Source organism: Westiellopsis prolifica IICB1, from assembly GCF_004323185.1.
Lineage (GTDB): Bacteria > Cyanobacteriota > Cyanobacteriia > Cyanobacteriales > Nostocaceae > Pelatocladus > Pelatocladus prolificus_A.
Genome location: NZ_NAPS01000001.1, coordinates 3,042,628 through 3,128,305 on the forward strand (window position 1 = coordinate 3,042,628; position 85,678 = coordinate 3,128,305).

70 protein-coding genes, 1 pseudogene and 1 other annotated feature are annotated in these 85,678 nt (G+C 39.1%); of the genes and pseudogenes, 29 read left to right on the top strand and 42 right to left on the bottom strand.

Annotation, left to right across the window (positions count from 1 at the left end; genetic code table 11):
• Nucleotides 1–71: 71 nt before the first annotated feature.
• The 4 genes from B4U84_RS12545 (at nt 72) to B4U84_RS12560 (ending at nt 5,896) form a co-directional block, all read left to right on the top strand.
• Nucleotides 72–2,522, top strand: a complete 2,451-nt coding sequence (locus tag B4U84_RS12545; RefSeq protein WP_131118240.1) for an endonuclease MutS2 — start codon at nt 72–74, stop codon at nt 2,520–2,522.
• 592 nt (nt 2,523–3,114) lie between these two features.
• Nucleotides 3,115–3,720 carry a DUF3038 domain-containing protein gene (locus B4U84_RS12550; protein ID WP_016859562.1) on the top strand — a complete coding sequence of 202 codons (606 nt, stop codon included), beginning with the start codon at nt 3,115–3,117 and terminating at the stop codon, nt 3,718–3,720.
• Between the two features lie 25 nt (nt 3,721–3,745).
• The gene (locus B4U84_RS12555) at nt 3,746–5,383 is read left to right on the top strand and encodes a DUF4335 domain-containing protein (protein ID WP_131118243.1); all 1,638 of its coding nucleotides are present in this window, start codon (nt 3,746–3,748) and stop codon (nt 5,381–5,383) included.
• A 228-nt stretch (nt 5,384–5,611) separates the two neighbouring features.
• On the top strand, nt 5,612–5,896 hold the full coding sequence (locus B4U84_RS12560) for a YiaA/YiaB family inner membrane protein (RefSeq protein ID WP_017312990.1): 285 nt from the start codon (nt 5,612–5,614) through the stop codon (nt 5,894–5,896).
• A gap of 109 nt (nt 5,897–6,005) precedes the next feature.
• Here B4U84_RS12560 and B4U84_RS12565 read toward each other — a convergent pair whose 3' ends face one another.
• From B4U84_RS12565 to B4U84_RS12580, 5 genes are all read right to left on the bottom strand, one after another.
• Entirely contained in the window at nt 6,006–7,040 is a 1,035-nt protein-coding gene (locus B4U84_RS12565; protein WP_081594487.1) for a glycosyltransferase family 2 protein, read from the bottom strand.
• Between the two features lie 558 nt (nt 7,041–7,598).
• Complete coding sequence (locus B4U84_RS30565; RefSeq protein WP_165490274.1) at nt 7,599–7,742, bottom strand: hypothetical protein; 144 nt, start codon at nt 7,740–7,742, stop codon at nt 7,599–7,601.
• 294 nt (nt 7,743–8,036) lie between these two features.
• Complete coding sequence (locus tag B4U84_RS12570; protein ID WP_131118246.1) at nt 8,037–8,498, bottom strand: ferredoxin; 462 nt, start codon at nt 8,496–8,498, stop codon at nt 8,037–8,039.
• Nucleotides 8,498–8,884, bottom strand: coding sequence for a DUF1257 domain-containing protein (locus B4U84_RS12575; RefSeq protein ID WP_017312987.1), 387 nt, complete (start codon nt 8,882–8,884; stop codon nt 8,498–8,500). The genes B4U84_RS12570 and B4U84_RS12575 overlap by 1 nt, the downstream gene beginning before the upstream one ends.
• Before the next feature lie 43 nt (nt 8,885–8,927).
• Nucleotides 8,928–9,137, bottom strand: coding sequence for a DUF2997 domain-containing protein (locus B4U84_RS12580; protein WP_017312986.1), 210 nt, complete (start codon nt 9,135–9,137; stop codon nt 8,928–8,930).
• Between the two features lie 278 nt (nt 9,138–9,415).
• Between B4U84_RS12580 and B4U84_RS31175 the strand changes: the two genes are divergently transcribed.
• Both B4U84_RS31175 and bioU read left to right on the top strand, forming a co-directional pair.
• Complete coding sequence (locus B4U84_RS31175; protein ID WP_207390933.1) at nt 9,416–9,679, top strand: hypothetical protein; 264 nt, start codon at nt 9,416–9,418, stop codon at nt 9,677–9,679.
• Between the two features lie 120 nt (nt 9,680–9,799).
• A complete protein-coding gene (gene bioU / locus B4U84_RS12590) occupies nt 9,800–10,822 on the top strand; it encodes a (S)-8-amino-7-oxononanoate synthase BioU (RefSeq protein WP_017312984.1) in 1,023 nt (340 codons plus the stop codon).
• Between the two features lie 49 nt (nt 10,823–10,871).
• Here bioU and B4U84_RS12595 read toward each other — a convergent pair whose 3' ends face one another.
• The 8 genes from B4U84_RS12595 to B4U84_RS12630 form a co-directional block, all read right to left on the bottom strand.
• Nucleotides 10,872–12,287, bottom strand: a complete 1,416-nt coding sequence (locus B4U84_RS12595) for an EH signature domain-containing protein (RefSeq protein WP_131118252.1) — start codon at nt 12,285–12,287, stop codon at nt 10,872–10,874.
• A 25-nt stretch (nt 12,288–12,312) separates the two neighbouring features.
• On the bottom strand, nt 12,313–12,936 hold the full coding sequence (locus tag B4U84_RS12600) for an OmpA/MotB family protein (RefSeq protein WP_131118255.1): 624 nt from the start codon (nt 12,934–12,936) through the stop codon (nt 12,313–12,315).
• A gap of 1 nt (nt 12,937) precedes the next feature.
• On the bottom strand, nt 12,938–15,289 hold the full coding sequence (locus B4U84_RS12605) for a hypothetical protein (RefSeq protein ID WP_131118258.1): 2,352 nt from the start codon (nt 15,287–15,289) through the stop codon (nt 12,938–12,940).
• A gap of 23 nt (nt 15,290–15,312) precedes the next feature.
• Nucleotides 15,313–15,669, bottom strand: coding sequence for a hypothetical protein (locus B4U84_RS12610; RefSeq protein WP_131118261.1), 357 nt, complete (start codon nt 15,667–15,669; stop codon nt 15,313–15,315).
• A 248-nt stretch (nt 15,670–15,917) separates the two neighbouring features.
• Nucleotides 15,918–16,487: a hypothetical protein gene (locus B4U84_RS12615; protein WP_131118264.1), complete on the bottom strand. Its 570-nt coding sequence runs from the start codon at nt 16,485–16,487 to the stop codon at nt 15,918–15,920.
• 92 nt (nt 16,488–16,579) lie between these two features.
• Nucleotides 16,580–17,800 (bottom strand): type II secretion system F family protein, encoded by a 1,221-nt coding sequence (locus tag B4U84_RS12620; protein ID WP_131118267.1) that lies wholly within the window; start codon nt 17,798–17,800, stop codon nt 16,580–16,582.
• Between the two features lie 202 nt (nt 17,801–18,002).
• Complete coding sequence (locus tag B4U84_RS12625) at nt 18,003–19,109, bottom strand: type IV pilus twitching motility protein PilT (RefSeq protein WP_017312977.1); 1,107 nt, start codon at nt 19,107–19,109, stop codon at nt 18,003–18,005.
• Nucleotides 19,110–19,218: 109 nt separating this feature from the next.
• On the bottom strand, nt 19,219–21,231 hold the full coding sequence (locus B4U84_RS12630; RefSeq protein WP_131118269.1) for a GspE/PulE family protein: 2,013 nt from the start codon (nt 21,229–21,231) through the stop codon (nt 19,219–19,221).
• A 620-nt stretch (nt 21,232–21,851) separates the two neighbouring features.
• On the opposite strand from B4U84_RS12630, the gene grpE reads away from it, so the two are divergent.
• From grpE to rsgA, 5 genes are all read left to right on the top strand, one after another.
• The gene (grpE, locus tag B4U84_RS12635) at nt 21,852–22,595 is read left to right on the top strand and encodes a nucleotide exchange factor GrpE (RefSeq protein ID WP_017312974.1); all 744 of its coding nucleotides are present in this window, start codon (nt 21,852–21,854) and stop codon (nt 22,593–22,595) included.
• Between the two features lie 354 nt (nt 22,596–22,949).
• A complete protein-coding gene (gene dnaK, locus B4U84_RS12640) occupies nt 22,950–24,911 on the top strand; it encodes a molecular chaperone DnaK (protein WP_017312973.1) in 1,962 nt (653 codons plus the stop codon).
• Nucleotides 24,912–25,416: 505 nt separating this feature from the next.
• A complete protein-coding gene (gene dnaJ, locus B4U84_RS12645; RefSeq protein WP_017312972.1) occupies nt 25,417–26,547 on the top strand; it encodes a molecular chaperone DnaJ in 1,131 nt (376 codons plus the stop codon).
• On the top strand, nt 26,544–26,801 hold the full coding sequence (locus tag B4U84_RS12650) for a sulfurtransferase TusA family protein (protein ID WP_017312971.1): 258 nt from the start codon (nt 26,544–26,546) through the stop codon (nt 26,799–26,801). Before dnaJ ends, B4U84_RS12650 begins: the two co-directional genes overlap by 4 nt.
• Nucleotides 26,798–27,949: a small ribosomal subunit biogenesis GTPase RsgA gene (gene rsgA, locus B4U84_RS12655; RefSeq protein WP_131118272.1), complete on the top strand. Its 1,152-nt coding sequence runs from the start codon at nt 26,798–26,800 to the stop codon at nt 27,947–27,949. Before B4U84_RS12650 ends, rsgA begins: the two co-directional genes overlap by 4 nt.
• Before the next feature lie 86 nt (nt 27,950–28,035).
• Here rsgA and B4U84_RS12660 read toward each other — a convergent pair whose 3' ends face one another.
• Entirely contained in the window at nt 28,036–29,055 is a 1,020-nt protein-coding gene (locus B4U84_RS12660; RefSeq protein WP_017312969.1) for a response regulator, read from the bottom strand.
• A 493-nt stretch (nt 29,056–29,548) separates the two neighbouring features.
• On the opposite strand from B4U84_RS12660, the gene B4U84_RS12665 reads away from it, so the two are divergent.
• A complete protein-coding gene (locus tag B4U84_RS12665; protein ID WP_026082124.1) occupies nt 29,549–29,809 on the top strand; it encodes a CRR7 family NDH-1 assembly protein in 261 nt (86 codons plus the stop codon).
• A 190-nt stretch (nt 29,810–29,999) separates the two neighbouring features.
• Here B4U84_RS12665 and B4U84_RS12670 read toward each other — a convergent pair whose 3' ends face one another.
• Nucleotides 30,000–30,548 carry a DUF2854 domain-containing protein gene (locus B4U84_RS12670; protein ID WP_017312967.1) on the bottom strand — a complete coding sequence of 183 codons (549 nt, stop codon included), beginning with the start codon at nt 30,546–30,548 and terminating at the stop codon, nt 30,000–30,002.
• A 134-nt stretch (nt 30,549–30,682) separates the two neighbouring features.
• Here B4U84_RS12670 and B4U84_RS12675 point away from each other — a divergent pair, with 134 nt between their 5' ends.
• Nucleotides 30,683–30,862 carry a hypothetical protein gene (locus B4U84_RS12675; RefSeq protein WP_017312966.1) on the top strand — a complete coding sequence of 60 codons (180 nt, stop codon included), beginning with the start codon at nt 30,683–30,685 and terminating at the stop codon, nt 30,860–30,862.
• Nucleotides 30,863–31,105: 243 nt separating this feature from the next.
• Here B4U84_RS12675 and B4U84_RS12680 read toward each other — a convergent pair whose 3' ends face one another.
• From B4U84_RS12680 to B4U84_RS12690, 3 genes are all read right to left on the bottom strand, one after another.
• Nucleotides 31,106–31,522 carry a response regulator gene (locus B4U84_RS12680; RefSeq protein WP_026082123.1) on the bottom strand — a complete coding sequence of 139 codons (417 nt, stop codon included), beginning with the start codon at nt 31,520–31,522 and terminating at the stop codon, nt 31,106–31,108.
• Nucleotides 31,523–31,681: 159 nt separating this feature from the next.
• A complete protein-coding gene (ppk1, locus tag B4U84_RS12685) occupies nt 31,682–33,898 on the bottom strand; it encodes a polyphosphate kinase 1 (RefSeq protein WP_131118275.1) in 2,217 nt (738 codons plus the stop codon).
• Nucleotides 33,899–34,184: 286 nt separating this feature from the next.
• On the bottom strand, nt 34,185–35,069 hold the full coding sequence (locus tag B4U84_RS12690; RefSeq protein ID WP_017312963.1) for an alpha/beta fold hydrolase: 885 nt from the start codon (nt 35,067–35,069) through the stop codon (nt 34,185–34,187).
• Between the two features lie 269 nt (nt 35,070–35,338).
• Here B4U84_RS12690 and B4U84_RS12695 point away from each other — a divergent pair, with 269 nt between their 5' ends.
• Genes B4U84_RS12695 through B4U84_RS12705 form a run of 3 tightly spaced genes read left to right on the top strand, consistent with a single transcriptional unit; the run spans nt 35,339 to nt 38,431 of the window.
• Nucleotides 35,339–36,643, top strand: a complete 1,305-nt coding sequence (locus B4U84_RS12695) for a protein kinase domain-containing protein (protein ID WP_131118278.1) — start codon at nt 35,339–35,341, stop codon at nt 36,641–36,643.
• A 26-nt stretch (nt 36,644–36,669) separates the two neighbouring features.
• The gene (locus B4U84_RS12700) at nt 36,670–36,939 is read left to right on the top strand and encodes a Ycf66 family protein (protein ID WP_044446748.1); all 270 of its coding nucleotides are present in this window, start codon (nt 36,670–36,672) and stop codon (nt 36,937–36,939) included.
• A 10-nt stretch (nt 36,940–36,949) separates the two neighbouring features.
• Complete coding sequence (locus tag B4U84_RS12705; protein WP_131118281.1) at nt 36,950–38,431, top strand: CIA30 family protein; 1,482 nt, start codon at nt 36,950–36,952, stop codon at nt 38,429–38,431.
• Nucleotides 38,432–38,762: 331 nt separating this feature from the next.
• Here the strand turns inward: B4U84_RS12705 and pyrR are convergent, their stop codons facing one another.
• From pyrR to B4U84_RS12720, 3 genes are all read right to left on the bottom strand, one after another.
• Nucleotides 38,763–39,320 (bottom strand): bifunctional pyr operon transcriptional regulator/uracil phosphoribosyltransferase PyrR, encoded by a 558-nt coding sequence (pyrR, locus tag B4U84_RS12710; RefSeq protein ID WP_044446746.1) that lies wholly within the window; start codon nt 39,318–39,320, stop codon nt 38,763–38,765.
• A 117-nt stretch (nt 39,321–39,437) separates the two neighbouring features.
• A complete protein-coding gene (gene cbiB, locus B4U84_RS12715; protein ID WP_131118284.1) occupies nt 39,438–40,409 on the bottom strand; it encodes an adenosylcobinamide-phosphate synthase CbiB in 972 nt (323 codons plus the stop codon).
• An 88-nt stretch (nt 40,410–40,497) separates the two neighbouring features.
• Complete coding sequence (locus B4U84_RS12720; protein ID WP_017312957.1) at nt 40,498–40,941, bottom strand: Rrf2 family transcriptional regulator; 444 nt, start codon at nt 40,939–40,941, stop codon at nt 40,498–40,500.
• 410 nt (nt 40,942–41,351) lie between these two features.
• On the opposite strand from B4U84_RS12720, the gene B4U84_RS12725 reads away from it, so the two are divergent.
• A complete protein-coding gene (locus B4U84_RS12725) occupies nt 41,352–41,765 on the top strand; it encodes an AbrB/MazE/SpoVT family DNA-binding domain-containing protein (protein ID WP_017312956.1) in 414 nt (137 codons plus the stop codon).
• Between the two features lie 81 nt (nt 41,766–41,846).
• Here B4U84_RS12725 and B4U84_RS12730 read toward each other — a convergent pair whose 3' ends face one another.
• Nucleotides 41,847–43,751 (bottom strand): chloride channel protein, encoded by a 1,905-nt coding sequence (locus tag B4U84_RS12730; protein ID WP_131118287.1) that lies wholly within the window; start codon nt 43,749–43,751, stop codon nt 41,847–41,849.
• Between the two features lie 375 nt (nt 43,752–44,126).
• On the opposite strand from B4U84_RS12730, the gene B4U84_RS12740 reads away from it, so the two are divergent.
• Nucleotides 44,127–44,507, top strand: a complete 381-nt coding sequence (locus B4U84_RS12740; protein WP_131118293.1) for a hypothetical protein — start codon at nt 44,127–44,129, stop codon at nt 44,505–44,507.
• Between the two features lie 159 nt (nt 44,508–44,666).
• On the opposite strand, the gene B4U84_RS12745 is transcribed toward B4U84_RS12740, so the two are convergent.
• Entirely contained in the window at nt 44,667–46,292 is a 1,626-nt protein-coding gene (locus B4U84_RS12745) for an ArnT family glycosyltransferase (RefSeq protein WP_131118295.1), read from the bottom strand.
• 392 nt (nt 46,293–46,684) lie between these two features.
• On the opposite strand from B4U84_RS12745, the gene B4U84_RS12750 reads away from it, so the two are divergent.
• Nucleotides 46,685–48,277: a hypothetical protein gene (locus tag B4U84_RS12750; protein WP_131118298.1), complete on the top strand. Its 1,593-nt coding sequence runs from the start codon at nt 46,685–46,687 to the stop codon at nt 48,275–48,277.
• A gap of 240 nt (nt 48,278–48,517) precedes the next feature.
• Nucleotides 48,518–50,014 (top strand): ArnT family glycosyltransferase, encoded by a 1,497-nt coding sequence (locus B4U84_RS12755; RefSeq protein WP_131118301.1) that lies wholly within the window; start codon nt 48,518–48,520, stop codon nt 50,012–50,014.
• Between the two features lie 123 nt (nt 50,015–50,137).
• On the opposite strand, the gene B4U84_RS12760 is transcribed toward B4U84_RS12755, so the two are convergent.
• Nucleotides 50,138–52,192 carry a glycosyltransferase family 39 protein gene (locus B4U84_RS12760; RefSeq protein ID WP_165490275.1) on the bottom strand — a complete coding sequence of 685 codons (2,055 nt, stop codon included), beginning with the start codon at nt 52,190–52,192 and terminating at the stop codon, nt 50,138–50,140.
• A 112-nt stretch (nt 52,193–52,304) separates the two neighbouring features.
• Here B4U84_RS12760 and B4U84_RS32115 point away from each other — a divergent pair, with 112 nt between their 5' ends.
• On the top strand, nt 52,305–52,490 hold the full coding sequence (locus B4U84_RS32115; RefSeq protein WP_071524810.1) for a DUF8622 domain-containing protein: 186 nt from the start codon (nt 52,305–52,307) through the stop codon (nt 52,488–52,490).
• A 7-nt stretch (nt 52,491–52,497) separates the two neighbouring features.
• On the opposite strand, the gene gloA2 is transcribed toward B4U84_RS32115, so the two are convergent.
• Together gloA2 and B4U84_RS12775 are read right to left on the bottom strand one after the other, a co-directional pair.
• Nucleotides 52,498–52,884 (bottom strand): SMU1112c/YaeR family gloxylase I-like metalloprotein, encoded by a 387-nt coding sequence (gene gloA2 / locus B4U84_RS12770; RefSeq protein WP_131118307.1) that lies wholly within the window; start codon nt 52,882–52,884, stop codon nt 52,498–52,500.
• Nucleotides 52,885–52,969: 85 nt separating this feature from the next.
• Nucleotides 52,970–54,214, bottom strand: coding sequence for a vWA domain-containing protein (locus B4U84_RS12775; protein WP_131118309.1), 1,245 nt, complete (start codon nt 54,212–54,214; stop codon nt 52,970–52,972).
• Nucleotides 54,215–54,668: 454 nt separating this feature from the next.
• Between B4U84_RS12775 and B4U84_RS30575 the strand changes: the two genes are divergently transcribed.
• From B4U84_RS30575 to B4U84_RS12790, 4 genes are all read left to right on the top strand, one after another.
• Nucleotides 54,669–54,833, top strand: coding sequence for a hypothetical protein (locus B4U84_RS30575; RefSeq protein WP_165490277.1), 165 nt, complete (start codon nt 54,669–54,671; stop codon nt 54,831–54,833).
• A gap of 400 nt (nt 54,834–55,233) precedes the next feature.
• Complete coding sequence (locus B4U84_RS12780; RefSeq protein WP_044446722.1) at nt 55,234–55,908, top strand: ATP-dependent Clp protease proteolytic subunit; 675 nt, start codon at nt 55,234–55,236, stop codon at nt 55,906–55,908.
• A gap of 144 nt (nt 55,909–56,052) precedes the next feature.
• Nucleotides 56,053–56,655 (top strand): ATP-dependent Clp protease proteolytic subunit, encoded by a 603-nt coding sequence (locus B4U84_RS12785; RefSeq protein WP_016864202.1) that lies wholly within the window; start codon nt 56,053–56,055, stop codon nt 56,653–56,655.
• A gap of 184 nt (nt 56,656–56,839) precedes the next feature.
• On the top strand, nt 56,840–57,448 hold the full coding sequence (locus B4U84_RS12790) for a DnaJ domain-containing protein (protein WP_131118311.1): 609 nt from the start codon (nt 56,840–56,842) through the stop codon (nt 57,446–57,448).
• Nucleotides 57,449–57,467: 19 nt separating this feature from the next.
• On the opposite strand, the gene B4U84_RS30585 is transcribed toward B4U84_RS12790, so the two are convergent.
• The 3 genes and pseudogenes from B4U84_RS30585 to B4U84_RS12810 form a co-directional block, all read right to left on the bottom strand.
• A complete protein-coding gene (locus tag B4U84_RS30585) occupies nt 57,468–57,797 on the bottom strand; it encodes a hypothetical protein (protein ID WP_165490279.1) in 330 nt (109 codons plus the stop codon).
• A gap of 154 nt (nt 57,798–57,951) precedes the next feature.
• Nucleotides 57,952–60,705: pseudogene (locus B4U84_RS12800) on the bottom strand (hypothetical protein); the annotation flags it as partial.
• 2,119 nt (nt 60,706–62,824) lie between these two features.
• Nucleotides 62,825–63,073 (bottom strand): Ycf34 family protein, encoded by a 249-nt coding sequence (locus tag B4U84_RS12810; protein ID WP_017312942.1) that lies wholly within the window; start codon nt 63,071–63,073, stop codon nt 62,825–62,827.
• Between the two features lie 526 nt (nt 63,074–63,599).
• Between B4U84_RS12810 and B4U84_RS12815 the strand changes: the two genes are divergently transcribed.
• Nucleotides 63,600–64,850, top strand: coding sequence for a tRNA nucleotidyltransferase/poly(A) polymerase-related protein (locus B4U84_RS12815; protein WP_131118317.1), 1,251 nt, complete (start codon nt 63,600–63,602; stop codon nt 64,848–64,850).
• 61 nt (nt 64,851–64,911) lie between these two features.
• Here B4U84_RS12815 and B4U84_RS12820 read toward each other — a convergent pair whose 3' ends face one another.
• From B4U84_RS12820 to B4U84_RS12840, 5 genes are all read right to left on the bottom strand, one after another.
• Nucleotides 64,912–65,640 (bottom strand): HAD family hydrolase, encoded by a 729-nt coding sequence (locus B4U84_RS12820; RefSeq protein WP_044446716.1) that lies wholly within the window; start codon nt 65,638–65,640, stop codon nt 64,912–64,914.
• A 320-nt stretch (nt 65,641–65,960) separates the two neighbouring features.
• Nucleotides 65,961–66,983, bottom strand: coding sequence for a 30S ribosomal protein S1 (locus B4U84_RS12825; protein WP_017312939.1), 1,023 nt, complete (start codon nt 66,981–66,983; stop codon nt 65,961–65,963).
• 306 nt (nt 66,984–67,289) lie between these two features.
• Nucleotides 67,290–67,394: a photosystem II reaction center protein T gene (locus B4U84_RS12830; protein ID WP_009459487.1), complete on the bottom strand. Its 105-nt coding sequence runs from the start codon at nt 67,392–67,394 to the stop codon at nt 67,290–67,292.
• A gap of 190 nt (nt 67,395–67,584) precedes the next feature.
• Nucleotides 67,585–69,114: a photosystem II chlorophyll-binding protein CP47 gene (gene psbB / locus B4U84_RS12835; protein WP_131118318.1), complete on the bottom strand. Its 1,530-nt coding sequence runs from the start codon at nt 69,112–69,114 to the stop codon at nt 67,585–67,587.
• Between the two features lie 359 nt (nt 69,115–69,473).
• On the bottom strand, nt 69,474–69,809 hold the full coding sequence (locus tag B4U84_RS12840) for a hypothetical protein (protein WP_017312936.1): 336 nt from the start codon (nt 69,807–69,809) through the stop codon (nt 69,474–69,476).
• A 560-nt stretch (nt 69,810–70,369) separates the two neighbouring features.
• On the opposite strand from B4U84_RS12840, the gene B4U84_RS12845 reads away from it, so the two are divergent.
• Entirely contained in the window at nt 70,370–71,998 is a 1,629-nt protein-coding gene (locus B4U84_RS12845) for an ABC transporter substrate-binding protein (protein ID WP_131118320.1), read from the top strand.
• Between the two features lie 61 nt (nt 71,999–72,059).
• Here the strand turns inward: B4U84_RS12845 and B4U84_RS12850 are convergent, their stop codons facing one another.
• Together B4U84_RS12850 and B4U84_RS30590 are read right to left on the bottom strand one after the other, a co-directional pair.
• Nucleotides 72,060–74,222: an iron uptake porin gene (locus B4U84_RS12850; RefSeq protein ID WP_131118322.1), complete on the bottom strand. Its 2,163-nt coding sequence runs from the start codon at nt 74,220–74,222 to the stop codon at nt 72,060–72,062.
• 582 nt (nt 74,223–74,804) lie between these two features.
• Entirely contained in the window at nt 74,805–74,957 is a 153-nt protein-coding gene (locus tag B4U84_RS30590; RefSeq protein ID WP_165490280.1) for a hypothetical protein, read from the bottom strand.
• A 207-nt stretch (nt 74,958–75,164) separates the two neighbouring features.
• Here B4U84_RS30590 and B4U84_RS12855 point away from each other — a divergent pair, with 207 nt between their 5' ends.
• Nucleotides 75,165–76,586 (top strand): serine/threonine-protein kinase, encoded by a 1,422-nt coding sequence (locus tag B4U84_RS12855; RefSeq protein WP_017312931.1) that lies wholly within the window; start codon nt 75,165–75,167, stop codon nt 76,584–76,586.
• Nucleotides 76,587–76,723: 137 nt separating this feature from the next.
• Here B4U84_RS12855 and B4U84_RS12860 read toward each other — a convergent pair whose 3' ends face one another.
• The 4 genes from B4U84_RS12860 to B4U84_RS12875 all read right to left on the bottom strand — a co-directional run bounded on the left by B4U84_RS12860 (nt 76,724) and on the right by B4U84_RS12875 (nt 81,085).
• The gene (locus tag B4U84_RS12860; protein WP_131118324.1) at nt 76,724–78,460 is read right to left on the bottom strand and encodes a serine protease; all 1,737 of its coding nucleotides are present in this window, start codon (nt 78,458–78,460) and stop codon (nt 76,724–76,726) included.
• A 68-nt stretch (nt 78,461–78,528) separates the two neighbouring features.
• Entirely contained in the window at nt 78,529–79,368 is an 840-nt protein-coding gene (locus tag B4U84_RS12865) for a S1 family peptidase (RefSeq protein WP_017312929.1), read from the bottom strand.
• A 23-nt stretch (nt 79,369–79,391) separates the two neighbouring features.
• Nucleotides 79,392–79,967 (bottom strand): COP23 domain-containing protein, encoded by a 576-nt coding sequence (locus B4U84_RS12870; RefSeq protein ID WP_131118326.1) that lies wholly within the window; start codon nt 79,965–79,967, stop codon nt 79,392–79,394.
• Between the two features lie 137 nt (nt 79,968–80,104).
• Nucleotides 80,105–81,085, bottom strand: coding sequence for a S1 family peptidase (locus tag B4U84_RS12875; protein WP_131118328.1), 981 nt, complete (start codon nt 81,083–81,085; stop codon nt 80,105–80,107).
• A 76-nt stretch (nt 81,086–81,161) separates the two neighbouring features.
• Between B4U84_RS12875 and B4U84_RS12880 the strand changes: the two genes are divergently transcribed.
• On the top strand, nt 81,162–82,187 hold the full coding sequence (locus B4U84_RS12880; RefSeq protein ID WP_131118329.1) for an ABC transporter permease: 1,026 nt from the start codon (nt 81,162–81,164) through the stop codon (nt 82,185–82,187).
• Nucleotides 82,188–82,204: 17 nt separating this feature from the next.
• Here the strand turns inward: B4U84_RS12880 and B4U84_RS12885 are convergent, their stop codons facing one another.
• A complete protein-coding gene (locus B4U84_RS12885) occupies nt 82,205–83,503 on the bottom strand; it encodes a cation:proton antiporter (RefSeq protein WP_131118331.1) in 1,299 nt (432 codons plus the stop codon).
• Nucleotides 83,504–83,713: 210 nt separating this feature from the next.
• On the bottom strand, nt 83,714–84,580 hold the full coding sequence (nadC, locus tag B4U84_RS12890) for a carboxylating nicotinate-nucleotide diphosphorylase (protein ID WP_131118932.1): 867 nt from the start codon (nt 84,578–84,580) through the stop codon (nt 83,714–83,716).
• Nucleotides 84,581–85,077: 497 nt separating this feature from the next.
• Nucleotides 85,078–85,572, top strand: a sequence feature (16S ribosomal RNA rRNA prediction is too short).
• Nucleotides 85,573–85,678: the final 106 nt, after the last annotated feature.

Genomic DNA, 85,678 nt, shown 5'->3' on the forward strand with positions numbered 1-85,678 from the left:
CGATCCCCGATCCCCGATCCCCGATCCCCAATCCCCAATCCCCATTTTCAAGCTAGTAGCTATATAAAGCCTTGATTCAATCTGAAACTCTAGAACTACTCGAATGGTATCGCCTCTGCCAGCATTTATCTACCTTTGCGGCTACTAAACTTGGGGCGATCGCAGCGCGTGATTTGACACTACCTGACTCTCAAGCTGGGAGTGAGTATTTGTTGACGCAAACCAAAGAAGTCTATGAACTCGAAAGTCGCCTCTCTACAGGACTTTCGTTTGAAGGAATTCAAGACATTGGTGATTCGTTAGAAAGAGCAGAACTACAAGGAGTTCTAGCAGGTGATGAACTGCTAGCTATTGCTACCACCCTTGCAGGAAGTAGAAATCTACGTCGTCTCATCGATAATCAACCAGATTTGCCCATTCTCAGTGAATTAGTTGCTGATTTAAGAACTTATCCAGAACTAGAACAGGAAATTCATCGTTGTATTGACGAACGAGGACAAGTTAGCGATCGCGCTAGCCAAAAACTTGCTGACATCCGTACAGATCTGCGAAAATTACGTAACCAAATTACACAAAAGTTACAAAATATTATCCAAGTAAAGTCAAATGCAGTTCAGGAACAGATCATTACCCAGCGAAGCGATCGCTATGTAATTCCTGTAAAGGCGCCCCAAAAAGATGCAATTCCTGGCATAGTTCACGATACCTCCGCTAGCGGGGCAACGCTATATGTAGAGCCAAATTCTATTGTTCCCTTGGGTAATCAACTGCGGCAGTTAGTTAGAAGAGAACAAGCCGAAGAAGAAGCTATTCGTCTTGCTTTAACTAAACAAGTGGCAGAAGTAAAACCTGATTTAGAAGAATTACTCGCGATCGCCACAACTTTAGATTTAGCAACTGCCAAAGCGCGCTATAGTTTCTGGCTACAAGCCAACCCACCCCGTTTTATCAATCGACAAGAAAATGAGTACATCACCCTACGGCAATTACGTCATCCGTTGTTAGTTTGGCAACAACAACACGAACAAGGATCACTAGTAATTCCTGTAGATTTACGGATTCAGCCAGAAATAAAAGTAGTAACAATTACTGGGCCAAACACAGGTGGTAAAACAGTCACTTTAAAAACTTTGGGTTTAGCAGCCTTAATGGCAAAAGTCGGTTTATTTGTTCCTGCCCGTGAACCAGTAGAATTACCTTGGTTTGACCAGGTGCTAGCAGATATTGGCGACGAACAATCACTACAGCAAAATTTGTCTACCTTTTCTGGACATATTCGCCGTATTAGTAGGATTTTGGAAGCAGTGAATGAGGACAAGGGGGACACGGGGGACAAGGAAGAATTGTCTCCCCCCTCTCCCTTGTCTTCCCCCTCTCCCTTGTCTCCCCAGTCCCTGATCCTCCTCGATGAAGTTGGTGCAGGTACAGATCCTGCTGAAGGTAGTGCCTTAGCGATCGCCTTGTTACGTTATCTGGCAGATCATGCACAATTGACTATGGCAACTACTCACTTTGGCGAACTCAAAGCTTTAAAATACCAAGATGAACGGTTTGAAAATGCCTCAGTAGAGTTTGATGAAGCTACCCTTTCGCCTACTTATCGTCTATTGTGGGGAATTCCTGGACGTTCTAATGCTTTGGCAATTGCTCGCCGCTTGGGCTTAAAAGCAGAAGTTGTGGAACAGGCGAAAACAAATTTGGGAGGCTCAACAGACGAAGTTAACCAAGTAATTGCTGGATTAGAAGCGCAACGTCGCCGCCAAGAAACCAAAGCCGCAGAAGCACAAGATTTGTTGCAAAAAGCCGAAATTTTATACAAAGAAGTTTCAATAAAAGCAGTAAATTTACAGGAAAGGGAGCAAGCTTTGCGTGCTTCTCAAGAAGTCGCAGTCCAGCAGGCGATCGCTCAAGCGAAAAGCGAAATTGCTCAAGTAATTCGCCGCTTGCAGCAAGGTACACCCACTGCTCAAGATGCCCAGCAAGCCACAAAGGCTTTAAATCAAATCACCGAAAAATTTATACCCCAACCACCACCAAAACCAAAACAAGGATATATTCCCAAAGAAGGCGATCGCATCCGTATTCCCAAATTAGGACAAACAGCAGAAGTCTTGACTGCACCCGATGACGATGGTGAGTTAACCGTCCGGTTTGGGATTATGAAAATGACAGTCAAGCTCGAAGATGTGGAATCTCTGGATGGTAAAAAAGCTGAACCAGCAGTGAAAACAAAACCAGTCCCAGCAGCAACACCAGTGACTCCAACCCAAGCAGCCCCAGCAATTCGCACATCTAAAAATACAGTAGATATACGCGGACGTAGGGTTGCAGATGCGGAACTTATTTTAGACAGAGCAATTTCGGAAGCAACAGGGCCAATCTGGATTATTCATGGACACGGTACTGGTAAATTGCGGCAAGGTGTTCACGCCTTTTTGCAACAACACCGTAGAGTTAGTCGTTATGAAGCAGCAGAACAATCTGATGGTGGAACTGGTGTAACTGTTGCGTACGTAGACTAATATACTTCAGACAATATTAAAACGGACTAATTTACCACTCAACAGTCGGTTTTAACCGAGTTTTGTTATTAGCCTCAGAATTGATTCTGAGGCGGGCTGGATGAGAATGAAATACCCCTAGATAAACAACTAACCATTAACAGGAGAAAATATCTATCTAAAGGAAGATTTAATTATTTCGTATAAAGCATCATTTTAAGCAAAAATTATAGTTAAATTCAAGGTTGGTGCAACTAGCAAACAAGATGTAATAAACAGTGCTTGTAAATAAGTCGGCGAGAATAAACATAATTAAGTTACGAAAATTAAACATATCTAAAACCCTTACCAATGACCAATGACAAATGACAAATAACCACTCCAACTAGTTATCTTTAATTTGTGCCGACTGACTTACTTTTTCTAAAATCGGTTTTCGTCATAGAGTAAGACAAAGACCGCAGCTGTTTACCCAACCATTTCAGTTATGGAAAATGCCCAGCAGCTTGCTGTAGGCTGATTTCTGTTCATAGCTTTAGGAAACTAATCTTCTTTCGTAAAAGTCTGGTTTCAAAATGGGTAACAGCAACAGCCCCTACCAGCCCGATCATCTATGCTAAAAGTTATGCACTCTGCCGCCAATTTACCCACTCCTACTCCCCAGTGGGAGGATTTAATTAAGCTTCCAGCCCCGAATACAACTCAATGGGAAAATATTAAAACCCAATTAGATTTGGTGCTGTTGGCATTAGAAACATTGACTGGCATTGGCTCCGAGGCCATGCTTTCAGCGGCTATTAATCTGAATTTAGAGTCAAGAGTGCCAGACCGTGTAGCGCTATGGCGACTACGCCAGTCTAACCCGCTACGCAAAGGTCAAGGAGGGCGAAAAAAGCTCGATGTTGAAGAAGCGCGAGCGCTTGTTCTCATTATTTGTTATCTTGCCAAGCAGCATCAAGAATTAATTCGGCGTGCTGTTGGCTTGTTAGAACAGATGGCGGAAAACAACCGCGAACCTCATCAAGCTGCTTTGTTAGGAGATTATATAGATGCTTTCTGCAATACTTACCAAGAACGGATGGAGGAAGACTCGACAATCTCCACGGATGAACTTACCCACTTGGCTTTAAAACTGCTGATAGATTTACTTTTTTATAGCGGACCCGGTGGACATCGCCGCCTCTGGCTAGCACTTATCGACCGTTCAACTAAATTTTGAAAATATCCTGCTTGCAGTTCTTGCCATGCCTCTAACAAATTCTGTCATCCGTCGGTACACACCACCCACTTGCACGCTAGAAGTGTTGGCACAAAGCTCATCTCTATCTCGTTGGGTGGGAAAATCTGTTCTGAAGGATCTACGCTTTGAGTTAAGCTTTGATGATCCACGACTAAGCGAAGAACAGAAGATCGTTATTCGGGGCGATCGCGACCAACTAGAAGCTTTGTGTACAGCAGTAACAAATTACGTGCAGGAATTCCTGCAAATGTCCCCTGAAAGTTTTTGGGCAAACTTTTCAGACTTAGAGGACTCAACCGGAGCATTAGATCAAGATCAATCAGATCAATTAGAATCACAAGAACAATTACAACCTCCCGTTTCTACTCAAACATTAAATTCTTTTAATAATCAGCTACCAGAAACCGAAATACACATCAAACCAAACAGCCGTTTAACTCATAATTTATTTCTCGGTTCTTTAGGACACCAAGCATCTCAGCCTGTTGTACAACTAAATTTACTACAGTTGTTTGATTTGGCAACAGCCTTAGATCAATACTCTGATGATTTGCTTGCCCTACCCAATCTCTATCAAAACAGATCGTCGCGTTTTGCAATTCCTGGTTGGGTTCCTGCGGTAGCAGTCCTGGTTGTAGCAATTGGTTTAGTACCCTTTACCTACCAATATGCAATTCAGACTAAGCAAAAACCTAGTACCACCAAAGATAAACTTGCCTTAGAACCATCACCTCTACCAAATCTAGCCACACCTGCACCTGCACTCACTCCAAGCGACCCACTACCAGCCCTACCTTTTGGTTCTAATAATTTGTCTGTACCTGGTTCAGGAACGCTACCACCTAACCAAACTTCTGCTCAAAACCAAGCATTTCCCAATGTGCCTCTAATAGCCAATGCGCCTTCTCAAGGTCTTTCCCCTTCACCTTCTACAAAATCTCCAACAGCTACCTTCTCCTCGCCTTCTCCAGGAAACAGCGTATTCACCGCACCCCCAACAGGGAAACTTCCGGCACCACTGACATTAACACAACCGCAGCAAATAAATATTCAACCCAAACCCAATTCCTCACAAGCTAATAGCACCGCCTTTAATCAGAAAAATGGAGTTATTGCCCAAAATGGGGATATTTCACTAAATTCACCCACTACACCAACAAATTTACCTTCGACTCTTCCTACTGTTCCGCCACTTATTACTAACGCACCCAATAGCCGTAGTAGTACTCTTAACCAACAAAATCAATCAACAACAACTTCCTCGGTTGATGCAGAAGATACTTCCAAATTAATCGAGAGATTGCGCGAAAATAGTAATTCCAACAAAGTTGCTACAAGAAACAGCAACACTGTATTGGACGCAACTACTCAATTGTCAGAAGCTAAACAATTTTTAACAAAGCGCTGGCAGCCACCTTCTGGCTTGAACCAAACACTAGAGTATAGTTTGATGGTGGGTGTTGATGGCACTATTGAACGTATCTTTCCTTTGGGCAAAGCTTCAAGAATATATATAGATCGCACAGGTATGCCTTTAATTGGTGAGCGTTTTATTTCTCCCAATCGCAATGGACAATCTGTGACCATTAGAGCCGTTTACAGTCCTGATGGCAAGGTACAAACTTTTGCTGAGAGAGATTAATCGCTCATAATTCCTTTTGTGCCAGTTGCCCAAGTGCGACAAAGAAAATGAAGGTAAAAGGGTAAAGAGTAAACATCAAAGGATTAAGATAACGTCCTTTCTCTTTGCCCTTTCATTTTACGATTAACACCATTTGAGTCCAGTTATTAAACTGTCTTTTGAATATATTCCCATCACAATATCTATCAATACAATAACGATCAATTCTTATTGTCTGAGATTGGGAATATGCAAACACAAGCACCACAACAAAAAGAAAGTGCAGCTTGGATTTTTCAAACATGGGCTGCTTTTTTACTTTCTCTTTCTATGACTACTGTCGGTATTGTCAATTTACCCGTGGATAACTGGGTGAAAGGTTTTATGGGTATGGGTATGGCTTTTTCAATAGGTTCTACTTTCTCTTTAGCAAAAACTATGAGGGATTTACATGAATCTAAAAAGTTGACAGCGAGAATAGATGAAGCGAAGGTAGAAAGATTACTTTCTCAACATGATAATTTAATGAAGTGAGCGATCGCTCTATAAATATCTCAGCTTGATATTAATTTAGGTGGAATATAGTTTGTAGTGAGGACTTTAGTCCTCAAAATCAGGACTAAAGCCATTACACCTAAAAAACCTATCCTGCGACTTTGACGACTGTCATACTTTTCAGTTTGCTTAACCAGTCTTTCACAAAACCTTTTAATTTCTGTTCCGTGTGAAGTTGCCACTCAAAGAAAGGAGCGAAACCTAAAGACAATGCAAAAATTCGTAGTTGCAACACAGGCGAATCACCCAACTGTTTTAACAAAGTAACAAGCTCTGCTCTTTCCTGTTGATTAAAAATAGGAAGAAAACAATAGGCTGAGTGTATGATTGCCATTTTGCGTCTCTGCTTATCTAATACTTCCGTATCCCAGCCTCGGCGTTGAAAAGCAGGTAAAAAACTCTCTTCAAAAATCCGAATATATCCTTTTAACTGCAAATGTTTACGCTTGGAACGTGTTTTCTTCACATCAGTCCAAACTCGATATTTTGCTAATATTTCATCCGCATAAACATTTCCATAGCCAGCATCGGCAATTCTGACAGATAAATCATAATCTTCAACATATTCAGGCCCATTTTCGTAATATCTTAATTCTTGCAGTACCTTGGTTCTAAACATGATGATGTTTGCTGCTACTCTATAGCCAGTAACTGCTGCCATTAAAGCGTCATCGGAACTTTGAAACTCTTTTTTTCTGGCAACTCGTCCTATGGAATGATTTTTTCCATACTCATCCATTTCTTGAATAGCAGTATGAGCATAACCAGCTTCTGGATATTTTTGTAGCAGCGAAACTAATTTCTCCACATAATTTGACATCAAAGCATCATCTGAGTCTAGACGTACGATAAAATCAGTTTTTGGCTGGCTCATTAACCAAGAATTATTACCAGCAATACCCATGTTTTGAGGTTGCTGATAGTAATGCACTTGCGGAAACTGCTGACACAACTGTTCCATTACTTGGGGTGTTTCGTCAGTACTATGATCATCTGAAACCCATACTTCTACATTTGGATAAGTTTGGCGACAAGCACTAGTTACAGATTCAATCAAGTATTGGGCTTGATTGTAAGTGGGAATACATATGGCTACCGAGGGAATATTTAGCATTGAAGTCATATCAAGTCTAGTCATAACAACTGAAAATGGTTTTTGTGTTGTGTTACTCTGAGGATCTGTAACAGAATGAAGTAATTGCCAACTACGTTTGATATCCTAATTGCAGAGATAAAATCTGTTGTGTCACGGCAATTTTCTGGGTGCAAAGTTTTACTACTTTACCCAGGTGACAAGAATTGAACTGTAGTCTAAACCTTCGTTCTTGCAAGTAAATAAGTGACACTTACCCAAAGCGACTTTCAATTTTACTCAAGTCACTTTTACTGAATAAATATTTTAAAAAATTATACAAGCCAAGAGCTTACCCTAACTTTTTGGCAAACTGTTGATTTTACTATTCAGTAATTTATGGAGAAAGTGTTGATACACTCATTCATCCAGATTAACTAAACTATTGGCAAGAAACTAATGGTCAATCTAGTACATTTGCTGTACTGGAAGGTAGATATAGAATAAATTTCTATGTAGCTGTGTAGAATCTCTCTCCAGCAAGATTAAAGACAATAGAATTCTTATCACTTTTTACAACTACAGATAGAAGTGTTGAGATTAATCTACTCAGGGTGGAGTCAAACCACCAGGAATTCTCACAGCATGGACACTCTGAAGCACCAGCTCATATTCGATGAAAAGACTACCTCCTAGCAATACTTGCTGGATGTGAGCCAGGAAGATTGAATTTGTTGAACCTAGCTTAAACATAAGAGTGTCTTCTAAGTTTTCATTTCAGAGTAGTGCTAGCATCTGCACATACCCAATGTTTCACAACTGATATTCTTTAGTGAGGCATTAATTAGAAATTTTAAAGCAATAAAATCTAAAGCAGCACTATAAATCAAGCAAATTCACAAATAGTTCACGTTTTTACAGAAAATCTTTATCAAAAAATCACGAACCATAAAATCAAAAAACTAAAAATGTGAGTAGTTTTATTTAAAAAATAAAAGGCTGGATTTCCAGCCTTTTCCTTTATAATTATGTCAGAACCAGTTGTATTTAATAACGGGATTTCTTTAGTTTGGATTTTTGCTTTTTGCGTCGTCGCTCAGAAGTTGCAACTGCACCTTCTACAGGGTAACCTACTACAGGTATGACTTGATACTTACGTTCTTCTTCCAAACGTTTGATTTCGGTGTAATCAACCCAATGGATACAATCAACTGGACAAGTATCTATTGCTTCTTGAATTATTTCCTCGGAATCACCATCTTGACGCATGACACGCGATCGCCCATAATCAGGTTCTATATAAAAAGTATTACGAGCAACAAAGGCGCAGTGCTTACAGCCAATACAAGTGATTTCATCAACATATACACCTTTTTGGCGTAGGATACCTCCTAACTCCGGCTCTAAACCAGAGCGTTCTGGGGCGTTCCGCAAAAAGCCGCCTAATTCTGGTTCTAGTCCAGTTCGGTTATCTTCCTGTTCTTCCAGCGACGGCAAAAAATCAGACATTACGCACTCCAGCGTTGTACTACCAGACGAATTGAACCATCTTCATTTTTTTGTTGTTCAGCAACTTGAAAGCCTGCTTTTACTGTCTCTTTCATGACTGTTTGATAAGCATAGCGCTGTGTTACCTGGCGCAAGAATCCTTCCACAGACAAGTTTTGTTGCCAATATTGCAAATCAGCTACCAATTCGTATTCTTTGCCATTCCATTTGAAACCAACATCGTAGCCATTTTCTTGCTCAATAGTAATCTCAGCACTATGAGTTTGACCACGATAGCCACGCACTTGACGCGGCCCTTGCTTCCAATCTATACCCAAGTCAGAGAGAGCATCTTGCAAAGACTCAAGGTTACGGATTTGGGTTTTAATTTGGCTAAAGTGTGACATGGTGATTATGATTCGACTAAACTAAATGTTTTTGTTTGCAAATTTACCAACCGCTATGAGTGGCTTGTGTGTTCACCACTCCAGATTGCTGCACCTTGGCGGCAAAGAATTCTGAGGTTGGCTCGTAACTAAGCACTTGTCCCAGCTGTGCTTCTATAGCCGCTGTCACTTCGGCGCAGGAATTACCTACAATACCCGTGACTTTCTCCTGTACCCGACCATCTGGATAAATGATGAATTCTAATGTCTCCATGCTTTTGGTCAACCACAAATAGTACGCTCGGATTGTACTGCTCTAGCAAGTGGCTAAAAATGTAGCTTTGGGGAACAGCATTTTTCCTTAGCCACAAAATTAGCTATTTGTTAACTAATGTTCCATCTCTCAAAATATATATCTCAGAAAATTTACAAAAGTTATTAATCTTATTAGTTAACACATCTATTACATGTAAGTTTCTCTTAACCTGATCGAGAAGTCAAGCTCAAAACTTAACTCTCAACAAATTTGTAAAAGACAGCGAAACCATAACTATGGTTAGCTTAGGCGGTAATATTGGTCAAAAAACAATGATTTTTATTGAAAAAATCTATCATTATGATTACTTTTGCAAGATGAGAAGCGATTCTCCAAAGGAGACACTACGCGATGGTGCAAAGCACCCGCCTTACGGCGATCGCACTTCATTTGTGCTAAAAAAACTCCTGCGCCTAAAACCACTGATTCCACGCGAGCTATGCTTTGAGCTTCTTTGTAGGGAAAATCTGTATCTAAAAAATAAAAAATCGATCTGGTAAGCCAACAACCCAGCATAATAAATCAAGATAAAATTTATCGCCATTAGCCAAAAGCCACAGTCACAAGACTCAGAACTAAGGCTGAATGCGAAAGCTAATTTTTAACTGAGCTAATTAACCATGCATACAGAACAGATAATAGATTCTACCAATTTTGCTCAAGCGATACGTATCGGAGTACTGGGTTTTGGCGGATTGGGACAAGCTGCGGCGAAAGTCCTAGCCCCGAAACAAGAAATGATATTAGTAGCAGCAGCAGATAACAAAGGTTATGCTTACGCTACCGAGGGTTTAAATGCCGAAAAGTGCATCACTACATATCAATCTCAAGGTTCCCTTGGTTATTTAGAACCATTTGGTACATTAACCAATCACAGTATTCAGGATTTAATCGAAAGCAATCAGCCTGTAGATGGTTATTTCTTAGCTTTACCAAACCTACCTAATGACTTTATCGCCACTGTCGCCAAGCAATTTATTGATTCTGGTTGGCGTGGAGTATTAGTAGATGCAATCAAACGCACCAGTGCAGTAGAACAGTTATTAACCTTGAAAGCAGAACTACAAACCGCAGGTATTACCTACATGACAGGATGCGGCGCAACACCGGGACTATTAACAGCAGCAGCAGCGATCGCAGCCCAAAGTTATACTGAAATTCATCGCGTAGAAATTACTTTTGGGGTGGGGATTGCAAATTGGGAAGCTTACCGCGCCACTATCCGCGAAGATATTGCCCATATGCCTGGTTACAATGTAGAAACAGCTAGGGCAATGACAGATGCAGAAGTAGAAGCACTTTTGGATAAAACTAATGGTGTGTTGACACTAGAAAATATGGAACACGCCGACGATGTGATGTTAGAGTTAGCAGGAATTTGTGGGCGCGATCGCGTTACTGTTGGCGGTGTTGTCGATACCAGAAATCCCAAAAAGCCCCTCAGCACCAACGTCAAAATCACAGGTCGCACTTTTGAAGGTAAAATTTCCACCCACACCTTCACACTAGGAGATGAAACCAGTATGGCTGCAAACGTGTGTGGGCCAGCTTTCGGCTATCTCAAAGCAGGTATCAACCTACATCGACGCGGTATCCACGGAATATTCACCGCCGCCGAAATTATGCCCCAATTCGTAAAATAAGTTTGTAGTAAGCACTTCAGTGCTTAAATTTAGAGGGCTTTAGCCCTCACTACAAACTTTCACATTTATTTAATTTATTACAGTAGCGCCTTGCTTCTTGCTCTAACCTTTGAATTTCGCTTTCCCAACGCTGAAGTTTGCTCCATCGCTCTGTTAATTGATATTCTGTAGGGGTTTGGGAAGGTTGTGTACCTGGGTTAGGATAAATTCTCTTCTTTTCTAACCATTGACAACAATAGTATTGCCAAAGATAAGCATGATCATGTGTATCACCACCAAGACAACGAATTTGCTTAACAGATAGTTGATTTTGACCGAAAAGTATCTGTTGATTTTTTAAGGTCTTGGGCAATAAACGAGTTTCACTACCTATTCCACGAAAGAACTCTACCACAAACCACTCACCAAAATCGAAGATACAAATTTCTGTCGGGTTGCTACCGTCATCTTTCAAGATGTCAACATCTCCTTTGACTTGACTTCCTATGGTATTGAATGTTCTTTGGGGAAGTAAAATGCGGATACTCTCAAAGCGATCGCTGTAAAATCTCCAAAACTCACTACGACGTCGTAATTGATTTACCTCAAAGTCCTCTAGTTGAAGTCTTTGCAAAATCAAATTTACTAAACTTTTAAAATCATCATAATTAATTGCTCCTATCCACTCTCTAAGTTTTTGTCTTGCTGGTTCTGAGAGTCTATGGATTTTTTCAGCGTTATTATAATTTTCTTTAACCCATGTAACTAACTGTGGATACTTGCTCACTACTTCCTTCGATACATGAATTAATAAATAGTTCACAGCATTTATTTTATGCTCAGATGACATTTCATTAAAGCATCTTAGTAGCCAGTTTAACTGTTGCTGATTTGGATTAGTGAGAGAACAAAAATAGGGAACTATATCCTCAACAAAGTTTTGAAACGCTGCAATCCAAACGGGTAAATCATGATTAATTTCTGTAATTAATTCACCGGGAGTGAAATTCAGTTCACAAGCTATTCTGCTGAGTTCTATTCTTGCATTAGTAGTACTCAGTGATCGAACTATTTTTACATTTAGTAAACTTTTGACATCTTCAATACTCAAAAATACATGAAAATACTCTACAAAAGAAGATGCTAGATGATTTTGATTTTGGTTATTGTAATAAAGAGCTAAACGCCACAATAATTGACGTTGTAACCATGAATTATGAGCAGCGTATTTCCAGATGAATACTGAAGTTTCTGTACTGTTTAAAGGATTTTTAATATCCCATTCTGATTTGCCATAAATGCAATTAATCCATTCTAGTTGACTAATGTTTTCTTCTTTTCGTTGTTGAACTTTTTTCAATATTTCATCAACAGTCTTTACAGAAATCTCTACCTTGGGTAATTGATTGGTAAATTCCATTAATTTTTTTGGTTGGGGATAGACAGATAGAGAATCAGTAGGAGGTAAAGGAAAATTATTATTCATTTATTTTTATTCTCAGATTGGTTAATTAATGCTTTTTTGCTAACTCATCACTACGAAATTGTAAGCGGAATAGTACTTTACGGTCAGCAGGATTATCGCGAGTTTTATCAGCTTCAATTTCTCCCCTTCCTGCGGCTAAAATTTTCTGACTCAAAGATGCTTTCGTGGAAAATTTCATATCATAAAATATGAATTTATATACTGATGAAGCTCTAAGAACACTCAATTCCATATTCGTTTTATTATCTCCTTCAGAACTGGTGTGACCTTCGATTACAACACGAGAAACTTCACTTTCTATTTCTTGATTAGAGAAAATAACTCGACTATATACAGGAATAAATCTACGCAGAAAATCTTTTCCTTGGGGTTTAAGCTCTGTACTACCTTGAGTAAAGAGAATTGATTCTTGGATGCTAATATCTCCAGTTTCTGGGTTAACTTTGACATTAATATTATTGCTTTTCATTTCTCCAATCACATTACCGATTACTACCCGTTTTGGTTCGTCAATTTGAGCAAGAGCAGTAATAAAGAGAAGCACAAAGAACATTAGCAATCCAGACATTAAATCACCGATAGAAAGATATGTACTTGCATCATCATCTTCGGTATTGTCCGCTTCAGAATTCCATGTAAAGTTTTGCATTTCAATGATTCCCGTTGAATTGGTTACGGTTATCAGTAGCTTTGACTAGAACATCAGCAGAATGATATAAGTTTTGACAAACTTGAGTTATTGCAGTATCTGCTTCCTTGAAAAAATGATTTTGTGTTTGTTCAAAATGATTTTTCCAAGAATTTAATGAACTTTCAAAACTGTCAGATAATTCTCGATACTGACTTTGTATATCTTTAACCTGAGTTCCAATTTCACGAGCAATTTCTTGTAATTGCAGTAGTCGTTGATTTGAATTCATTCCTACAGTATTTGCAAGTTTGCTCACATCTCTAGTAGTATCACTGACTAAATTCATATCTTTTTGAACTTGGTCAGATAATTCTCTTCTACGCTGATATTCTTCTTTAAAAACATTATTGAGATGATTTACCACTCCTGATAAACCATTTCTCTGTTCTCCTAGTGTTTTCTCTAGAAGATTATTTTGCTCTTCAAAAAATTTATGCAAATTTGCTTGATATTCGTCTCGAAACGCTCTTAAATCTTCCTCAATTGTGTGACGACAAGCAGTGAGGGTATGGTTAATATTTCCTAAAGTATCAATTAAGTTATCTTTGGCTCTATTCATCAGAGAAGATGCTTGATTTCCAGTAGTTTGTAATTCCTCTTTAAAAGACGTATGGGCTTGAGAAAGAATATTAATCATTCCAGTACGGGTAGCTTGTAGCATCTGTCGTTCAACTTCTGCTCGTTGTCGCAAAGCTTCTTCTAACTCTTCTCTAATTCCTTTAAATGTTGCGGCTGCATTTTCAGCACTTTCTTGAAATGCAGTTCTTTGCGCTGTCATTCCTTCTATACTGTGATTAACCGCACGATTTATTTCTACTGCTGTATGTTCAAAAAAGTTGTGTAGATGTGCTTGATATTCTTCGCGGAATGATGTTAAATCTTGCTGAACTGTCTGATTACAAACAGTAAGTGTGTGATCAATATTTCCTAAAGTTTCTAGCAAGTTATCTCTAGCACTATTCATCAAAGCAGATGCTTCATTTCCAGTAGTTTCTAAAACACTATTTTGCTCACGAAAAGCAGTATGAGCTTGAGAAAGAATATTAATCATTCCAGTACGGGTAGCTTGTAGCATTTCTTGTTCAACTTCTGCTCGTTGTCGTAAAGCTTCTTCTAACTCTTCTCTAATTCCTTTAAATGTTGCGGCTGCATTTTCAGCACTTTCTTGAAATGCAGTTCTTTGTACTGTCATTCCTTCTATACTGTGATTAACCGCACGATTTATTTCTACTGCTGTTTTTTCTAAAACACCTTTTGTATCTGTTTGAAATTGGCTGAGAGTTTGTCTTAAATCGCTAGTAAATCCTTGGAGTTGCGTCAATGTTTGTTGCTGAAAATCCTGAATTGTAGTGATAGATGTTCCTAAATCTCGATGAAGAGTTAGAACTGCTTCAGATGCTTGATTTGTTAATTCAGCACTTCTATCTAATCTATCTGCTATCGGTTCTAATACCTGAATTCGTAAATCTTGAATTAGATTCTCTAAAACTCTCTGTCCTTGATTTTCCTGTAATTCTCTTGTTTGACGCTGCTCTTGGTGTATGGCTTTCAGTCCCGGTAAAAGAATTGTTCGTATTTGCTGACCAACTGCTTCTCCAATTAATTCTGTATTTGGTGGTTGTAGTCCAGATAAATTTCTAGCAACACGATTTAAATTATTAACAACCTGTTGAAGACTATTTGCTTCTTGATCTGCTGCTATTTCTTGAGTAGTTATCTTATCTAACTTTTCACGCAGACCGTCACGTTGATTTTGTTTTATAGAATCGGTGGCAAATAAAATTAGGGTAAAAATACTACCAGAACCAAGTCCCATTAATGATGTAGAAAAAGCTGTTTTCATACCTGCAATTAATTGTTTAATAGCAGGCATTAACTGTTCAATATTTCTAGTATCAAAATTTACATCTTGTAGCCCTTGTTGAATACCATAAAATGTTCCTAAAACACCAATAGCGGTACAAAGAGTAGTGATAAAACGAAGAGAACTACGTGGTACAGGAGTAGATAAAATGGCTGGATATGTAATCAGGAAATATTTGTTATTTCTGCATTGAATTTTATCCAGTTCATTAGTTCCTAAATGCTTTTTTAACCAATCACGGATGTTATGTTCTTTAGGGTTTGAATTTTTACCCTTTAGCCGCCATTGCTCTAAAATCTTAATCGCAGTTTGAGTTGTGCGAAACTTCAAACAATAACGAAACACGCTATATAACTCAACACAAATTGCGAATATTAATACTATGGCTGTTGCGTAGTGAAAAAGAGTATTATCCCAAATGATGTCCCAAATTTTCAGCATCTCCATATAGCCCCTCTTTTAATTTATATTTATTGATATTTAGTAAATTTACGTAATTCTTGCTCTGTGAGAAATTCTTTCGCTACTCTCGCAGGGAGATGTTCTGCATATAAGCGATCGCCTATCTTCTCTCGTAGTTGCAAACTGTAAATTTCCTCACCTACTTGATTAGATTCAACTGAATCCTTGACTAGATAAACTTGATCAGGAGCATGTTCTCTTAGTAACCGCACCTGCAAACAAGTTTTTAAATCTCGTGTTGAAGTAGAGAGAGCAGAATCATCACCAAATAATTCCCGTGCAGCTTTCCAAGCATGATTAACTGCAACAATCTCTCTCACCAATTGTTCAACAGATGTTCGTAAAAGATGTTCAATTTTATCCATCGGTATGTAGTGTTAATGTTTTATCGCCGATGGTTTTATTGTTCCCGTAAAAGTCTTGAATATAGCTTTAAACTTAAATAAAAAATTATAATATTTTTATCTAATTCACATAGATGAGCTTAGTTTACCGAAAGCATTCCAAACATTTAAAAAATCCCGCCTGCGATTTGAATCGGAGTCTCATAACTAAAATCTGCTTAAGCAGACTGTTTGATTTATATAAAGTCTCAGATACTTCAAAAGACAACCTAATCCCCAATCCCTGATCCCCGATTCCCGATCCCCAATCCCTCTTTTTCCTCATCCAAAATTAATTCTGGTGTTTGCACCACAAATGGTAAATCAGCGCCTAATATACCCCGCTTGATCCGTTCTAATGTCTCTGGAAAAACTACAAACAGAGGATATATAGTATTTGTCCCCTCGCTCAAAATATGTTTGTAGCGGGAGGACATTAACCATTCATAATCTTGATCCAGCCAAATTTGTGTTTGTCGCCAACGTCCTAAAAAATCAGAAAAATCTTCATGGGGACGATGAATAAAGACAAGAATTTCGCTTCCTGTTTTAATTTTCCATTCAGGATCACACATCAAAACTGCGACATCACAGGGTAGAGAAATAGTTTTACCTGTAGTTGTTACTTCCCCACGCAAACGCACAATTGGCAAAGGTATAGTGATAATACTTTTGTCTGGACGACGTAGACTAGGAATCATTTCTAAGTATGGACGATGTTGTTTGAGTAAAGCGATCGCACCAATATGATTACTATATTCAGCTAAACTAGTTTCATAATATGATTTTTTGAATAACATGATTAAAATTATGAATCATTAATTATGATTTTGCGTTTTAAATTAAGGATGAAAAATATTCGTCAATCTTTCATCCTTAATACTTAATTTTTTTAGCCGAGCTTGTCAAACACTTTGAACATAGGCAAATACATCGATAGCAAAATAGTACCAACCATCCCACCTAAAACCAAAATCATAATTGGTTCCAAAACACTAGTCAGAGCTTTCACTGCTTGTTCCACTTCGTCTTCGTAGAAATCAGCTATTTTCATTAACATTCCATCTAATTCACCAGTTTCTTCACCAATACTGATCATTTGAATCGCCATAGGTGGAAAAACTTTCTCTTTTTGTAATGCAATGCTGATCATTCCTCCTTGTTGAATTTCCGCACGTGCTGCATTAATAGCATTAGAAACTACTTGATTACCAGAAGTATCTCGTACAATTTCTAAAGAAGTCAGAATTGGTACACCTGAACGAGTCAAAGCACCAAAAGTGCGACTAAAACGAGCAACAGATGACTTTTGAATTAAGTCACCAAACAACGGCATTCTTAAGGAAAGACGATCAATTGTTTCTTTCCCAACACGAGTTTTATAGTACTGTTTATAAGCAAATGCTACCCCTGCAACAATGACAATTACAACCAAAACACGCCAACTTCGCAGGATTTCACTACACAGCAGCATAAATTGAGTTAAAGCAGGTAATTCTGTTCCTAACTCTTGGAAAATTTTGGCAAAGATGGGGATCAAAAAAACTGTCATACCAATAAAAATACCAGTTGCTAACACACCTACAACGACTGGATAAGCAAGCGCTGATTTAATTTGGTTTTGTAAACGAGCCACATCTTCTAATAACTTGGCTAATCGATTTAAGACTTCATCTAGAACACCACCAACTTCGCCAGCTTGAATCATACTGACATATAAACCATCGAAACAATCAGGATGTTTACGCATTGCATCCGAGAGATTTATTCCATTTTGAACATCACTACTAATATCCAAAAGAGATTGTTTAAGTTTAGGATTACTACATTGCTCAGACAATACTCCCAAACTTCTAACTATGGCTACTCCTGCATTTACCAAAGCAGCAAATTGACGAGAAAAAACAGCTTTGTCCTTAACTGATACTTTGACTAAAGAAGTCTTAAAATTTTTCAGACTAAAGTCTCCCAAACCTTGAGATTTTTTTAAATCTTGAACAACAAATCCTTGCTGCCTTAGTCTAGTACGTGCTTCAGCTAAGTTTTTTGCAACAAATTTTTCTGTTTTTGATTTCCCTTGTGAATCCCGAACACGAGCAACGAATGTAGGCATGAATTTACTTTATCTATATGAAAATTAAGAATTTAGTTGTTATGGCAGTCCTATATGGAATAATGAACCACAAAGTACACAAAGAAAGAGAGAATAAATAATTTTACAAATTGTTTTGGATTGCTATAGTTGGTTATTGATTGTTTGAGAAATACTGGAGAAATCCAGACAATAAAAAACTATTAGCCAATAACAAGATTTATTAATGTGTTTTTACAGTTCCAGCAGATGGTGCAGTAGGACCAATGAGACGTTGCACTTCATCTGGCTTAGAAGTTTTAGACATTGCTGCTTCAAAAGAGATAGTTCCAGCTTTGTATAAATCAGCTAAAACTTTTTCCAGAGTTTGCATACCTAATTTACCACCAGTTTGAATAGCGGAATAAACTTGAGCGGTTTTACCTTCACGAATCAAGTTAGAAATAGCCGGAGTTACTATCATTATTTCCTGTGCCATCACCCGACCAAATTCACCAGGTTTGGGATTTTTTTTTGGGACTAAAGTTTGACTAAATACTGCTACTAGCGAGTTAGATAACTGTACCCTGACCTGGGTTTGTTTTTCGTGGGGGAAAACATCAATAATTCTGTCAACAGTCTGTGCTGCTGAACTAGTGTGTAAAGTTCCAAATACTAAATGCCCGGTTTCAGCAGCAGAAATTGCTAAAGAAATTGTTTCTAAGTCTCTCATTTCTCCCACTAGAATAATATCTGGATCTTCCCGCAAAGCAGCTTTTAAAGCATTTGCAAAACTTTTTGTATCCTCGCTCAATTGTCTTTGGTGAACAAGACTTTTGATTGGTTCGTAAACAAACTCTATCGGGTCTTCAACCGTCAAAATATGTTCTGCTCGTGTGCGGTTGATTAAATCAATCATTGCCGCTAAAGTAGTTGTTTTACCAGAACCAGTAGGTCCTGTAACTAGTATTAATCCTCTGGGTTTTTCCGACATTTCTTTGACTACATCAGGCAAACCTAATTTATCAAAGTTAGGTATTTTAGAACTTAATGCTCGCAAACAAGCTGCATAGGAACCGCGTTCTTTATAGACATTGACGCGGAAACGTGCTAGCCCTTTTACACCATAAGAACAATCTAACTCCCAGTTTTGTTCTAATGTTTTTCGTTGGGAGTTATTGAGCATACTAAAAATTAATCTTTGGCATTGATCTCCAGATAATGGTTCTTCTCCAATAGGCGTCAGTTTACCACTGATGCGAAAATATGGTGGCAATCCAGCAGATAAATGCATATCCGAACCGCCCATTTCAATCATTTGCTCCATTAAATCTTCAATCATCATTTCCATAGTTTTTCCCTTTTTTGTTTGTTATTTGTTATTAATTGGTAGTTGGTTATTAGTAGTTAGTGATTTTCAAATTACCAATGACCAATGACAAATGACTAATTACTATTGACTAATCCTGAAAACGAGGTGTCATACAATATGGACAATCCAACCATTCAGGTTGCAATCCAGCATGACAAGTTCGACAGGTAAGACTAGTTTTGCGTTTAGCTTTTAATTCTGCTTCTAACCCTGTGTCAGTAAAGGTGACTCGTTCTACTTCTTCTAGGGTGGTTGAACCTTGGCGTACTAAGTCCAAGCTGTAGGAAAGTAGGGTTTTCATACCTTCTTCTACTGCTACTTCTTTGATGCGTTCTGTTGGTGCTTCTTCGTTAATCAGAGTTTGCAAATTTTCACTGATTCGCATGACCTCATAGACGCCACAACGTCCTTTGTAACCTACGCCATTACAGGTTGGACATAAATGACCTTGGATCTTGGCTTCTTGAATTTGGTCTAGGGTTAGAGTATTGGCTTTATAAAAGGTTATTCCTACTTCCTGGGAAGCTGACAAACCATAGCGAGCAAGTTCTTCTACTGTGGGTGTGTAGGAAATGCGACAATCAGAACAAACACGCCGTACCAAACGCTGTGCTAAAACACCAATTAACGAACTGGAAATCATGAAAGGCTCAATACCCATTTCCCCTAAACGAGCGATCGCACCAGGGGCGTCATTAGTATGTAAAGTAGTCAATACCAAGTGACCTGTTAATGCTGCTTCAATCGCCGTTTTTGCTGTTTCCTTATCCCTTGTTTCACCCACCAGCAGCACATCTGGATCTTGCCGCAAAAATGCCCGTAATGCAGTGGCAAAATCTAATCCTTTTTCTCGAATCACTTGTACTTGAGTAATTCCCGGTAAGCTATACTCAATAGGATCTTCCACAGTACTGATATTGATTCCTGGGTCGTTTCTTTCTGCTAGTGCCGAATATAGTGAAGTTGTTTTACCAGAACCTGTTGGTCCAGTTACTAAAATTAACCCAAAAGGACGACTAACCATTTCCTGGACAATATGTAATGTCTCTGGGTCGGTAATTAATTTATCTAAACCTAGTTGAGTTGCAGAGTTATCCAAAATTCGCAGTACAACTTTTTCTCCGTAGCGACTAGGTAGGGTATTAACACGGAAGTCTACTTTACGTCCCTCGAACAATCGCCTAATCCGTCCGTCTTGAGGTAAGCGTCGTTCTGCAATATCTAAGCTGGCGATAATTTTAAACCGCGCAGTCACAGCAGGAATAATTTTTTTTGGCAAAGGGTCGAAAGCTTCCCGTAACACTCCATCTTTACGAAAGCGAATACGTAAGTTGTCTTCTTGGGGTTCTATGTGAATATCAGATACTTTCTCATGCAATGCTTTTGCCAAAATTCTGTTAACCAAATTGATTACAGGAGCATCCTCAGCACCTTTCATCGCTGCTCCCAAATCAGCCTCGGATTCTTCTGGAGTGTCGTCTAGGTTGAGGTTGTCTAAATTTTCTAAATCTTGGTTAATGTCTGTATATTTTTGTTGCTCTAAATGTTTTTGTCGAACAGCTAAATCATTCAGGTATACATTGATTAACAATTGATAGTCTTCTTGAGTAATTACCATGCGCTGCAAGGCTAAACCTTGGGGTCGCAAAACCCGATTTAAGTCATCCGAAGCTTCTAAATTATCTGGATCGACCATCGCCACTAAAACAGAGGGTGGGTTTTGCTCCTCGTTTTTCGACAGTGGTACTAAGCAGTGACGACGACAAATATCAATTGGGATAAGACTATCTATCAGATGGGCTACTGTTGTGTTACCTACTGAACTAATTTCCGGATCGAGGGATTCTACGCCATAAAGTATTTTAAGTTCAAATAGCTGTTGTTTTTTGTACTGCCTAAGTAACTCCGGTGATAATTGTCGTCCCGATATTGATTCGAGTACTTCTGTTAAAGGGATACCAGACTTGCGGCTTTCAATCAGCGCTTGTCTCATCTGTTCGCTATTGACAAAGCCAGATTGCACAAGTTTGTTGCCGAAGGGCGAAAATTCTACTCTGGTAGACAGAGCTGTACTACGCCGTTGTGGTGACGAGTTAGTCATAAATCAGCTATTGAGGGAATCTCTGAGTAGAGTATTCCCAAGCTGTGAACAAGAATTTACATACCCACTTAAATAAAAATATTGGGGATTGGGGATTGGGGATCGGGGATCGGGGAAGGTGGGGTCCCCTCTGAGGATAAGGGGTAACGGGGATTGGGGATCGCGAAGAGAGATGTTAAATAATAATCCATTGTCTCCCCTTTCCCCTTTCACCTTTCATCTTTCCCCTTTCCCCTATCCCCGATCCCCAATCCCCGATCCCCAATCCCCGATCCCCGATCCCCGATCCCCGATCCCCTTTCCCCCATAAATTGAAAATTGACAGACTACTAACTATCAGTATCTGCACTAATATGTCCAGCATTTGTCAAAATAGATGACGGTGATATCAATTCCAGGAGATATCGACAAAAAATGCGCCTGCTATTTTCATCTGTAGCAATAGACTACTTCTTGCACTCTTGTAGAGCAACGGTAAAGACTCAAAGGCAGAGGTTTTCTCATTCTTCAACCTTTACTTTACCCCTTAATTTTTTCTCAATTTCTACAAGAAGTCTAATGCATGACTGCAAAGATGGCGATAAATTGTCGTATCAAGTATCTGGGATAAGTACATAATGATGGACGAATATAAACAGACAAACAACACAAATCAGCAAGTGGGTGAACCAACAGAGGTCAAGCAACCAATGAATAGTGACTCCTCAGTTCCAATGAATACCAACGAACCTGGCACCGAGGTGACAGACGAAGTGACAACCGAAACTAATGTACCTGAAAACACAGTTACACCCAGCCAAGAAAATGGGGTTACTGGTAATCAGACAACAACAGTTGATACGCCTGCATCAGCACAGATGAATCAACAAATCGAATCTCTCAAAGCTCAGTTAGAAGAACGTAGCAGCCAGTATATGCGAATTGCGGCAGATTTTGAGAATTACCGCAAACGCACAATCAAAGAAAAAGAGGATCTAGAAGTGCAAGCAAAGCGGAATGCAATTAATGAATTGCTACCAGTAGTCGATAATTTTGAGCGGGCGCGATCGCAAATTAAACCCCAAAATGATGGGGAAATGGGAATTCACAAAAGTTATCAAGGAGTTTACAAATTACTAGTAGATAGCCTGAAGCGCTTAGGTGTATCACCCATGCGTCCCGAAGGACAACCATTTGATCCCAATCTACACGAAGCAGTAATGCGCGAACCTACGGATGAATATCCTGAAGGAACAGTGTTAGAAGAGTTAGTACGCGGATATTACTTGGGCGATCGCGTGCTACGCCATGCAATGGTTAAGGTGGCTGCCCCTAAAGAGGATACGCCATCTTCCGAGGAAAATCAGTCTCCTCCAGTAACATAGTTAAATTAGTCGTCCTTTGTCATTTGTCCTTTGTCAATCGATAGTTGATTGTTATTTGTTGTTAAAAGTTCTTACTGATTACCAACTATTAACAACTAAACAATTGACCATTGACCATTGACCATTGACAATTGACAATTGACCATTGACCAATAACTAACTAGGCGACCATTGCGTATAAAACGTACGAAAGGTAGTCCGCGAAATATAAAGCCCGAAGTTTTGTCGCCTTCCACAGTGGAAATGCTTACGGAGGGACAGTTCTCAATGGACAAAGACCACTGAAACAACTGTCCTCCAAAAGCTATTGCTTATACCTAAAGGAAGAATTATTCAGTAAAAATACTGCTAAATATGGGAAAAGTTATTGGGATCGACTTAGGCACTACCAACAGTTGCGTCGCAGTTTTAGAAGGTGGTCAGCCCATTGTGATTGCTAATTCAGAAGGGGGACGAACGACTCCTAGTATTGTGGGCTTTGGCAAAGGCGGTGAACGTTTGGTCGGTTCACTGGCAAAGCGTCAAGCTGTAACCAATGCTGAAAATACAATTTACAGTATAAAACGCTTCATAGGTCGTCGCTGGGATGACACAGATGCAGAACGCGATCGCGTACCTTACAACTGTGTCAAAGGTCGTGATGATACTGTTGATGTTCAAATTCGTGGACATAACTATACACCACAAGAAATTTCCGCGATGATCCTACAAAAACTTAAACAAGATGCGGAAAATTTTTTGGGTGAACCAGTAACAAAAGCAGTAATTACCGTACCTGCTTATTTTACAGATGCTCAAAGACAAGCAACCAAAGATTCTGGTACCATCGCTGGACTTGAAGTACTGCGGATCATCAACGAGCCAACCGCTGCTGCTTTAGCTTTTGGTTTAGATAAGCAAGACCAAGAACAGTTAATTCTAGTCTTTGATTTAGGAGGTGGTACTTTCGATGTATCCATCCTGCAATTAGGGGATGGTGTGTTTGAAGTTAAAGCAACGAGTGGTAATAATCACTTGGGTGGAGATGACTTTGATAACTGTATCGTCCGTTGGATGATAGATACATTTTTACAACAAGAAAAAATCGATCTTTCCCAAGATAAAATGGCCCTGCAACGCTTGCGGGAAGCAGCAGAAAAGGCAAAAATTGAACTCTCAAGCATGATGAGTACTTCAATTAATTTGCCGTTCATCACTGCGGATGAAACAGGCCCAAAGCATTTAGAAATGGAACTCGCCCGTGCCAAATTTGAAGAATTAACGGGTCATTTCATAGAAGCCATCATCAAACCGATGGTTCAAGCACTCAAAGACGCAAACCTCAAACCACAAGATATTGATCGAATTATTTTGGTAGGGGGTTCTACTCGTATTCCTGCTGTCCAAAATGCCTTAATTAAATTCTTTAACGGGAAAACACCAGATCGTTCTATTAACCCAGACGAAGCAGTAGCACTCGGAGCAGCTATTCAAGCTGGGGTACTGGGTGGGGAAGTTGATAATCTGCTTTTATTGGATGTTACACCTCTGTCATTGGGAATTGAAACTTTAGGAGAAGTATTCACCAAAATCATCGAACGTAACACCACAATTCCCACTAGTAAATCCCAAATTTTTTCCACAGCGGTTGATGGACAAACCTCTGTGGAAATACACGTCCTTCAAGGTGAACGGGCGATGGCAAAAGATAACAAAGGCTTGGGGAAATTCCTACTCACAGGAATTCCCCCTGCACCTCGTGGTGTACCACAAATCGAAGTTAGTTTTGAAATCGATGTCAACGGTATCATGAAAGTCTCTGCCCAAGATAAAGGTACAGGTAGAGAGCAGAGTATTCGGATTACTAACACAGGTGGCTTAAGTAGCAACGAAGTTGAACGGATGCGACAAGAAGCTGAGGTGTTCGCTGAAGAAGACAGAAGACGTATAGAAATAGCAGCATTGAAAAACCAAGCAGAAAACTTGTTGTATAGTTACGAGTCAACACTCAAAGATAATGGCAACTTGATCGGCGAACAGATGAAAAGTTTGGCAGATGAAAAACTTGCCCATCTCCAAGCAGCGATTTATGAATCAAGCATTTCTGTTGCAGAATTCAAACAGCGTTTAGAAGTTTTCCAGCAAACTCTATTTAGCATTGGAACTGAAGTTTACAACCGTGTTAACGATGGTCAAACGGATGATGTTCTTTCATATATAGAGAATTCTTCTAGTCCTGAACAATCTGAACCATTGCATAGTACGCTGACACCTCAATTGAATTTTGATTTTGAAGATGAAAATACTCTACATGCTGATTATGAGGCGATAGAATAGAAATAATTTACTTTGTCATCAGACTCATGGGGGGTTTTCCACACCTATAAGTGCGGCTAGCCCCTCTAATTAATGGGCAGAGTTTTGCTCTCATACGTAGCACAATTGTAAAAGAGACAGCTTCAGGCCAAAGCTTTTGTCGTTTTTTACGGCAGTCGCGACAAGGAAACCCCCGGTGCAACATGAGTGGCACGCCGCCCAATGCACTGGATAGGAAACCTCTAAGGGCGCAGTGGCTCCGCAATTGGCACTACTTTATCAAGAAAGTACCTGTTGCTGGCAACTTGCTGGTAATTATATAAAGGGTAAAAGGTAAAATTATATTATTAAGAAAATTTAAGTGTTGCCTTCTGCCTTCTGCCTGTCCAAACTTCTTGGGGCGATATTCGTCTCATGATTTTTAGAGGAAGTTGCAACTCAATAGAGTTGAGGCCTGAAATCTTGTGCGTCTACGAAGTTATACCTGCATAGCTGCTTTCTACCTTTTAACTTTCACCTTTGCTATATGGCCCGCGACTACTACGAAATTCTGGGTGTCTCTCGTGACGCCGATAAAGAAGAAATCAAACACGCCTATCGCCGCCTAGCCCGGAAGTATCACCCAGATGTGAACAAGGAACCGGGAGCCGAAGAACGCTTTAAGGAAATTAATCGTGCCTATGAGATACTCTCAGAACCCGAAACTCGTGCTCGTTATGACCGCTTTGGTGAAGCTGGAGTTTCAGCAGGCGCTGGTGTAGGCTACCAAGATGTGGATATGGGCGGTTTTGCCGATATCTTTGAAAGCATCTTTAGTGGCTTTGCTGGTGGTATGGGTACTCAAACGCAAAGACGACGCAGTGGCCCAGTTAGGGGTGATGACCTACGGCTAGACCTGAAGTTAGACTTCCGAGAAGCAGTATTTGGTGGTGAAAAGGAAATTCGCATTTCGCATTTAGAGACTTGTGAAGTTTGTAACGGCTCTGGCGCTAAACCTGGTACTCGCCCTCGTACTTGTTCAACTTGTAGCGGTTCGGGTCAAGTACGTCGTGTCACTAGGACGCCATTTGGTAGTTTTACTCAAGTATCTACCTGTCCCACCTGTAATGGCACAGGTTCGGTTATAGAAGACAAATGCGATGCTTGTGACGGTAAGGGCGCAAATCAAGTTACCAAGAAGCTCAAAATTACTATTCCTGCTGGGGTAGATAACGGTACACGCTTGCGGATATCTCAAGAAGGCGACGCAGGTCAACGTGGAGGCCCGCCTGGAGATTTGTACGTCTACTTGTTCGTTAATGAAGACCAAGAATTCCACCGAGAAGGTATCAATATTATCTCGGAAATTAAAATTAGCTATCTCCAAGCAATTTTAGGTTCTCGTTTTGAAGTTAATACGGTAGATGGCCCTGTGGAACTTACGATTCCACCTGGCACTCAACCAAATACGGTGATGAAGTTAGAAAATCGTGGTGTACCACGTTTGGGGAACCCTGTGAGTCGGGGCGACCATATGATCACAGTATTGATTGATATTCCAAACAAGATAACTCCAGAGGAACGAGAATTATTAGAAAAGCTAGCTAAAATAAAAGGAGACCGCACTGGTAAAGGTGGTATAGAAGGTTTTTTGGGCAATTTGTTTCATCAAAGATGAGTCTATCTTCTGTTTCAACTCCTGATGCTCAACTGGATTTGCGTGGCACCCCTTGCCCGATTAACTTTGTACGCACTAAACTTCGTTTAGAACAAATGGAACCTGGATCTTTATTAGAAGTCTGGCTAGATCCCGGTGAGCCAATTGAGCAAGTTCCTGATAGTTTGACAATGTCAGGTTATCAGGTAGAACAAATTACAGACTGTGCTGGCTATTTTTCGTTGTTAGTACGCCGTCCCATTAGTACCTCATGACGGAAGTATTACAAGATTCCTTGAGGTTGTTGGGTACGGTGTTAGCCGTGCAAGCTAATTTTTATCGAGTACAGCTAGATCTGGGAAGTAAAGAAAAATACAAAGAGGACAAGGAAGACAAGGAAGACAAGAAGCTATTTTCTCCCTTATCTATTCCTTCTTCTTTGTCTGTTGCATCCCTCTATCCCCCACTCTTGCTTTGTACTCGTAGAACGCGCTTAAAAAAAATTGGACAGCAGGTAATGGTAGGCGATCGCGTCCTAGTAGAAGAACCAGATTGGGCTGGTCAACGAGGCGCGATCGCTGATGTTTTACCCAGAAAAAATCAATTGGATCGTCCAGCGATCGCAAATGTCAATCAAATTCTTTTAGTTTTTGCTGTTGCTGATCCCCCGTTAGAACCATATCAACTCAGCCGCTTTTTAGTAAAAGCTGAGTCCACGGATTTAGATGTAGTTTTATGTCTAAATAAAAGTGATTTAATTTCAACTCAACAGCAAGAGCAAATTCATCAACACCTGATCAAATGGGGTTATCAGCCAAGTTTCATTAGTGTATATAAAAGTATAAATATTGACAATTTATCAACCCACCTAAAAGGTAAAATTACCGTCGTTGCTGGCCCTTCAGGTGTCGGAAAGTCGAGTTTAATCAATGCTTTAATTCCTAACATCAACTTACGAGTAGGTGAAATTTCTGGAAAACTAGCTCGTGGTCGTCACACTACCCGCCACGTAGAGTTGTTTGATTTACCTAGTGGTGGTTTGCTAGCGGATACGCCCGGTTTTAATCAGCCTGACTTGGATTGTTCACCAGAAGAATTAGCTGTTTACTTTCCAGAAGCAAGACAGAGATTAGCTGTTGCAAGGTGTCGATTTAGTGACTGTCTGCATCGAGATGAACCTGATTGTGCAGTCCGGGGAGATTGGGAACGTTATCAGCATTATTTAGAGTTCTTAGAAGAAGCGATCGCACACCAATCTCAACTCAATCAACAAGCTGATCCAGAATCTACTATTAAAGTCAAAACAAAAGGTAAAGGTAAGCAAAAGTACGAACCAAAGTTAGAAAGTAAAAAATATCGCCAGAAATCTCGCCGGACACAATTACAAGAATTGCAAGAATTGTATCGAGAGAGTGAAGAATAGGAATCGGAAATTGGGGATCCCAGTAGTTCTACCCTTTTCTTAAATACCTACCCTTGAAAGATCCCCAATCCCCAATCCCCGATCCCCTATATCTGCTTGATGATAATGCGGTTGCGTCCCTTTGCTTTTGCTTGGTAAAGTGCATTATCAGCTGCTTCTATCAAAGCTAACGGAGTACTTTCAAAATTAGGAATAATAGTAGCGATACCTAAACTAAGAGTCACAAAGTGACTAACAGCAGATCCAGAGTGTAATATTTCTAACTCCCTGACTCCAGATTGCATTGCTGCTGCAATATGAACTGCATCAACAGCATGGGTGTAAGGTAAAATTACAACAAATTCTTCACCACCATAGCGTGCAACTAAATCCTGATATTTTTGGGCTGTGTCCTTTAAAACATTTGCCACCTTTTGCAAGCATACATCGCCAGCAGGATGGCCATATTTATCATTGTAAAGTTTAAAAAAATCGATATCGCATAGTATCAATGATATAGGCGATCGCTGCTGTGCTAACTCCAACCATTGAGAATTGAGATATTGATCAAAGCGGCGACGATTAGCTAAACCAGTTAAGCCATCTTCGTGAGCAAGTTGCTGCAAAGCTCGATTAGCTGCTTCCAACTGTTTATATACCTGTCCTTGTTGTAACAGCTTTCTCACCCGTCGGCGCAACACTACCCAATGAATGGGTTTAGTCACAAAATCACTGGCTCCAGCCTCAAAAGCGCGATTTACTGAATCAGAATCATCCAATTCCGTAATCATTAATATGGGAGTGCGATCCCACAATGTAGAAATCAAGCTATTACCAAAACTAGATCCACCATCCACAGATGCAAGTGCTAACACTAAATTTTTCTTGGCTATTTGCATCAATTCCTGACAGCAAGTAAAGCCATCCATGATCGGCATCACAGCATCTAGCAAAATTAAATCAGGCTTGAGGGCAGTATAAGCATCCAAACACTGTTTACCGTTACTAACTTCGACTACTCGGTAGCCCTCGTGTTCCATAGCTTGACGCAACAGAAATCGCATGATCGTATCGTCATCAGCCACGAGAATCAAAGGAGGTTTATTGGAAATGCCTATCCCTAACATGAGTAGAATTCTATATAAGGTAGAAGCAATAAGTTTGAATAGTCATTATTTAGGGCTTTAATGACCTAATTGTGATAATTTTGGTGATTTTTTCTCAAATAAATAAAACTATTGTTTAATAATGGCTGAATACAGATAAAATAATCAAGCTCATCAATTAGCGTGCTAGATGAACCATAAGACCTGTAACAAGGGAAACCTGACGCAGGCAAGTTCAGCCCAAGAATCCCACCCGATGAACGCGGTGGGAGTGTCAATATTTATATTTCCCAACTACAAACGAGCTTTTACTATTTTTTTGAAAACTTCAAAGCTATATTCCCATAGTATTTCTAAATTATTTGCAAACAAGAAGCTCCCCAACTTTTTGTAGACACCCGCAGAGTGGCTTCTCGGAGGGTAAAAGTTGAGGAGCTGGCTGTCTCTATGTTCACAAATCAGATAGGATTGCTATAGATTGCTATAGTTATATTTAAGATTTATCTTAAGTTTTATGCCAGATAATTTAATGTATCAACAAGACCATTTTGTTGTTTTAGAAACAAATCAACAGGAGCAGTTTCTGACTGCATCAGAATTATTAGAAAAATTAACAGACATTCTTCAACAACTCAATCCTCAAGATTTACCACCTGATTTATGTTCTTTGGATTCTATCGAACAAAAAGCTAGATATTTGCTTGATACCAGTTGTGAACTAGATGTTGGTCTTGGACAATATTTACAATGGTATGCAGTGCGTTTAGAAAAATGAATTGTAGTCAATAGTCAATAGTCAATTGTCAAGGATTTTGACTATTAGACATCTTTGCTCATTAAATATGCATCAGCCAAAATCGTTTTAGAGACGTTGCATTGCAATGTCTCTACATTGTTTAATTGTTTTTAGAGATGTCTATTAACTATTGACTATTGACTATTGACTATTGACTATTGACTATTGACTATTCTTTATTCGCAATCAGCGTTAGTTCAATAGTATCTTCACCTGGCTGTGTTATTTTTACATCGACTCCAGGACCAAAATAATTGATCATTTTCTCTTGTTTTTGCTGCCACACATCAATTGGTATGACTGAGGAATCAAATTCTAATATCAAGGCATAATTTCCGTTAATTTCTTCTTCTCGTAAACCTGTGATCATTGGTAGTTCTTGGTCTGAAGAAGTCAAACCTAAGTAAGACAAAGCACGATCAAAATGAACATCTTGACCGTAGCAATAACGAGTTAAATCTTGGCGAATTTTATTTTGAGTCAGAGTTGCTTGCTGCTGGCGTAATGCTAAAACAGTTGCTGTGGTAGCTTGACTAAAGGGTACGGGTTTGAGTTCATTAGCTTTCAGGGCCAATCCTCCCAGCAACAGCGGAATCCCGTAAAAAAATCCTACGAGATTGAGAGTGGCGTTATCGTTAGCGTAGGCGATGAAGCCAATGATGGTTAAGATACCACCAATGGTTAAACCCAGTGTTCCCAGAGAAACTTGGCGTAACATGACTTAATTTTTAATATTTTTTCTTAGCACTTGTTTTATTATCATCTGCGATCGCCAACAGAATATAGTTAAAAGTGTCTGGTTTTTTAAGTTAACTTTGAATTTGAACATATTTTAGACAGAAGCAAAAAATTATGGATGCACAAACTATCAAAGAACGAATTGCTCAAATTCAAAGCAAGCGCGAGTATCTAATGAGTTTACTGGAGCAACCAAACTTAGGAACTTTAAAAATAGACGTGAATCAAGCTTTGGAAGAAATGGATGAATTAATCGATGAATATAGACGCACCTTTCCAGATACAGAATCTTAATTAAGCTATATCCCCCAAACGATCGCTCACACAAGTAGATGAAAAAGCGACCACTCACGCACACTGGCTGATTATAGCTTTACCACTTAGTCAATCTCGATCCCCAACCCTGTTTTCCTAAAAAAACAACTATATCGGTAGCAACCTATTATTCAGGTTCTACCGACTTCTTTACGATTACTTTCAAGTTTTGTGACTCCCTGATGAACACTTGAGTAATTCCAACAGATTTGGCTGTATCCTTTATCCAGCAATAGTACCATTTATAGTAGCTTGCCCTAGTTGCCTAACTAAAGAAACTAGTTCGGTGGTAGGTACATCTTTTTTACAAACAGCGTCTAGACAAGCTCTTGCGTTTCCTTCAACTAGTTTAGAGTCATCCACTGATGAGTAGGCAATAATCTGAGTATTGGGAGCAATAGTTTTAATTTCACTAGACGCACTCCAACCATCCATAACTGGCATTTGCAAGTCCAGAATAATTACATCAGGCTTGTGGCGCTTAACCATTTCTACGGCTTCTTGACCGTTACTAGCTAAACCTACAACTTGAATATTCTCTTGTGCAGAAAAGATTAGTTGTAAAGTTAAGCGAGTCAGTTCATGGTCATCAACCACTAGAACGCGCAAGGTAGAAGACTCACAAGACAACATTAACATCTAAGCAAACTATAAAGTTAATGCACAACAACCTTTATAGTTTATGAGAATAACTAGAAAAACTAACTCTATCCTATGGTTGAATAAATTCAATTTTTTCTAAAATTAGTGAGAAATTAATATTACTAAATATTAATTTTTTGGAATAAAATTGTCTAACTACTTGTCAGGATAAACATAAGTCTTTTTTGAATTCATCAAATTTGAAGCGATCGCTGGTGGATTTAAAGCCATAGACATGAGAGTTTTTTGCGAACTAGCTTCTGGACAATCTTCACCAGGACGCCTTTGAATGTAACTGCCATCTGTTTGTAACTCCCAGGCTTGGCGATTGTCTGCCAACATGATGCCTAAGATTTCCTGCAAATCTTTAGCAATATCTGGATCTAAAATGGGGGTAATTACTTCTACTCGTCGGTCTAAGTTCCGTGGCATCCAATCGGCACTGCCAATATAAATTTCTTCTTGACCATTGTTATAGAAATAAAAAATCCGTGAGTGTTCTAAAAACCGACCCACAATACTAATAACGCGAATATTTTCGCTGATGTCTTTCATGTTAGGACGTAAACAGCAAATACCCCGCACAATTAAATCGATTTGCACACCGGCGCGGGAAGCTTTGTAAAGTTCAGAAATGATTTGTGGATCGACAAGGGAGTTCATTTTGGCAACGATGCGCCCGGAAAATCCTTTTTGAGTATTTTCAATCTCTCTTTGGATCAGTCCAATAAAGCGATCGCGTAAATTTACAGGTGCGACTAATAATTGACGATAAGACTTTTGCCGTGAGTATCCTGTCAAGAAATTGAATACATCTGTCACATCTGCTCCCAATTCTTCTTGACAAGTAAACAATCCTATGTCTGTATACAAGCGTGCTGTTTTGGGATTATAGTTACCAGTGCCAATATGAACGTAGCGATGGATACGCTCTTGCTCACGCCGCACAACCATGACGATTTTAGAGTGGGTTTTCAAGCCGACTAAACCGTAAACTACGTGAACTCCGACGCTTTCTAAACGTTTTGCCCAATAGATATTATTTTCTTCATCAAACCGCGCTTTCAGTTCTACCAATACAGATACTTGCTTGCCATTTTCAGCAGCAGCAATTAAAGCATTAACAATGGGTGAATCACCAGAGGTACGGTAAAGAGTCATCTTAATTGCTAAAACATTCGGATCATGGGCAGCACTGGTAATAAAGCGCACCACAGACGCCGAAAAAGATTGATAGGGATGGTGTACAAGTAAATCCCGTTCTCGAATCACAGCAAAAAAATCTTTACCTTCTTCTATTTCTAGAGCTTCGGAAGCGAGATTTATTTCCCGAATACGTTGCAAACGAGGGGGTACAACAGACTGCCAAGGAGAATCTTTTAGTTCTGCGGGGACGCTCAAAGACATAAAATACATTAAGTCGCTTAGTCCCAAAAGTCCGTCTACCTCATAGACATCGCTTTCGGTTAATTCTAAATCTTGCAACAATCGATTGCGTATAAATTCAGGAGTTTGGGATTGAATTTCTAATCGAACAGGATTACCACCAACTCGCCTTTTTCGCAGTTCTTGTTCTATAAAAAGTAGCAAATCGTCGGCTTCATCTTCCTCTAGTCCCAAATCAGCATCACGAGTAATGCGGAAAGGATGATATTCTTGAATGTTCATCCCAGGAAATAGGGATTCTAAATTATGAGCGATCGCTTGTTCCAAGGGTACACCAGTCCACAGAGCAGGTTTGCCATGACGTTGAATTCCTAACTCTGACGGTAAAGGCAAAAATCGTGGCAAAACTTTCGGGACTTTCACCCTGGCAAAAAATTCTTCTTCCGTTTCTGGATTTTTAACTACTACTGCCAAATTTAAACTGAGATTAGAAATGTAGGGAAAAGGATGGCTAGGGTCAACAGCTAAAGGAGTTATAACGGGAAAGACTTGTTCTTCAAAATAATTGTCTAAATATTTGCGCTGTTTTTCTGTCAAATCTATATAATCCAAAATATGGATGTCGTGATTTGCCAATACAGGTCGTAGTACTTGCTCAAAATGTTGATGTTGTTGAGTTACTAAAGGACGCAGGGAATAACTAATATCATCCAACTGTTGTTGTGGTGTGCGACCATCAAAACTTAATTGGCTAACTTTTGCTTCTACTTGTTGCTTTAAAACTGCGACACGCACCATAAAGAACTCATCCAAGTTGGAACTGAAGATAGCCAAAAACTTGAGACGTTCTAAAAGGGGCGTGCGTGAGTCTAGAGTTTCATGGAGTACTCTGCTGTTGAACTCTATCCAACTTAACTCACGGTTTAAGTAATATTGTGTATCGTTAAAATTAATTTGTTGATTGCTGCTCTTCTTAGATTTCGGCATGATCACCTAACCACAGACAAGTGTAGCCCATACGAATGAAATTAGAATCGACTCATCCAGTATCACAACTTGAGAAAGTATCCTGACAAGGTTTTACTTTGATGAGGGGATAAGTCAATCTTGACATTTCTTTGGGCTAAAAGCCATAGAGAATCTTGGTTTGATGAGTTCACTGAGCTTAAATCGACAGAAGTCTCACGTCTTTTACCACCCTATGTAACTACAAATGACAAATGACAAATGACAAATAACGATTCTCGCCAGTAGTGTCAGTGTCTCTATATATCTACAAATATCGGTGTAATAATCCAATTAATATTTCTGGCTGTTCTAGATGTGGTAGGACTCCTGTACCAGGAATTACATGAAAATCTTGAATTGCTCTTGAATTCAACTTTGCTAATCGTTGTCCTAATTTCACCGTTGTAAATTGTGCCTCTTTTCCCCAAAAAATAATTGTGGGAATGTTTAGTTGTTCAATATATAAACTTAAATCAAAATAAAGATCACCCCGCAGAAATGCCAAAGCTGCATATTTAGCATTTGGCTGTTGGGCAGAAAATAAATATGCTTCTACTATTTCTGGCGAGACTCGTTCGGGTTTGGCAAACAAGAAACTTTGCAAAAAGTTATTTACTGCGAATTCATTCTCTGCACCCAAAGCATAAATTAAATTATCTAACAGTGGAGTATTGATCAGCTGAAGCGGAAGTCGGCGCCCAGAACCTTGTCCAAAGTCATCAAAACCAGAAGGACAAACTAAATATAGCGCTTGAAATAAAAAAGGTTGAGCAATAGCCAGTCGAATTATCAAAGCAGCAGTTAGGGAAGACGCAACTACTTTCACAGGTGGACAACAAGTATGTCTGATAAACTCTGTAATGATTGTGAGATAATCGTTGATTTGATAATCTCGTACTGGATGAGCAGAATCTCCCCAACCAATTAAGTCTGGTGCGAGTATGCGGTGAGAAGTCGCAAAAGCAGGATACACTTTCGACCATTCATAAGCAGAAGATCCACCACCAAAACAGTGAAGAAATATTAGTGGTGTTAGATCTTCAGTATCGAGATTACACCAAGGTGTTGCAATTTGAGTATAGTAAACCATTGACCCTAACGAGGTGTGAATGATTTTATGCCCGAAGCCTGGAGGTTGAAACTGAAGCATGGTCAACCGATTTTGGATTTTGGATTTTGGATTTTGGATTGACCCCAAAGATAAATCTCGGTACTTGTACCATTGAGAAATTATCGGTTATGAGTCATTTGTTATTGGTGATTAGTCATTGGTCACTTGTGATTAGTCTTTTTTATAGTTAATCATTCTCTTTTACTAGCTTTTATCTTTTCTATTTTCGCTTTTTCCTTTTTGTTGTCGCTAGTAAACATTTTGCCATCGTGTGGCAAGATGAATAAAAATACTCGCACCAGCTCACCATGTTAGGAAAGCTACTAGACGGTCGTTACAGAGTTATCCAAGTCCTGAGTGCCGGAGGATTTGGTGAAACCTATATTACTGAAGATACCCGCCGACCGGGAAATCCTAAATGTGTTCTCAAGTTGCTGAAGCCTGCGAGTTCGGAACCCTACTATTTGCAAACTGCCAGACGCTTATTTAATAGTGAAGCAGAAATACTCGAACAATTAGGAAATCACGACCAAATTCCCCGTTTATTGGCTTATTTTGAAGCAAACGAAGAATTTTATTTAGTGCAAGAGTTGATTGTGGGACACCCACTCAGTGCGGAAATGCGGGGTAGTCAACTTTGGACTGAAAGTCAAATTATCCAGATGTTACAAGATATTTTGAGAGTGTTGGAGTTTGTTCATGGTTACAACGTGATTCATCGTGATATTAAGCCTGATAATTTAATTAGACGTGACTCGGATGGCAAATTAGTTTTAATTGATTTTGGTGCTGTGAAACAAATGCGATCGCAACTCGCAAATTCTCCCAGTCAAATGACTGCAACTGTTGCGATTGGTACTCCTGGTTATATGTCGGCAGAACAAGCCCAAGGTAGACCACGCCCAAATAGTGATATTTATGCTGTGGGGATAATTGCCATTCAAGCACTGACGGGGATATTACCAACTCAGTTACAAGATAATCCCGAAAGTGGGGAAATTATTTGGCCAAATCAAGCCCAGGCATCCCCCAGATTAGTAACTATTTTACAAAAAATGGTGCGTTACCACTATCGCGATCGCTATCAATCTGCAACAGAAGTATTGCAGGATCTTCAGCAATTACAATATCCAATACCCCCGACGCAAGCACAAATTTCATCTGCCAATACCCAATCAACTATGCCGCAGATGATGAATATGTACCCACAAACATCAGCACCCCCATCTGGTGTCACAGACTACTCCACTCCTGATTCTCAAGTTGCACCACCAGCTTGGATAGACAAAACTCTCTCTGTGGCTAGATTTTTACCTTTTGTTGGTGCGGCAGGATTATTTTTATTTAAAGCACCCACTTGGATTATTTTACTAGGTATTGGTTTAGCAACTTTTGGAGTTGGTTTATTTTTCCTGCGTTCTTCCTATCCAAGACTAGCAAAAGATTACGATACGGTTTTTGCTGTTGTATTCTGTTTGTGTGGCATACTGCTGCTATTTCAAGAATATCAATCCTATGGCAATCAAGAAATAGCAATCAGCCAGTTTTTAGTAGCAGGAGCGGGTATATTTTCTGCTGCGGAATGTATTCGTTTACGTGGAATGAAGAAATAACCACTAATCACTAAATTAATAGATAAATGTTTAAAAATCCACAAAATCTTATCGGTACAATTTTAATTATTGCAGCCCTTGCTTTATCAGCTTTACCTTTTGTGCGTCCGAATTTATTCCGTCGGCAAGATATAGTATTAATAATAGTGTTTTTGATTGCTGGTTTTATTCTATTTTTTCATGATAGATGGTATAGAAAAGAATTAGTACAATTCAATTTAATTCTTTTAACCATATCTGCTATATTTTACACTGTTGAAAGTATCCGATTGCGAAGTAAAAATCCACAACAGTAAGGATACGATTATGACTGATAAAAATCGCTCTCAATGGGACTTAGGTCGATTTGTCCAAACCCTTACTTATTTTGAAGTTGTACCTTTGATTAACTGGATACAAGATTTATTTCAAGGTCGTATTAAAAATGACCAAAATCAACCAAGTGGAGCAAAACAGGTGGGTGTAATATTAGTAGCTGGAGCAACGGGTGGTGTTGGGAAGCGAGTGGTACGGCGACTAGTTGAACGGGGTTATCGAGTGCGATCGCTTGTACGTGACATTGAGAAAGCCAGAACAATTATTAGTAATCAACTTGACTTAGTTGTTGCGGATATTACTCAGCCGGAAACTTTGACACCCTTGGTCATGGCTAACATCCAAGCCGTAATTTGTTGTACCGCAGTGCGTGTACAGCCAAAAGAAGGAGATACTCCAGAACGAGAAAAATACTATCAAGGTGTGAAATTTTACCAGCCAGAAATAGTCGGCGACACTCCAGAAAATGTAGAGTATCGAGGCGTCAAAAACTTAGTAGAAGCTGCTGCAAAATATTTACCTGATTCTGGAGATAAAATATTATTTGATTTCACCAACCCATCCACAGAAATCAAAAATATTTGGGGTGCAGTAGATGATGTCGTCATGGGTGGAGTCAGTGAAAGTAATATTCAATTAGTAGAAAATACAGCTTTATTTGCTGGTAATGTTTCCACTGCTAACTCCGGTGGATTTGCTTCTGTCAGAACTAAAAACTTCTCTCCTGCTTTTAATTTATCTGGCTACGAAGGTATAGAATTACGGGTCAAGGGAGATGGGAACCGTTATAAATTCTTTCTTCGTACAGACACAAAATGGGATGGAGTTGGTTTTAGTTATTCTTTTGACACCATAGCAAACACTTGGATCAATGTTCGGATTCCCTTTGCGGATTTGACTCCTGTATTTAGAGCTAAAATTTTGCAAGATTCTCCGCCAATCGACACTAATCAAATTTCTTCATTTCAATTAATGTTGAGCAAGTTTGAATATGATGGGGAATTAAATCCACGATTTTCTCCTGGTGGTTTTGCCTTGCAATTAGAATCAATTAAAGCCTATGGAGGGGAAAGCTTAGCACAATTTATTCTTGTTAGTTCCGCAGGGGTAACTCGTCCGGGACGTCCAGGAATTAATTTGGAGGAAGAACCACCAGCAGTTAGGTTAAACGACCAATTGGGAGGAATTCTAACTTGGAAATTGAAGGGCGAAGACAGTGTCAGAACTAGTGGAATTCCCTATACAATTATTAGACCATGTGCATTGACAGAAGAAGCAGGTGGCAAATCTTTAATATTTGAGCAAGGCGATAATATTAGAGGAAAAATCAGTCGCGAAGATGTGGCAGAAATTTGTGTACAGGCGCTAAAACAGCCACAAGCGCGTAACCTAACTTTTGAAGTTAAAGAGGGAGATAGTAGCGCTAGTTCTATTGAGTGGCAAAAATTATTTTCACAATTGCAACCAGATTAAGCAGTGAATTAGCACCCCGAAATTTCTTGGTTAGAGATTTTTCGTCATAATTTTGGGGTTGTAGAGACGCGTTCGCTTTTAGCGTTCCCGCAGGGTAATTTCGCGTCTCTGCATATTAGCCAGGAAATTTATTTCTTGGTATGTGAAAATCTGGTGCGAGATATGAAATTATATCAAGTTTGGATAAGTTAGTTATATTTCCCACAGTCATTGCACCCCACCCCTTAATCCCCTCCCCGCAAGCGGGGAGGGGAAGTTTTGGCGTTAGACAAAACCGGGGTGGGGTTCATTGGGAATTATAAGTAATCTAGCGAACCTGATATGATTCAAACTAATCTGCAATCAATTCAACTGCATCTCTTCCATCTATATCTTGTAAGTAAACCTTGACAATCTCTTCTTTAGCAGTGGGTAGCTGCTTACCTACAAAATCTGGATGTATTGGTACTTCGCGATGACCTCTATCTACCAGTACAGCTAGACGAATTACCTCTGGTCTACCATACTCGTTGACAGCATTTAAAGCCGCACGAACTGTTCGTCCTTTAAATATCACATCATCTACAAGTACGACAATTTTATCTGTCAAATCAAAAGATATCTCGGTCTTGGCTGGAGTCCGCAGCCCTATTTGGTCGAGATCATCACGGTAAAATGTAATATCCAAAGCTCCTACTGGCACAGATACACCTTCTAACACTTCAATTTGGCGTGCTAATAGTTCTGCTAAAGGTACTCCCCTAGTATGAATACCAAGCAGCACTAACTGGGATAAATCACGGGTCTTTTCGACAATTTGGGAAGCAAGACGAGTGACGGTACGACGGAGTTCTTCAGATGAGAGAATCTCAACCACTTTAGCTTTGGTAGAAGTGGTAGAAATAGTCATATACCAGTATCCCCCTGAGCAAAATTTATATTAAAACACCGAGTCATGAGGAATTTGTAATAGATGATGAGCAAGAAAAACACAAATAACCGATGATCGATTACTCAATTCCTATTTTTATGATGACCTGTTTATGACAATTAGCAATAGAGTTGTTATCCCTAACCATAACAAAAAGCAATATCGAGTTAGTTGGAATGCTTGATCAATGCTAGCTGAATTGATTGGATGAGTTGCATCTCCCAACAGGGGTTTATGTTTCGCAACACCGTGATACCAATTAGTACCCCCAAGCTGTACATTTAAAGTAGCAGCATATGCACACTCACTCCAACCAGAATTGGGACTAGGATCATTGGGTGCATCGCGCTGACAAATTCGGATGACATGCAAGAGTTTATTCGACAGTAGCGCTATAGTAATCACCGTTAACCGACAAGGAACCCAACTCAAGCCATCTTCTAAGCGCGCACTAAACCAGCCTAAATAAGTATAAGGTGCTTGTCGATAACCCACCATGGAATCCAGTGTACTGCTGGCTTTATATGCCAAAGCCAAGGGAACTGGACCGATAAATGGTAAAAATACGCCAACTATTGCATAAAAAAGAGGAGCCATGACTCCATCAACAGCATTTTCTGTGACTGTTTCTAGAATTGCTCGCAAAATCTCTGATTCTGTGAGATTGTCTGTATCTCGACCAACATAATTACTCAGAGTAGAACGAGCGTCTTGGATTTTTCCTAATGTTAAAGGTTGTAAAACTGTTTGAGCTGCAACTCGCAAACTTTTTGCTGCAAAACAACTAGCCAGGAGAATAATTTCTACAGCAATTCCCAACAACGGATGTAGGAATTTAGTAGCTTGTATTATTAAATAACCAACTATTCCACTACCACTGATCAGAAAAATACCTAAGAATATTCCTGCTAGTCGTTGTGTGAGAGGATTTTGACAATATGTAAAAGTAAATTTGCTGAAACGAGAAATTATCCACCCCATTACTCGTACAGGATGGGGCCATCCCCAAGGATCGCCAATAATATAGTCTAAATAAGCTGCAAGGATTAAAACAATCATAAAAGTTATTTGTCATTTGTCATTTGTCATTTGTTGCTTTGTGATTCATTATTTGTGCAAAGCTAATAATAAATGACCAATGACCAATGACTAATGACTAAACAATAAAACTAGCTTCTTCACCAAGAGATGCTTGCCAGCTACGGGCATCGTAATAAAGATCTGCCAGAGTAATACTGTACAATGCTTCTTTCAATTTTTGGTGCAGCCTTTGCCAAACGGTAAATGTTACCCAATCTTCTGTTTGTCCTGGGGAAGCTAGATGGTGAGGTAAAGGTTGTATTGTTTCACCAACGGCTTCTAAAATTTCTCCTAAAGAGATTTGTGCAGGTTTTTTTGCTAGTTGGTATCCACCGATGCTACCACGAACAGATTTTACTAAACCAGCCCGACGCATTTCTATGAGCAGTTTTTCTAGATAAGGAGCAGGGATATCCTGACGAGATGCGATCGCTTTAGTAGAAACAGGTCCATAACCAGCTTGCAAACTCAAATCTAGCAAAGCTTTGACACTGTAATGTCCTTTGGTAGTTAGTTTCATTTATTTATGCTCTGTTCTTTGTCCTTTGTCGTTAAGATTAGTCTTCACCAACGACGAATGACTAATGACTAATGACTAAGGATCAGTTTTACTTATCGTTCTGTGTGTTAATAATCAACCAAGTGTAAGTAAACCACTTTTTCAGCAATTCTTTAGGAAACTTAAACAAATATAGATTACAGTGTAGCAGTCTTTCATAAACTAGAGATAGTTATCAGCTTCAGCCTTAATTTTTTAAATTAATTTTCAAAGTAAATATTAATAGACATGCAAAAATTTGCTGATTTGTGTAATATACTTTGCGGTAGCTGATATAAAAATAAAAGGATTGTGTTATCACTTCCTCAATCTCAGCTAAAATAAAATCGATTCAACTCACTCAATCGTTCGTTCATTTTCGCTCTAAGTTGATGGCTAAACAGAAAAAAATTGAACCCCTAACCGGCGAAGAGTTGCTCAAGAAAGTCAAAGAACTAGAAAATCTGAGCAAAGAAGAAAAAGCTAAACAGTGCGGCTACTATACTGTGACCAAAAATGGTATAGAGCGCGTCAACATGATGAAATTCTTGAATGCCTTAATTGATGCTGAAGGTATTCAGTTAGATAGCGCTCCTAGCGCAAATGGTCGTGGGGGACGTAGCGCCAGCTATAGAATTAGTGTGCAGTCTAACGGTAACTTACTAATAGGTTCTGCTTACACAAAACAGATGAATCTAAAGCCCGGAGATGAGTTTATCATCACTTTGGGTAAAAAACACATTCGTCTGAGACAAATAGACTCAGATGAAAGAGAAGATGTCGAAGTTCTAGAAGCAACAGCATAATATAGTGAATGGTCAAGAGTCGTTAGTCCATAGTCCATAGTCAATTGTATTAACCATTGACCATTGACCATTGACTAATAACTAGTGACTAGTGACCACATCTGTTTTTGTTACCGATGGTAGATAGTGGCAAAGAGCTTTACGTGTGAGTGCTATATTACAACTTAAAGTAATTTGTTCCCGTTCTAGTAATCCCAAAATTTGTTCTGGATTATCTGATGCTACCACTGGTAACTGATGCAAACCACGAACAGACATGCGATCCAAAGCTTCAGATAAGGGTTCATCTTGCCAAGCGTAGAGAATATCAGTGGTACAAATATCAATTAGGGTTTGATTGGATAGATCACCCTGATTTGTAGTTGAAGAATCTGGGTAATTTTGCCAAGCAGAAAGAGTACGGTTGATATCTTTTAAAGAGAGAATACCAACTAATTGTCCGAATTCATTAACTACTAAAGCAGTGCGGGTGCGATCGCGTGTCATTTCTAAAGCTGCTTCGATCACTGACATGGTTGTTGCCAGTTTTTTTGGACAAGGATGCATAGCTTCTTCAACAAGAATTTGCTGTAAAATTTCTGCTTGTTCGTCTTTTAATTCCGAAAGACCTATTTGTTGAAGATTGGAGTTGGAGTTTGCATTGGGCTTTATCCGCTCCACTAACCAAACACTTAAACCAACTGCTGCCATTAACGGTAAAACAATGCGGTAGTCTCGTGTTAATTCAAACAATAACAAAATTGCTGTTAATGGCGCTCTCACACTAGCAGCAAGTACAGCAGCCATTCCTACCATAGCGTAAGCAGGGGGAGCTGCCATAAAACCACTGATTGCAGGTGCTACATTTGCTAAAATTTTCGCATAAGCAGAACCTAAAGAAGCACCCAAAAACATTGCTGGTGCAAAGACACCACCAACAAATCCACTCCCAGCACAGATTGCTGTCATCGCCAGTTTTACTACCAACAACAAAATTAACAGTTGTAGCGAAAATTCCACATCTTGCAGCATCGCTTCTACTGTTTCATAACCAATACCTAAGATTTGCGGTAAACGTAAAGCCGTAAGACCAATAATCAGTCCACCAATAACAGGATGAATAGGTAATGGTATTTTTCCTAAAATAGAAAAACCAGCCACCTTACCTGCAAAGCAAGCTTTTGCTAGGCGAATTAATTGTGTATAGGTCAAAGAAACCACACTTGCCCATAAACCCAAACCAAGATAGAGTGGTAATTCTAGTGGACTGCGGACTTGGTAAACAGGTAAGGCAAAGGCTGGTTGTCCTCCTAAACCAATGTGAGCAATAAAGGCTGCAACTACTGCTGCGAGTAGCACTACACTTACCGCAGAAGTAGCAAATGATGTTGCTCCTAATACTACTTCTAAAGCAAAAAAAACACCTGCTATTGGAGCATTAAACCCAGCTGCTAAACCAGCAGCAGCACCAGCACCCAGTAGTAAACGCTGGCGTTCTTGTGACACTTGTAACACCACAGACACTAGCATTCCAAAATTGGCACCAATTTCTACACTAGGCCCTTCTGGGCCTAAAGACGCACCACTTCCCAAAGAAACTGCTGCGGCTAACATTTTGGTTACTGGTCGTAATTGTCTTTTGACCTCTCCCTTTTGGGAATCAGCGATTAATGATGAAAGTCCAGGACCAAAATCTTGTGTTCGCCAACGCATTAAACCAACAATTAATCCGCCCAGGATGGGAACACAAGCTAAAGTCCAAGCACCCCAAACACCAATCACACTCATTAAATTTTCCAGCATCAAATGATGGATCAGCTGGATTAAATAATGAAATGTCACCACACCCATACCACTACCACTGCCAATTAGCAAGGCTAAAAATAATACAATTGTTTCTGGAGATGGTTGAAAACGATTAAGCAAATAGGTTAAACGGAAGGAAGGAGAATGAAAGGTAGGTTGTTCAGTCACCTTCCTGAGTTCTGAGTGAGGTAGGAGAGTCATGGAGTGAGGAGTAAATCTAAGAAAAAATTTAAAATTTCATATCTTACTTTTCATTGTGAGTGATCATTTAGCAATTTGAGTAAACTACCTACTAGTCCACGACATTGATTTTGATGGGCTGTCAGATCCCCGACTTTTTCAAAAAGTCGGGGATCTAGTTACTCACAACCCCTCAGAACTTATGTGGTCGAGTACTACATATCTTTGTGTAATTTACAAAGCTTTGGTTAAAAATTTGCTATTGTGCAACATTTCTGTGGCGATAATGCTTAAATGGGAGAGAATTATGGTCGGGGAAATCTACACGCATTTTCAGCAGGAATTCAATATAGCTCTTGTTATGAACCAAGTAAGTGGACTAAACGGACGAGGTAGATGAATACACACACTTTTGATAATCATTATTTGACTTGCCCCATTTGCCAAAATTCTACGCCCACAGCAGTTAGTAGTTATGTTGGATTATTTACCTGTCCGTATTGTCATCAGAAGCTAGTGGTTTGTAAAAGCGGCCACTATGTTCGTGATCCTTTTACCTTAAAACAGATTATGATTTCATCGGCACTACGCCGCCAAAGCCGACCTTTAGCCAGAATTGTTCGGGATTTTTTTGTCTTTAAAAATCCTTTACTTGCTGTAGTGGTAGGAAGCGCTATTATTTTTGGTATGATTGCAATATATCAGCAAAATCGTAACAGCGATACCTCGTCACCACAAATAGAAAAAACTATCGAGGATGGCAAAAAATCCCAGTAAGGAGTGCTTTTGGGAGCCTGCGATTGGAATCGCAGTCTCATAGCAAAAGTCTGCTTAAGCAGACTACTTGATTTATTTGAGTTGTCTGAAGAGGCTTGTGCTATTGTCTAGGGGTTTTAATCCTTGGCGTCATATTGAAAAAATTGGGATGCTCCCTCCCTATTCCCTGTTCCCTTCTTTTGTAACCAATTTCCAGCCTTCTGCTTGACCAATAACCTTGAATGAATCAAGTTGGAGTGCATGAATAGCAGAATGATCAAGCAATAAATAAGGTTGTTGGTGATTATGCCAATGATCTTGTAGTTCTTTAAAAGAAGCAGGAATAATATTACGATCGCTATAAAAAATCAATGAAGGACGGTGTTCAGGACTGGATGTGTAAATCTTTGTGCCTGATGGTGTCCCCTCTCGGACTATAGTAGCAACTGGTTGGACTGGATAACGTTCTGCCAATTCCCAAACCCAGTCATTTGATTTCATAAATAAGAGTAACGAAATATAAGATCCCCAAAACAAAACTTTAAGAAATTGGCGATCGCCTCGTTCTGCCAAAATAGCTGCTAGGGCCATTGTCATGGATACTGCTGCAAAAATCAGTTGTAACTGTAAATCAGATTTTGCTGTGGAGACGAAAGTAAAATAAATACTACCACCTGTCGCTACCAAAGCCAGAAACGTTAAAGTGACTACCCAAAATCGTGGATAAGATGATAGCAGAGGTGAATCTTCGACTTCCCCTAGTTTCGCTCCAATTACCAGGGCTAGGCTAGGATAAATAGGAAAGACATACCAGGGGAGTTTTGTTCCCATCACAGAAATAGCAACTAAATAAACTCCCATCCAGACCAGTACAAGTTTAGCCCAACTGAGGTTCTGGTTTTCTCTAGCTAATTGCAAGCTTGATGGTAAAAAAATCAACCAAGGCCAAGTATATTTAAGTATTTCCAATACATAGTACCAAGGTGGGCCGGAATGGTTTTCAACGGATGACCAAATGCGATTAAGAGATTGATTAAACATCCCGACATTGGTAAAGGTGCGACCATATTCCCACCATTGAGCGCCATACCATAAAGCCACAGGTACAATACCTATGCATATTCCCATCCACATATAGGCACTAGTCAGCAGTCGTGGTGTATCCCAAAATAGAAATGCGACTACGACAGCAGCTAACAATACGCCCAGCATACCTTTGGTTAAGCATATTAAGCCAAAAGCGATGCCGACACCCAGGCAATAGCGTAAATCACGACGCGATCGCAATACACATAAAATCATCAATATAAAAAAACATATCACTGCCCCATCCAACATGGCTAAACGCCCATGACGTACAACTGGCAGCATTGTCAAGTAAACTAAAGCACTGTAAATAGCACAAAAACGCCGATGAAATATTTCTCTACCAACACAATACAGCAATGGTACTGATATTGCTGTTAAAATTGACCCTGGTAAGCGAGCTGTCCACTCATTTACACCACCCAAAGAGTAAGCCCAAGCGATGAGCAAATGCATCAACGGTGGTTTGTTATGGTATGGTTCACCTCCCAGAGTTGGGTAAAGCCAGCTCATTGAACCAGGAGGAGCGCTGAAAATCTCTTTTGCAACCTGTGCTACAGTTCCTTCATCCCAATCTCGTAGTGGTAATCGCCCTAAATCTATGGTAAAAAGTAACACAGCTGCTACCAGCAGCACTATTATCCATGTCCAATCAATCCATTTGTCGAGCGAGCGATGCTGCTTTTCTAGACGACCCCAAGTAAAGCTTCCTTCTTGCATATTTTAGGATAATAATTTTGCTTGCTGGTTCGAGTACAAACAGACGTTCGCGAATCTTTATCTGTTGCTGTTTAGCAACAACTATTCTTTGATGTTCGTCCTAATTTTTAAATTAACTCAATTTTTGCTAATTAATCATAATATTTTTTGACAGGGTTTCTGACATTACTCTTAAATCTATTTAACAAGCATTTATTGGAAAAAATGACACGAAAAATACTAATATCAATTCTGTGATTAAAATGCACTGATGTGTAATCAATATCAAATAACCACAAAGGGCTTCCCAAAGGCTAGGACAAAAACAGAGGAGGTATTGGGAAAGTTTGCTGTCAGTTCACAAAGCAATATTATATATAATTTACAGACTTTAGATATTGTGGAGGAAATTAATGAATCTACCTTTTATTTTAGATGTAGCGATTGGTTTAATTTTTATTTACTTAATCTTGAGTTTATTAGCTTCCGAAATACAGGAACTAATTGCTACTGTATTTCAATGGCGTGCTGAACACTTAAAAAAATCAATCGAAATTTTATTATCAGGTGATGTTCGGAGTGCAGAAGAAGCTCATGTTATCAAACTCGCAAATAGTATTTATGATAATCCCTTAGTTAAAAACATTAATCAAGAAGCAAAAGGATTGTTTGTCACCATACCTCGTAAGATTACTTGGGCAATTGGTTCACTTTATCGCATGTTGACAAAACCTAGACCAGGAACAAATAAAAATACAAGTACTTTTGGAGAGGAAAAACATAGTGGTCCTTCTTATATTCCTGCTGATGTTTTTGCTACAACTCTTATTGAAACACTACAAATTCCTACATTAGTACAAAAATTAACAGAATCAAGACTAAAGAAGTTTAAAGAAGATAGATTAGCTGAGATACAAGAAATCATTATTAAATTACAGGAACAAGCAAGCGATGATTATAGATTTACAGACTTTTTCAGTAAAACCTACAAGGAATTTTCAGAACTCAGTGCAGAATTTGAAAAAACTTGTTGGAACTTTCATCAAAGGAAAGCTAGTTTGAAAACAAGCCTAAATCGCATGGGAGAAAGTTTCGATAGATATATAGAATCTTTCCAAGCAGAAATGCCTAATGATGAATTATCTAACAAATATTTACGAAGATTAAAGTTTATCAAAAAAGATATTTTTGACGATATTGAACAAGCAGTATTGCTGGGAGGATTGCAACCAAATATTAATGAAGTTGTACAAACAATTAAGAAAGATAGTGAGATTTATAAAGAAATTAAAGCAGCTATTCAAGACCAAGATAGCGAAGCATACCAGGGAATTCAGAAAGCATATCAGACAATTGAAATTACAGCGATTGAAAATTTACCACCCTCTGTGGTAGAAAATCTTAGTGTTTTAGCAAAACGCGCTCAAGGAAGAGTTAAGACAACAGAGGAAGGAATAAATGCATTGCGTTTAGAAATAGAAAATACCTTTAATAGCTCAATGGAAAGAGCTTCTGGAGTCTACAGACGTAATGCTAAGGGTACAGCTATTATTATAGGTTTAGCGATCGCTATCACCGCCAATGCAGATGCACTTCACATGGTTAGCAGACTATCAAAAGATTCTGCTCTACGAGATACTATTACTAATAGTGCAGGAGAATTAGCACTACGAAATAGTAATGCTACAGTTGATTTAAAGTATGATTTAGAGCAACTTAGGAACGAAGCAGATAAAGCTTTAACAAATATTTCTTTACCGATTGGTTGGAATGATGCTAATTTACAACAGCAAATAAAATGGACGCGCCAATCAAAACAAACTTTTCCCTATTTTAAAATTTTAGCTATGATTCCTGGCTGGATACTCAGTGGTGTTGCTATTGCAATGGGTGCGCCATTTTGGTTTGATTTGTTGAGTAAAATTGTCAATGTGCGTAATGCAGGTAGCCGTCCTAATAATTATACGAGAAATGTGGCTGATAATGAGGAAGAAAGGGGAATTTAAAAATTTTTGCTAATTAAGAGTAAAAAGAGGAATTTTCTTCTTTTTACTTTTTTTGTCAAAATTGGTGCGACAACACAGAATAATATTTATTTAACGCAGAAGAACACAGAGGTAAGCGCAGAGCAACGCAGAGTTTTTAGAGTTATATATTGAGGAATTACAACGCAGAAACGATATGAAACGGTTATCTTGTGCGTGATAATTATGCAAATTAAAGTTTAAAATTTCGGTTTTATAAAAATGAAACAAATCAAAAATATTCTTCCCCTGATATTTTTAATCTTTGTGATTTTATGGTTGAGGTTAATTAATTTAGGTTATTCCAATTATCAAGGTGATGAGATTAAAGCACTATATAGACCTCAAGCAGGTCAAAGCATGATTGATTTTTTGCTTAATCAAAGAAAGGGACCAATCCAATTTTTGATTACATATTTGATGAGTTTTGTGAATCCTGGGTATGATAATGAATTATTACTCAGACTTCCTTTTGCTATAGCGGGTATATTAGCTATTTACTTTTTTTATAAATTCATCAAACTAGAATTTGGTCATAAAATAGCTATTTACTCATCTTTATTTATTGCAATTAATGGTTTATTCGTAGCTTTAACGAGAATTGTTCAGTACCAATCATTTGTAATCTTGTTCTCTGTTTTAGCTCTATATCTGATCAGTTTATCTACCAAGTTTGAAAAATGGAGAGTTTATGGTTTATATTTAGGCGTGTTTTGCTGGTCAATTTCCATTCTTGCACACTACGATGGTATATTCATTGCACCATTTGTAGTTTACTTAATTTATAGATGGTATGTTAATGTCGAATCTTCACATCAAAACAATCAAGTCCAGCATTTATTTTTTGCGGGAACGATTTTTTTAGTATTAATATCTATATTTTATTTACCTTTCTTTTTCTCTATTTCAGAATCAACTAAGGCTTATTGGACAGAAAGAATAAGTAAGCAGTCGGTTAGTTCTACAAGAACATTTATGACTTATAATCCTTTGTTTATTATATATTTGTATGCTGCTTTGGGTTTAATGGGCCTATCGAGAATTAAAGAAAATTTTTCAGTATTGGTGTGGTTTTTGTTTCCTTTGTTAGCGTTAGAAACATTTGTTAGTAATCCTGGTACACATATTTATACTTATATTTTGCCTTTTTCTGTTTTAATGGCGTTTGGTCTAGAAGTTTTTCAAAAATTGATATTTAATAGATTTTCAGCTAAATTCCAATATATTAATTCTTTTTGCTTGAGTTTGATATATATATCTTCGTTTTTCTTGTCTCATTTATTATTTATCGATAATCAGAAAGAATATCCTTGGGAAAATAAAAGATTCTTGTCTTTGGAACTGAAAAGACAAAGTAGACAAAGTTTATTTGGATTTCCCTATTACAGACATTGGGAAAAAGTAGGATATTATTTAGAAAACACAGGTAAAAATGGTTACTTTATTACTAATGAAAAGCAAAGTATCACAAGATATTATATTCCAGAAAACTATAAAAATATAGAATTACATCCGTATAATGCTCAAGCCCCTGGTGACATCTATATAATATATATACAAAATCCGCAAAATGGAAACAAAAAAATATTAGGTAAAGACCAAAGTTATTGGGAACAACGATATCAACCTGTAAAAAGTTTTTCTAATCATGGAAGAGTTGTCACGACAATTTATCGCTTATCATTTGCGGATTGGGAAAAAGTTATGAGACGCGATTAATCGCGTCTGTACAATAGTCATTAGTCATTGGGAAAAGACTTGTTAAATAATTCTCCGTTGTCTCCCTATACTTCACACATTCCCCACACTCCCTTGTCTAGAGTGTTTTCCTTTCCTTGTCCCTTATTCCCGCTCCCCAATCTCTACCACTTCTACCTCACCAATAAGTTGTGCTTGATTGAAAAATCCTTCTACTTCTAGCTGATAACGTTGCGGTAATGTAGCTGGGGAAATTTTTAGCTTGTGGATATCTCGTATTACTGTACCTGCGGTGATCTGTTCTGGAAATATGTAGCCATCTACTAGAGGTGTATTAGAAAAATTGGCGATATTATTTTGATTATTTTGGCGATTATTTTGGCGATCGCGTAAATTTATTTTAATCGAAACATCTGCTGGCAATGGTGCAAAAAATTCCCAGTAGAATGTGACTATCAAATCTTCATTGCTAGATATCTTAGTTTTATTCAAGTCGTAACCTAACAAACGGACTTTTTCGCCAAAAGCCAAAGATAAGGGAAATTGGATACGCTTTAAATCTTCAGGTAAAGCTAATGGACCAGGATAAACCCATGCGTAGTCAATATTTTGCAGCTTTACTGTATATAAAGGTTGTTGGTTGGTAAAATAAGCTAACATTTTGGGTTCTGGTAATTGACGCTGCAATTGATTCTTGTAGAATACTACTCGATGAGCCTGCGTCCAAGGTTGAATACCAGACGGAATACGCTTGTCTATTGGTAAAACTTGACCGTGGAAGTAACTGGAAAAATAGCGACTATACCAACTTGCTACTTTAGTTTCCTTGACATCCGGCGACTGGTTCAACCATTGAGCAACTTTTTCCAAACCTTCCCCTTGACCAATCATAAATATATTTTGGGCTGCGACTGCACCACCAAACACAGGATTGTAGTAAGTTAGGTAGTAGGGATGGTAGGGGAGAAGGAAAACTAATTGCAGCGCAAAGATAATTAAACAACCCCACTCGTTACTAATTTTCAGTTGCAAAGAAACTTTGTTAACCCAAAGTCTCACCCCAGCAATAATTTCCAACCAACCAATCGCCGCAAGTATTGCCAACATTGGCAAACACAGATTAATATAACGGTCGATTTTGTTATCACTCGCTGATAATATCAGTATCACACAGACAGCAATTAAAGCGATCGCTGCGATCGCACTCATATTTTTTAGCCGATGTCGTAGCTTGGGAATCAGCAATACTATACTTATAGCCACCAAACCCACTTGCAATATAGGTGAGAGACGATATATAAGTACCAAAGGATAAAATAGAATTCCAGGGGAATGGGTGAGTTGTCCTAAGAAAAACAAAAATCCCCGATCTGATTCTTGCAAAACACCATCACGAATTCTGTTGAGAACATATCCTGGTGAAACCCAAGTTGCTGGGAATATGACGATAAATGTAACTAAAATCGTCCCTACCCAAAGTTGAAAACTTCGTAACTGCTCCTTCCACCCTCTTTGAGGAAAACTTTCTTGCCAAACTCCTAACTCAATCAATCCGATAATAATTACAATCGCAGGTAATAAAAACAAAGCTGTAATTTTCGCCGCCGTTGCTAGTCCCAGAAATATCCCTGAAGCTAAAATAAACTTACGTTTCCCATCGTGTCGCAAATAAAGTAGAAATGACAGCACAGCTAGAATAGCAAAATCAGCTTGTAGCGCATCAGTAGTAATAAAACGCTGATATGCCAAAAAAAATGGTTCAAATAACAAAAGAATAATTGTACAGAGAGCGATCGCTTGTCCTAATAACCGCCTTGTGAGTAAATATATACACACCATACAAGCAGAAGTCACCACTGCTTGTACCAAACGGGGAAGAATATACAAATTAATCGCAAATCCTTCTAAATTCAGACAAGCGCTGATCTCTGGAGGTAAATCTACACCCAGAAAACCAGGAAACAGCTTGTTTAACCAACAATTCACCAACATCCCACTACCACTTAGCCACATATTGGGAACCCCTGGATGATGCTTGAGAATTGTATGAGTTAAATCTCCTTCCAACAAACGTTTGATAAACTGGCTACCACGATAAATCCATAACCCCTCATCAGTATTCAGGGAAGCAGTAATTGCTAAAGTACGTGACACCAGCGAGATTAGAAAAATCGCAAACAACAACAGGGAAGATTTCATTCTTGTTGATTAGTGACTGTTGAAAATCAATCTGTAGGAGCGCAAAGTCTTGCACCCCTACTAACAGTTATCATGAGTTTAGACCTAATCTCTAATTTTTAGTTTCTAAAAAATGGTGCGATCGCATCGAGTCAAACCATGTTCCCAATGCAATCAACCCGCATCAGTGCTTTATCGTGTCAAGCACAAACAAGATGGGGAATGGGTATTTATTTGTCCTCAATGTTGGTCTTCAGTGAGTGAAAACAACCCATTTTATGTTTATGGTGGAACGTGGAAAGCCAATAAAAAACGGTAGTAAATATCTACAGTTCATATATCTCTAAAGGTAAAGCATCTGGGTCTTGAAAAAACGTAAACTTCTTTCCTGTAATCTCATCAACTCTAATAGCTTCAACCTCAACTCCCCTAGCCTTTAACTCACTCACAACTTCCTCAACATTCTCCACCTGAAAAGCCAAATGTCTCAAACCACAAGCTTCAGGACGACTAACTCTTTGGGGAGGATTCGGAAAAGAAAATAACTCAATTTGATCATTCTCCCCCACCCGTAAATCTAACTTATAAGAATTTCTCTCTTTTCTAAAAGTCTCATTAATAATGGAAAAACCTAAAACTTCCGTATAAAATTTTTTAGAACATTCATAATCAGAACAAATAATCGCCACATGATGAAACCCTATACTCTTCATCCTCTTCTCTCTGCGTCCTCTGTGTCTCTGCGGTTAAATACTCTTAAAAAAATTGGGTAGGCAAAAAGCCCACCCAAAATAATAATTAATCCTGCAAAACCGTCTTTGAAACAATTCTGGTTTTTTTGCGATCGCTTTCGGATAACTCTTCCCCAGACTGCAATCTTGTAGCAGAAGTTTGTAACACCGTTGCTGCACCCAAATCTCCCATTTGCAAAGCCGTTTTAGCAGCAGTTTGCAACATCGTTGCAGCACCAGCGCGATCGCCTTGTTGTAATTTTGCCTCAGCCAGTTGGGTTTGTCGATACTTCGCTAATGCCAAAATATGCTGTTGTACCTCTGGATTAGCCTCACCTTGGTAAGCTGGAAGCACATTCACCTCCACAGACATATTTTCTGAAAGTAACCCAGTTTGATTTTCAGCAGGATCATCATAGCGCACTTGTACATTAGCAATAATATGTTTCCCAGTAATAAATTGTCCTAAATAAATGTTTGCTAAAACTACTCTTTCTGTATCCTTCATCAAGTCTCCCAGACGCACAGAAAAACGCCCATCAGCTTCTTGTTGTACTGGTAATTCAATCGTATCTGGAGAAACTTGGGCTACAGGTTTTAGCTCTGCTAATCGCACCTTTGGCATAAAAGAAAATAGCAAATAAGCATTAGTTAATCCTACAGCTTGTACCCGACTAAAAAGACGGGCAAATTCATCTACAGCTTGTTCTGGTCGTTGAATATAAGATAAAGTCCCACCACCACCATCAGCAATCTTTTCCAGAATATCTTGGTTCCAATTATCACCAAATCCCAAAGTATTCAAAGTTAAATTGTAACCAGCAGCTAACTGAGCAAATTTCAAACAACGTTTGTTGTCGCCGTGTTCATTTTCACCATCAGTTAGTAAAAAGGCTTGAGAAACAGTTTCTTTTTTACCTTTTGCTAGTTCCTCAATACCCAAACGTAACCCTTCATCAATCGCAGTTCCACCATCAGCAGCCAGACGATTTATTTTCTGTTTAATAGCCTCTTTGTCATTAACAATTTGATTAGGTACTAATACTTTAGCGCGGTGATCAAAAACAACCACACTCAGGCGATCGCCTTCCTTGAGTCTATCAACAATTTGGTTAGCCGCTTTCTTGACAGTTTCTAGCGGTCGCCCACTCATCGAACCACTATGATCAAGAATTAAGCACAAATTTAGTGGTACATTACGATCACTCACTTGTGCGATCGCAGACAGAGAAATAGCCAACTGGCGTTGACTATTCATTTGATTGGCATCCAAATTGCCATCATTGAGCGTAGGCAGCAAACTAACCTTCATAATCTCAGGTTTCCATGCAGGATATACATATTTATAAATAACTTCAGCCGCTAAGATCTCCTCTACGGAAAAGATATTTAGTGAAGTACCCCTTTTTGCTTCGCTGAAAAAGGGGCTTCCCAATTTCAACTACACAACGACGGTCTTATTCGTCTATCGGGTTTCCCGTTTCATCCGCCGATGCCTCCACAAACCCGTGTTTGTCTTGGTCTGACTCCGCGTCCACAGGCAGAACCTCGCCTCCCGCAAGGTTATAACTTTACGTACAACATGGCTTGGCTTATTTTTTACCGCAGAGCTAACCCAAGCGAACCAGTGGTCATGTTCTTTCCCCAAGCTCTGCTCTTTCTGTGGTAAGCGTATTACCGCTACTTGACCTATCTGTTCCGAGACAGTTGGGCGGGTCAACAACAATTTTTATGGTAACATAATGTCTAGATGTTGTGTAGACGTTATGAAAACGAAAGGATTACATATTCGTATATCTGAGCGTCGTCTAAATAAGCTAAAGCTATATGCCGAAGCCAAAGAAAAGACAATGACTCAACTAATAGAAGATTGGATTGACAGGCTACCAAGTCAGGAGATTGTCAATTCCTCAACCACCACCACTCCCTAATCAACCGTTAGGTTGATATTGGTCGGAGGTGTTTTCGTCATTGACCGCTGTCCATCCCCACCCGTTGCGTTGCGTTGAGGGATGGGGACTTCCGCGATATCGTTAAAAGTAGTCAATGGTCAATGGTTAATGGTCAATGGTCAATGGTCAATGGTCAAAAAACTCTTGACTCTGGACAATTGACCCTTGACTCTGGACAATTGACCCTTGACTCTGGACACTTGACTCTTGACTCTGGACACTTGACTCTTGACACTTGACTCTTGACTCTTGACACTTGACTCTTGACTCTTGACTCTTGACCATTAATTAACTTAGCGAGTAATCCACACCTCCAACAAAGCTAGCATCGCGTTAGGATGTATTACAGTTAACGGCATTATTTCAAGCAACAGTTCCTATGGACGTTTCTCCCATCAAGGCTGTGCAAGCCCCTTACTACGGCGATAATTTCTACCGCACACCACCACCAGATTTGCCTTCTCTATTATTAAAAGAGCGAATTGTCTATCTGGGAACTCCCCTATTTGCAGAGGTGACAAAACTTATCATTGCTGAACTGCTGTATTTGCAGTCCGATGACCCAGATAAACCAATCAAAATTTACATTAACTCTACAGGTACTTCTGATGGTAGTTCCGGTCAGATGGGACGCTTATTTGGTTTTGAAACCGAAGCTTTCGCCATCTACGACACGATGAAGTACATTAAACCCCCCATCCATACTATCTGTATTGGTAAAGCAGTGGGTATGGCTGCAATACTTCTCAGTGCTGGTACTAAAGGTTGTCGTGCGAGTTTGTCCCATTCCAGCATTGTCTTACACCAACCCAGAAGTTTTGCCCAAGGACAAGCAACGGATATTCAGATCCAAGCCAAAGAGGTACTCAACAACAAAACGGCGATGGTAGATATCCTCTCACGTACCACAGGACAATCCAAAGAAAAAATCGTGAAGGATATGGATCGTCACTTTTACATGACTCCCCAGCAAGCTGTGGAATACGGTTTGATAGACCGAGTCTTTGAAAAATCTGAAATCACTACCACCCCAGCAGCAGCAGGAATTCTCTAAATAGTCAAATGTCAATTGTCCAGAGTCAAGTGTCAAGTGTCAATTGTCCAGAGAATCTTATATTGACCATTGACCATTAACCATTGACCATTGACCATTGACCATTGACCATTGACCAATAATCATTGACAAACGGAGTACACTATGCCTATCGGCTATCCCAGCGTTCCCTACAGATTACCAGGGGAACAATTCACTCAGTGGATTCACATTTACAGTCGTCTGGCGCGCGATCGCATCATCTTTTTAGGAGAAGAAATTGATGACAAACTCGCCAACGAGATTATCGCCATCATGCTATATCTGGATTCAGAAGATCCTGGCAAAGATATTTATCTGTATATAAATTCTCCTGGTGGTGCGATCGACTCTGGCTTGGCGGTTTATGACACCATGCAACACATCAAATCTGATGTAGTAACAATCTGCGTAGGTTTAGCCGCTTCAATGGGTTCTTTCCTTCTGGCGGGTGGTACAAAAGGTAAACGCCTAGCTTTACCCCACTCCCGGATTATGATTCACCAACCCTTGCTTCCTGGTGGTATGCGTGGACAAGCAAGCGATATTGAAATCGAAGCTAGAGAAATTCTGCGTATCCGCCACCAGATGAACGAAATCTACGCCCAAAATACTGGTCAATCACTACAAAGAATTGAAAAAGACTCCGAAAGAGACTTCTTCATGTCTGCTGCGGAAGCAAAAGAATATGGCTTGATTGACAAAGTCATTGAAGAACGGCCGAATTAGGAATCAGTTAACAGTTAACAGTTAACAGTTAACAGTTAACAGTTTAATTTGATAACTGATAACTGTTAACTGTTAACTGATTTATGCCCGATCCCCAAAAATGGCAATTTGGTCTTTATGATTGGGTAGTTTAAGCATTAAGCTATATGCTGATAGCTGATACTAATGCTTCTTGTAGATCACGATGGATCTTGGAGATTGCTACCGTTTGTTGGGTTTAAGGTCGGGTGCTTCCTTTGCTGACATTAAAGCGTCTTATCGACGCCTAGCACAGCAATATCATCCCGATATCAATCCAGATGACAACAAAGCTAAAGATAAGTTTATTGCTTTAACTGAGGCATACAGGTTGCTATTACAGGTGGTAGACCCACAAGAAATAGCCCCACAGCCAACTCAGACAGTAACTGTAACTCATCCAAAACCTAGCGTTACAGAAACGCCGACAACAACACTCAAAACTCAATCGACGCCACAACCGCCTCAAATATCAGAAGTCGAACAGCAATTGAAGTGGCAAACTTATGAACAATTGCAAATATTTTTGAAACAAAGAAGATTTCCCCAGGCGATCGCACTAGCGGAAGCTTTAGCAGCACGTCTACCACAAGACCCAGAAGTACGTCAATGGCAAGCGATCGCTTATCAAATTTGGGGACGGGTACTGATCAAACAAAAACAGTTACCCAAAGCCAAAATATATCTGAAAAAAGCCTTAAAAACAGATCCCCACAATAAAGCTTTGTGGAATGAGGTGCAGCGTGACTTTCAAAAATTAGAACAAATTTTTTGAATTTACCAGGCTCAAACACTCATCGACGGGGTTCAAAGACTCGATGACGAGTTCCAAACACTCGCCGACGAGTATAAAAGACTCGATGACGAGTTCCAAACACTCGCCGACGAGTATAAAAGACTCGATGACGAGTCCCAAACACTCGACGACGAGTCCCAAACACTCGCCGACGAGTCCCAAACACTCGCCGACGAGTCCCAAACACTCGCCGACGAGTCCCAAACACTCGCCGACGAGTCCCAAACACTCGCCGACGAGTATAAAACACTCGATAACAGAGATTAGAAGGGAGCATCCCAATTTTTTCAAAATGCTGCAAAGGGTTTAAACTCTTTGCTGTTAGCACAAGTCGTCTTTATACGACTTCATAAAATCAAACAGTCTGCTTAAAGCAGACTTTCACTATAAGACTGCGATTTCAATCGCAGTTTTTTTTGAACATTTGGGATGCTCCCGATTAGAACTACTCAGACACAATTAACTACACAGATTTTTTTCTGTTAATTTACGACTCCTACAACAAAATTTACTGTGTAGGGTTCCTGTAATGATTGTTGAGTACTATTCTTGATGGCATTAAGATGACGACGTAGAGATTGTAATTGTGAAGGATTGGCGCGATATGTGAGACTACCTTGCTTCTCAAACAAAGGTGCATTGACGATCGCTTTATAATCAAAATTTTCTCTGGAAGCAAGAGTCAGCCAAGAAAAGTCAACATTATTGGGAACCAAACCAGGAGGTAGTTCACCTTCTAAGAAAGCTAATAGGCGTTGCTGACAACTACGAGTATTAATACCACGAGCCTCGAATAATTGAATCACTTCATTAAAAGATAAAGCTCGCTCTGGGATGAGTCGCAGCAATTCTGTAAACAGAAAATAGTCAGTGTACTGTTGTCTGGGTACTTCTAACACTTGGGGATGCAAGGGTAGCATAGCTAAACCGTAAGCTACACGACTACAACTAGGAGTACCATTTTCATTCAAATACAAATCCTGAATGATCTTTGCACTGGGGAGTTTTTGTCGTAGCCAACGAGAAACTGCGGCTAAACTGGATGTACCACCAGTCAGAATCGCTTGATTGATTGCTTCTGTCGGTATACCTTTTGCTACCAATAACTTGTTGAGTTCACGGTTAAGACGTCGCACAAATGGAACAAACACTTGGCTCTCTAAATCTCGTCTTTGCAAGACCCAACACTGATCAGCTAATTCCAAAGTAAACGATTCTTGGTGTTGTAAAATTAACTTGAGGGCTACTGCTGCATCGAGAATTGCTTTACCCAACACAGAACTTTCTAAGCGTTGCTGTAAATAAATGCGATCGCCACTGTCTGGTTCTCCTGGTCGTGGTAATTTTAATCCTTCTAACCCCAAACTTGCAAAACTCATCTGCTCGATACCAGCAATTGTCGGTTGCCATTGTAAAGGACTGCTGGTAATAGTATTATTGCCTTCCTGGGAAGAATTACGTTGTTTGCGCCATTTAGGTGGTATTAGTAACTGGCAAATAATATCTTGCTCAATTCCCTTACCAGCATAAGCAAAATTGTGGAGCATAAAATCGCTGTGAGTTAATTCTTCCACACTTTCTGGTAAATCGACCAGCGCCATTTCCGTTGCAGCAGCACCGATATTAATCACAAGGGTGTTCCCCTCTAAGGGATACTCACTGGTTTTGACAGAATGAGAATGTTCGCTATTGCCAAATTGAATAATTTCACCACTAGGGCCATCAAGTTCTGAAAGTAAACTAGCGATCGCTTCTTCAACAAAATATACTTGTTGGGGATGCTGAATAATTTTGCTTAATAGTAAAGCTTCGCGGATATTAAAGCGATATTGTTCTGACCAGTGAGATGGACAGGTACAGATGACACCAGCAAGATTGTTGATGGCGCTATGGAAAATTTGTTGGTCTAAGCCAATTCCCGCCGCAGTTAAACCTAGAGTAGTGCTACTACGATCTGATCTTAATGTCAAGAGTAATTTGGAGAGCGATCGTACAACCCAAACTAGAGGAACTGTCGCAACTTCATTAAATTGTAATGTTGGCTCCCATTTTTGCTGTTCATTTTTGTAAGGAAGGGCTATTTGCAAATAAGGTTTGAGTTGTGCTGAAAAAAGATTTAAATTTGTCGTATTTTGTTCTTGTGTAGATGGTAAATAAACTTCTGCTGGTAAACGGAATGTTCGTGTCTTCGATGCTGCTTGTTGTTGATTTTCCGTTGACCAATAGAGAGGATAAACTTCAGTTGTAGAGCGATTGAATAAAGTTGCAGAAATTCCTGTTGTACCTAGGTCAATTCCCAAATACCAAATATAGTCTCCGATATTGGCTCGAATTTCTGTATCATCTTTAATTCCAGAATCAGAAGATAAAAACAGTTCTAAAGAATTGGTTGTAGCTTTATTAGTTTCAGTTTCAGCTAATTGCTCATTTTGAGAAATAATTGGTACTATAATTTCGGCAAAGTCTGGATTTTCTGGTTCAGTAGTAGGCAACTTCAATTGAGTATTATTCTGTTCGCCAAAGTTTGCCAAATCTTCATCTAATTGCAGTAATTGCTCTGCATCCAATTTAATTTCTGGTATAGCTACATTCTGTTTTTCTACTTCTAATAACAAATTTTCTTTGACAGAAGCAGGGACATATTCTTCTGAAGAATTATGAATATGCTCTGCACTTGTTTCTTGTGTTTGATTTGGGTTTGATTTTGTATCAATTATCGATTCTTCCACAGACTCTTCTGGCAAAAATTGCTGCTCAATATCTGGGGGAATTAATAAGTTATTTAAGCTTATAATTGTCTCAGCAGCAATTGGTTGTTCAACAACTAAAGAGGGAGTTTCATTACCTTCTTCTGTATATGTAATTTTTTCCCATAATTCTAATAGTTGTCTTCTGATCATTTCAGTAGTAGCTTTTTTGTCTTCTCTCTGAAAATTGCTACTTTCTAAAAGACCTGCATCTGGCTCATCAAACCAAGGATCGGATGCAGAAACAGGAAACTCTACTAATTGGAATTCATTTGTTACAGGTGTAGAGGGCGAATCTATGGTATTGACATCAGAGAAAGAAGCAGCATCATCCACAGATAATTCTTCTGTAGAATCTGCAAATTCAAACATTACTTCTTGTAAAATTAACTCTAATTCTTCTTGATTTGAGATTACTTCTTCATGTACAGATAAATCGTCATTCTGGTCTGTTGCGTCAAAAATAATGTCTTGGAGCAGAGCATCATCNGATTACTTCTTCATGTACAGATAAATCGTCATTCTGGTCTGTTGCGTCAAAAATAATGTCTTGGAGCAGAGCATCATCATCTTCTTGTTGATTTGTGATGACTTCTTCGTAGAAAGCTAATTCGTCATTCTGGTCTGTTGCGTCAAAAATGATGTCTTGGATTAGAACATCATCATCTTCTTGAAGAACAGTTACGACTTCATCATCAATCAGCAACTTTGTGGAATCAGCAACTTCAAAAAATATATCTTGGAAAATTAAATCTGCTTCTTCAGTGTTTGTGTTTTCATCAATAATTAATTCTCTAGGATCTGCAACTTCAAAAAAGACGTCTTGGAAAATCAACTCTGATTCTTCCTGATTATGACTTTTTATTTCATAATCAGATATTGATGCTGTTAAGTCTCTAGATATTAATTCTGATTTTTCTGGACTAGTTGCTGTGTCTGCGATGAGTGAGTTATCTGTCGAATCTATAATTTCAAAATTGTTAGTTTGAGAAGAAAATTCTGGATTAGTTGTAATGAAATTATCACTTCCAAATAAACTAGCGTAAAGTTGATCTACTTCATCACGAATTGAGACAGAACTATCTTGGTGTAATTCATCGATTATGGAATTATTAGCAGTGTCTGGAGAGTTTAGGGTGTCTTGGATTTGGTCAATAACTGTATCAGTTTTTGCTGTTTGAGCATCATTTTCTGATTCGTCTGTCTGATTGCTGGATTGTAGAGCTTTGGAATGAGTGGGTTGTATTTCATTCTTAATATCAATAGTAAATGGTTCTTTAGAAGCAGGTTGTAGTTGTGTTTGCTGCGCCAAACTATTGATTAAATTGCCGAATAATTGTTCTCCTTGCAAACCTTGGCTATACATTCTTGCCAGAGCTTGAGAAAGAGATTCATGATATGTATGAATATTACGTTGTAAAGCTTCAAAAACTACATTAACAGTTCCATCGAGTGCGAGTAACTTTTGATCTAATTCACTAGCAAGACGTGTTAATCGCTCTAACTGATCCTGTGACTCTAACAAAGGTGAAGCAGAAAAAGCAAGTTGTTGTGTATTGTCATTACTAATACTGGTGGAAGAACCAGCAGCACCAAGCGCTAGTGGAGTTTCTTGTGTTGCTTTGATAGCATTTGTGGGAATTTTTGGTTGTACATCCCCCCCTAAGCGATTAGTCAGCACTTGCAAAAAATCTGCTATTAGCTGTTCTTGGTTTGCTAACTGCTGGGCTAGAGAAAAGTTTTGTAGTCGCCTTTGCTCTAACTCTTTGATTTCCTGGACAAGATTTGCTCGTTCTTGCAAAAGTGTTTGTAATTCTGCTTGCAATGGTGCTAATAGTGAAGATAGTGGATTAGACTCACTACCTTCGTTTTGGCTGGATTGATTTGGCTGTGTCTCAACGGAATAATTATTTTGATGAATAAATTTTGTTAATAAAGGTGATGACTGTGGTATTGGCTGTTGCTGGTATGGAGTGCTGTTTACCTCCGTTTCTGCACAGCTAACCAGAAAGTTACGTATCCTTTCTAATAACTGTCTTGGTTGCTCCTTTTCACTGGCCAGAAACCGGGAAAAGCGCTTGTTGGAAAGTAAATTGTCAATGTCTGCTATTAGTGTTTGAATCTCAGTTGTGCGGGAAGTCACGTTTATTCACCTTAAAATAGAACTGTACCTCACCTCTGGTGGTGCGCGAATTATTTTGTTATAACTACTGCCACTATGTTACGCATCCGGTGAGTATTTAGAGATATTAGGCAAGCCGTAGTGACTTAATGCTGCACTTACAAAATTAATTTTGCTAACCAAATCTTGCCTTGCATAGCGTCAGCCTAACTTTTGTTAGCTGACACTTGTACCAGTTACAATCAGCCGTAATAGAAATTTTCGGATCAAAGCTTAAACCCGTTAAAATTAGTTAAAACCTGAGCCAGTTGGTTTTTAACCTACTTTAGCTTTCAGCCCAAATTTTAATTTAGGGCTAGGTACAAGATATTAGTTAGTTAAAGTTTAGTTACATTTCAATGAAAAAGAAAAGGGAAAAAGCACTTTCCTAAATTACCTTTTCCCTTTCCCCTTTTTTATTTTTAAATTTATAGACACTATAATTCATCAAGTTGGTACTAACTCGCCAGGACGCAACTTTGACCACTTACCCTGTTCTCGTTTAAAACTCAGACATCCTACCACATCCCATTCCATTTCAATCACATCGCCTCTAGGACGGATGTTGACGTTGATAGATGGTTCATTTGGCTCAAAATCTGGTGTTTCAGTCAAATGGGGCTGTTGGTGCTGGGTTTCTACCGCGTGGTATGTGATACAGCGGTCTACATAATGGCAATTGACGCAAACGCACATAATATAACCTACTCCAGAGCCTTTTTGAACTCTCCACGACTTGAAAAACGTGGATTCTGTTGGTGTTAACCTTCTCGAAAAGTACTGACATTGCTATATGGGATAAATTCATATTTCGCAATGTTTGTTTTGCCTTTTCAAGCTTTGAGTGGTTCAAACATTCTTACCCGCCTCGGCTTAAAAGCTGTACGGCTACTTTGCTCTAGCAACACGTTTGTTTTTTTGGAGTTTTTCATAAAACCTCTCGGTATGCGGGAAACTCAGTGGCTTGAGCCGCTGAGAGGGAAGCGACACGAGTGATCCCTTTAGGGTTGAGTCAGTGACCCTGTATGCTAGATTAATCCAATGCTAGCGCATACGTGTCGGATTTCATCCCCTCACTTTTAAGGTAGTCCCAATGAAAAAATTCCACTACCAAGCATAAAAAATCTGGAAAATTAGATATGGAACAGCTTATCCATCCCCACCGTGTAGACGGTAGGGAATTCCGCAGAATTTAGTTAACTTCTGGGTTTATTTTGATTACATGACAATAAATAGTTCTGCACTTTTAACCTTAGCTCCCGAAAATTGGCCCTTTAGCAGAGAATTTTTACCGCAACCAGCTTATGTGGTGGGTGGTGCTGTTAGAGATGCTATTTTGGGAAGAACTCGCGAATATTTAGATTTAGATTTTGTTTTACCGACAAATGCTGTAACAGTAGCTCACAGAATTTCCAAGCATTACAAAGCTGGTTTTGTGCTACTCGACCCAGAAAGACAAATTGCTCGTGTGGTATTTCCTGATGCTACTGCTGACTTTGCTCAACAAGAAGGAGTGAGTCTGGAAGTTGATTTACACAGACGAGACTTTACAATTAATGCGATCGCCTACAACCCTCACACCCAAGAAATTATTGATCCTTTACAAGGTTGTGCAGATATAAAAAAGCATTTGTTAAAAATGGTATCACCAAGCAACCTGGAAGATGATCCCCTACGCTTACTACGGGCTTATCGTCAAGCTTCCCAACTTAACTTCACTATAGAATCAGAAACACAAGAAACTATTCGCGCTTTCGCATCCCAAATCACAAGAGTCGCCGCCGAACGAGTCCGGGTAGAATTAAGCTATATGTTGCCAAGTTCTCAGGGTAGTGCTTGGTTAATTAGCGCTGGGGAAGATGGTTTACTGACGCCTTTTTTCAAAAATGCTCAACAGGAAAACTTTCAGAAACTATTGACAGTTGACACAGCAGCAGATCAACTCACGCATTTTTGGCCACAACTAGGTGAAGAACTACAAAATTTTGTGCGTGATACAGTTAAAACTACTTGGTTGGGTATTGCTAAACTTGGTTGTTTAGTTAACCTAAACCCAGAAATAGCAGAAATAGAACTGCAAGAACTTACTTACAGTCGCGCCGAAATTAAAGCCGTTACCACCGCTCTGAGACTGTTCCCACAGTTAGGAGATCCCCTGATGTCTTTGCGAGAACAGTATTTTTTATTTCAGGAAGCGGGGTCTGTATTTATATCTACAGCAGTCTTATCCGTAACACACGGTCAGTCAGTAGAAGCGATCGCACCTTTGATGAATCGCTATCTTAACCCTAATGATCTGGTGGCTCATCCCATTCCGTTAGTAAATGGGAAGGACATCATGCTAGCACTAAACATTCCTCCTTCGCCACTCGTAGGTAAATTACTCACAGAAATAGCGATCGCCCAAATTGAAGGTAAAATTTATACAGCAACAGAAGCAATAGAATTGGCAGCACAATTAATTAATAGTTAGTTCCATTTCAACAATAATAGGACTTACGCAAAATCATGAAAAAACAAACCCCATAAATAAATCATAAAATTTGAATCTCATCAAGTTGATTAATTACCACATCCGCACCTGGGACATTTTCTGGTTTATTAATCCAAGTTATACCAATACAACCAACTGCTTTAGCGTTACGCGCCATTTGCATATCACCCGCCGAATCTCCTACCATCAGTGTAGAACTGGGTTCTACTCCCAATTCTGCACAAGCTTGTAAAAATAAAACTGGATCTGGTTTACTTGGCCCTTCATCCACTCCCATTTTTAGGTGGATATAATTACTTAATTGATGAGTTTTGACAAATTCTTGGACTTCAGCAGTTGTTGCAGCTGAGAGAATACCAAGTTTTAATCCTGCTTCTGATAATTTCTGAAGAATTTCTAAACTACCAACAAATAAAGGTGAGGGAGTTGCACCAACGTATTTTTCGGCGTCTGCTAATGCTTGGCGTGCGATTTTTAATGATTCAAACCACCCGCGTCCAGTTTCGGCGATATATGCTGCGGTGGCTATTTCTGTTTCTCGACGACTTGCTACTGATACCAACCCTGCTGGGTCAAGAACATCACCATTAACGCCAAACGCCATTAACAATGGTTCCCCGATTCCAGGAATTTGTGCATCTATGATTCTTGCTGCTTTTTGAGCGAGCGATCGCAAGAATACTTCTGAGTCTTCAAGAGTACCATTTTTATCAAATAAAATAGCTTGGATATTAGAAAATATCACATCTCTACACTTAATCGTTACCAACAGACTCCTCCTCATTGTTGTTTATTATTGTTTTGGTTGTTTGTAGAACCAGCGCTTTTTAGGTGTAAATCGAGAAAATGAAAATTTTTTGGTTTTTTACTGTCTTAGTGTTTCAAAAATTATTTTTTACTAAATAGACACAAAGACAGAAAGCAATACTGCTCGGATAAGACAAATCAATTGACACTTAAATCCTGTAGACGCGATATATCGCGTCTCTACAACTAATACAAAAAAAGAGGGATTTATTTTCCCTCCTTGTCTGTAAAATCTTATCTTTATTATTAATATAGTTGCCAATAACGGCAACGAGAAATAAATTACTCTTCAATAGCTACTGGTATTTCTTCTTCAACTTCTTCAGTTGCAGATGGAATTTCTTCTTCAACTACAGCTACAGCAGTTTCGCTGGCTTCAGCAGGCACAGCAGCATTACCTTGCTGTTTAGCTAATAATTGTTCACGATATTTAGCAGCCATTTCTTCTGCTTTATCGTAAACCAAATCGCGGTTCTTAATCATATCACCTGGTTCGGGTTCCAATTGCTTTGTAGACAAGGATATCCGGCCCCGTTCTGCATCCAAGTCAATGATCATCACTTTCACTTCATCATTGACATTGAACACGCTGTGAGGTGTGTCAATATGTTCGTGGGAGATTTCGGAAATATGCAATAGGCCGCTGACGCCACCAATATCAATAAAGGCACCATAAGGCTTAATACCGCGTACAGTACCGATTACTACCTCACCGACTTCGAGGCGATTCATCTTACGCTCAACCAAAGCTCGACGATGAGATAGAACCAAGCGGTTACGTTCTTCGTCTACCTCTAAGAACTTCAATGGTAGTTCTTCACCGACTAAATCTTCTTTCGGTTTGCGGGTGCTAATGTGAGAACCGGGAATAAATCCTCGTAATCCTTCGATTCTAACTAAAGCTCCACCCCGGTTAGTAGCAAATACGCCAGAACGAACAGTAGCATCTTCTGCTTGTAACTGCCGTACTCGCTCCCAGGCTCGCATGTACTCTATACGACGAATAGAAAGAGTTAATTGCCCCTCTTCATTTTCATCGCTAAGTATATAAAATTCCCGTGTTTCGTTTGATTGTAAGACTTCCTCCGGGCTATCTACCCGGTTAATAGACATTTCTTGTATCGGTATGTATGCCGCGGTTTTAGCACCTATGTCAATCAGAGCGCCGCGTGGCTCTATACTGAAAACCGTACCGGGTACAATATCACCAGGGCTAAAATGATAATCGTATTTGTCCAGTAAAGCAGCGAATTCTTCGTGAGTAAACCCAATCTCGGTAATAGCAGTTGTTTTCTGATTGACCATGCTGATTGTTTCCTGGTTGTTCGTCTCCGTAATGGTTTTGCCACAAGCGCGATGTATGTGCAAGCGTGACACAGGATGTCTACACCTACATCCCTAAATCATCCTAGCGCACAAAAGCTGACTTCGCGCACATTAGTTCACAGATAGTAAATTATATCAAAAAATCAGTCTTTTTTATTATAAGGAGTTTCAATCCTTTTATCCTTTTAACCGTAAGTTTTGCAATAAATAGCCGCAGTCACTGAAATATGTAAACTGCGGCTATTTATTTCTAAGAAACAATATCAAAAATTTGGCAACACAAAATTAATCTTCTTTCTTCTCAATGCGAGGAGGTTCGCGGAATGCGATCGCAAAGAAAAGAGTTCCAATTGCCAAAGTCAAAATTAAGATATATGCCACGCTTTCCATATCACAAGCCCCTGCATATCTGGAAATTTTGACATTCTCACTAAGCATTATGCTTCAATGAGATTCTTGCTTCACCGGGAGTCAATTGACTTTACCCTCTGCAAGCAGCCACCGTGTGTCCCACGGCAGTACCTAATATTATACCAAGTTCAGGGATTAGGTTATTTCCTAATCCCCAATCTTTTAAGCTTTAGACAGCTTCTTTCTTACGAGTGGACAAGTCACCCACTTTCGCAAATACACCAAACTCGACTTGTTCTTCCAAGTCTGGGTCAACACCGGCAAACACGTCTCGGTAAATTGTCCGAGAACCGTGCCAGATATGACCAAAGAAGAACAACAACGCAAAGCAGGCGTGTCCAAAGGTAAACCAACCTCTAGGACTGGTGCGGAATACACCATCAGAGTTTAAAGTTTCCCTATCGAAGTCAAATACTTCACCACCTTGAGCTTTACGCGCCCACTTCTTAACTTCTGCGGGACTTGTAAAGCTTTGACCATTTAAGTCACCACCATAGAAGGCAACTTTCACACCACTTTGCTCAAAGCTGTTCTGAGATTCTGCTCGACGGAAAGGAATGTCAGCACGGACAATACCATCTTTATCGGTCAGAATTACCGGGAAGGTTTCAAAGAAGTTAGGCAAACGACGTACTTCTAATTCCCGTCCTTCGGCATCTGTGAATACAGGATGACCAACCCAAGATTGAGCTATACCATCACCTTTCACCATAGGACCTGTACGGAATAGACCACCTTTGGCGGGGCTATTGCCGACATAATCGTAGAATGCCAATTTTTCAGGAATTTGTGACCATGCTTCTGAAGGGGTCTCGCCAGAAGCAATACTTGTCTGTACGCGACGCTGAATTTCTTGCTTAAAGTAGCTTTGATCCCACTGATAGCGGGTAGGACCAAACAATTCGATTGGAGTGGTGGCGCTACCGTACCACATGGTACCAGCAACGACAAAAGCAGCAAAGAATACAGCAGCAATACTGCTAGAAAGTACGGTTTCAATGTTACCCATCCGTAGGGCTTTGTAGAGCCTTTCCGGTGGTCTTACTGTCAGGTGGAATAAACCAGCAATAATGCCGACAACGCCTGCGGCGATGTGGTGAGCTACGACACCACCAGGGTTGAATGGGTTAAACCCATCCGGCCCCCACTCTGGTGCGACTGGTGCTATGTGACCAGTTAAGCCGTAGGCGTCAGACACCCACATTCCCGGTCCCCAAAGTCCAGTGAGGTGGAAAGCACCAAAACCGAAACATAGAAGACCAGATAAGAACAAGTGAATGCCAAACATTTTTGGCAAGTCAAGAGCAGGTTCACCAGTGCGGGGGTCTTGGAATAGTTCCAAGTCCCAAAAAACCCAGTGCCAAACAGCAGCTAGGAATAATAGACCAGATAGAACAATATGAGCGGCGGCTACGCCTTCAAATGACCAAAAACCGGGGTCGTAGTTGGTTGCGCCAGTAACGTTCCAACCACCCCAAGAGCCTACAACACCCAAGCGTGCCATGAAGGGCAGCACGAACATACCTTGACGCCACATGGGGTTGAGAACTGGGTCACTGGGATCATAGATAGCCAGTTCGTATAAAGCCATAGAACCAGCCCAGCCGGCCACCAAGGCTGTGTGCATCAAGTGTACAGAAATCAGTCGTCCTGGATCATTCAGAACGACTGTGTGTACTCGGTACCAAGGTAGTCCCATCGACTACGCTCCTCCTCGATGAGTTTGTTTACAAAACAATTTTTCTGTGTTTTTTTATTGCCAGAGCTTGAATTTTCCACAGCTTGGTCTTAAAAGTCAGACAGCGTGGTTACTTGAGCGACAGACAAGACTTTCAGAGTGTTTGACTCCGAGGTCGCGATCGCTCAGTAAAAATGAGAATGTTTAAAAAAGTGTAACTATTGATGGAGCTGTTTGCAAGGGTATAAAGGCACTTAAGCTTAGTTACTAGTCGGTAGATAGTGGTTAGTAGTAGGCTGTTGTCTTTTATTTCGTTTTTGTTACAAAAAATCAACGACCAACTACCAACCAATCAACCCCTGATTTTTAATTCTTAATCTTTACTGCACCATTGATTCTATATTTTGTAGCTGACACCTAGCTGAGGCAGTCTCCAAGCGCTCTATAACTTGTTCAGCACTCATTAACCGCTTTAGTATGACTTGACCGATCGCTTGAGTAGATCTACTGGTTTGTGGTGTGATCGCTGGCTTTACTTCTACGGTGATAATGGCATCCTCTACTCGATAAAGCCACATTACTTCGCCTTGTTCTAATAAACAAATATTCATACGCTGAATATCTGGTTGGCGTCGCCATGCGGTTATTTGCCAAAGTCCTTCAGATGCCCAAACTCTGCCAACTGTCCATCCTTCAGATAAAAAGAAGTACTTCACTCTTTTAGTCTCGCTGTTAGATTCTCTAGAATTAATTGCTAGCAATACCGTGAAAACCTCATTTATCTCTGTATCAAATGAGATTTGTACATTATAGCTATGGGATCACAAACAGAGTGGGGACTATGAAGAGGGACGAAGATTATAAATAGAGATCAATTGAGTATAGAGCATCGAAAAAAGTTAGTTCTCCGTCCCTATTCCCTCTCTACTGCTTATTTTCTTGCTTCCTCCTCAATGTTTTACACCTGGAAAATGCACGATCAAGCTGTTTACTAAGACCTAACAAACCTCTTCTTCTATCAAATCCGAATTTACGACTAGCTTCTGTTATTTTGTAACTTTAATTAAACTAAACATTTTTCAAAATTAATTTTTATTAATTTGTATGTATTTTTAACAACTTTAAAAATAAATTAGCTGAATTCAAAAATAAGTTTCTAAATAAACCAAAAATTATTAAGATACTGAGTCAAATTTCTCAAAATATCAATTATTAATAAAACTTTTTTGACATTATGTAGTAAAATAACGAACCACTAATTTCAAAATTTCATGTCATGAACTGGTCTTTTTTGTCTGCTAGACAATGGGTGCAGGTAACACAAGTGCTGGCTGTTTGTCTGTGTTTATTGTTAGTTGTAGGTTGTGGTAATAGCCCCCAAACAAACACATTAGTATCTGGTAATGGTCGGATTACTGTTGGTACAACACTAAAACCGCGTACTCTTGATCCATCTGATGCCTATGAATTGGCTTCACTATCATTGATATACAACATAAGCGATCGCCTCTACACTTATGAACCAGGAAACACGGAAATTAAACCACAGCTAGCTACTGCTTTCCCGAAAGTGAGTCCAGATGGTTTGACGTATACTATCCCTCTACGTCAAGGAGTAGTATTTCATGATGGAACTCCTTTTAATGCAGAAGCAATGGCTTTTACTATACGTCGCTTTGTTGAAAACAAGGGTAAACCTGCTTTTTTGCTAGGAGATATTGTAGAGTCAGCCAAAGCTACAAGCGAATATGAATTAACAATCAAACTGAAAAAGCCATTTGCAGCATTCCCATCTTTGCTGGCGTTTGCTGGTGTTTGTCCGGTATCGCCAAAAGCTTATGAAATTGGCGAAGGAAAATTTAACCCAAATATTTTTGTTGGTACTGGACCTTATAAATTAACAAAATTTGGTCCTGATTCATTACAGTTTGATGTATTTGACAAATATTGGGGGAAAAAACCCTTAAATCAAGGTATTAATGTCCAAATTTTTAGCAGTGGTGTGAATTTATATAACGCTTTCCGAAAAAAAGCTGTGGATGTAGCTGGTTTAAGTATGGACCCAGATCAAGTTCGGAGCTTGGAAGCGAGTGCAAAAAAAGGCGTTTGGCAAGCGATTCCTAATGAAGGTAATGTAGTCAGTTATCTTGCTGTCAACCGTAATCAAAAGCCAGTAGACAACCCAGCAGTTAGAAGTGCGATCGCAGCAATGGTGAATCGTCCATTAATGTATAAACGAGTATTGTACGACCAAGCAGAAGCACTTTATAGTTTGATCCCAAAATCATTCAATGATTATCAACCTGTTTTTCAAGAGCAATATGGTGATGGAAATATCCAAAAAGCTAAAGAGTTGCTAATCAAAGCAGGCTTTTCCAAAGATAATCCAGCCAAAGTCGAACTTTGGTATCCTTCTGGTTCTCCAACTCGAAGTTTAGCAGCAATAGTCATCAAAGCTCTTGCGAAAAAAACAATGGATGGTCTACTGCAATTTGAAATAAATACTGTAGAATCTACCACTGCTTTTAAAAATATTGCTAAAGGTTTATATCCAACATTTTTACTCGATTGGTATCCTGATTTTTTGGACGCAGATAATTATATTCAACCATTTTTATCTTGTGATAAAGGTTCACTAGAAAAGGGATGTGAAAATGGGGGAAGTCAATCTCAGGGTTCTTTTTACTATAATCCTCAGATGAATCAACTGATTGACAAACAACGACAAGAACAAAACCCTGAAGCACGTAAGCAAATATTTGCAGAAATTCAAAATATATTGGCGCGAGATATACCTTACATTCCTTTATGGCAAAGTAAAGATTATATCTTCGCTCAAACTGGTATGAGTGGTGTCCAACTAGACCCTACTCAAATTTTGATATATAAGAATCTCAAAAAATAAGTTGGCTAGATGCAACAACAATCCCACGGATATAAGCGCGTGGGATTGTCAAAAACATGCTCTAAAAGCGGAAGGTAGTGCGGAGAGTACCAACAAAAATTGTATCGTTATCAGCAATATGTCCTGGGTTTGTGACAACGAAAAAGCCAGGTGTAATCCAGACATTATCACTTACTCTGAAGCGGTAAAAAACTTCAAAGTGCAGAGAAGTCGCTTTATCTTTAACTCCTACTTTTTTAGGTAATGTTGGTCGGTTTGGTCGTCCATCAGTGGTAAATTCGGAATTAGTGTTGAGGTTATCGTTATTATCTGTTACCGCAGTAGTTTCTTCTTCTCTGACTACTTGTTCAAAAAATGGTACTGGCGTACCGTCTGTTTCAGGACCCGCAGACACTAATTTTGGTGGCATTCCAAATAGAAAACCAAATAAATCGCCTTCCCTACCAAATGGATCTGAAATTCCTAGAGAAAATAAGTATGTAGCAGAAGTACCATAAGGTTTTTTGCCAGCAGAGTCACCCAATACACTATCATTAGGAAGCGCTTCCAAGAAATTGGTGAACATGTAACCTCCCCATGCTCCCAAAGTGAGTTGATCTGTTACGCGCCATTGAAAGCTACCACCAACAGCATTAATTTGTGCTGGTAAATCTCCAATATAATTACCACAACACGGACCAAAGCCAGATGGAGCATTCAGTTGTTGTTCTTCAGGAACTCCTGGACTATTAAATTCATCACTGGGAATTGATGAACCAGACCACAAACCACCAGTTTCAGCGTTCACGCTACCAGTATATGTTCCTAAAGTCCCATCACTGGAATAGGCATTTACATAAGATATACCTGTCAGAATCCTTTCAGTCGGTTTAACTACTAACTGTACACCAAGGGTGCTATGGTCTGCGCTGAGAAATCCTTGCTCAGAGTCACTACTATTTCTAGTACCGTAAGCAACTTGTAGTCTGAGAGGATCGGCAATTGTCCAATCAAAACCTACCCCAGCATCCATTGGTCCGCCTATTCTTAAAATTGGATTGAGTTGTCCAAAACGGGAAATTGAACCTCTGCCAGTATCAAAGTAGGGAGAATTCGCGCTAAGTACACTGCTTAACTCAAACCCAAAGGGAATCACAGAGAATACTACTTTGTCATTAAAAGCAGGAAATCGATATTCCAGTAAGTCTAAGAAAACCTGATTATTTAATCCTGCTTGGTGAGAAAATCGAGCCATGTAGGTATTAAGTGACTGAGGATTTGTAAAACCACCATCATCAAAATCACCAGTAGTTAGATAAGTTCTTAAAACGTCTTTACCTGTAAACGAAGTCTGTAATCCGAGGCGTACTAGGTGGGAGAATACGGTATTCCTTGATGCTTCTTTTCTATTTCCACAATCAACTTCATTATCATTATTACGGTCTCCAGGACCTCTTCTAGCAGTTAATGTGTCGAAAAAGTACCCCCGATCATCAGAGAAGATTCTACATCCTCCTGGTGGATCACCCCCAAAACCAGATGACACTGCAAAAATTACTTCTCCTCCAAGTACTGTAGTTGTCGAAAATTGATTGGCTGCTATTTCTGCTGTATGAGCTTCCAAATTATCAACACGACCTCGTAAAGAAGTTAATTCAGCAGCAAATTCTTGTTGTAGTTTTTGCAGTGTTACTAAATCCTCTTTACGAACTTTATCTTCTGTCCCAGCAACAGTAAGTTCATTAATCTTGTCCAAGGCTGCATTTAATCCCGCAGCAAATTCATAGCGGGTCATCGGACGATTTCCCCGAAAGGTGCCGTCTGGATAACCAGCTATTACGCCATATCGTTCTACGAGAGATTGCAATGCTTGAAAAGCCCAATCAGTAGGTCGCACATCCGATAATTGAGACACGGATGTTACTTGTTCAATGCTATTCCTTGAGGTATTGTCGTCATCTTTTTGCTGGGAAATATCACTTACCCAATTTATTGATGGTTCTACATCAAAATTTAAATCTGATTGCAGAGTAGTATTTTGTTCCAGCCAATCAAGAGAGTTTGTGTTTATTTTTTTCTTTAACGGAAGTAATTCTTTTTTACTTAACTGAGCTACATTTGTATTAGTAGATTGTAGTATCTGTTCTTCGATTATCGGCTGCTCAATAGCTTCTGCCGCAGTTATTGATAGAAACAATACAATTGCGGAAGCACCATTTACGAGCAAATATTTTTTTCCTATCATGCTATTAAACTCTCACACTCAAAAAAGTCATGAAAAATTAACTCTTACCTTTTCAATCAAGTAAGAGTTACCGAGTTAATGGTAAAGATTTGTTCAATCTCCATTAACAAGCGATATCTGTCCTGTTAATAACAGCTAATTATTGAATTTGATATATAGGATCCCAGTTTGAGTTATGGACTTACTCATGAAGACTGGGAACTCTTAATAGGGAACTTTTAACAGAAAGTTAACTGAGTTGATTATGGATGACTATACATCGTTGATATCTTTCTATACAAGATGGCTTTAGTAAAATTAATGTATAAATAAGAAGTTTTTTATAAAAATTAATTGTTTGATATTTGACTTCTGCATGAAATTCCTATTGAGGGTGACTCTAAAATTTCTCTATAGCTGCCAAACCCCATAGAACATTCTAGTTTGTCCTCCAGTTCCGATCGCTTAAACTGGTGTCAGTAATCTAGCCCTTTCAAGGTGACTCATAAAATCTCTTTTTTCCTCTCTGCGCTCTCTGCGTTCTCTGCGGTTTAAAAGTTATTTATTTAACCGCAGAGGCACAGAGAACACAGAGATAAGAGCTTACAGAGGAGTTGATTGTTGAGAATTTTGCTCCACCTTGAAAGGGCTGGTGTCAGTAATCTTGGCAGTTGCTCTAAGTGATGTTTTCACCTCTAATAATTTCCAAGCTTCTGCTAAATTAGGTAATATATCAGAATTGAGCGGCGATAGCATATTTAACTTGAATATTACCTAGTTGAGAAAATAACCGTCTCCGCTGTATGCCCAAACTAGCAAATTAATGATGCGTAAAAGCTGAACCAACTCTTTAGCAAGCTAATAATTTATAGGAGAGTTCCACAACCAAGCATAAAAATGACTTTTATTCGCTCCCTATCCCCTCTTTTTAAACCAGAAAATGTGTAACGCTGGATTAAATGAATGTTAGGAACAACCCTCCGAGGGCGCTACGAAATCATCAAACAATTAGGAAAAGGATGGTTTGCTGAGACTTATCTGGCTAAAGATAAGGATTTACCCGGTAATCCTTATTGCGTTGTCAAGCGGCTCAAGCCCAAGTCTACCGAGCCGTTTCTTTTACAGACGGCTAGACGTTTATTTGAGCAAGAAGCGCAAGTTCTTTACCAATTAGGTAACCATGATCAAATACCCAGGCTTTTAGCTCATTTTCAGGAAAATGAAGATTTTTATTTAGTTCAGGAATATATAGAAGGTAATGTTATTAGCTTAGAACTAAAAACAGATAGAAAATGGAGTGAAGAAGAGTTAATAAATTTTTTAGAAGATTTATTAAATATACTCAAATATGTCCATCAACAAAATGTAATTCATCGGGATATTAAACCTGCAAATTTAATCAGACGCACTACCGATGGTAAGTTAGTTTTAATTGATTTTGGAGCAGTAAAACAAATCAGTGCCTTAGCTGCCAACTTGCAAGGAAAAACAATTGCTATTGGTACTCCTGGTTATATGCCGCATGAACAAAATAGTGGTCAACCAAAATTTAACAGTGATATTTATGCTGTAGGGTTAATTGCTATCCAAGCTATTACAGGTATTTTGCCTGAACATCTACCAAGAGATCCGAATAGTAGTAGAATTTTTTGGCGAGGTCTGATAAACATTAAACATATTAAACCTCATCTAATAGATATTTTAGACAGAATGGTAAGCTATGACTTCCGCGATCGCTACCAATCTGCAAGTGAAGTCTTACAAGCAATTACAGATATCAAGAGTACTCAAAAGTGGAGACTATCCAAAAAATTTGCAGTTCCAGTCGTTCTACTTGCTAGCATTTTATTCATAATAGTGTTGACAACTCCACAAATCATCCAAATATTCAATCCACAAAAGCAATATTCATCAGTAGATACAAAATTCTCTATTTATGAGAATCCTAGCTATAGCATTAGGATAAAATATCCTCAACCTTGGAATATTCAACAAATAGGAGATCCATTTACCGGAGATGTAGTTAAATTTTGGCCGCGCTCAATAGGTAGCACCAAAAAAACTAGAGCAGAAGTAAATATCAATGTTGAAACTTTGAAAGAGCCAACTTCTTTAGTGGAATACACTAATTTATCTGTTAATGAAATAGTCCAATTTTTGACTAATGCTAGAATTCATGATTCCCATCCTACTAAATTATCAAATTTGCCCGCTCATGAAGTTATTTATAGTGGTAAAGAAGAAGGATATAATATTAAAAGAATGGCTATTTGGACTTTAAAAAATAATCAAGTCTATATAATTACTTATACAGCAGAAGAAAGTGAATATGAGCAATATTTAGACATAGCCCAAACAATGATTCATTCGTTAACAATTTATTAATTATTTGCAAAAATAATTGATTTAATATTAGTACTTAAACTTTCTCTGTTTCCTGTTCCTTTACCTCTGCCCATAACTTGATTTTTGTCCAAAGACTTAATATTTATTATTTATTAAACTCAGGATATTTTTGTATTTTATATTTTAACTGCCTTTTGAGTTTGTAGTTCTCTAATTCTTTGAAGAGCGTCTTGGTAATATTCGCTTTTTCTTTGTTGTTGATATAGATTGGCTGCTTTTTGAAAATCTATAATTGCTTTTTGATTATCTCCTAAATCACGATAAATTAGACCACGATTGTAGTAAGCTTCTGCAAATTTTGGACTAATACTAATGATCTTACTGTAATCAGCAAGGGCGCCTTGCTGATCTTGCAATCTGCGACGGACAAAAGCTCTGCCAAAATAAGCAGAGCCGAGGTCTGGTTGGATGCCGATCGCCATGTTATAATCCAAAGCTGCTTTTTTATACTCTTGGAGTTGTCTATAGGCAAAACCCCGTCTGGAGTAAGCAAGAGCATTATTAGGTTGCAGTTTAATAGCCTGGTCTAAATCAGCGATCGCTCTTTTATAATCTTTGAGACCAATATAGGAATCACCCCGATTTAAGTAAGCAAGAGCATAGTCAGCTTTGAGATTAATTGCTTGATTTAAATCAGATAGTCCTCCTTGATAGTCTTGGAGTTCATTTTTGATAGCTCCTCGGTTTAAATAAGCTGCTGCATAATTAGAATTTAGGCTAATAGCTTTACTGTAATCTTTAATGGCTTCCTGATTTTTTTGCAGGAGATCCTGAGTTAAACCCCGATTCATGTAAGCAACAGGACTATTGGGAGTTAGGCGAACTACTTGATTTAAATCCTCAAATGCTGCTTGATAATTCTTGAGATCATAGTAAGCGACAGCTCTTTGAAAGTAAGCATCAGGATGACTCGGATTTATCTGTAAAGCTTGTTCATAGGCAGCAATAGCTCCTCGATAGTCTCCTTTTTGAGCTTTCGCTCCGCCTAAGCTGATCAAACTTTCGGCATTTGGTTGTTGTTTGCCAGTTCGCGTTACAGTTCTGGTTGGTTGTTGGGTGTTAGTTGATTGTTGAGTGTTAGTTGGTTGTTGGGTGTTAGTTGATTGTTGAGTGTTAGTTGGTTGTTGGGTGTTAGTTGATTGTTGAGTAGTAGTTGGTTCTTGGGTAGTTGGTTGTTGAGTTATTGCTGGCGTTCTCAAATTGTCTTTGGCAGCTACAAATATATTGATAGGAATTCCCAATCGCAAAACAGTTCCTGTGGAACCTTCAGGAGTCGTGGCTCGCCCATTAATACCCACTACTAAACCATTTTCATCGAGTAAAGGACCACCACTCATCCCTGGTATTGCCTCGTTGTCATAAACTAGGGCATAACCTTCGTCTGGTTTTTGCAAACGACTGCGAATGTCTCCCTTAGTAAACTGATAACTGGGTTGATCCAAACCTGGTATCTTAGCCCAACCTACCGCATAAACAGTTATTCCCTCTGTTAACTGATCAGAGTTACCAAACTTGGCAGTGCTGTAATCTTTTTGACTGATGAACTCTAATACTGCCAAATCCAAACCGGGCAATTCTTGGCTATAGTAAACTGGATAGCGATCGCCATCTGGGGCGAGAATTTCATATCTCCCATCTCTGTAAATAACATGGCGATTAGTGAGAACAAAATATCTATTCCCTTTGCGTTCAAAAATTATCCCAGAGCCAATACCTTCTCCATCTATGCGAACGGTAAATTGTTTAGCAATATCGCTGACTTGCTTGGAAGATAATGCTACGGTGAGTTGAGGCTGTATTACAACGACTGCTGCACCAAATAGCACTGCTGGGAGAGCATAAGAACACTTCATCTTTGAGAATCTGCTATATCTAACTAAAACTTTTGAGCAAACTAACAGCTTAGAACCCTCTGCTGCTTTTACACTAGCTTGCGATCGCATTTGTACGTGAATGAAAATCTGGAGTTACAATCTCTAAAAGATGCTGACACTAATTCCACAAAAGTTTCAATCGGAATACCCCAGCTATATTTACTCATTCGTTTTCGTAGGGATGCTTCTGGCTCGGTTCCATCTTGATAAGTATAAGGCTCACCCCAAAGTGGTTCTGCATGTATACCATTAATAGCTACTACCTTTCCTTGCTGATTTAGTAAAGGTCCTCCACTCATACCTTTTTGAATATCATTGGTATAGCCAATACGATAGCCACCTTCTAAGGCTTTGTCTAAGACCCAGGAAACTTTACCTGTTTTGAAAACAAAACCTATATCCTGGGTTCCCTCAACATTAAATGGAAAGCCGGCGGCAAAAACTTGATTCCCCACACTTAAATCTGATGCCGAGCCAAGGGATGCTACAACATATTTGGTATTAGGACTATAAAACTGTAAAGCCGCTAAATCTTTACTTTTCAAAGAAGTAGCATCCAATTTTTGTGCCTGATTGGGAAGTTTAGCTTTATACACACGACCATCGGGTGTTTGAATTCTATAGGGAGGATCTCCCGAAATCAGTACGTGAGCATTAGTCACCACTGTATAAACAGAACCTTGTTCTTGGATCAGAATCCCAGAACCTAAAAAGCCTCCCGCAAGTACCTTGACTGTAATAGACTGAGCTAAATGCTGTAGTTCTTTTGTCGAAGTTTGACTTGAGGGTTGTTCAACTATAACTTTAGAACTTAGTGGTGCTAATACTGGTAACAAAATTGATAAACCCCCAATACAGGCAACCGTAATAAATAAGCGCCAATCCATGTTGGTTTACCTGTACGATTTTCTCAACATTCCCACATTGGTTGTTCAGATGAGCATTCTCCTAATTTGTTTTCCTCATCAATCAGCTTGTTTACATCAAGATAGGAGGCATTATCGACATTAGAAATCATGTTATTGTTGTTATCTGTCAGTTCAATAATTCTGCCACCACCACCAACCGATTTATTCAGCAATCGAGATAGAACAAGCTGAGGGCTTGTTCCTGGTTTAAGAGTGACTAATACTCCATCAGGTAAACAAGGACCACCACTGTAACTAGCAACACATAACACAGGTTGACGCTTAAGTTCCCCTGCTCTGATAAACTTCAGCGTGCCGTTTTCATAAAACCGATTGAATCGATCAGATATTGCTTCACAACGTTGCCAAGGTGTCCAAGGTGGTGGGAAAGCCGTATCAACCCAGCTAATTATGGGTTTATTTCCTTTATTAGTGTTAACTATTGTTGCTGGATTACCTCTGCTCATCCCACAGAAAAACTTAGTTCTTTGAGCAGAACTGGGTTGAACATTAATTGCAGTAGAACTTAGTGTGATTGCTATTGCACTTAGGACTTGGACAAATAAACTGAATTTCATGTTCATTTCATCCTAAATATAATCAGCATAATTCTTATTTGAGTATGAATTCAGAACTATTACTATTATTTTAGGAAAAACATTCGATTTTGTTAATTTTCTTCATAAAACTTGTCCAGGATGTTGTTTTTTGACTTTTACATCGGTTGGCTTGGACATTTATCCCCTAATAATAGACTGCCACATCCTAAAGAAGGCTTATTTCTCAACATTGCATCTAAATCAAAGGTAAATAACTTGTAAACATCTGGAATTACATCTGATTTTGATTTGTTTTCTATTCCTCGCGTAATTAGTTTTGGATCTATCGGGCTACGATCAAAGCTTAAGCGTATGTCCTCTGCTTCGATCGCTTGTAATATATGACTTATTTGCAAACCACAACTATTATTCCCGCTCAGTTTTGGCTCAAGACAATATCCATGTTCATTTGAGCTATTGCTTTGGTGAATAGCAACAACTTGCCCATCTGGACTAAATACTGGACCTCCATCCATACCCTGACGGGTTTGAAGGTTGTAAGCTAAACTGTAGTCGCCTTCAGAATGAGGTTGAGAGTTAATTTGATTTAATGATGTGACTTCTGTAATCCTTTCTCGGCGAGGAGTTTGATTTTGGGGTACAGGCCAACCAGAAACATATAATACATCTTTACTTCTAAGTTTCTCTGAATTTCCCAAAGAAGCAACAGGATAGTTGTGTTCACTTTCAAATTTAACTAGCGCTAAATCAAAACCTTTAACTTTTGTTGTTAGTTCCCCCTGTTCCCTGGTTAAAGGTTGAATGCTGGAATTGTCTTCGTTATGTTCTACTAAGTGTACTTTTCCGTCACTCGTGCGTACTCCATAAAATCCTTTAGTTTGCACAAGATGAAGTGCTGTGAGTGCGTAATAAGTTTTACCTTTGCGTGCTACAACCACCCCAGAACCGGTATCCCACTCCCTGCGTGCTTTGATATCCCCTTCTTGTAAGGCTGGTGCAATTAATACAGTAGTCTGGGACGCAATTGCATCAACTTCGTGTTCTGGGAGTGCCAAAGCAAATGTATGAATAAATGCGATCGCTATTAATGTAGCTATTGTTAGTCCAACAGTAGCTAAATGCCTATAGAATCTCATAGTTGTTTACTCCCAAGCTATTGTACTTTCATACTTGGAACATTACAATTACCCATTACCTATTAGCAAAATTATTATGTCCCGTTCTAAAGCTTTAACATATTACATAACTACTCGTTTATTATTAGCTCCGCTTCAACTGTTGACAATTATCACAATTGTGTTTCTTTTACTCAGAGCAACACCTGGAGATCCGGTTGATGCAATTTTGGGTGCGCGGGCGCCAGAAAGTGTTAAAGAAGAAATGCGAAAACAGTTAGGTTTAAATTTACCTTTGTGGTTACAGTACTTCAAGTATGTAGGCGATTTAGTGCGCCTTGATATGGGCAAATCTATTTCCAGTCGTGGACAACAAGTTTGGGATATTATTTGGCAATATTTCCCAGCTACAGCAGAATTAGCAATATATAGTATTGCGATCGCTCTGATTGTTGGTATTGTAGTTGGTATGATTTCTGCTTCTCGTCCTGGTACACCTTTGGATGTAGGAGGAAGATTATTTGGAATAATTACCTATGCACTCCCTATATTTTGGGCAGGAATGATCTTACAGTTAATTTTTGCTGTCCAATTAGATATATTACCTTTAGGAACACGCTATCCTGCAACTCTTCCCGCACCAGATAATATTACAGGTTTGTATAGTATTGATAGTCTTTTAAAAGGTAACTTCGCGCAATTTTTTACTGCTGTGCAATATCTGATTCTTCCTTGTTGTACTTTGGGAATTTTACTCAGTGGAATTTTTGAGCGAATTGTACGTGTCAATTTAAAGCAAACTATGCAAGCAGATTATGTGGAAGCTGCTAGAGCTAGAGGTATTCCTGAGAATACAATTTTACTTTCTCATGCTTTTAAAAATGCTTTGATACCAGTGATTACTGTCTTAGGATTAACTTTTGCTTCTTTGTTAGGTGGAGCAATTTTGACTGAAGTCACATTTTCTTGGCCAGGATTAGCAAATAGATTATACCAAGGGATTTCCGAGCGGGATTATCCCACAGTCCAAGGAATTATGGTATTTTTCGGGGCGATTGTTGTGGGTGCAAGCATTTTGATTGATATTTTAAATGCCTATATAGATCCTAGAATTAGGTATTGAATTTTATGAAATAAAAATTACTCAAATTCATCAATTGTTGAAGGTGGAGTAACTTGCTTGCTTTCCTGAATATGGCGCTCATACAGATTCATCAAAGGAGTGGCGCTAACGCCATGAACGATTACAGAAACAACAATAGTAGTGTAAGTAATCCACGAAATTTTTTCACCAATTTGACCTTCTAAACCCTTACTAAAAGCATAAGCAAGATAATATAAAGAACCAACACCGCGAATCCCAAACCAACCAATTAACCAACGACTTCCTGGATGTAAAAAACGGCGACGCATAGACGGTGAACGATGACCAATTGTACTCAACCATACTCCTAAAGGTCTGATGATAAAGAATAGTAAAAATATCACTAATAAAGATTGGGTAGAATAATTGAGTATGGGCTTAAATAATAATATCGAACCTAGTAATAAAATCGTTCCTACTTCTAGAAGTTTTTCTAATCTTTCTATAAATTCCAATTGTGCTAAAGTTTTATCTGTATTATTGTAACTGCGCTGGATAACTAGTCCTGCTACAAATACTGCTAAAAAACCATAACCATTAACTATTTCTGTTAATGAATAAGTTAATAAAATAGTACTAATAGCAATAAAATCTTCCATTAATTCATCTGGACGACGATGCTTTTGAACTTTTTTATCAATCCAGACTACTGCTTTCGCAACAAGAAACCCCATAATAATACCAGCAGCGATCGCCCAGATGACATCAACACTAATCCAGAATTTCAACCAATTATTCCAATTGCTATCTTTTAAAGCATATAATCCAAAGTAAACAAAAGGAAAAGCTAAAGCATCATTTAAACCACCTTCGGAAGTTAACCCAAAACGTAATTCATCTTGATCACGTGTATCAGTTAGCTGAACTTCGGAAGCTAACACTGGGTCAGTAGGTGCAAGAATTGCTCCTAATAAAATTGCTTCTCCCCAATTCATTCCTAAAAAATATTTTCCTACAACCGCTAGCCCAAAAATGGAAATTGGCATTAATAATACAATTAAGCGTGTTGTAAGATTCCAAGATTTCCAAGTGATGGGACGAACAATTTTTAAACCACAACTAAAAACAGAAATAATTACTACAAATTCAGTTAAACGTTCTAGTATTTCAGCGTTAAAAATATCATCACGGCGTAGTTGAATCAGTCCAAATCCGTAAGGGCCCAGAAGAATACCAACCACCAGATAAATCAGAGCAAAAGATAGAGGTAAACGTGCAATCCAACCTGAACCTAGAGTTACAAATAGCAGCAACAGACCAATAATCAACAGGTCAATAATATAAATATCTATCATAAAAGCTAGCAAGTAAAACAATACCTTGTCTTGCAGCTTACTTGCGATCGCTTGGACATCAAATCATCTCAAGATAGATTTTAGATCATCTCTAGTATGACTTGTGAAATTACCTAAATTAATTCTATTTTTTAGATATACAACTGGAAATATAATTTGGATGGCTAGTCTTTTCCATTGATAAATGTAGTAAGTTCTTTGCCAACTACATCACTGAATCTTCATGCTCAAATCCAACCACTTTGACTGCGTAATTGGCGCACTACTAGAAATATAGTCTACACCTGTCTGTGCTACAGCACGAATAGTTTCTAAGGTAATATTACCAGAACCCTCTATTTTGACCCTACTATTTTCTAAACGAATTATTTGCACCGCCTCTCGCATCATATCTAGAGGCATATTGTCCAACATAATAATATCAGCTTTATGATGTAAGGCCTCTTGCACCTGTTCCAAAGTTTCTGTTTCTACTTCAATCATCAATGGATAAGGTATACGTTCTCGAATCTGAAAAATAGCTTCTTTTATTCCTCCAGCTGCTGCAATATGGTTATCTTTGATCATTACTGCATCATCCAATCCCATACGATGATTAATTGCCCCTCCTACTTGAGTTGCATACTTTTCCAAAATTCTTAAACCTGGTGTAGTTTTGCGCGTATCCACAAATTTAGTAGGTAAATCTGAGATTTTCGCTGTATATTGACGAGTTAGTGTAGCAATTCCACTTAAACGCATCGCTAAATTCAGTGCTACTCGTTCCCCCATCAACAGTGCATCTAAAGCTCCATGCATCTGTGCGATTACTTGTCCTTGCTGACAGTATTCACCTTCAGCTACGTGTGTAGCAAACTCAACCTTCTCATTTAAAAGCTGAAAAACTCTCGCCGCTATTGGTAGACCAGCAATCACCCCAGGCGCTTTAGCTATCCAATGGGCTTGTCCCATAATTGTATTTTCACTCAAAAGAGATTGAGTTGTGCGATCGCCCCTACCGATATCTTCTAATAAGGAGTTTTGGAGAAGTTGATCCAGCACGATAAATGGAGGTAGTACAGCAGTTGAACTTACCATATTCATTTTGTACTCAAAAAGCCGACGCTATTTTAAAATAATGTGATTTAGTTCCGTGATTGAGACACTTCTCTAATTTGCATCAACTATGAATTTACAGTTACAGAAGGAATGAATAGGTGATAAAGGAATATGAAGAGCAAGTGAGAGGGAGTAATTAGAGTGTGTGAGAACATTAGGAACGTGAAATCAGTTTAGAGAATTTAAGGCTGAAGTAGAAGAGAGAGAGGGGTTTTAGGGTATTGCAAAATTTTTTTTCCAAAGTAGTTGACAAAGAGGGAGAGGGTAGGTAGTATAGGAAAGTGCCAAACGAGCAAAGCGCTGCAAAGCGAGGCTTCGAGGGCATCCGAACCATGAAAACTTTATAGTTTGAAAGAATTATATACTAGATAGCCTACGTCAATCAAGAGAATAGACCAAGGCTGAGGTCAAAAAAGAAGCCGTAGATAGAGCTAAACAAACGAGATTTGTTTTTGTTTATAGTGAAACAAAACGGAGAGTTTGATCCTGGCTCAGGATGAACGCTGGCGGTATGCTTAACACATGCAAGTCGAACGAGTCCTTTCGGGGGCAAGTGGCGGACGGGTGAGTAACGCGTGAGAATCTGGCTCTAGGTTCGGGACAACCACTGGAAACGGTGGCTAATACCGGATGTGCCGAGAGGTGAAAGGTTAACTGCCTGGAGATGAGCTCGCGTCTGATTAGCTAGTTGGTGGTGTAAGGGACTACCAAGGCGACGATCAGTAGCTGGTCTGAGAGGATGATCAGCCACACTGGAACTGAGACACGGTCCAGACTCCTACGGGAGGCAGCAGTGGGGAATTTTCCGCAATGGGCGAAAGCCTGACGGAGCAATACCGCGTGAGGGAGGAAGGCTCTTGGGTTGTAAACCTCTTTTCTCAGGGAATAAGCAAGTGAAGGTACCTGAGGAATCAGCATCGGCTAACTCCGTGCCAGCAGCCGCGGTAATACGGAGGATGCAAGCGTTATCCGGAATGATTGGGTGTAAAGCGTCCGTAGGTAGCAGTGTGTGTCTATTGTTAAAGAGTTTGGCTTAACCAAATAAAGGCGGTAGAAACTACACAGCTAGAGTGCGTT

Excerpts from the sequence above, each read along its gene's own strand:
- B4U84_RS12550 (WP_016859562.1), top strand. The coding sequence starts at position 3,115 with ATGCTAAAAGTTATGCACTCTGCCGCCAATTTACCCACTCCTACTCCC.
- B4U84_RS12555 (WP_131118243.1), top strand. The coding sequence starts at position 3,746 with ATGCCTCTAACAAATTCTGTCATCCGTCGGTACACACCACCCACTTGC.
- B4U84_RS12560 (WP_017312990.1), top strand. The coding sequence starts at position 5,612 with ATGCAAACACAAGCACCACAACAAAAAGAAAGTGCAGCTTGGATTTTT.
- B4U84_RS12565 (WP_081594487.1), bottom strand. The coding sequence starts at position 7,040 with ATGACTTCAATGCTAAATATTCCCTCGGTAGCCATATGTATTCCCACT.
- B4U84_RS30565 (WP_165490274.1), bottom strand. The coding sequence starts at position 7,742 with ATGTTTAAGCTAGGTTCAACAAATTCAATCTTCCTGGCTCACATCCAG.
- B4U84_RS12570 (WP_131118246.1), bottom strand. The coding sequence starts at position 8,498 with ATGTCTGATTTTTTGCCGTCGCTGGAAGAACAGGAAGATAACCGAACT.
- B4U84_RS12575 (WP_017312987.1), bottom strand. The coding sequence starts at position 8,884 with ATGTCACACTTTAGCCAAATTAAAACCCAAATCCGTAACCTTGAGTCT.
- B4U84_RS12580 (WP_017312986.1), bottom strand. The coding sequence starts at position 9,137 with ATGGAGACATTAGAATTCATCATTTATCCAGATGGTCGGGTACAGGAG.
- B4U84_RS31175 (WP_207390933.1), top strand. The coding sequence starts at position 9,416 with ATGGTTAGCTTAGGCGGTAATATTGGTCAAAAAACAATGATTTTTATT.
- bioU (WP_017312984.1), top strand. The coding sequence starts at position 9,800 with ATGCATACAGAACAGATAATAGATTCTACCAATTTTGCTCAAGCGATA.
- B4U84_RS12595 (WP_131118252.1), bottom strand. The coding sequence starts at position 12,287 with ATGAATAATAATTTTCCTTTACCTCCTACTGATTCTCTATCTGTCTAT.
- B4U84_RS12600 (WP_131118255.1), bottom strand. The coding sequence starts at position 12,936 with ATGCAAAACTTTACATGGAATTCTGAAGCGGACAATACCGAAGATGAT.
- B4U84_RS12605 (WP_131118258.1), bottom strand. The coding sequence starts at position 15,289 with ATGGAGATGCTGAAAATTTGGGACATCATTTGGGATAATACTCTTTTT.
- B4U84_RS12610 (WP_131118261.1), bottom strand. The coding sequence starts at position 15,669 with ATGGATAAAATTGAACATCTTTTACGAACATCTGTTGAACAATTGGTG.
- B4U84_RS12615 (WP_131118264.1), bottom strand. The coding sequence starts at position 16,487 with ATGTTATTCAAAAAATCATATTATGAAACTAGTTTAGCTGAATATAGT.
- B4U84_RS12620 (WP_131118267.1), bottom strand. The coding sequence starts at position 17,800 with ATGCCTACATTCGTTGCTCGTGTTCGGGATTCACAAGGGAAATCAAAA.
- B4U84_RS12625 (WP_017312977.1), bottom strand. The coding sequence starts at position 19,109 with ATGGAAATGATGATTGAAGATTTAATGGAGCAAATGATTGAAATGGGC.
- B4U84_RS12630 (WP_131118269.1), bottom strand. The coding sequence starts at position 21,231 with ATGACTAACTCGTCACCACAACGGCGTAGTACAGCTCTGTCTACCAGA.
- grpE (WP_017312974.1), top strand. The coding sequence starts at position 21,852 with ATGGACGAATATAAACAGACAAACAACACAAATCAGCAAGTGGGTGAA.
- dnaK (WP_017312973.1), top strand. The coding sequence starts at position 22,950 with ATGGGAAAAGTTATTGGGATCGACTTAGGCACTACCAACAGTTGCGTC.
- dnaJ (WP_017312972.1), top strand. The coding sequence starts at position 25,417 with ATGGCCCGCGACTACTACGAAATTCTGGGTGTCTCTCGTGACGCCGAT.
- B4U84_RS12650 (WP_017312971.1), top strand. The coding sequence starts at position 26,544 with ATGAGTCTATCTTCTGTTTCAACTCCTGATGCTCAACTGGATTTGCGT.
- rsgA (WP_131118272.1), top strand. The coding sequence starts at position 26,798 with ATGACGGAAGTATTACAAGATTCCTTGAGGTTGTTGGGTACGGTGTTA.
- B4U84_RS12660 (WP_017312969.1), bottom strand. The coding sequence starts at position 29,055 with ATGTTAGGGATAGGCATTTCCAATAAACCTCCTTTGATTCTCGTGGCT.
- B4U84_RS12665 (WP_026082124.1), top strand. The coding sequence starts at position 29,549 with ATGCCAGATAATTTAATGTATCAACAAGACCATTTTGTTGTTTTAGAA.
- B4U84_RS12670 (WP_017312967.1), bottom strand. The coding sequence starts at position 30,548 with ATGTTACGCCAAGTTTCTCTGGGAACACTGGGTTTAACCATTGGTGGT.
- B4U84_RS12675 (WP_017312966.1), top strand. The coding sequence starts at position 30,683 with ATGGATGCACAAACTATCAAAGAACGAATTGCTCAAATTCAAAGCAAG.
- B4U84_RS12680 (WP_026082123.1), bottom strand. The coding sequence starts at position 31,522 with ATGTTAATGTTGTCTTGTGAGTCTTCTACCTTGCGCGTTCTAGTGGTT.
- ppk1 (WP_131118275.1), bottom strand. The coding sequence starts at position 33,898 with ATGCCGAAATCTAAGAAGAGCAGCAATCAACAAATTAATTTTAACGAT.
- B4U84_RS12690 (WP_017312963.1), bottom strand. The coding sequence starts at position 35,069 with ATGCTTCAGTTTCAACCTCCAGGCTTCGGGCATAAAATCATTCACACC.
- B4U84_RS12695 (WP_131118278.1), top strand. The coding sequence starts at position 35,339 with ATGTTAGGAAAGCTACTAGACGGTCGTTACAGAGTTATCCAAGTCCTG.
- B4U84_RS12700 (WP_044446748.1), top strand. The coding sequence starts at position 36,670 with ATGTTTAAAAATCCACAAAATCTTATCGGTACAATTTTAATTATTGCA.
- B4U84_RS12705 (WP_131118281.1), top strand. The coding sequence starts at position 36,950 with ATGACTGATAAAAATCGCTCTCAATGGGACTTAGGTCGATTTGTCCAA.
- pyrR (WP_044446746.1), bottom strand. The coding sequence starts at position 39,320 with ATGACTATTTCTACCACTTCTACCAAAGCTAAAGTGGTTGAGATTCTC.
- B4U84_RS12720 (WP_017312957.1), bottom strand. The coding sequence starts at position 40,941 with ATGAAACTAACTACCAAAGGACATTACAGTGTCAAAGCTTTGCTAGAT.
- B4U84_RS12725 (WP_017312956.1), top strand. The coding sequence starts at position 41,352 with ATGGCTAAACAGAAAAAAATTGAACCCCTAACCGGCGAAGAGTTGCTC.
- B4U84_RS12730 (WP_131118287.1), bottom strand. The coding sequence starts at position 43,751 with ATGACTCTCCTACCTCACTCAGAACTCAGGAAGGTGACTGAACAACCT.
- B4U84_RS12740 (WP_131118293.1), top strand. The coding sequence starts at position 44,127 with ATGAATACACACACTTTTGATAATCATTATTTGACTTGCCCCATTTGC.
- B4U84_RS12745 (WP_131118295.1), bottom strand. The coding sequence starts at position 46,292 with ATGCAAGAAGGAAGCTTTACTTGGGGTCGTCTAGAAAAGCAGCATCGC.
- B4U84_RS12750 (WP_131118298.1), top strand. The coding sequence starts at position 46,685 with ATGAATCTACCTTTTATTTTAGATGTAGCGATTGGTTTAATTTTTATT.
- B4U84_RS12755 (WP_131118301.1), top strand. The coding sequence starts at position 48,518 with ATGAAACAAATCAAAAATATTCTTCCCCTGATATTTTTAATCTTTGTG.
- B4U84_RS12760 (WP_165490275.1), bottom strand. The coding sequence starts at position 52,192 with ATGAAATCTTCCCTGTTGTTGTTTGCGATTTTTCTAATCTCGCTGGTG.
- B4U84_RS32115 (WP_071524810.1), top strand. The coding sequence starts at position 52,305 with ATGGTGCGATCGCATCGAGTCAAACCATGTTCCCAATGCAATCAACCC.
- gloA2 (WP_131118307.1), bottom strand. The coding sequence starts at position 52,884 with ATGAAGAGTATAGGGTTTCATCATGTGGCGATTATTTGTTCTGATTAT.
- B4U84_RS12775 (WP_131118309.1), bottom strand. The coding sequence starts at position 54,214 with ATGAAGGTTAGTTTGCTGCCTACGCTCAATGATGGCAATTTGGATGCC.
- B4U84_RS30575 (WP_165490277.1), top strand. The coding sequence starts at position 54,669 with ATGAAAACGAAAGGATTACATATTCGTATATCTGAGCGTCGTCTAAAT.
- B4U84_RS12780 (WP_044446722.1), top strand. The coding sequence starts at position 55,234 with ATGGACGTTTCTCCCATCAAGGCTGTGCAAGCCCCTTACTACGGCGAT.
- B4U84_RS12785 (WP_016864202.1), top strand. The coding sequence starts at position 56,053 with ATGCCTATCGGCTATCCCAGCGTTCCCTACAGATTACCAGGGGAACAA.
- B4U84_RS12790 (WP_131118311.1), top strand. The coding sequence starts at position 56,840 with ATGGATCTTGGAGATTGCTACCGTTTGTTGGGTTTAAGGTCGGGTGCT.
- B4U84_RS12810 (WP_017312942.1), bottom strand. The coding sequence starts at position 63,073 with ATGTGCGTTTGCGTCAATTGCCATTATGTAGACCGCTGTATCACATAC.
- B4U84_RS12815 (WP_131118317.1), top strand. The coding sequence starts at position 63,600 with ATGACAATAAATAGTTCTGCACTTTTAACCTTAGCTCCCGAAAATTGG.
- B4U84_RS12825 (WP_017312939.1), bottom strand. The coding sequence starts at position 66,983 with ATGGTCAATCAGAAAACAACTGCTATTACCGAGATTGGGTTTACTCAC.
- B4U84_RS12830 (WP_009459487.1), bottom strand. The coding sequence starts at position 67,394 with ATGGAAAGCGTGGCATATATCTTAATTTTGACTTTGGCAATTGGAACT.
- psbB (WP_131118318.1), bottom strand. The coding sequence starts at position 69,114 with ATGGGACTACCTTGGTACCGAGTACACACAGTCGTTCTGAATGATCCA.
- B4U84_RS12845 (WP_131118320.1), top strand. The coding sequence starts at position 70,370 with ATGAACTGGTCTTTTTTGTCTGCTAGACAATGGGTGCAGGTAACACAA.
- B4U84_RS12850 (WP_131118322.1), bottom strand. The coding sequence starts at position 74,222 with ATGATAGGAAAAAAATATTTGCTCGTAAATGGTGCTTCCGCAATTGTA.
- B4U84_RS30590 (WP_165490280.1), bottom strand. The coding sequence starts at position 74,957 with ATGCTATCGCCGCTCAATTCTGATATATTACCTAATTTAGCAGAAGCT.
- B4U84_RS12855 (WP_017312931.1), top strand. The coding sequence starts at position 75,165 with ATGTTAGGAACAACCCTCCGAGGGCGCTACGAAATCATCAAACAATTA.
- B4U84_RS12860 (WP_131118324.1), bottom strand. The coding sequence starts at position 78,460 with ATGAAGTGTTCTTATGCTCTCCCAGCAGTGCTATTTGGTGCAGCAGTC.
- B4U84_RS12865 (WP_017312929.1), bottom strand. The coding sequence starts at position 79,368 with ATGGATTGGCGCTTATTTATTACGGTTGCCTGTATTGGGGGTTTATCA.
- B4U84_RS12870 (WP_131118326.1), bottom strand. The coding sequence starts at position 79,967 with ATGAAATTCAGTTTATTTGTCCAAGTCCTAAGTGCAATAGCAATCACA.
- B4U84_RS12875 (WP_131118328.1), bottom strand. The coding sequence starts at position 81,085 with ATGAGATTCTATAGGCATTTAGCTACTGTTGGACTAACAATAGCTACA.
- B4U84_RS12880 (WP_131118329.1), top strand. The coding sequence starts at position 81,162 with ATGTCCCGTTCTAAAGCTTTAACATATTACATAACTACTCGTTTATTA.
- B4U84_RS12885 (WP_131118331.1), bottom strand. The coding sequence starts at position 83,503 with ATGATAGATATTTATATTATTGACCTGTTGATTATTGGTCTGTTGCTG.
- nadC (WP_131118932.1), bottom strand. The coding sequence starts at position 84,580 with ATGGTAAGTTCAACTGCTGTACTACCTCCATTTATCGTGCTGGATCAA.